Here is a 115,343-nt window from a genome sequence, read left to right as displayed (position 1 = left end):
TGCCGCCAAAGTTTTGAATCATTTGGAGAGTTGTCTAGCACCTGATTTATAAGATGCATTGCCTGCTCGTTTGCCAGTGAATTGATAAACGCAAACAATAATCCTATTCATCTTATACGACATCGAATGGTGGCAAAACGCTGAACTTCTAGATAAGGGCAGTGACATTTTAACAGCAACTCTCTCTCCACAAATACGTCACTCTCAATTAAGGATCGCAACGCCATTAATTTAAATACATCCTATACTTTAGCCTAATAACTTTAGTGATTTTTATCTCTTCATGTGCTAGTTTGACCCTCTAGCACCCGTGGCATGGGCGGTGTAAAATACACGCTTAAAGACGCCATTGTGTTCGACGCAAAAGCATTGCTTAAAGATGTTCGTGTAATGGTTGAAACCGCTAAGCAAAATGATGATTAAAATAATGTAATCGAATTGGCTCGCTGTTTAGCCTAATAAAGTGATCACTTTACGTTACTAAAGTGTTACAACTAGCAATTGTAAGCGTAATAGCACCGGTTTGTATAACGGTTAATAATATGGAAGTAGCATGTCTACAACACGTTTTTTGTCACCTTTATTTGGCACTATTTTAGCCTTAGCGTTTTTTCTTTTGTCACCCCAAGCATCAGCACAATGGGGCGCTGGCGGGGATCGTCCCAAACTTGTGGTGGTAGAGCGCTTAAGCTTTGAATACGAAACAACCAATATTGAGGCAGTTGGAACCGCGCAGGCAAAGCGCTCAGTAATTATTTTCCCCAGCGTGTCTGACGCGGTCACTAGCGTAAACTTTGTGCCTGGCCAATCGGTGAAAAAAGGTGATGTATTAATATCCATAGACAGCCGTCTGCAAGAGATAGACATGAAACGCACGCTGATTCAATTACAAAGCGCCCAGCGTAACTTTAGCCGCGTTCAGCAAAGTGTCGAGAAAGGCGCCGTTACCCAGCTTGAACTAGACGACGCCAAAACAACACTGAAATTAGCAGAGGTAGCCTATGAGGAAGCCAAGGAAAATAAAGAAGACCGTTTAGTGCGCGCTCCTTTTAGCGGTGTTGTTGGCTTTACCGACGTTGAGGTGGGCGATCGTATTTCACAGCAAACGCAAATAACCACCATAGACGATCGTGAATCCTTGTTAGTTAACTTTGCCGCACCTGAACTTGCCGTTGCTTATCTAATGGAAAAACCCGACGTAAGCCTGCAGCCATGGACCGACAGAAATACCAATCTTAATGCGAAAATATCCGAATTAGATTCGCGCGTAAACACCCAAGACAGAACCATAAGAGTACGCGCCTTGCTCGAAAATGAATTTGACCAATACCGACCCGGTATGAGTTTCAGAGTCACTTTAAGCGTGCGCGGCCAGCGCTATGTCGCTATTCCTGAAGCAGCCTTGTCGTGGGGCGCAAACGGCGCATTTGTGTGGCTAGCGCACGAAAATAAATCCAAACGGGTGCAGGTGTCGGTGCAGCAGCGCCTGCGCGGTCGAATACTCGTATCAGGTGACTTAAGTGACGGTGAGATACTCATAGTTGAAGGCATTCAAAGCCTGCGCGATGGCCAAATGTTAAACATACAAAACCCTCGTGACATAGGCCTACCAGACGCGAATGTCAGCAACGCTTCAGCTGAACAAGAGGCTGCAGGCTGATGTTTAAAAACTCGCTGTTTAAGGATGATTTACCCTCGCTTTCGATCCGCCGCCCAGTACTAATACTGGTATTGAATTTACTCATTGTCATTGCTGGCATCGCCGCACTTTATGGCTTAGAAGTGCGCGAACTGCCCGACGTTGACCGACCTATTATTACGGTGTCGGCCAATTACCCGGGCGCAGCGCCAGAAACAGTCGACTCAGAAGTCACTAGTCGCCTAGAAGGCGCGGTAGCAAGAGTCAGCGGCGTAAAATCGATTAATGCAAGCAGTGAAGAAGGCAACAGCCGAATTAGGGTGGAGTTTCGCCCCGGTGTCAATATTGAAGATGCCGCTAATGAAACGCGTGAGTCGGTTGCCAGGATTGAACGCAGACTGCCTGATGAAGTAGAACAAGTGGCTATTATCAAGGCCGACAACGACGCTCAAGGCGTCGTTAACATCGCTATTTCAAGCGAAAAATACGATTTAGAAACCCTCACAGACATTGTTGAGACCGACGTAGCGCCGCTTTTTTTGAACATACCCGGCGTAGCAGATGTGAACTTAGACGGTGACCGCCAGCGAGTGCTGCGAGTAAGCGTAGACAATCTTCGCTTAACCAGCTTTCAACTGTCTATGTCTGATGTAGCAGCCGCGCTTGCCACTGCTCCCTTTGACGTGCCCGCAGGCAGTATTCGCTCTACCGATCAACAGCTTATCGTGCGCGCTGACGCCACCTCAATCAGCGAGCAAGACGTGCGCGAAATTGTCGTTGACGGCGACATCCGCATTGGCGACGTTGCCAACGTATATTTTGGACCTGCTGATTTGCGCAGTATCGTGCGCTTAAATGGCACCCCTGTTATAGGCCTTGGCATTATTCGGCAAGCACGTTCAAATACCATCGAAATTTCTGATGAAGTATTGCGCATGGTAGAAAGTTTGCGCGAACGCTTTCCCGACCTAGAAATGACCGTAACCTCAGACGACGCCGAATTTATTCGCGATTCGGTAGACGAGGTATTACAGTCATTGCTGTTCACAATTGTGTTGGTCATTTTGACACTTTGGGTATTCATAGGGAAGTTTAGGGCGACACTTATTCCCGCTCTAGCTATTCCTGTTTCACTTATAGGGTCATTGGCGCTGCTGTGGGCTTTCGGCTTTTCTATTAATATTTTGACCTTACTAGCGCTAGTGCTTGCAACAGGCCTTATAGTGGATGACGCCATAGTGGTGTCAGAAAACATTCAGCGCCGCCGCGCCGCTGGCATGGGTGCTCGTGCAGCAGCTGTTATTGGCACACGCGAGGTCTTTTTTGCAGTAGTAGCTACCACAGCAGTATTAGTCGCCGTATTTGTGCCTATTGCCTTTTTACCCTCTACAGCGGGGCGCTTGTTCAGGGAGTTTGGCGGTGTACTAGCTGGCAGTGTTATTATATCGTCTTTTGTTGCCTTATCGTTAGTGCCGGCCCTTACGGCAAAAATACCCGCTATTGATATGGAAAAGCAAAAGAAACCAAGCATACTGAGTCGTTTTGGCACTGCCTGCGTCAATGGCTACGAACGTGCCCTGCATTTTGTACTGAAATTTTCAGTGCCCGTTGTGGTAGTGTGCTTAATAATAGGCACAGGTTCGTATTTTGTCTTCAACACATTAGAAAATGAGCTTTTACCTACCGAAGATAGGGGCGTAGTGCGTATATTTGCGCGCGGACCCGACGGCACCGGCGTGAACTTTATGGATCGTCAAGCACTAAAAACAGAAGAACTGCTGCTGCCAAATATTAATCAAGGCGAGATTGCCTCAATTTACACCGTAGTGGGCAGGTGGGACCCAAACATTTTATTTATTACTGTGCCTTTAGTGAATTGGGAAGACCGAGAACGCTCGCAGCAAGAAATTATTGACGAGCTTAGACCCATGCTGTCGCAGGTAGCTGGGGCGCCAGGTCGCGCCTTTGGTGGCAATAGTTTGAACTTGCGTGGCTTTGGCGGAGGCTTTGAAATGGCACTCACCGGCGACAGCTACACAGAAATCTACGAAGCTGCACTCGCTTTTGCTAAAAACATTGAAGATAAAATGCCGCAGTTAGGCCGCGTAGAGATAGAGTATGAGCCCAACCAGCCGCAGCTTCGCGTTAATATAGACAGACGCAGAGCAGAAGAACTAGGTGTTGCCTTTAGTGATATATCGCGCGTGCTTCGCGCCGCTATTAACGGCGACGATATAGTCGACTTAAACGTGGGCGACCAGGCTGTTCCCATCATATTACAGACCAACAATCGCAATATGCTTGACCCCTCCAGCCTACTTAACTTGTATGTAGGCTCCAATACCGGCTCTCTTGTACCGCTGTCTTCTGTTGCTTATGTAACAGAAGAAGGCGTTGCCGCAGAGCTTGAACGCCATGCTCAGCGTCGTGCCATTGAACTTGAAATGGACTTGCCCGCACAAGTGAGTATTGAAGAAGCCGTAAACGGTATAAGGCAAATAGCGAACGACACACTTCCCGCGGGGATTGGCGTGGTGTTTTTAGGTGAGGCACAAACCTTCCAAGAAACCAACCAAGAGGTTATGCTTACCTACGTACTCGCATTTTTAATCGTACTGCTAGTATTAGCGGCGCAGTTTGAAAGCTTCAACAGTGCCTTTGTGGTTATGCTGACCGTACCCTTTGGCATAGCCGCTGCTATATACGCGCTATATTTCACGGGCACTTCGGTTAATATATACTCGCAAATTGGCTTGGTCATGCTAATTGGCCTGTTAGCGAAAAACTCAATACTGCTGGTAGAATTTGCTAACCAGCTGCGCGATAAAGGCATGGACATTAAAGAGGCAATAATAGAAGCTGGTAAAGTCAGGCTTCGGCCAATTATGATGACCTTGGTGTCTACTATATTAGGTGGCCTACCGTTAATATTGTCAACCGGCGCGGGCGCTGAAGCGCGTAATGCTATTGGCTGGGTTGTGTTTGGTGGCTTGGGTTTGGCCGTCGTGTTCACACTGTTCTTAACGCCGGTGCTGTATTATGCCTTTGCCCGCTTTAGTAAGCCAAAGGCCGATGAAGCCAATCGCCTAAACAACGAGCTTGAAGCGGCGCAGCGGCATATTTAGTGAGATATGGGAGTGGCGCTTAAAAAAGAGTCACTTATTCTCACAAAAACCGCTTAAATGCTGTATATTGCGCATTCATTTTTGAGTGTAGTAGCCGTTAACTTAGCTTTTATACCATCAAAAACCTAAATTACTGCCACATTGTTGCAACACTGCTACACAGGACACCCATGAAATTTTCAACTTTAGATTTAGCCGAGCCTCTTCAAAAAGCCATTAACGCCTGCGCATACGTAGACATGACGCCGGTACAAGAACAAACTATACCACCTGCCAGACGCGGCCAAGATTTGCTTGTACACGCGCAAACTGGCACCGGAAAAACAGCCGCGTTCGCCCTGCCTATACTGCAGCAAATACTCGACACCCCTAAAGACACTATTTCATGTAGCCCACGCGCGCTCATTTTAACGCCCACGCGAGAATTAGCTGAGCAACTTGCAGGCGCATTTCTGCGCTATGCACAGTTTACCGATATAAGCGTGACGGCCATGTACGGCGGTGTAAAAATGGGCGGGCAAACCAGCAAACTTAAAGTAGGCACCGACATTCTAATTGCTACGCCAGGTCGCTTGCTAGAACATATGTCGCTAAACAATGTCACTTTAGCCAACGCTGAATTCATTGTGCTAGATGAAGCCGATCGTATGTTAGATATGGGCTTTATTAGCGACGTAAACAATATTATGAGCCACGCTGCCAAAAAGCGGCAAACCTTGCTGTATTCAGCCACAAGCTCTGCGGCAGTGAATGAGCTATGCCATAAAATACTCACCAACCATAAAGAAGTGAGGGTGAGTAAACTCAACTCCACAGCGTACACCGTTAATCACATTATGTATCCGGTTGAAGAGTCGAAAAAAGTCAACTTGTTCAAAACCTTGCTAAGAGAAGAAAACTGGTTTCAGGTGCTAGTGTTTACCAGCACCAAAGAACAGGCGGACCGATTAATGGCCGCCCTTAAGCAAAGTAAAATTGACGCCGCGGTGTGCCACGGTGACAAGAGCCAAGGCTCTCGCCGACGCGCGCTAGCTGATTTCAAGTCAGCTAAACTTCAAGTACTCATTGCCACCGAAGTAGCCGCACGCGGAATCGATATTCAAGGCCTAGACTATGTAGTGAACTACAACCTGCCCTATTTGCCAGAAGACTACGTGCATCGAATTGGCCGCACCGGTCGCGCGGGCAGTTCAGGCAATGCCATCTCTTTTGTGAGCAGAGAAGAAGAGCGCACCGTTAATCGGATTGAATCGCTTATTGGCGCGCCTATTAAACGCGTTATTAAGAAAGGCTTTGAAGTGAGCGACAGAGTAAGCTTACTAAAGAGTATTTCTAAAAACCGCCGCCCCAGTAAAACAAACAAAGCAAGCAACACTGACATAGGCGCTGACAGCCCAAAAACTCGCAAGCCTTCTAAACCGAGTAAAGCAAAAACCAAACCCAGTACAAAAGCTAAGCGCAATAAAACCTGAAAAGTGCCTAGTCTAACTTAGTCGTTACTATGTAAGCTGTCGTTCAAACCGCCCCATTTTGATGCGTCAGTCACAATAGCTTCCACCACACCGGTTTGGCTGTTTCTACGAAATAGCAAACCCGACATACCCGACAGTGCTCTTGCTGCAACTACTTCACCGTCAGGTGTTTTGACTTTAGTACCGGCAGTTACATATAAGCCTGCCTCAACAATGCACTCATCGCCCAGCGATATCCCAATACCCGCGTTAGCGCCCACGAGGCTTCTTTCGCCAATTGAATTGATTTGTTTTCCACCGCCTGAAAGCGTACCCATAATGGATGCTCCGGCGCCAATATCAGAGTTTTTTCCTACCACTACGCCCGGAGTAACTCTGCCTTCCACCATAGACTCGCCTAGAGTACCCGCGTTGAAGTTAACAAAGCCCTCATGCATCACCGTTGTGCCCGAAGACAAGTGCGCGCCTAACCTAACGCGATCGGCATCGCCAATTCTTACGCCCGGCGGAATAACATAGTCGGTCATGCGCGGAAATTTATCGATAGATGTTACGGCAAGCTGGTGGTGTTCGTCGGCAATTAGGCTACGAAGTTCGTCAACTCGGGTAGGCAATACAGGGCCAGCTGAGGTCCATGCGACGTTGTTAAGCAAACCAAAAATACCCTCTAAGTTCTGCTCATTGGGCTTTACTTGGCATTCCGAGAGCAAGTGCAAGCGCAAGTAAGCCTCTTCTGCACTTTTCGCAGGCTGGTCTAAGGACTCGATTTCTACCGTGACAAAGTCACTTTTAACTATACCTACCTTGTGTGCAAGACAGCTTCTTAAGTGGCGTTTGTTGTCACGGGCAAACCAAACGTCTATGGTTTTGCCACTTAGCGAGTCTGAATAACGGTGTCCTATGCGACTAATTTTCATTTTTTACCTTTCTAATACTGAATTTAAATGTCGGGATTCATATGGTGAATAAATAAAGGGTAATACACTTAACGCCCCAAGGGCACAGAAAAATCATCCCATCGCTTGGGCGATGAAAAATGCTTTTACGCCGGGCAGTTTATTAGCGCCTAACAAACCTACGTTTCTAATTAGTTTTTTAAATGCCTGTTCTCCATCAAAGAGGCGTTTAAAACCTTCCATAGTGGCAATGACTTTCATCGCTTCAGCTTTACGACAGCGTTCGTATTTGCGCAGCATGCCTACCTCGCCTAAACTGTCTTTGTGCTTTGCCACAATGTCTAAGAGGGTAAGCACATCGCTTATGCCCAAATTAGCGCCTTGTCCTGCCAATGGATGAATGGTGTGAGCAGCATCGCCTATTATGGCCACGTGCTTGCATGTCCATTTATTGGCGTAGCGCATGCGCAATGGGAAATCAACCCGCGGTGTATTTAAAGTAACGCTGCCGTAGTGATTATTGATCGCAACTTGTAGCGCCTTTTCAAATTCCGCGTCGTTTAAATCCATCAACTTTGCCGCCTGATTGCTTTGCTGCGAAAATACTATAGACGACTGATGCGGATCGCTCAGCGGTAAAAAAGCTAAGGGGCCAAAAGGCGTAAAGGCTTGGCGCGCTGTATTTCCATGAGCGTACTGCGTGCTTACGTTCGCCACAATACCGTGGTGATCATAATCCCAAAAGGTATGCGTAAAACCAAAGCTTGAGCGCACCTTACTGTTGGCCCCATCGGCGCCGACTAACAATTTGGCCGATGCGTGAAAAGCCTCTGCTTTATTTGGCTCTATGAGCAGCGACGCACCCGATTCGTTTGTATGTAAGTCACTTGCTTTAGCATTAAAATAGCAGTCAGCGTTGGCGTAATGGGTAAGCTGCTCAAACAAAGCCGCGTTTATGACCTCATTTTCAATAATATGTCCTAGCGCTAGCTTGGGTGTACCCATGGTGGGCACTGAGTGAGTATCAAATGCAATCTCACCAAAGCCATCTGTGTCCCATACATGCATGTGGGTGTATGGCTGCATTCGCGCAATCTTATCCCATACGTCTAGATCTTTTAATAGTGCTTCGCTGGCACTACTAATCGCGCTTACTCTGGCGTTAAATACAGGTGCTTTATCGCCTTTAATAGGTTTTGGCTGTTTTGGCTGTTTGCCAGCGTCTACCAGCACAACTTTTAGCGACTGCTTGGCCAAGCCAATAGCCAAGGTTAGCCCAACAATGCCTGCCCCAATAATGATAACATCGTATTGTATAGCGCCTTTTAAGGGGGCTAAATAGGCTTGTGAAACCACTTTTTTACTCAAACTCTTGTGTCCTGTCATTAGATTTAGTGCGGATTAATACGGTTTAGCGTGATTTAACACTATTTTGCGCCATATGCGCTTCAATATCTTCAATGCGTTTAGGCACATTGCGTGTTAACACTTCATTCCCACTGCGGGTAATCACAATATTGTCTTCTATTCTTACCCCAATGCCTTTGTACTTTTCTGGCACATTTGCTTTTTTGCTAACATAAATACCCGGCTCTACGGTCATTACCATGCCAGCTTCGAGTAGTCTGTCATGCCCATTTTCTTTGTAATTCCCCACATCATGTACATCTAGGCCTAAGTAGTGCCCTAAACCGTGCATAAAGTAGGCTTTGTAAGCCTCCTCTTCGATACAGGTGTTTAGTTCACCCTTGAGTATACCTAAGTCGAGCAAACCTTGCGTGATCATAATTACTGCGCTTTTCATCACCTCAGCAATAGTGCGACCCGGTACAAGCTGGCTTATGCTGCTTAACTGGGTTGACAGCACAATGTTGTAAAGCTCTTTTTGGGCCTCGCTAAATCGCCCATTCACGGGAAAAGTACGGGTTATATCGGCGGCATATCCTTGAAATTCACTGCCTGCATCAATTAACACAAGATCACCGTCGGCCAAGGCATCTTTGTTTTCAACATAGTGCAAAATACACGCATTTTCACCGCCGCCCACTATGCTGTTATAGGCAGCATGGCGAGCGCCATGCATGGCAAAAGTGTATAATATGGTCGCCTCTAGCTGATACTCAAATACCCCAGGCTTGCATAAGGTCATGGCGGCCTTGTGAGCGGCGCATGATATGTCGGCGCTTTGCTGCATTAGGGCAATTTCTTGCGGAGACTTTATGACGCGCATTGCATGAATAAAACGACTCACATCGACTATTGATGCAGGCGCTTGCTTTGACTGTTTAGGCGCGTGCTTGCATACGCTCATGGCGCATTGCACAATGTCATCTGAGGGTAAGTTGTCACCTAGTGCGTAATATAAATAGTCGTGTCCGTCTAGCATGTCGGGTAATATTTCGTCTATGTCGTCAACGCAGTATGCGGCGTCAAGTAAAAGCGCCCGAGGGGCATCGCTTATGCCGAGTCTGCGCCCGTGCCATATCTCGGCGAAGTCATCTTTTGGACGCAAAAACAAGGCCGTGTGGGGCGTTGAGGCGTGAGTCGAACTATTCGATAGGACTAAAAAACAGTCTGGTTCATTAAACCCCGTTAAGTAATAAAAATCACTATTTTGCCTAAATGAATATTCAGTATCATTGCTGCGAACGGTCTCTTGTGCACTCGGTATTATGACAATAGCGTTTGTCTTTAAGTTACGTAAAAGGCGCAAACGTCTTGCTTCATATTGCGCCGTGTCTATGACTACATTCATGCGTATTCTCTTTTGGGCAACGTTTGTACGATACATACGCTGCTTGTTATATCTTAGCTTATAAAGTCTTTACTATCAGTAATCTTGGGTGAAAAAGACTTACTTAATGCACCGATGGTGACTCGTGTTTAGAATCAATTATCGACTTGCCGAGTTCATTAAAGCACAGCATGGCACCTATTCGCACATATTCAAGGACTTCAAAAAGTGCCCGCTCTGACTCCTCGCTAGCTTCCATCTCTTCATCAAGTTTGACTATGTCGCTGAAATCTTCTAGCGCTTCTTTGGTCTCGGGCGAACAAGCGGTAAGATCGTTTTGATGAAGGGCGAAGCCGAGTAAAAATCCTTGCACCCAATTAACAAAAGCACTGCCGCGCTCATTTATAGGGGTACTATCGTGGGGCAGACATAGGGTTAAGGCAAAGTCTGCTTCAATCAACTCTTGGCATATTCTATCAAACATTTTTTCAATTAAAGACTGCGCTTCAGGCGGTATTACCTCACCTTGATGAATAACATCGGCAAGCGCTTCAATCCATTCTTGGTCGTCAATGTTCATACCGCCTGCCAGCATGCCGCATAAAATGCCGTGGACTTCTGCTGCATCCACAATGATATTGTGCTTTTTAAGCACCTCAGTTACGGTATCGTAGTGTAACGTGGCCGTTAATTCTTGATTGGTCAAAAGTGACTACCTCGCTGTGAAAATGCTTAATTCGTTGATGTGCATCGTAGCAAAGGGCGGGCAATTTTGAAACTAAAGTTAACGCGATAATGCCACAGCACTGGCAAGCTTTTTGCTAAGGACCGCTTTGTGAGTGAATATCACTTCACACCGCTTTTAACTCAGCTTAGTTTGTTGTAATATTCACACCAGTGGAAGCAACAAGCAGCAAGTAACGCTGATTGTACTGCCATTAACATCCTATGCTTCCTGGAATGTTTGCATGTGCGTTTCATGTTCCTGGCCGATGCTATAACCTAAGGAAGTTGACTCTATTGCTATTGCGCAAGCTCGACATGTATCGAGAAGCCTACGGCAGTGATGATACATCCGCCGTGTCCTATTCGGCACACGGACGAAAAACGTAAAGCGGCATTTTGGGAAGCACCACTTTTTGAAACTGATTGAGTGAATTAATCATCACAATACTCATGCTCAACGGTTACCACACAACATTGTTATCCGTATTTAGGAGTTGTCATGGCGGTTATTAACTTTGGCTCAATTAATATTGACCATATTTATACAGTTCCTCATTTTGTAAGCCCTGGCGAAACCTTATCTTCTTCACATTATCACAGCGTGCTTGGCGGCAAAGGCGCTAATCAATCTATTGCCTGTGCTCTTGCCAACTGCGAGGTAAAGCACGTTGGCGCGGTGCATAAGAACGATGCACCTTTTGTTGATATTTTACACACCGCTGGTGTAAACACCGACTTTATCGATCAACAAAGCAATACCGCTACAGGGCACGCTATTATTCAGGTAAACAGCGAAGGCGAAAATGCCATTGTCCTTTTTGCTGGCGCCAATCATCAGCTTAGCTCAGTGCGAATAGACAGCATACTTAACAACGCTGGCAAAAACGACTGGGTCTTATTGCAAAACGAAACCAACGCCATTGGCGACATTATCGACAAAGCCGCTGCGCGTGGTTTACTTATTGCCTTTAACCCTGCACCCATGACACCAAATATTGCTGCCTTAGCGCTTGATAAAATAAGTCTGTTGTTTGTTAATGAAGTGGAAGCAATGCAGCTGACGCAAACCACCACGATTGATGATGCTTGCGTTGCCTTGCACAATAAATACCCCAACACAAAAGTTATTTTAACACTTGGCAAAGCCGGCGTTAAATACATGCACAAGGGCCATGAACGCGTCGTTTCAGGTTTTAACGTTAATGCGCTTGATACCACCGCCGCAGGCGATACTTTTACCGGCTATTTTTTAGCGACCTACATTAAAAATGAAGCCGCTGGCATAAGCGACCCAGAACTTGCACTAAAAACAGCTTGCGCAGCGGCGGCGCTTTGCGTGACCAAGTCTGGCGCGGCTCCGTCCATTCCAAGTGCCAGTGAAGTTGCTCAATTTTTAGCTGAATAAGCCAAAAATTACCCACAAAACCTTTTTGGATATATAAATGACACACAAAATAATACTTGATACCGACCCCGGTATAGACGACGCGATGGCGATATTTTTTGCCTTTCAAGCCAAAGAAATTGAGGTATTAGGGTTAACCACTGTCTATGGCAACGTACCCGCCGATATGGCTGCTCAAAATGGTCTTGCTTTGGTAGAACTGGCCGGTGTAGATATTCCTGTGTGTAAAGGCGTTACTCGGCCATGGGTGGGCGCTGAATCTACCTATGCACACTTTGTGCACGGCGAAGACGGCTTTGGCAATATTGATCATCCGCCTACCACGCGTACGCTTGACCCGCGCCCCTCTGCCCAATTTATTATCGATATGGCGCGCAAATATCCAGGGGAAGTTACCATTGTAGCGGTTGGCCCCTTAGGTAATTTAGCCCTTGCTCTACGCTTAGAGCCAGCCCTACCTTCGTTAATTAAAGCGGTGAATATAATGGGCGGTGCCGCTTTTGTGCCGGGCAACGTAACACCGGTGGCCGAAGCGAATATTTGGAACGACGCCTACGCCGCAGAAATTGTATTTGCAGCAGACTGGGAAGTTAACATGTTTGGCTTAGACGTTACCTACGACGTGCCGTTTCCGCCAGAGTTTATTGCGTCTTTAGAAACCGTTAATCCCGTGTTGGGCGGATTTGTGGCAAAGTCATCTAGATTTTATTCGGATTTTTATTCACAAGGTAAGCCTCAGCGCGTGTGTTTTTTTCACGACGCGTTTCCGCTAGCGTATATGCTACAGCCTGATTTATTTGAAATGACATCAGGGCACATGCGCATTGGCACTGACAAACTACACCAAGGGCAAACTAGCTTTGCACCAAAAAACTCAACGATGAGTCCGCATTGGCTAGACACACACATGGTGAATGTTGCCACTCACGTTGATCACAGCGCCTTATCTTCCCTATTTGTTAGCACCTACGCGCTAAAATAGACCACTGAGGTTTTGCCATGAACCTTAACAGCAGTGCTACGAAAAACGGTTCGCGCGCACAGTTAAGACAGCTTTATAAAAATAAACGAAGCGAACTTAGCGCATTCGAGCAAAAAAAAGCAGCGCGTGATATTGTGACGCGCGCTGTTGAAAATGCGCTATTCGTTAAGGTTAAACGAGTAGCGCTTTATGCCAGCGTTAACGGCGAACTAAATACCCAGTATTTAATTGCATATTTGTGGGCGCAGGCAATAGAGGTATACTTGCCTGTCGTACATCCCTTTAGTGCAGGCCACCTTATATTTTTACGCTACACTGGCGACACTATTATGCGGCCCAATCGCTTTGGTATACTTGAGCCTGAATTGGACGTGAATACCTTGTGCCCGCTTAATGAGCTCGACCTTATCTTTACGCCCTTAGTGGCCTTTGATACTAACGGCAACAGACTGGGTATGGGCGGCGGCTTTTACGATAGAACTTTGCAAAGTATGCGTGCTAACGAGCGCTTGCCAAACGCCAATTTATCAGCAAAACAGGCAAAGATCATAGGCTTAGCGCATGATGTACAGCGCGCCTCATTGTTGCCTGCACAAGATTGGGATATTCCGTTATCGGCCGTGTTAAGTCCTACTACGTTCTACCTATTTAAAGGAAGCAGCATGAACCAAGACCAGAAAAAAAAGGCCGCAGCAATAGCCGCTATAGAGTATGTTACCACCGGCTCTATAGTAGGGGTTGGTACAGGCTCAACCGTTAACTTTTTTATTGATGCGTTGGCCAAACTCAAACACGACATTGTGGGCGTCGTTTCAAGCTCTGACGCTTCTACTGCGCGGCTAAAAAAGCACGGCATTACCGTATTTGATTTAAACGAAGTAAACGCCTTGGATATTTATGTAGACGGAGCGGATGAAATTACCGAATATAAACACATGATAAAAGGCGGCGGCGCAGCCCTTACTCGCGAAAAAATTGTGGCGGCGGTCGCTAACACCTTTATTTGTATAATTGACGACACCAAGCTTGTGTCAATGTTAGGTAAATTCCCACTGCCTGTTGAGGTGATACCGCTTGCACGCTCATATGTGGCGCGTGAAATTGTAAAACTAGGCGGCGATCCTATGTATCGTCAAGGCATCGTAACCGACAATGGCAATCATATTTTAGATGTATATAATCTTGAAATACTTGATCCGCCTGCACTTGAAGCAACATTAAATCAAATTGTAGGCGTCGTCACAAACGGTCTATTTGCACACAGAGGCGCGGACATTGTGCTTACGGGCACACACGATGGCGTAAAAAAAGCTTAAGTAAAATGGCAACAACAGCACTTTTCAAAGGGTAAGGGTAAGCAGTAATGAGTAAGAAATCGCTAGCTAAAAACAAAATAAGAGTGTTGTTACTAGAAGGGCTGCATTCAAGCGCGCTTGAAACCTTTAAAGCAAATGGCTACACCAACGTAGAGTCTATCAAAACATCTTTAGTTGATGACGAACTCATCGCTAAAATTAAGAATGCACATTTTATTGGCATACGTTCACGCACGCAGTTAAACGAAAAAGTGTTAAAAGCTGCCAAGAAGTTGATCGGCATTGGCTGTTTTTGTATTGGCACTAACCAAGTTGATTTAAAAGCGGCAGAAAAGCGCGGTGTAGTGGTGTTTAATGCGCCTTTTTCTAATACTCGCTCAGTGGCTGAACTAGTACTTGGCCAAATTATCGTTTTGCTACGCGGCATTCCTGAAAAAAATGCCTTGGCGCATAAAGGCCTGTGGCAAAAAAGCGCCATTAACAGCTATGAGGCGCGCGGCAAAACCTTGGGCATTATTGGCTACGGTCATATTGGCACCCAGTTAAGCATTCTAGCTGAGCATTTAGGTATGCGCGTGCAGTTTTTTGATATTGAAGATAAGCTTGTATTGGGTAATTCTACTCAAGTTAAGTCGCTTAAACAGCTGCTTAACACCTCAGATGTGGTGAGCCTACACGTACCTGAAACCTTACACACCAAAAACATGATTGGCAAACAAGAGATTGCGCAAATGAAAGACGGCGCCATTTTAATTAACGCGGCGCGTGGTTCGGTCATTGACATTGATGCACTTTGCCAGGCCCTTGAAGACAAGAAATTAATCGGCGCGGCTATTGACGTTTTCCCGGTTGAGCCTAAGTCAAATTCAGAAGCGTTTAGCTCGCCTTTACGTAAATTTGACAACGTAATATTGACCCCGCACGTGGGAGGATCAACCCAAGAAGCGCAGCAAAATATTGGGGTTGAAGTGGCCGGCAAACTGGTAAAGTATAGTGACAATGGCTCAACGCTATCGGCGGTTAATTTTCCTGAAGTGTCCTTGCCAGAGCATACCAAGAGGTCACGTTTGCTGCATATTCATGAAAACCGTCCGGGCGTACTGACTCAAATTAACCAAGCATTTGCAGATAAAGGCATTAATATTGCGGCTCAGTATTTACAAACCAGCGAGAGTATCGGTTATGTCGTGGTCGATATTGAATCTAAAAATGAAGCGGAAGGTCTAGAGCAACTCGCCAATATTCAAGGCACAATTAAAACTCGTTTGCTTCAGTAATCGTTCCTGTGCAGAAAAAAGTCAAAACGTTCGCTCGTTTTGACTTTTTTATTAAGATTACAAGACGACAAGATATTGAGGCTTAGCACCTTTAGAAAAAAGTATACACCAAGGTAACCGCAGTTTCGGTGTCTAGTTTGTCAACGTTTTCTCCAACATCGCTGTTATGGTCAAGTTTTAAGGAAAGCTTCATGGATAAGCCACCCGCAATTTGCGCCGTTACCGCCGTTTCTGAGCGAGACTTGGTATTGTCTGAGCCAATTTTCAGTACTCAGGTTTTGTGTAAAGCGTGCTGTCTCAGACAAACTCAGGCCATAGTTGAGCGCACCACGAACAATAATGCCGTTTTGGCTTTTTCCTGACTGCTCTTCTGCAAAGGCATAACCAGGACCCACACTGTAGCTAAAATTGCTTTTTTCATCATCCCATAACTTTTGGTTCCAACCGGCCGCAAGTGTTGCTTGATATTTAAAGTTGCTAAATCGGTCGTCTTCATATGACGCGAATCCAAACAAACGGTAACTGGGGTTTGCTAGTTTAAAGTTGCCTTGCGCCGATGCAAAAAACTTTTGCGCCGAGGTTTGCTCAATGTCTTCTCCCATTTCACTTTCGATGGTATCTCTTTTATAGAGACCTTTTATTAGGTACTCATTGCTCCAATTTTCTAACTCTTGTTTAACATTTAAACCAACACTGGCTGATGTCGTTTCAGTGTTTCCGGTGGTGAAAATAAAACCAAACTCACCGTCCATTTCTAATTCTTTGGCTTCTTTTTTTTCTTGTGCAAAAGCAGGCGCCGCGCAGCATAGTGATAACATCGCAAACGCGATTAATTGCTTATTCATTACATTTCCTTTTACTGAATGTTTTATCTGAATGTTTATTTACCTGAGTATTGGCGTGCCCATATAAACGCTGCACTATAATTAACCTCTTTAAAGCCTGTATTTTAAATACTTTTATGTCTAATACAAGGCTGTCGTAACGATCTGTGAGTGGGTAATACACTTACATAAACACTGTTTTGAGGGCATATAAACTTGCCCACACTAAAAAAATTGATACACCAGCGATATACTCGTTTGCGTTGATAGGATACTGTCTTGGCTTGCCACATTGTCGTTTACAAAAAGATCGACACTCACTTTTAACGCTAACTTTTTAAACAGCTTAGCGCTTAGCGATGATTGCGCTTGTGCTCTTGAAATTTCTTGACCTAGTTCAGCCGATAGCGTTTGCCTAAACCTAGCATTTTCACCGAAGTTTATATTGTAATAGAGCGTGCCTCTTACAATCATCTCTTCAATCGTTCTGTTGTTACGCGTTTGGCGCAAATGACTGTAGCCGGGACCAATACTATACCTAAACTCTGATTTTTCATGCCTAAATGCCACTTTACTATAGCCCATGACTAAGGTTGCTTGGTCTCGCAGGCGGTTGAATTCGTTGTCATCATATTCCATGTAGGCAAACAAGCGGCTGTTAGGCTGTACCAATTTATAATCAAACTGGGCAGAGATTTCAATTCGACCAGTTTGCACTCTATCGGCGTCGTTAACGCCGCGTATAACGTTAGTTCTTTGCAAAAACTGGCTTTCGTAGCGATTACTCCAGCTGGTCATTTCATGATTAGATTCAACCGCAAATTTAATAATACTGGTGTCGGTGTTACCCGTGGTGTTGAGCAGGCCTATTTCTCCAGCTAAGGTGAAAGGCTTTAGATCATTGTCTTGTTCTGCTTGTTCGCGGCTTTTACTATAGAGGGCTTCTAATAAGTTCTTTTCTTGACTCAGATTCCTGAAAAAATCAGATGCTTTATCTGCTGCCATTGCCGCGTAAGGTAAGAACACCATGATAATACACAATATGTAGGTAACAAGCTTCGGCATAGCGCAATCTTAAAATATAAAGCGCGCATGATTAAAGGTAGACTATCGATAGCATAAAGCGTACTTAGCTAAGTTATTAGCTGGGCTATTTTGCTTGTTTCTGACTGCGCGAACCTATGAATAATATCATATTCATAATCATTTAAGCCAATGGATTTTATGACTTGTTGAGTCGCCCTAGGTTTTCGCAGGATTGATTGGCCTTGATTTAGGCTAGCTATGGTTATTGCCTACATAGAGTTTATCTTTCGTCTTTGTGAGCGTACAGGACGTATTTTTCTTCCGTTTGAGTTGCACATAACAGTCCGCTTAAATTTAGAAGGATACCCATTACAAAAAAAGCGCTGAACCACGCTCTTTCATTTGCTGAGTAATAGCTTAAGCAATAAGGACTGTTCGCACTGATTTCTCCCAAAACAACGAAAAATCTTAACAAGAAGAATTTACAAATTTGAAGGCCCCTTTAGCCGTTTCTACCATAGATATACCGCGCTAATGACATTTAGCGCATTGGGCACGCTGGTTATTTGAGCCGAGAAAGGTAATAGGACTTATACGGATTGTGTCGACTTTATACCTTTAATAGCGCATGTTTTATAATTAACCTTAATCAAAGAAAATAAGAATAAGCACTTATTAAAATAAATCGTCCTGCTGAAAATGGATGTCGCTGTCTTTTGATTTCGCCTTGCGCGCATTGAAAGCTTTTTTGCGCCTATTGCAGGCAGACACTATGATACGCTTGGTGTGATCATCTACGTCCTGCCAGTGGGTGCGCTCTTCTCTGCTTCGAAAACAGCCAATGCAGTAGCCTCTAGGGCCCGATTCACAAATGCCAATGCACGGGCTTGGAATAATAAAAAACTCCATTTGCTGCATGTACAAGTGCCTCTCATTAAATTTTCACAAAAAAACCGACACGCCGTGAAGGGTATCGGTTTTTATACATATTGCCTATCTAACTTTAGATTATCTTTTTTTAGCTTTAGGGTTAGGCATGTCCGTAATACTACCCTCAAAAATCTCTGCCGCTAAGCCAATAGATTCGTTTAAGGTAGGGTGAGCATGAACCGTTAAGGCGATGTCTTCAGCGTCTGCGCCCATTTCAATGGCTAAGCCAATCTCACCTAGCATTTCACCTGCGTTGGTGCCAATAATAGCCCCGCCAATTATACGCCCGGTGTCTTTGTCAAACAATAGCTTTGTTAAACCGTCGGTGGCGTCTGATGCAATAGCGCGACCCGAGGCTGCCCAAGGAAAAGTAGCGGCTTCGTAGTTTAGGCCTTGCTCTTTAGCTTCTTTCTCGGTAAATCCTACCCAGGCAATTTCTGGCTCAGTGTAGGCAACTGAGGGAATGCCGCGTGGGTCAAAGAAATGCTTTTTACCAGAGATGACTTCAGCCGCAACGTGACCTTCATGCGAGGCTTTGTGCGCCAGCATTGGTTGACCAATTAAATCGCCGATTGCAAATATATGCGCCACGTTAGTGCGCAGCTGTTTGTCTACATTAATAAAACCGCGCTCGTCTACTTTAACGCCGGCTTTTTCAGCATCAACTAGTGAGCCGTTTGGACGACGACCCACTGCAACAAGTACACGATCGTAACGCACTGGCTCGGCCGGTGCTTGCTTGCCTTCAAACGTCACATAGACACCGTCATCTTTAGATTCAACGTCCGTTACTTTGGTTTCAAGCATGGTGTTAAATTTATTTTTGATGGTTTTCATATACATTTTCATGATGTCTTTGTCAGCCGCGGGAATGAGCTGATCTAAAAATTCTACTACATCAATTTTTGAGCCTAAGGCTTGATATACAGTGCCCATTTCTAGGCCGATAATACCACCACCTAGAATAAGCATTTTGCCTGGAATATCTTTCATTTCCAATGCGCCAGTGCTGTCCATAATACGGTCATCGTCTTTTGGCACAAACGGCAATTCGATTGGCTCAGAGCCTGCTGCGATGATAGCATGCTCGAAGGTAATCGTAGTTTTGCCATCGGGACCTTCTACTTCTAAGGTGTTAGCACCGGTAAATTTGCCGTAGCCTTGTACATGCTTTACTTTGCGCATTTTAGACATTCCAGACAAACCTTTGGTTAACTGACTTACTACGTCGTCTTTCCAAGAGCGGATTTTGTCAAGATCAAAGCTTGGCTCGCCAAAGTTCACACCGTGCTTAGATAGTTGCTTAGCTTCTTGAATTACCTTAGCAACATGCAAAAGTGCTTTAGAAGGAATACAGCCTACATTTAAACATACCCCTCCTAAGGCTTCTCTTGCATCAACAATGACTGAGTCAACGCCTAAATCGGACGCTCTAAATGCTGCTGAGTACCCGCCAGGACCTGCGCCAAGTACCACTAATTGTGTTTTGATTTCGCTCATAACGTTAATATGACCTTAATAATCTAATTGTGTCTACACCGTATATTCTAATTGAATTAAGACGGTAATTCACCCCCCTTATTCGCTTTATTATTACACTAATAAGGGGGGGTATGTATTTTTCATATCTGCTTATCATATACACTGCATTCATTGTGTATATGAGCACTAGCAGAACCTACAACAATATGCGGCGCATATCGGCTAAGCAATCGGCTAAATGGACCGCAAAACGAGCGGCAAGTGCGCCATCTATTACGCGATGGTCGTACGACAACGACAGCGGTAACATTAATCGAGGTAAAAACTCTTTACCGTCCCACTTAGGTCGCATTTCACTTTTTGAAACCCCTAATATAGCCACGTCGGGGGCATTTACAATTGGCGTGAAGGCAGTGCCACCTATGCCGCCTAAACTTGAGATAGTGAAGCAGCTGCCCTGCATGTCGGCCGTTTTGAGCTTCCCTTCTCTGGCTTTAGCGCTTATTTCGGTAAGCTCTCTTGATATATCCATAATTCCTTTCTTGTCAACATCGCGCACCACCGGCACCACTAGGCCATTTGGCGTATCCACAGCAATACCTATATGCGTGTACTTCTTCAAAATTAAGCTCTCGCCCGACGCAGACAGCGATGAATTAAACGTAGGATAGTGCTTCATCGCGTCAGCAACCGCTTTCATCATAAAGACTAACGGCGTGATTTTAACGCCCAGCTTGCGTTTTTCATTTATTTGGTTCTGCTGCTTACGGAAGTCTTCAATATCGGTGATATCGGCTTCTTCAAACTGCGTAACATGGGGAATAGTCACCCAGTTACGATGCAGATTAGGACCCGACAGCTTTTGAATACGCGTAAGGGCTACTTCTTCAATTTCGCCGAACTTAGCAAAATCGACTTTAGGCGGTGGTAGTACCTGCATGCCTCCTGAGCCGGCATTTGTGCCCGAGGTCAATTTAGGTCTAGACAGCTCATACTTCACGTACGACTGCACGTCTTCTTTAGCAATACGTCCTTTGCGAGCTGAGCCGGTTACTTGCGCTAGGTCAACACCAAATTCGCGTGCCATGCGCCTTACTGAAGGAGTAGCATGTATTCTACCAGTTTTGGCAATTCCACCGGCTGAAGGATGATACGGCACTGGCGGTGTTTTTTGTACAGGGGCGCTGCGAACCGGTGCACTTTGCGCTGACGCTGAACTAGCGGCTGATTCTGCTTGCTTAGGTGCTTCTTCTTTCTCAGGTGCTTCTTCTTGCTTGTGTGATTCTGCCAGCTTAGGTGCTTCTTCTTTCTCAGGTGCTTGCGGCGCGCTTGCAGCTGGTGCTTGTGTATCTGCACCGTTTGACGCACCTACTTCAAGGGTTAGCACTAATGAACCTTCCGATACCTTGTCGCCCATTTTTACTTTCATAGACACAATTTTACCGGCGCGTGGCGCAGGTACGTCCATTGTAGCTTTGTCGGTTTCAAGGGTAATTAGGCCATCTTCTTCGGCCACGGTGTCGCCTTCTTTAACCAGTAGCTCAATAATTTCAACATCGCTAGCATCGCCAATATCTGGCACAGTGACTTCAATCACACTGGTAGCGGAACTAGCAGCTGGCGCTGTTTCTTGTTTAGGTGCTTCCTGCTTGGGCGTTTCCTGTTTAGATGCATCTTGTTTAGGCGCATCTTGTTTAGGCGGCTCTTGTTTAGGCGGCTCTTGCTCAGGTGCTGCACTTTCGGTGCTGCTGGCTTTACCTAAAAGATCGCCTTGCTTGATTTTATCACCTACTTTGACCGAGATTTCTTTAATGACACCGTCAAAGGGCACTGGAATGTCCATGCTGGCTTTATCGCTTTCAACCGTTACAAATGCGGCTTCTGCTTCAACTGAGTCGCCAAGGGCAACACATATTTCAATGATTTCAACTTCTTCGCCGCCCACATCAGGAACAATAATATCTTGTAAATCCGCCATGATTTTCTCTCCTCTCTATGCGTACAGTGGGTTAATTTTATCGCCGTCAATCTCGAGCGCTTTATGGGCTTTAGCTAAGGTAGCAGGGTCTATGTCGCCTGCTTTATGTAGTTCATACAAAGCGGCGTAGGCAATGTTGCTTGCGTCTACTTCAAAATGGCGACGCAGGTTAGCGCGGCTATCAGAGCGACCAAAACCGTCAGTGCCTAACACTCTATAAGTACCCGGCACGAACGCGCGAACTTGATCAGCATACGATTTTATGTAGTCGGTGGCGGCAATTGTTGGGCCATCGTTACCTTCACTTAAGAGCTCGGTAATGTAAGCTAGTTTTTGCTTAGCTTTTGGATTGCGCATATTAAAGCGATCACAGTCGACACCGTCGCGGCCAAGCTCGTTAAACGAAGGCACGCTGTACACTTCACTTTGTACGCCGTAGTCTTCACTTAAAATAGCCGCGGCTTTACGCACTTCCGTTAAAATAGTGCCCGAACCCAACAATTTGACCTTCTTCTTGGCTTTAGCACCGCCTACTTTATCAAGTAAATAAATACCTTTCAAAATACCATCTTCGCAACCTTTCGGCATTTCTGGCTGAACGTAGTTTTCGTTCATTACGGTTAAGTAGAAAAACACGTTTTCTTGTTTTTCAAGCATTCTGCGAATACCGTCTTGTACAATAACTGCGACTTCGTAGCCATAGGTAGGATCGTAGCTTACGCAGTTAGGAATAAGGGCTGCTTGTACGTGGCTGTGGCCATCTTGATGCTGCAAGCCTTCACCGTTTAGGGTTGTTCTACCCGCGGTACCGCCCACTAAGAAACCACGACACTGCGAATCCCCAGCGGCCCATGCCATATCACCGACACGCTGGAAACCAAACATAGAGTAATAAATATAAACTGGTAACATTGGCAAGTTATTCAATGAGTAAGACGTACCCGCCGCTACGAATGAAGACATTGCGCCTAGCTCGTTAATACCTTCTTGTAATACTTGACCTTTTTTATCTTCACGATAGTAGGCAACCTGATCTTTGTCTTGTGGCACATATTTTTGCCCGGTATTGCTATAAATACCTACTTGACGGAACAAACCTTCCATACCAAAGGTACGCGCTTCATCAGGAATAATGGGGACGACTCTATTGCCCATTTGCTTGTCTTTAAGCATAACCGTCAGCACGCGCACAAAGGCCATTGTGGTCGAAATTTCGCGATCCCCCGAGCCTTTTGTAATTGCTTCAAACGCTTTTAATGGCGGTGCGGGCAGCTCTTCGGTGCTGTTTACACGACGAACCGGCATATAGCCTTTTAGAGCTTCACGCTTTTCGCGCAGATATTTCATTTCAACACTGTCTTCTTCAAACTTATAGTACTCTAAGTCTGCACAAGCTTCGTCCGACACTGGAATATTAAAACGATCACGATAATTTTTAACTGCGTTCACGTCTAGTTTTTTCACGTTGTGAGCAATATTTTTACCTTCGCCGGCTTCGCCTAAGCCATAACCTTTGACTGTTTTAGCTAAAATAACCTGTGGACGACCTACCGTTTCAGTAGCACGCTTGTACGCTGCATATACTTTTACTGGGTCATGTCCGCCGCGGTTTAAGCGCCATATGTCATCATCAGACATGTTAGCAACCATGTCTTTTAGTTCAGGGTATTTACCAAAGAAGTTTTCACGCGTGTACTGACCTCCTTTAGCTTTATAGTTTTGGTACTCGCCGTCTACCGTTTCCATCATGACGTCGAGCAATTTACCAGAGGTGTCGCGAGCTAATAGTGAGTCCCAATAGCGACCCCAAATAACTTTAATAACTTCCCAACCCGCACCTCTAAAGGTACTTTCTAATTCTTGGATAATCTTACCGTTACCACGCACAGGCCCGTCTAGACGCTGCAAGTTACAATTAATAACGAAGGTAAGGTTATCAAGGTTTTCTCTTGACGCAAGGCCAATGGCACCTAAGCTTTCGGGCTCATCAACTTCGCCGTCGCCCAAAAAGCACCATACACGCTGATTGGAGCAGTCGCGCAGTCCACGGTTGGTGAGGTATTTTAAGAAGCGCGCTAAATAAATAGCCTGCATAGGACCAAGGCCCATAGATACGGTCGGGAATTGCCAAAATTCAGGCATCAGTTTGGGGTGCGGGTAGGATGATACCCCCTCACCGCCTACTTCTTGACGGAAATTGTCAAGCTGGCCTGCGCTAAGTCTGCCTTCTATAAATGCACGTGAATAAATACCCGGCGATACATGACCTTGTACAAACAGAAAATCGCCGCCATCTTCATCAGTGGGAGCGCGGAAAAAGTGGTTAAAACCAACATCGTAGAGCATAGCAGCAGAAGCAAAACTGGCTATATGGCCGCCTAGATCTAGGTCTTTTTTAGAGCCGCGCAGAACCATCATAAGCGCATTCCAACGAATGGCATTGCGGATGGTGGCTTCGATGGCTTGGTCGCCCGGCATGGTGGGCTCTTTGCCGGCAGGAATGGTGTTGATATAAGCGGTCGTTGCGTCAAACGGCAAATGCGCGCCATTACGACGGGCCTTTTCAATTAACGATTCTAAAAGGTAATGTGCTCTGTCAACGCCTTCAGACTCTAGCACCGCTTCAAGCGACTCTATCCATTCTTGCGTTTCAATTGGGTCAACATCGGTTTTATTCATATCGGCCATTATTTTATCCTATTTTGTATTCAACTATACTTGTTTATTTTAGGCTATGCGCTTAGTGCTGACATTGCCTTAATTCTTGTTTTACGGGTGCTAATTATCGCTGACTATTCTGCGCAAACTGCGCTGAACATTAGCCTTATTCTTATTAATATCTAGCAATGTCTTTTCAATAAAAGACAAGTGCAGATGACTCGCGTCGCGCGCGGCTTCGGGATTACCCGATATAATTGCCAGTACTATATTAGTGCGCTGCTGAGATAGTTCGCTTTCTACGCTTGCGCCACTGCGCAGCATGGCTAAATTTTGTTTAACATTGTCTTCAAGCGGCAGGCGCATCGCCTGCATTACTTGGACAAGGACCATATTTTGTGAAGCTTGCGCCATTGCAAAATAAAACTCGCCTAAAGCGATGGCTTCTTCTTCTGGCTTAGCCTTAGTACTGGCTGACTGCAGTTTTTCTAATGCTTGGGTAAGTGCGTTATGGTCTTGCTTTTGCCCGCGCAGAGCTGCATAAAAGGCGGCCATACCTTCAAGAGCATGCCTAAATTCTAGTAGGTCAAATTGTGTTTCAGGGCGTTTTGAAATGAGCGCTAGCAGCGGATCAGACAGGCGCTTATTAAGATGCTGAGACACAAAGGTGCCGCCGCCTTGTTTACGCTCAATTAGGCCTTTAGCGTGCAGGTTTTGAATGGCTTCACGTAGTGACGGGCGCGACACTTTAAACTTTGCGGCAAGCTCGCGCTCGGGCAATAATTTTTCGCCTGCGCTAAGCGTACCATCAACAATCATGGACTCTAATCGTTCTGTAATGACGTCTGAAAGTTTTGTTTGTTTAATCATGGTGCCCTGTATACTGGCTATGAATGTGCTTTTGTATCTTTTTGCCCCGTACAGTTAGTTATATCACAATTTCGTAAATTTTTTTTGCTTTAGGTGACAATGGTAATACCAATTTACCAAGTGCCATTTTAAAGAATATTTTAAAAAAGTAAAGTGTTTAACTTATTACACCCACTAAGGTCATAGCAGAAACAAGCATTAACAGAAAAATTATGTTTCGTTTTACCAACTTTACCATTTGCAAAGGTTCTTGCAGCTCAGCATTTTCGATGCTTGGCGAGTCTTCACTGGCCTTGGAAACTTTTTCTAACACCTCAAAAGCGCTAAGTTCACTATCGCTAAACGTACTAAGCCAAACGGGCAGCGCGCGGCTAAAATGCCCCACCAATAAAAATCCTACTGTACTGATACGTGAAGGTAACCAATCGAGTATAAACATCAGCTTTTGGGTGTATTGCTTACTCAGGCCCTCGCGCGTTTGTAGTAGATGCCATTGGCGACACAAGACGTAAAATACTAAGCCAGGCAAGCCTAAAATCACAAAAACAATGATAATACTGGCATAGTGGGTATAGTTAATAAACACGAGTTGGCGGCCCACGTGCGACAAATCGCCGTCTTCATTGCCAAATTGCTGGGAGTAAAGCGAGCACGCTTCATAATCTTGCCGGTTAGCCGCTTGTAAATAACCTTTGTAAGACTTTCTGGCCGATGAGCAACCTATGCAGATCCATAGTATTAACAAGTGCAGAAAAAAAACGAAAGGTGAGGGTAAATAAGCTGCCAGTATCCACACAGTTGCAGTGGGTAAACCGGCCACAATAAGCGCGGTGGTCATTTCACTGCGAGCTGTCTTAGGTTCTTGAGCTTCTTTTTTATGTATCAATCGCTCAATGTAGGAAAAATAGCGCTGCGCAATAGTGGCTAACTGCAAAGACTTAGCTTTCACAACTACGCGTTCAAATGCCATTACTATTAACAATGTAAAGAGTGTCAAAGGCTTATGTCCTTATAGGGTGGGCGATCGAGTATAATGACTGGCCAATATTGTGCAACAAAATTTCACACCTAACTCACGCAATATTAAGATAAATTATGGCCACACCACCTAGTATTTAGCAATTGCTGGTTGTGGTGCTTAATATCGCCATGTAAAATAACAGGCATCAGAAATACGTGTATTTATCTCCCTATTTTATAAATTGCGTATTTACAATAGGCCTTAAAAAGGAAAGCCTGTGGTGTCGCAACGTAAAACCGCCAGCAATGAAAAAATAGTGCACGCACAATCTAATCAATCATCTACTATTAACCAAGCAACTGAAAAAAAACCGAATCAGGCAGGAGCGACTCAGCAAAACGATATGAGCAACGTTCTTATTGCACTTGATGTAATGCGCGCATTAATAGAAGACCTAAGCGCTGAATCATCGCACTACCTTAGCCTTAATTTTGACACCACAAGTGCCAGCTATCAGCAAACGCTTGACGCTATACACAACTTAGCTAAACAAGATATTACAGCAAACCTTATTGATGTCAGTGCCCAGGCCCAAGCCCATATTATTACACGAGAAGACATTACCGTGTGCGGCCGTCAGTGGGCCCAAATGGCGTTTGAGCTCATTGATCCTTCGCTTAAGCTCACATGGCACTGCAGCGACGGTGAGCAAATAAAGGCTAACGCTATTTTAGTTAATATTACTGGAAACGCTCGAGCCATACTCACGGCGGAGCGCACCGCGCTTAACTTTTTACAAATGCTCAGCGCTACCGCCACCACCACCGCTTGGTATGCCAAATGCCTTACCGGCACGTCTACCGCCTTGCTTGACACACGCAAAACTATCCCTGGCTTTCGTCAAGCTCAAAAATACGCAGTAAGGTGCGGCGGTGGTAAAAACCATAGAATGGGCTTATACGACGCCTTTCTAATAAAGGAAAATCATATTAAGGCCTGCGGTTCAATAACTAATGCCATTTTGCAAGCAAAAGACTTGCAAAGCGCCAAAATAGTGGAAATTGAGGTGGAAAGCCTTGATGAATTGCGCGAAGCAATCGCTGCAGGCGCCGACATTGTTATGCTTGACAACTTTTCAACACAACAGATCCAAGAGGCAGTATCGATTAATAGTCAACGCTGTAAGCTAGAGGTCTCGGGTAACATTACCCAAGAAAGGCTTGCAGAATTAGCGAAGACAGGGGTCGATTTCATATCATCTGGCGCAATTACTAAACACGTAAACGCGGTCGACCTTTCATTATTAATTCTTTAAAAACATAAACGTAGTAAGAGTAATTTCTAGCTTTAGCAATAATTTATGTCGAAACCAACACTAAAGTATATGTCCGCATACTTCACATAGAAAGATTGGGGCATATACTCATTTTCGAGGTTGAGGAGAGAGTATCTAATGAGCAAACTATCTGCAGCCACGCATAAACCATATTGTTAAATAAATCGCGTTTTACGACGCTTGGAGAATTACTATGAAAATTAAGACTATTCAAGATTTACAAAAGGGTTTCACCCTAATCGAACTGATGATAGTTGTTGCAATTATTGGCATTTTGGCGGCTATCGCGTTGCCGGCTTATCAGGGTTACACGAATAAGGCGAAATTTAGTGAAGTTATCATTGCCACTGCGGCTGCTAAGTCTGCGGTTGAAGTTTGTGTGCATACCAAAGGGGACAAGGTTGATTGTGACGCTGGCAAAAATGGTATTCCAGCCATAATTACAGCGCTAGATTCATTAACAGGATTGACGGTGGTTGATGGCAAAATTACGGCTACCGCGAGCCCGGATTCAAATTTGAAAAAAGCAGACGGCGATGAACCAGCCACCATAGAACTCACTCCTACCCTTAAAGATTCGGGCGCAATTGACTGGACTCGTGTATGTGACGACCCTGCTTTATGCTAAAGCAGCTGTTTACGTAACAAGCGTCGAAAGCCCAGATTATCTGAGCTTTCGACTCTAAAGAATAGGCTTGTTACATGTTCCGCGTTCTAGCGTTTAGTAAATAACGATTTTTCAATTACGCATGATATAACAATAGGTGGTGCACCATGGCAGTTGTTGTTTCACATGAATTTGTTTGGACTGGTTCTGACAAAAAGGGCAAAAAAGGCACTGGCGAAATTTCAGCAAAAAACCTGTTAGAAGCTAAAAACATGCTTAGGCGCCGCGGAATATCAGCCACTCGCGTCAAGAAAAAGGCTAAACCCCTATTTGGCCGAAAAGAGAAAATTACCGCCAATGATATTAGCATTATGTCTCGGCAAATCACCACTATGCTAGGGGCAGGTGTGACCCTTATTCAAAGCTTAGATATGATAGGCCAAGGCCACGCAAACTTGGCTATGCGTAAGTTACTCACAGAAATCACTGATGAAGTTAAAGCAGGTAATCCGCTTTCTTCAGCTATGCGCAAGCACCCGCTGCAGTTTGACGATTTATATTGCGACTTGGTGGAAACAGGCGAGCAATCGGGCGCCCTTGAAACTATTTATGACCGCATAGCCTTATATAAAGAAAAAGCCGAAGCGCTTAAATCTAAAATTAAAAAAGCCATGTTTTACCCCATAGCAGTATTGGTCGTTGCCTTAATTGTGACGCTAATCCTACTGATATTTGTAGTGCCTCAGTTTGAGGAAATTTTTGCCGGTTTTGGCGCCGAACTACCTGCGTTTACATTGATGGTGCTGGGGCTTTCCAATTTTGTGCAGTCACATGGCGTATTTATTGGTGCAGGGATTTTCGCAGCGGGGTTCTTATTTGGGCGGGCGCATCGAAAGTCACAAAAGCTGCGCGACTTCGTAGACGCTAGGGTATTAAAAATCCCCATTATTGGTGCCATACTCAAAAAAGCGGCCATTGCGCGTTTTACCAGAACCTTAGCGACAACCTTTGCGGCAGGCGTGCCTTTAATAGACGCCCTTGAGTTAGCCGCTGGCGCCTCTGGTAACGCAATATTTCGCGAGGCGATACTGCATATTTGCCGAGAAGTCTCAGGCGGTGTTCAAATGAACGTGGCTATGCGAGCCACCAACGTCTTTCCCGACATGGTCATTCAAATGATCGCCATAGGCGAAGAGTCAGGCTCGGTAGAAGATATGCTCAGTAAAATTGCATTTATTTATGAGGCCGAAGTAGATGACATGGTAGATGGTTTAACCAGTTTATTAGAGCCTATGATAATGTCGGTGCTAGGCGTGGTAATTGGCGGCTTGATTATCGCGATGTACTTACCCATATTCGAAATGAGCGCAATCATATAAATTTTGGTACTGTGATCTTGTGCGAAACCACAATCACTCGCTCTTTTTAGGTAAATATTATAGGCTTATCTGGCGGCAGGCCTATTTTATGCTTTTTTTCGTAATTTATGTGCACATCTGCGCAAAAGGCGCAAGCACCCAATCACCTACACAAGGTTTACACCACACTATAATGTTTGAATTTATGGCTAGCTCCACCCTCTTCTATGTGAGTTTTGTTTTTGGCATTTCGCTGCTCATCGGCAGTTTTTTAAACGTAGTTATTTATCGCTACCCCGTTATGATGAAAAATGAATGGCAGGCGCAAATAGACGAGCACATCGCGCATAGCGAAGGCAAAGAATATGTGCATCAGCAGCATGCTTTTAATTTAGTCAAACCAGACTCGACTTGCCCTAAATGCCAACATAAAATAAGAGCCTGGGAAAACATCCCTGCTATTAGCTGGTTATTTTTACGCGGCAAGTGCAGCGCTTGTAAAACCAGCATATCTATTCGCTACCCACTAATTGAACTAACTACCGCAGCATTAAGCGCGTGGGTCGCGTATAACTTAGGCTTCACACCTGTTGCCTTTGGCTTTATTTTTTGCACTTGGCTACTTATAGCCATGACCTTCATTGATATTGATGAAATGCTCCTGCCCGACACCTTAACCCTATCCATGCTGTGGATAGGGTTACTGCTTGCCGCTTATGTAGACAGCATCGGAGACGCTATGTCATTAACCGATTCTGTCATTGGCGGCGCGGTCGGGTATATGAGCTTATTTGCCATTTATTGGGCCTTTAAGCTAATAACCGGTAAAGAAGGCATGGGCCACGGCGACTTTAAACTACTTGGCGCCATTGGAGTGTGGGTTGGCTGGCAACACTTGCCCATTGTCATTTTACTGTCATCGCTGGTAGGTGCGGTGGTAGGTATCACTTTAATGATAGTGAAGCGCAAAGACAGTAACTTAGCCATCCCATTTGGTCCATATTTAGCAGCCGCTGGCTTTTTAACCATGCTTTACGGCGATGAAATTGCCACTTGGTATCTAAGCACTTTATAAACTAGGGTGCTCTTATTAGTGTTGGTAGGTTCAAGGTCAGCACTCATAGCGTTCAAACAAGATCCACAGCGCTGAAAAATGATATTAACATCACTAAAACATATTATCGGTAGTACTTTTGGGGTAGCACTTGTAGTGCTAAAGAGTATGATATGTCCCTTAAACATCATCCGAAATACAGTGGGCAGTCCCTCAATGCGTGAAAAAGAACTCATTAGCAATAAGTACATCGTAGGCGTGACCGGCGGCATTGGCTGCGGTAAAACCACCGTGACCGATTTATTTGCGGCAAAAGGCATAGAAATAGTGGACGCCGACGTGGTCGCACGCGACGTAGTGGTGAAAGGCTCAGCAGGTTTAAACGCACTGGTGGAAGCATTTGGCGACGGTATATTAACCGAGCAGCACACACTTAACCGAGCCGCCCTGCGCGAAATAGTATTTAACGATCCCCAGGCCAAAAAAAAAGTGAACAACATTCTTCACCCGCTCATTCGCGCAAATATGCTGAACCAATTGAAAAACACAAAGTCACATTACAGTATATTGTCTGCTGCGCTGCTGCTTGAGAATAGCCTTGAAAAACTGGTTAATAGAACCTTAGTGATCGATATAACCACCAAGCAGCAACTTGAAAGAACGCTTAACAGAGATGGCGGAAATGCAGACACCATCAAAAATATTATGGCAGCGCAAGTGAGTCGAGAAAAACGTTTAGCCCTGGCTAATGATGTGATTGATAACACCGGCGGTGTTGACTTTTTAGGACCGCAAGTAGACAAACTGCACCAAAGCTATAGGGCCTTCGCCTCAAAAACCGCCGCGAAACTATAATTACGCAGACGCAAAGACCTTAATTGATAGTTAAGCCAATTATACTATGAAAATCATACCCCATAGCGCGTAATTTTTGTGTAGAATACCCGGCCAGATAAGCGTGTTACATTTATTGCTCAGCGCTTGTTTACGTACTACTAATTAAAAACATTACGCACTGCCCTAGTTTGCAGTGTTCAAAAAGGAGAATTTGATGTCGGTCGCACTTTATGAATTTCCACTTTGCGAAAAGGTGAGAAACTACCTGCGACTTGAGCAACTATTCGCGCAGTTAAAAGAGGCTAAAAACGCCTCATCTGAGAATCACTACCTGCATTTTTTTGAAGTCTTCTTTAATACAATAGACATGGTTGACCGCCTTGATTTACGCACCGATTTCTTGCGCGACATTGACGCGCAAGAACGCAAACTCTTGCACTGGTCACGACACCCCGATATAAACAGTAGCGCACTAGAAGCAGCGCTGCATAACTTGCATACGATTGGCAGCAATATTAAACAGAATAAAAAATTGGGCGCAAGTCTGCGAGAAGAAAGATTTCTAGGTACAATCCGGCAACGTTTTTCAACTCCCGGCGGAGTGACTAGCTTTGACTTACCCTCGTTATTTTGCTGGTTAAAACAAGACAATGCCAGCAAAAAACTAGCGATGGATAAATGGCTTAGTCACTTAAACATCGTTGAAGATAGCCTTGAAATGTTGCTTTCATTTTTGCGTCAAAAGTCGAGTTTCCACACCATTACTAGTAAAAGTGGTTATCATCAAGGCACCGCAGAAGACAAAGTAGAAATGGTCAGAATACAGTGCGACAGTGGCATATTCCCCGTGGTGAGCGGCAGCCGCAATCGCTTTGCAATAAAGTTCATGAAACTTAACACCGAAATAGGCACAAGCGAAGCGGTTACTAGCACCATAGAGTTAAAGCTGGCATGCTGTTGAGTCAACAGCACGGTTAAAAAACCTCCACCAACGTCAGGGTGTTGACAATGAACCTTGTTATTTCATGGCCCAAACAATTACCCTTACGCCAAATTTCTAGTACACTGCATAGCGCATTGATTATCACTATTATCAGAGTAAACCCATGAAAGTAAAATGTCCCACTTGTCACACAGAGGTAATCTGGAATGAACAAGCCAAGCATCGACCATTTTGCTCCAAACGTTGCCAACTTATCGACTTAGGCCAGTGGGCAAACGAGGAACACAGCATACCTAGTGACGAACACAAATTAGACACACTCCCCGACAATATCGATATTGAAGATATTGAGGCTATGCTTGCCCAACAGTCCCACAACGACGATTTTTTCAAACCTTAAGGGTTTTACTATGTCTTTTACTACGCGCCAACATTTTGAAATCAAAAACGTTATTATCAGTGCCGGCACCCACGGCAATGAAATGTCGGGGATTGAAGCCGTTGCCCAATGGCAAAACAATCCAAGTCCGCTGCACGAAGCATTACCGAGCGCGCACATTGGGCTTACGCTGGCAAACAAACCCGCGGTTAAAGCCCGGGTTAGATACGTTGATGAAGATTTGAACCGGCAATTTTCTCAAGCAAAACTAAATATGTCAGTAGCAGAAAACGCGCCAAATGAAGTCAAAATTGCGCACGATTTTAATGCAGAATTTGGGCCTAAAGGACAGTCTAAAACCGACTTTTGCATTGATATTCACAACACCACCAGCAACATGGGGCCTACCCTTATTGTGCTTGAAAACGACGAGTTCAATCAGCAATTGGCCCGCTTTGTCAAAAGCGTGATGCCGCATAGCGTTATTTTAGTGGAAGACTACCAAGCGTTTGCAGACTTTGGTTATTTGTGCACGGTGGCTACAAAAGGCGTGATGGTGGAAGTGGGCCCGCAGTTACAAGGCGCACTGCGCGCCAGTGTGTATCAGCAAACCGTCGATATGAGCTTGGCAATACTGCGCTTTATAGAACTTTACAATACGCAAACAATTCCCAACTTAGGCCCTGTACAAGCTTATCGCTTTGGCCTTGAAGTAGCCTATCCGACTAATTCACAAAAGCAAAAAACCGCTATGATACATCCCAACCTTGACGGTAAAGACTTTGCCCCGCTTTTACCGCAGCAGCCATGTTTTATTGATTTTACCGGCAAAGATCTCTTGTGGGAAGGTAACGCAAGCTACCCTCATTTTATTGGCGAGGCGGCCTATGATCATCTAAATATTGCCTTCGCAACGGCAGACAAATGCCTATTTTAGAGGTGTTGCTCATCAATACGTTTTATTTTTACGCCTGCCTATTACACATCTCATCCGCAGCGGACCGCTGCGAGTGCTTTGGTGAAACTACGCTATAAAGTTCCCTTTTTTGCGATAAACCTAAACAGTGAATTCCTATAATATGAATAATAAAATTTTATCCTTATGTGCCTTGTTATTACTTACCGGCCTTGCTGCCGGCTGCAGTGATACCAAAAGCAGCGACAAAGTGAATAGCGATAAACCTCGCATGGTAAAATCGCAAATGCTCCAAGTTTTCAATGGCAGTGTAGAAAGACACATAACCGGGCGCCTTCAAGCAGCACAAAACACCTCGCTGTCATTTGAAGTTAGCGGCGTACTGCAAGCAGTGAACGTTAATTTAGGGCAAACGTTTTCACAAGGCGATTTGCTTGCGCAGCTTGACCCCAAGCTATACAAACTTGCGGTGCAGCAGAGTGGCGGCTTGCTTAGCGAAGCCACAGCGAGCCAGTTTGAAGCAGAACAAACGCTAAATAGAAACATTGAACTTAAAAAAAATAATTTGATTCCTCAAGCCATGCTTGATAGTGCCCAAGCCGTTTACAATATGGCAAATGGACGCGTAAATAGCGCCCAAAGCGCGCTTAATATAGCAAAGAAAAACCTCGTAAACACCAAACTGTTCGCGCCCTATAGCGGCTCTGTTTCTGCACGCTTAGTCGAACCCAATCAACAAATAAATACTCAAACGGCTATTTTTACTATACAGGGCGACGCCAACTTAGAAGTAAGCGCTGCGGTGCCTGAATCAATTATTGGGCGAATTGCATTAGGTCAGCAAATACAGGTTATTATTCCGGCGCTTGACAATATGCGTCATGAAACAACCCGTAATAGTGGCAACGGTATCAATTACAATAGTAGTGATAGTGATAATGAAACTAACAGCAACAATTACAGCGCAAAACGGTATAGCGCCACTTTAACTGAGGTAGGTACTCAAGCCTCAATTGCCAACGCCTTTCCAATCACAATGACCTTTAATACACGTTACCCACGCGTACTGCCGGGCATGTCTGCCGAAATAATCCTTCCCTTAAGCAGGTTCAGTGAAATGTATTCACAAGCTAACACGAACCAAGAGTCAGCCAATAGCGCGAGTCAAACAACCCTTGTTTATCGAATACCCGTTAGCGCGCTTGCAACTGATGCACAAGGTCAGTACGTGCAAATCATAACCATACAAAACCAGCAGTACATAACTCAAAAAGAATACATTTACATTATACAAACCTTGGCGCAAGACCTCATGGCAAGCTTCAAAACGTTCAAGCCGACATCTCAAGAAGAGCTTGAGGTTGTTACTGCGGGTGTCGAATTTATTCAAGATAAGCAGCACGTTATGCCCCTTAATAGAACCCAACAAATATACAATCAATAAAGGACAAAATGATGATTAATTTGTCTGCATTTGGGCTTAAGTATAACCGTAGCGTAACGTCTATTGTGCTTGGACTAATGATATTTGGCGCAATCAGCTATTTTACACTGCCGGCGCAAGAAGACCCGTCCATTAAAGTGCGAGAAGCAGTTATAAGCACTGAGTTTTTGGGTATGTCGGCTGAAAAAATAGAGCTGCTGGTCACCAAAACCATTGAAGAAGGCGTGCGCAACGTCGATGAAGTTAAAGAGATACGCTCAGTCTCGGTGCTTGGCAAGTCAACTGTGTATGTGCAGCTACATGAACGCTACTTCGATTTGGATCAAATATGGGACAAAGTTAGAAACGAATTAGACAAAGTCGTCGGCCAACTTCCACAAGGCACCCTGCCTCCCTTTATTAATGATAATTTTGGCGACGTGGCGATTCTTACCGTTGCTCTTCAGGCCACACAGGGCATAACAATGGGTGAGCTTTTTGATATGGCTCAGCACGCCCGCGACGAGCTTTATTTAGTAAAAGGCACTCAGTCGGTCGATATCTTAGGCGCTCAGCAAGAAAACATTGTGATTGAGGTGTCTGATGCAAAAGCAGCGCAGCTAGGTATTTCACCCGGCCAGCTCATTAGCACTTTGCAAACCGAAAATGTAATACGCTCCGGCGGCACCATTGATATAAACGGAAAAAGTTTTAACGTTGCGCCAAGCGGCAATTTTAACATTATAGAGGATATTAAAAATATCGTCTTCCCTCTAGCAGACCCTAGCCAGACCATACAGCTGCGAGATATTGCCAACGTTTACAGAGACGTGGTGGATCCACCTCGCCAAACCGCTTACTTTAATGGCAAGCCTGCTATTGTACTAGCCATTGCTAAGAACGATCGCTATAGCGTAACTGAAGTATCACCTAGAATAGAAAAGCGGCTACAAGAGCTCAATGACATTATGCCGCTTGGTATGACCTTTAGCATCATAACTCGTCAGGCCGACCAAGTAGAAAACGCGGTTGAAGGCGTTTCGGTAAACGTTATTCAAACCTTGGCCATTGTGCTGGGGGTAGTTATCTTATTCTTAGGACTTAGGATAGGCTTAATCGTAGGCGCAATTGTACCTGCGGTGGTATTAATTGTGCTGGCCATCATGAATTTCAGCAACATGGCGCTTGAGCGAATGAGCTTAGCAACCTTAATTATCTCGCTAGGTTTACTTGTAGACAACGGTATAGTGGTGGCCGAGGACTTTAAAAAACGCCTAGAGGCGGGCGAAAAACGCAAGGACATTGTGCGCAATATTGGCAATACACTGACCATTCCACTCCTTACCTCGTCGGCCACTACCATGCTGGTATTTTTGCCATTGCTGCTGGCGGAAAGCGCCTCAGGTGAGTATACACGCTCAATATCCATCGTGATTATTTATGCACTGATCATTTCATGGTTTTTGTCGCTGGTGGTTACTCCTTACCTTTGCTATCTATTTGTACACAACACCGACCCTGCGAAAATGTCAGCCATACAGCAAAAAATTGCGAGTGTGTTTGATACTCTCAACAACAGTTATTGCATATTCTTGAAGCTAATCTTACAGCAGCGCACTGTGTTTATGAGCATAATGATACTGCTGTTTTTTGCCGCTGGTGGGGCCTTAAATCTAGTACCTGTGAAGTTTTTCCCTGATTCTGACAGAGCCCAAGTACTTGCCTATATTGATTTGCCCGCAGGTACAACAATGCGCCAAACACAGCGCAGCTTACAAGAGGTATTCGACCTACTTGAGGGCAATGAACGCTATCAGCACGTTGAAAACTATGCTGCTTATGGCGGCTTTGGCGGGCCACGTTTCGTGCTATCACTTACGCCTATTACGCCTGAGTCGAGTAAAGCCTTTATTATGTTTAATTTGGCAGATCGTAAGTATCAAGATGAAATAATTGCTTTTTTACGAGAAGACTTTGCGCAGTATTTACCCGCTATGCAGGTGCGTGTCACCAAAATGTTTTTAGGCCCTTCCGACTCAAATAAGCTCGATATTCAGGTAATAGGTCCCGACAAAGACGTGATATATAATGCTGCCCAAGAAGTTAAAAAAATAATGGGATCGCTCAGCGGCACGGTTGAAATTAAGGACAACTGGGAAAACAAAATTTCGCAAGTTGATATCGATATCGATCAAGCGCGCGCTAAACGCGCTGGTATCACGTCGCAAGACGTTGCTAGGTCCTTGCAGACATTTTACGATGGCGTGGTTATTTCACAGTTTAGAGAGGGCGATGATTTAATCCCTATTGTGACGCGCGGAAAAGCACAGGACAGACTCGATTTATCGCGCTTGTACAGTATTAATGTGTACAGTCAAAGCCGAAATGTCAATGTGCCACTTGAACAAATAGCAACGGTGAGGTTTACCCCACAATATGCCCGAATTGCCCGCGAAGACTTGTTTAGAACGGTTACTATTGAGGGTAAAAACTTATTTTTAACGGCTGAGGACATGGTCTCAATACTGCAGCCAAAATTAGATGAATTGGCCGCCACACTGCCCTACTCTCATCGCATTGAATTTGACGGTGTGGTCAAAGAGTCAAAAGAATCGCAGCAGTCCTTAAGCGCTAATATTCCGCTGTGCTTGGCCATTGTAATGATTATACTCATTGCGCAGTTTAATTCTTACCGGCGCGCTGGTATTGTTATTCTTACCGTGCCGCTTATATTAATTGGCGCGGTTGTTGGTTTATTAGCGTCAGGTGCAAACTTTGGCTTTATGGTTATTCTAGGCTTTTATGCTTTGGCCGGTATTATCGTGAATAACGCCATAGTGTTAATAGACAGAATAGACATTGAAAGAAATGACCCTAGCAATGCAGACGATTACGCAGCATTAATTAGTGCCTGCGTACACCGCCTGCGCCCTATTTTGATGTCGACTAGCACCACTATTTTAGGGCTGCTGCCGCTGATTGTTAGCCAAGACGCGCTATTTTACGGCATGGCCTGCGCCATTGCCGCAGGTTTAGGAATAGGCACTATTTTAACCTTAGGTGTGGTACCTGTTATGTACAGCGCCTTTTTTGATATAAAAGCAAAGACGTTGCAAGCCCAGTGATACGGTGAGCGCAGCTTGGCTGAATGGTCACCCTAGTTGCCTAGTGTAGGTGTCCAGTTAACAGTGCTTGATAGTCAAGGCGCGATGGGCTCGTTGTCAGCTCAATCGACTGGCGACTTCTACTTTTAGAGGCGGTGGGCGCGCTGCAACTTCCAGTATTTACATAATTAACTGCTTCGGCATATACAGGATCATCTAAACTGCCCCAGTCAGCCACTATTTGATCTTGTACTAGGCAGGTTGGCGGTAAACCATCAAAGTAATCGCCTTGGTCAAGTGAATTCACCGTTCTGAAATTTATCGCTGAGAGTACCTTGTCGCAGTAAAAATCCGGGTTTTGCCCAACAGGCTTACCGCATGTCGCAGTGCCTATTGTAGCTACCTCCATATGCGGCGCTAAACCATTTATGATAAGCTCACTCGCTGAACATGTGTTGGGCGTTGTAAGTACCACTACGCGTGAAAGATTCAAGGCATTTAGTTTACTGGTAAAGCGAAACGAAGAGTTGCGGTTGCTGTTTTTATCGTTGTAAGTAAGCGTAGTAAATATGTCATTGACCGCCGAGCGGCCAACAATCAACGACGCTAAGTTTGCCGCCACACTTAAGCGGCCGCCTGAATTATAGCGAAGATCTAAAATAAGTTCGTCGATCCCAGCATTGCCAAGCTGTGCAAACGAGGCCTCTAGCTCCGCATCCGATGCTTCAATAAACCCATTTTGAAACGACAAGTAAGCCACTTCTCCCACGTTAGACGAAAACACTTGGCTAGCAAAAACTGTGTTTGTGCTGACTGCAATTTTAGACATTTGGGTATTAATAATTTCACCGCTTGGTTTTTCAAAAGTGATGTTAATCGTAAAACCCACTTGGTCAGGACCAAACACCGTTTCGTTACTTAATAATTCCCTATTTATCTGAGTCACGCTAAAACCGTTTATGTTTGTTAAACGGTCGCCTCGACTCAATCCAGCCTGCCCAGCCGCAGAGTTATCAAAGACATAGCGCACTATGTAAGCATTTAGGTCTGTGCTTTGGTCACTGCTGAATCCATAACCAGTAAACGTCGCGTTTTCAAAGAAATCGTCGTAATCCTGTCTGTCTTGAAAGCCAGAGAAGCGGTCTTGTTCAAAGCGCACATCGTCTAGCATGGCGTCTACGCTTGAGTATGCCTGTGGGTTAATTGCGCCAGGAAGTTGATCGTACCAAAGGTAGGTGTTTTGCAAAAATTTAAAAAACACTTCGTTCTGATCAGGCACACTACAGCTTGGAAAGCCCGTTTCTATTGGTTGTTGTGACTGATTATCGCTGCCGCCGCAGCTTGCCAAAAGCGCAATGGCTATTAGGGGAAGTAAGGATTTGTTCAGCATGTTTTATTCCTGAATCTTTGCTATTCAACTATTTTTAGTCCGCGCCTTACACCGCTTTGCTTGTACTAGGAGCGTTTTTTGATATTACAATATTCGAAAAATGCTTTAGTTACCAGAATTAATCGAAGCTGCGGCGCAATGACGACCGTGCAAAAGCGCTGTTACCCCCTAATGAGCGCTAATTTCTCAATGATAGTGCGATTTGCGTCGGGGAAGTCTAAGCTGAGCAAATCATTAAAGCCAACCCACTTTGATTCTTGGCCTTCTGCGCCATAAGCTTCGCCGCTAAAATCAGAAACAACAAATACGTGCAGGCTCACTTTTTTATCAGGGTAGCTAAAATCAAGGTTAAGTAAGTGGAAATAAGCTCTTGCTATTATACCTATTTCTTCGCTTAATTCACGCCTTAGCGCATGTTCAGGAGATTCATCGAGGTCTATTTTGCCGCCGGGGAATTCCCACTTGTTGCCTTGGTGTTGATGAGCGCGGCGGCGACATACAAAAAACTGATCGTTTCTTGTAATAACACCTACCGCTACCTGCACGTGCTTAGCTAAGTTTGCCATGACACTGCTTGTATTTTTTGCCTGAACCACATGGACAGGGTTCGTTACGGCCTACTTTTGGACCCGTGCGCTGCGCAGGCAGCGGTTTAGGCGCAACAGCTTCAGCAATTGGACTTTTAACGGGTGAGTTAGCCTGTTTGTGCTCAACCATTTGTTCAGCCTCGGCGCGTCTTCGCTGTGCTTCTACCGCTTCTACGTCAGACTCTTGGCGAACTTGCACTTTACTTAATACGCTAATTACTTCTACTTTTAAGTTATCTAGCATTTCTGAAAACAGTTCAAAAGACTCGCGCTTAAATTCTTGCTTTGGATTCTTTTGCGCATAGGAGCGTAAATGAATGCTTTGGCGCAAATAATCCATGGCCGCTAAGTGTTCTTTCCAATGCGTGTCGAGTGTTTGCAGCATAATTTGCTTTTCAAACAAACGCAGCACTTCGTCGCCTACTGAACCTTCTTTATCTTTATACGCTTTTATCACCGCTTCAAGTATAATTTCACGCATTTTTTCTTCGTGAAGTTTGTCATCTTCATCAAGCATTTTTTGCAGCTCAAGGTCTACTAAGAAGTCACTGCGTAAACGTTCTTCAAGTCCGCTCACATCCCACATTTCTTCCAGTGACTGAGGCGGAATATATTGATTCACCACAGTGGTGACAACGTCTTTGCGAATATTAACGATGGTGCTAGCAATATCGCCTTCATTTAAAAGTTCATTGCGTTGTTCGTAAATAACCCCACGTTGGTCATTAGCAACGTCATCGTATTCTAGTAATTGCTTACGTATATCAAAGTTGCGGCCTTCTACTTTGCGCTGTGCATTTTCAATTGCACGAGACACCCACGGGTGCTCGATAGATTCGCCTTTTTCCATACCAAAGCGCTTCATCATGTTGCTCATTTTGTCTGAAGCAAAAATACGCATTAATGGATCTTCTAAAGATAAGTAAAAACGCGATGAACCAGGGTCGCCCTGACGACCGGAACGGCCTCGCAGCTGATTATCGATACGGCGTGACTCATGACGTTCGGTGCCTATTATATGCAGGCCTCCCGACGTAACAACCGCATCGTGTCGTTCTTGCCATTTTTCTTTGTGTTTAGCGATTTCTTCATCGCTTGGCGCGTTTAACTTTTCCAGCACCGCGTCAAAATTACCGCCAAGCACAATGTCAGTGCCGCGCCCAGCCATATTCGTGGCTATAGTAATTGCACCTGGCATGCCGGCTTGTGCGACGATGTCGGCTTCTTGTGCGTGGAATTTAGCATTAAGTACTTTATGCTTGATCTTGGCTTTTTTGAGCAGACTTGACAATAGTTCAGAGTTTTCGATTGATATTGTGCCCACAAGCGCAGGTTGGTTTCGCTCAACACACTCTTTAATATCCTCAATAATAGCCGCTTGCTTTTCTTGCGCCGTCAGATAAATTTTATCCGCGTGGTCTTTTCTGACCATCGGTTTATTGGTGGGTATAACCACGGTCTCTAAGCCGTATATACTGTGAAATTCAAAGGCCTCAGTTTCCGCAGTACCGGTCATGCCGCTTAAGGTTTCATAGATTCTGAAGAAGTTTTGGAAAGTAATTGAAGCTAAGGTCTGGTTCTCATTTTGGATCTTTACGCCTTCTTTAGCTTCCATTGCTTGATGCAGGCCTTCTGACCAGCGCCGCCCTTCCATTGTTCGTCCGGTGTGCTCATCTACAATCACTATTTGGTCATCTTTAACAATGTAGTCAACGTCTTTGGTGAAGAGTTTGTGCGCGCGCAATGCGGCATTTACATGATGTAGCATAGGTATATTTGCAGCAGCAAAAAGGGATTCGCCTTGGGCTATTAGACCTACTTTTCGCAGAAGCTCCTCTACGAATAATTGACCGTTCTCAGTCAAGTACACCTGTTTGGCTTTTTCATCTAATGTGTAATGCCCGTCGCCGTGAGCGTTTTCGGCGTCTTCTACGTCTTGTTTCTGCAGCTCTGGAATAAGCGTGTTAATTTTTTTGTAAAGCTCAGAGCTGTCTTCAGCGGCGCCTGAAATAATAAGGGGCGTTCTTGCTTCGTCAATTAAAATTGAGTCAACTTCATCAATAACGGCAAAGTTCAAGGGCCGTTGTACACGGTCTTTAGGACTAAACGCCATATTGTCACGTAAATAATCGAAACCAAACTCATTGTTAGTGCCGTAAGTAACGTCACTCTTGTAAGCTTCAATTTTGTCATCGTGATTCATGCCAGGAATATTACAGCCTACGGTGAGGCCTAAGAATGAAAATAACTTTCGACTCCAATCGGCATCACGCTTGGCTAAATAATCGTTGACCGTTACTATGTGCACACCTTTACCCGAAAGCGCATTCAAATACGTGGGCAAGGTCGCGGTTAAGGTTTTACCTTCACCCGTGCGCATTTCCGCTATTTTGCCTTGGTGCAGTACTATCCCGCCTTTCATTTGCGCGTCAAAATGGCGCATGCCGTAAACACGTTTACTGGCCTCGCGCACAATCGCAAACGCTTCAACCTTTACTTTTTCAAGGGTTTCGCCGTCGGCTATTCGTGTTTGAAACTCTTTCGTCTTGGCTTTAAGTTCGTCATCACTTAATGCTTCAAACTCAGGTTCAAATGCATTAATTTGATTAACTGTTTTACGTAACTTTTTTAAAAGCCGGGCGTTACGAGTACCAAAAACTTTTCTAAATAAGCTCACAACCATGCGATTAAGGCGTCCAATTTTGATTAGCGTTAAAAAAGGCGCATATTACCACAAAGTGATCAAATATGGCCCATAAAGTCGTGTACGAAGATTATATCTTTTACACTAAACAAAGCGTGTAATTGGCAGACTAGCGGTATATGAAAGGTAGTGGATCTATTTGGCGACCGTTTTCAAGGACTTCATAGTGCACGTGAGCCCCAGTAGAACGACCCGTGTTACCCAAAAGTGCAACTGCTTGCCCTTTGGTTACGATGTCACCTTTTTTAACGGTTAAGACAGAATTATGACCATAGCGGGTACGTAAACCATTGCCATGATCAATTTCGACTAAACCTCCGTAACCAGAGCGATTCCCAGCCCAGGTAACTATACCTGCGCCGGTGGCGACCACTTCGCTGCCTTCTTCTCCGGCAAAATCTATACCTTTATGCATAGTAGGTTTACCGTTAAATGGGTCTTTGCGAATACCATAATACGAAGATAACCAACCTTTACTAACCGGCCTGCCAGCCAGTTTGCTTTCTTGTTCTATATTAAGGCCTTGGAGAATAGATTCAAGGGCGCTGAGTTGCTGTACTTTAAACTCTAACGCGTCGGCCATTTTTTCAATTTGAGAAGTTAGCTCGGCGTCTTTGCTAAGCTGTGTATTAATTTCTTGAGGTAAGACAAAGTCGGCTTCAGTGAGACCATTTTTTTTGGCCAAACTGGCTGAAATGGAATCTAGCTGATTAAGTTGAAATTGCATTGCGGCTAGCTGGCCGATTAGCCTATCTAGCTTTTCACCAGTACTGTTGTGCAGTTTATCGACTAAATCGACCTGCTCTTGCGGACCGGTCTTAACTACATTTAGCCTTATTTGGTTTTCATATACCGACTCTGTCGTTCTACTAGAGACTAAGAATACCAGTGAAACTCCCACCACTAGGCTTACCGTTTTACGAATAGAAAATCTCTTCGCAATTCGTGTGTTCTTGCCTTTGATTAAAATGGTGATACTCATGGCCTTGGATTCTCTTTTACAGTTTATATGGACTGACTAAGCTACACAGCCGTTCATTCTTTTATAGACCATTTAGTATAAAGCAATAAGCCCAGTGTTATGTATTTGTATGTATACCTAAAAAATAAAATGATACGCCCTGCAGCATGTCATAAAATGACTGCTGTGGAATTGCAATGATCGTGCAAAGCTACCGTGCAAAGCTACCGTGCGTAATTGCTTGGCAACAAACGTAAAAAAACTGGCTACAAGTAACCAGTTTTTTGCATTGCTGTAGTCTACACATAAGTTTAGGCAAAGTTAACGCCTAATTTTCTTGGATTTTCAATAAATTTAATGGGCAAGTTCTCTTCATTTTCAAATTCAACGTACTCCCATGCGCTTCTATCATCTAGAATAGCATTGAGTAGCTTGTTATTTAAACCATGCCCCGTTTTGTAGGCAACTAATTCACCAATTAAATTATGCCCACCTAAAAATAAGTCGCCTATTGCGTCTAATATCTTATGCTTTAAAAACTCGTCTGAATAGCGTAAGCCTTCAGGATTAAGCACTCTAAATTCGTCAAGTGCCACTGCGTTATCCATGCTCCCGCCTAATGCAAGGTTCATCGAATTCATCGTTTCTAAATCGCGCATGAAGCCGAAAGTTCGTGCTCGGCTTACTTCATCAAGATAAGAGTCCTTAGAAAAATCTAATATGCAGTGCTGTCTTGTTTGTGAAATTGCAGGGTGTGCAAAGTCAATCCTAAAATCCACTCTAAAGCCGCTATATGGCCTGAACTCTGCCCATTTGTCATCGTCTTCAACACGCACTACTTTATTTACTTTAATGAACTTTTTGGGTTTGTCTAGTTCCACGATACCCGCGCTTTGCAGCAGGAAAATAAAAGGACTGGCGCTGCCGTCCAAAATTGGGAGCTCGTGACTATCAACTTCAACAATAATATTGTCGATTCCCAAGCCGGAAAGCGCTGACGCTAAATGCTCTACGGTATAAATAGAATGGCCATCAGCATTTGTAATGCAGGTACACAGCGTGGTATCACCTACGTCTTTTGCGTTGGCGTGAATATAGGCGGGCGGGTTTATATCCATACGCCTAAAAACAATACCTGTGTCTGCAGGCGCTGGACGTAGTGACATTGTCACTTTGCGGCCTTTGTGTAAGCCGATCCCAGTTTCTGTAATAGATGTTTTGAGGGTTCTTTGTTTTAACATATCCGTATCGTCGTCACTTTGAGCTTGAAAATATTACAGATTAAACAACTAAAAGTCAAAGGATTTTAATTTTGCAAGCTTTATCGACAAGTTTATAACTGTTCAGACCACCTGTGTGATCCAAAAAAATTCGCACCAAACTATTCGTATAATTTGGTGCGTTGTTATCAGTCTGCTTGTCTGCGTAAAAACGCTGGAATGTCTAAATATTCCAATTCACTTGGCTGCTCTTCATCTAATTTCATCGCTTGATTACCCTCTACAGAGCCCTTCGAGCGACTTTCAGATGCTCCACTAGGCTCTCTATAAGGTTTCGTAGACTCTGAAGTAACAAGTGAAATATCAGGCTTGCGGTCGGCACCAATGCCTGTGGCAACGACCGTGACTCTTATTTCGCCTTCTAATTCTGGATCAATCACCGTTCCTACTACTACCGTAGCATTTTCTGAAGCAAAGGCTTTTACGGCATTACCAATGATTTCATACTCGTCAATGGAAAAGTCTAAACCTGCGGTAATGTTCACTAGAATGCCACGGGCTCCCGACAAATCAATATCTTCTAACAGTGGGCACGCTATTGCAGCTTCTGCAGCTTCTTCTGCTCTATCTTCGCCGCGTCCAACGCCGCTGCCCATCATCGCAGTGCCCATTTCAGACATTACCGTTTTAACGTCGGCAAAGTCGACGTTAACTAAGCCGGTGCGGGTAATAAGCTCGGCAATACCCTGCACAGAGCCTTTTAATACGTCGTTAGCGGCATTAAACGCTTGCAATAAAGGCGTGCCTTTGCCCATTACTTTTAGCAATTTTTCATTGGGTATAGTAATTAACGAGTCGACGTATTGAGACAACTCAGCAATACCTTGGTTCGCAAAATCTAGCCGCTTTTTACCTTCAAACGGAAAAGGTTTTGTCACCACAGCAACAGTCAGTATCCCCATTTCTTTGGCTAATTGGGCAACCACAGGGGCTGCTCCCGTGCCAGTACCACCGCCCATGCCAGCGGTGATAAAAATCATATCAGCGCCTTCTAAGGCTTGACGGATTTTTTCACGGTCTTCTCTTGCCGCTTCCATTCCTACGTTAGGATCGGCGCCTGCGCCTAAGCCTTTGGTTAGCTCTGTGCCAATTTGTATTTTGATTGCTGCGGTGGATTTTTTTAATGCTTGCGCATCAGTATTCATCGCTATAAAGTCAACGCCTTCGATGGTTGCATCAACCATATATTGGACTGCGTTTCCGCCGCCGCCACCAACACCCACTACTTTTATTACCGCTTCGTCTGAAGGCGGTTCCATTAGTTCGAACATGGTTATTCTCCGATACCGTTAAGTCTGCGCAACAGACTTGTTATTGTTTTAGCGCTCAAAGGCCCCCTAAAATGCACCTTTAAACCAGCTCTTTATGCGTTTTAACACGCTTTCGTCGTCATGCTTAGCTGACGCTTTCTTATTATTAGAATTTTGTTTGCCGTACTGCAGCAGACCGACTGCGGTTGCAAAACAAGGATCGTCTACATACTCGGCTAAGCCTTTTACACTGTGCGGCTTACCAATTCGTACTGGCATTTGAAATATTTCTTCTGCGAACTCTACAGCACCCTCCATTTTGGAAGTGCCTCCTGTAATAACTAAACCGGCGGCTATCTGCTCTTCTAATCCACTGGCTTTGATATGCTCATAGGCAATTTCTAATAGCTCGTGGTACCTAGGTTCGATTACTTCAGCGAGTGTGTGGCGCGACATAGCGCGCGCTGGTCTACCGCCAACACTTGGCACATCAATGGTTTCTTCCATACTAACCATGCTTTTTAATGCACAGGCATAATTCACTTTAATTTGCTCTGCATTATTCATTGGTGTTCGGAATATTTTTGCTATATCACTTGTTATCTGATTACCCGCTAATGGTATAACAGCAGTATGTCTTATTGCACCGTCTGTGTAAATCACTATGTCGAGAGTCCCGCCCCCAATATCAGCGACACAAACACCTAATTCTTTCTCGTCTTCGGTTAACACGGCATAGCTTGACGCTAGCGCTCCAAATATGGTCTGATCAACAGTTAAATCGCAGCTTTCAACACACTTCACTAAATTCTTTGCCATGTCCTCTGCACACGTAATAATATGCGCCGCGGCCACCATTCTGACGCCCGACATCCCTATGGGGTTTTTAATACCCTCTTGCACATCAATCACATATTCTTGAGGCAACACATGCAGAAGCTTTCGTTCAGCGGCCATTGGTACCGAACGCGCGGCGTGAATGACGTTATCAACATCATCTTGTGTCACTTCTTGATTATTAATGGGCACCATACCAGTTTCATTTTGGCACTGAACGTGGCGGCCACTAATTGACATAAATACACTGGACACTTGGCAATCAGCCATAAGTTCCATTTCGTTGATCGCATGGCGAATTGAATCAATGACTAAATTCAAATCGTTTACGCCGCCTTTATCCATTCCACGAGACTTGTGTTTGCCTACGCCCACAATACTTATATTGCCATCGTCTAATATTTCACCCAGGACCGCTTTAACGGTACTCGTGCCGATATCTAGCCCAACTATTAAGTCTCTTTCTAATGCCTTAGACACAGTATTTTCGTTCCTTAACTATTATTATTGATACTTTGGAGGCCAAGCTTTTTGAGGTTACGTGGCGCCCCCCAACCAACAGCCAAACCAGTGTCATAGCGCAAATCAACATACGCTACTGACTTTTCTTCCTGCAGCAACAATGGATAAACGTCTATATATCGCTGCAGTCTGTTTATATACTCTTGACGTCCTAATTTTAATAAAACTTGATTGTGTAACTTTACTTGCCACGCAAAGCGTTCACTTAGTGACAATAAGGCAATTTTTTGACCACTTATATTCAGTAGTCGCTGCATATGAGTATACCCTGTTAGCGCTGTTTTTTCGCTACCCATTGGACCGTATAAAAGCGGTAATTTTTGTAATTCTGCTCGCCGCATTTGGGTAAATGGGGACTCACCATTTGCTTGCATGTTCTCTTGCTTAGCAGGCAACCCTTCAAACGTGTCCCCGTATCGATTTAGCAGCAAATCATCATTCCATATTGCAACCGCCTGTTGCTCCACAACATGTATATATAATTTGCTGGGCCAACGCTTTCGTACCGACGCGTTGTACACCCATGGCTGCACCGCCATTAGACGGTGCACATGATTTACATCAAGTGTAAAAAAACTACCCTTAGCTTGGCTTCTAATAATATTTTGAAGCCCAAGCTTATCGAGCATTTTTATTTCACCGCTGATAACAATTTCTTGCACCGGCAGCCTTTGCTCGTCTTGTAACCACTCGTATGCGCCAAAGCTTGCATAAGCTAAGGCTGAAATTACCACCAAAAAAATAGGGAAACCGACTAAAAAGGGAGTTTTTTGCAGCGCTTTATCTGCCTTTTGCGACCTTGCTGATGTTGTCAGCGCGGTATCAGGCAGCACGTTCTTTTTCAGCTTGTTCTGCGCTGCTGGCCCTTTGTCACTCACTATTATCTCCCAAACCTTTGTTGATGAGGTTTGCCGAGGTGTTTTGCCCATCATTGTTGAGTGTATCTTGCTGTTTAATTAAGCTTTCCTCTAAACTACTACTAAGCGAATTTCGCTCTAAGTCTGACGTCAATGTTTGCGCCAAAATGTGTACCACCAGTTGCTCAAAACTCAAACCAGTTTGCTTAGCCGCTTTTGGCACCAAACTGGTCTTTGTCATGCCCGGCACGGTGTTACTTTCTAATAGATAAAACTTCCCGCATGGCTTACCTTTATTATCAATCGCCCTGTCGCGCATAATATCTATACGTCCCCAACCCTTTCCCTGTAAGGCTTTAAAGGCCTCAAGCGCTAAGGATTGAACATATAATTCATCGCTATTGCTTAAACCACTTGGGCAATTGTACTGGGTAGTAGTTGCTTGATATTTTGCAAAATAATCATAAAACCCTGACGCCGCTTTCATACTAATAGACGGCAAAGCGCGGGTGCCTAAAATACTGACCGTATATTCTGGCCCGGTTATGAAGGCTTCTACTAGCACCTGTGAGTCATATTCAAAAGCTGTTTTTATGGCGCTTAGCAGTTCTCGTTCGTTTGTGGCTTTCGTCATGCCTAGACTTGACCCTTCTAAACTCGGTTTTACCATCACTTCGCTGCCAATTAGCGCCAATATTTGGGCTGCGTCTGAGGCTTTGAATTCATCTTTTAATATTACCACATACTCGGCTGTTGGTAGTTTACGTGCGTGCCATATGAGTTTACTCAATACCTTGTCGATAGATAAAGCAGAGCCTGTAACGCCGGACCCGGTGTAAGGTAAGCCAAACAGTTCCAGGGCGCCCTGGATAGATCCGTCCTCGCCGCCTCTTCCATGTAGAGCAATGAACACCCTGTCAAATTTTTCGTCTTTAAGTTCGCATATACGGCGATATTTTGGATCAAACCCGTGTGCATCAATGCCGCAGTGGTTGAGCGCATCTAATATTGCCTTGCCAGATGCTAAGCTTACCTTGCGTTCAGCTGAATTACCGCCAAAAACAACGGCGACCTTACCGAAGGTTTCAGGGCTAACTGTAATAGACGCAAGTGAACTTAGTGTCATAACTATGCCTCATCACCCATTAATAGATTTAGCTTGCAGCCGTTCTCGGCTAAAGCAGTGGCAATATTGCCTATGTTACCCGCACCTTGCAAAAACACCACGTCTTGATCGCACAGCACATCGTTAAGTATTTCGTAAACCTGCTGGGGTTTACCTACATATATTGGGTCTATTTTACCTCTTTGCCTTATTGAACCGCACAGTGTTCGGCTATCAACACCTTCAATCGGGGCCTCACTTGCGCCATACACGTCAAGCAATAAAAGCACGTCAACTTTAGATAATACTTCTACAAAATCTTCATATAAATCGCGCGTTCGCGAATAACGGTGAGGCTGATACACCATCACTAAACGTTTATTAGGCCAGTTACTTCTAGCCGCTGCTACTGTCATATCAACCTCAGTGGGATGATGACCATAATCGTCAACTAAGGTAACACTTCGTGCGCTGGCGTTAGCGCTGGGCAAATCAAATTGACCCAACACCTGAAACCGTCTGCCTATACCCTCAAATGAAGCTAGTGCCGCTAAAATATCGCGGTCACTCAAGCCTTCTTCGGTCGCTATGGCAATAGCGGCCGTGGCGTTTAGTACATTGTGAATGCCAGTAATATTTAAGTCGACCTGCAGTGCGGTATGATTTTTTCTTAAGACCTCAAAGCGACTCTTATTTACACTATAGCTTATGTTGCAAGCAACATAATCACTATCCTTCTTAATGCCATAGGTGATGTACTTTCGTTCAATTTTAGGGATAAGCTCTTGAATTACCTTGTCATCGGCGCACAGCACGGCAAGTCCATAAAAAGGTAAGTTGTGCAGAAACTCCACGTAGGCGCTTTTCATTTTACTAAAGTCACCGTCATAAGCGTCAAGATGATCAGCCTCAATGTTAGTCACCACGCTGACCGTGGGCTGCAAATGTAAAAATGATGCGTCGCTTTCATCGGCTTCAGCAATAAGATATTTACTTTCACCTAATCTAGCATTGGTGCCGGCACTGTTAAGTAAGCCGCCAATCACGAAGGTAGGGTCTAAATTAGCCTGTGAAAAAATAGTCGCAATCAAGCTAGTGGTGGTCGTTTTACCATGTGTGCCGGCTATGGCTATGCCGTAGCGAAAACGCATTAGCTCTGCCAACATTTGCGCGCGACGAATAACTGGAATGCGATTTTCGTTTGCTTTAACAATTTCAGGGTTAGTGGCGTCAATTGCAGAAGACACCACTACGACATCTACCGCGAGTAAGTTATCGCTTCTATGCCCAATGAATACCTGTGCGCCCATGCTTTGCAAACGCGACGTCATTTTACTCATACTTATATCTGAACCGCTTACTTTGTAGCCTAAGTTGAGCATGACTTCGGCAATGCCGCCCATGCCTGCGCCGCCTATACCTACAAAATAGATATGCTCGACTGCGCGCATCTTATGAACGGGAGCGTTTGAAGGTAATTTAGTCGTACTTGCTATGGGTGATTTCACTGCTAATCCCTCTTATTATTTTTGTTTTGCATATTAGCATTCACTGCTTTTTCGATAAACGAGGCTACCTCAAACGTCGCATTTTTATGTGCGCTCGCCCTTGCTATAGACGCAATTTCATCGCGTTTTTCAAGCGACAAACAGACCGTCTCTAAAGCGGGTAACAGTGACGTTTCTAAGGCGCTTTGTTGGATCAATAGAGCACCGCCTTTATCGCTTAAATACCTAGCATTTGCGCTTTGATGATCGTCTACCGCATTTGGTAAAGGCACAAAAATCGCGACTCTGCCGGCGCCGGCAACCTCGGCGACGGTTAACGCACCGGCTCTACAAATGATAATATCTGACCAGCTAAAGGCGCTTTGCATATTATCTATAAATTCAATTACCTCAACGTTTGGCATGTTCTGATAAGCCGCTTGTACCTGCGCGTGTTTATTTGCGCCCGACTGATGCATTACCGACACTGAAAAACGTTTACCCAGCGTGATTAACACCTTGGGAACGATTTGATTTAATGCTAATGCGCCCAAACTCCCTCCCACAATAAGAATATTAAGGCTTTGTGTGCTATTTGCTCGGTGTTTAGGGGCAATATCAAAGAAATCTTGGCGTATAGGGTTGCCGACATAATGTGTATTTGAAGGCGAAGACTTGTTGGCAGCATTTGCCGGCACAACGCTGGCTAAGTCGAATCCTGTCAGCGTGAAGGTCGCTATTTTTGCCAAATATCTGTTGGTCATGCCAAACACTGCATTTTGCTCGTGTACCACTAAGGGAACTTTTAACAGCCAAGCGGCAATACCACCAGGCCCGCTAGCGTAGCCGCCCATTCCGAGTACCGCACTAGGCCTTAATTTACGCAATAAGGCAATAGATTGAAAAAGCGCACCTGCCAGCTTAAAAGGCGTTAATAACTGCGTGATTATTGATTTACCGCGTAAACCGCCGATATTAATAAAATGAATATTGAAGCCGTACTTAGGGACTAGTTGAGCCTCCATTTTATCAGCGGTCCCAATCCACTCTACCTGCCAGCCTTTTTCGCGCATAAGGCTTGCTACCGCAAGACCTGGAAAAACATGCCCGCCGGTGCCACCCGCCATAATCACTAATGAGCATTTATTCATCGTCGCCTCTGCCCGCTTTCGTCTTTTTGGCGCTTGATGAACGAGCGCTGCGGGAAATGGCATGTACACCATCCACCCGTAATTCAAAATCGATTCGCACCAGCAGGGCTACCGCAATGCTCATAATAATTAAGGATGAACCTCCGTAGCTCACCAGCGGAAGGGTGAGTCCTTTTGTAGGCAATAAACCAGAGCTAGCCCCAATGTTAATTGCCGTTTGTAGGCAAATCCAAATGCTAATGCCATAGGCGGTAAACGCTTCAAACGGACGTTGGTTAGACAAGGCTAAATTACTTATTTGTAAGCCTTTCACAATAAGCGTGAACAGCAGTACTAGCACTATCAATATACCCACGTATCCAAATTCTTCGGCCAAAATAGCCATAATAAAATCGGTGTGTGCTTCGGGTAAAAACTCTAGTTTTTGCAAGCTATTGCCAAGACCTTCTCCAAACCAAGAGCCTCTCCCATATGCCATAAGTGACTGCGTAAGCTGATAGCCATCACCAAAAGGGTCAGCCCACGGATCTAAAAAACCTGATATGCGCGCGCGTCGGTAATCAGAGGTAGCAATTAACAAGGCAAAAGCCGCGGCGCCTGTAAAAATGACCGCAAGAAAGTGCCCTAGCCGCGCACCAGCTAAAAATAAAAGTGCGAGGGTAGTAGTAAACATCACCACTACGGTGCCTAAATCGGGCTGCATTAATAATAAAGCAGCAAACACAAAAAAAACAATTAAGGGCTTAAAAAAACCTCTTAAGTTGTCTTGTACTTGCTCGTATCTGCGCACTAAATAGCCGGCTAAGTAAAGAAAGAAAAACAGTTTTGCAGGCTCTGCAGGCTGCACAGTGATGGGCCCAAGCACTATCCATCGTGTACTTCCATAAACGGCCTTGCCATTTACGATAACAATAATAAGCAGCGCAATGGCCAAAAATAGTAGGTAGGGATTTACCACCCGCCAAAATTGCATGGGTATATTTAGTACAATTAATGCGGCTGTAATAGCCAGTAATACGTAAATACCGTGACGAATAGCAAAGTGGTAAGGGTTATCGTACATGCGCTCAGCAATGGGCATTGAGGCTGATGTCACAATAATAAAGCCAATGGTATATAAGGCTAAGCAGACCAATACAAGCAATAAGCTGTAAGGGCGCTGACTTGCGTGATCATGCCTATTTGCAAACATTTCGCTCAGGCTGAACTGCTGTATAATTCTATGTGAGGTGCTTTGCATGCTAGGATCCATTACGCGGTTACCTGCGCGGTGACCGCTTGGCAAAAAAGCTGGCCGCGATGTTGATAGTTGTTGAACATATCAATGCTTGCACACGCTGGCGACAGCATTACGCCTATGTAAGGATTGTCATGATTGCGCGCAAGCTCACCGGCATACGCCTTTGCTTTTTCAACCGCGTCTTCAATTGAATTAGCGCGTGTAAACGGCGTGCCAAATTGAGTAAATAAGTCGGCATCTTTACCAATTAGAATTAGCCTGTCTACATGCGTCGACATAGCATGAGCAAGCATTTGAATGTCGGCGCCTTTTGCATCACCACCGGCAATAAGAATAATATGGCTTACCTGCTTTGCTAAACTTTCAAGCGCGGCCAAACAAGCGCCTGGGTTAGTGGCTTTAGAATCGTTTATCCATATGCTTGTTTTGCTGTGATAAACCGTTTCAAAGCGGTGCGGCAACCCTTTATATTCACCTAGTGACTGCGCCGCAAGCACTAGGTTAACCTTCAATATTTGGCAACACGCAAACACTACCTGCATGTTCACAAGCTGAAACTGGCTTATGCCCATAACCTGACTTGCATCAAATAAAAAATGCTGGCCACAGTAAATGCCCTTGCTGGTTTGATAAAAGTGCTTGGTAGAATCACCTAGTTGGCCTCCATCAAATTGATTATAGCCGACACTTATCGCGTTTTCTAAGGAAGAAGGAGATGTCGCGCTATCGTCTCGATTGAATACAACAGTGGCAGCATTTGCATATATTTGCTGCTTGGCGAGCGTGTATGCCGCCATAGAGCCGTGGCGGTCAAGATGATCAGAACTAATGTTTAAAATGCAGCCTATGTCAGGACACAAACTAAAGGTAGATTCTAGTTGGAAACTAGAAAGCTCAAGTACAATGATGTCGATGCGCGGCGCAGATGTGTTTTGTTCGCTGTGGCCATTATTGCCAGCTAAAATAAAATTAGGCGCAATAAGTGCTAGCGCGGCGGTACCAAAATTGCCCCCAAGCGCCACATTCACGCCCTGCTTGAGCAGCACTTTGGTCAGCATGTCAACCACGGTGCTTTTACCGTTTGAGCCGGTAACCGCAACAACTTTAATAGGATTTTCACCCGGCACAAGCCCGCTATTGATTTCGTTGAGCTGGCGTGCAAATAGTTCAATGTCGCCTATTACTGCGCTAGCATGCCCCTTATGTGCGATATAATTTTGTATAAAGGCCTTGCGTAAATTAACACCAGGGCTTACCACTACTTGGTCAAATTCTCTTAAATCAAGGGCTTCATGCACTTCGCAAAAAGTGAGATTTTCAGTATTGGCGAGACTTTGCTTATTGCTAGTGTTGAAGGAATCGTCAAACACGCTTACCTTCGCGCCTTTATTAAGCAAAAACGCCACGCATGCTTTACCCGTTACACCATAGCCAATAATGGCAACTGACTGGTTTTCGTAAGAATAAGCATTTGCGAGAGGCCTCATACTCTACCTCAACTTAAGCGTGGCTAAGCCAACTAACACGAGGATAAGCGAAATGATCCAAAACCTCACAATGACTCTTGGCTCAGGCCAGCCCTTTAGCTCAAAATGATGGTGAATAGGCGCCATTCTGAATATGCGTTTGCCACGTGTTTTAAAACTCCACACTTGCAAAATAACTGACAGCGTCTCTGCTACAAATATACCGCCCATGATAAATAGCACTATTTCTTGTCTGACCAGCACCGCTAGCACGCCTAAGGTGGCGCCTAATGATAGGGATCCCACATCGCCCATGAAAACTTGGGCCGGATAAGTGTTAAACCATAAAAAACCAAGACCTGCGCCGACTATAGCGGTGCACACAATGACTAGCTCACTGGTCATTGGAATAAAAGGAATGTGTAAGTAGCTTGAAAAATTTATATTGCCCGTGGCGTAGGCGAAAATCGCGAAGGCACCTGCCACTAATATAACCGGCACTATGGCAAGGCCGTCTAAACCGTCGGTCAAATTAACCGCGTTGCTGGTGCCCACAATAACAAAGTAGCTCAAAACTAAATAAAAAAGGCCAAGCTGAGGTAAAACGTCTTTGAAGAAAGGCACAATTAGCGAAGTTTCGGCCGCCATGGTGGTGGTTGAGTACAAAAAGAAGGCCACCCCAATGGCAATGATGGACTGCCAAAAGTATTTCCATCTGGCAATAAGCCCGTTGGGATCTTTGCGCACCACTTTGCGATAGTCATCTACAAAACCTAAAATGCCAAAACTCACCACCACAAACAGCGTCACCAGCACATACTTATTAGTTAAGTCGGCCCATAGCAGACAGCTGGTTAATATAGCCGCAAGTATCAGCACGCCGCCCATGGTAGGCGTGCCTGATTTTGCCAAATGAGTTTGCGGCCCGTCATCGCGTACGGTTTGTCCAATTTGCATACGCTTTAACCACGCAATCATTTTAGGCCCAATTAAAATAGCGATAAGTAGCGCGGTTAAGGTACTTAAAATTGCTCGTAAGGTAATATAAGAAATTACATTAAAGCCACTTTCGTATTGAGTAAGCCATTGTGCCAGCCAGAATAACATTAATCAGGCTCCTTTTTGTTCGACAGTAAACCATCATCGCTTTGACTAAAGTCAAATGCCATTAAGGCCTCGACCACTTTTTCCATAGCCGCACCGCGCGACCCCTTCACTAGGATAGTTACGCTGGTGCTTTGTTCCATTTGGCCCAGTGTATTTTTACTCACGCTAGTATTTGAACGAAGCGGCGTAGAACGGGCAATGAGTGGCCGTATAATTTTAATTAATGCTTCAAATGCAGATTGGGTGTCAGCACAGGCGATACCTTTGCTTTGCATTGCGCTGCTGGCATGCCTACTTAAGGGACCGCAACTAATCAAGGCGTCTATATTATGTGTCTGTGCGTATTCGCCTATTTGCGTATGATACATACTCGCTTGGTCACCTAGCTCGCCCATATCACCAAATACAAGTACCCTTGTGCCAGTAAAACTTGCCAGTAAATCAATCGCGGCTTTAACTGAACCCACGTTTGCATTATAAGTATCATCAAGTACTTTAATAAACGGCGTTAGCTGCTTGACGCTGAGTCTGCCGGCAACACTTTGCATATTGAACAGTCCTTGTTGAACATTTGATAAATTAGCCCCTGCACTTATTGCTAAAGCCGCTGAAAGCACAGCATTTCCAACGTTGTGAATACCAGGCACTCGCAATTTTATGGCCACGCTGCCAATGGGCGTAATCATCTCAAACTCAGCGCAGCCGGCAGAGTTGATAGAAACTTTTTTAGCATGAAAGTCACCCTTATCAGATTCATATGAAAAGGTGAGTATTTGCTGCGTGCTTGAGGTACCTTGCCAAAATTCGAAAAACTGACTGTCATGATTCAGTATCGCAACCGCCTCTGGCGCCAGGCCTTTAATAATTTCACTTTTTGCACGGGCAACCCCAAACAAACTGCCGAAGCCTTCAATGTGTGCTGGTGCAGCGTTGATAATGGTGGCAACATCGGGTTTAACTAAACCGCAGGTGTAGTCAATTTCACCTTGGTGGTTAGCGCCTATTTCAATTACCGCATACTCATGGCTTTCGTTCAGGTTTAGTAAAGTAAGCGGCACACCAATATCGTTATTGAAATTGTCTTTGGTTGCGAGTACTTTGCCCCGAGTGCTTAAAATTGCATTAACCATTTCCTTGACCGTAGTTTTTCCACTAGAGCCGGTTATAGCGATTGTTTTGGGAGATAATTTTTGTTTTACTGCTGCCCCAAGTTTGCCTAAGGCAATTCGCGTGTCGCTGACTCTTAAGGTAGGAATAGCACATGTAAAATCAGGCTCACTGACAATTACCGCAGCAGCCCCTTTATCGATAGCGGCGGCAACATAGTCATGCCCATTAAAATTTGGACCCACTAGGGCAATAAATAAATCGCCTTGGCGGATAGAGCGAGTGTCGGTACTCACGCCCTTAATAATTTGGTTAGCAACACTCTCTAGCATAGGCTCTGGCGTGCAAGCAGCTTCAATTTTTTGCGCTATCCACGCGACAGAAACGGCTATCATTGTGGGCCTCTTGAACTTTGCGCGCTTGGCGTGTTTGTGCGCGGTGCAACAGCACTAGTTAGTCGCCTAACAATGTTTCTTTCGTTATAGTCAATACGCTGATTATTGATCTCTAGGTAGTCTTCATGTCCTTTACCCGCCACTAAAATAATGTCGCCGACGCTGCTGGCTTGCCACGTTTGGCAAATCGCCTTTTCGCGATCAAGTTCAATGCTAAGGCTTTGGTGCGGCGCTAAGTCATGCAGGCCTTTTTGTATGTCTGCTATAATAGTAGAAGGCTTTTCGTTTCTTGAATTGTCTTGGGTAAGTACAATGCTGTCAGCATATTGCTTTGCTATACGGCCCATTAGCACTCGCTTACTGCTATCGCGATTGCCACCGCAGCCAAAAATACAAATTAATTTGCCTTGAGTATGCACGCGCGCTGCTAGTAAGGCTTGCTTTAGTGCATCGGGAGTATGTGCATAGTCTACTAAAACGCTGGCTTTTGTACTTGTAAACAGCTCCATCCTGCCAGCAACAGCGCTAATGCTTGAAACGGCATCAACAAGCGCAGCAAACGAGAACCCTTGAGCAAGCAAGGCGGTTACTGCGGCCAATAAATTTGCCACATTAAACGCACCTATTAACGGCCCGGTGACGCGCTGCTGAGCGTTAAAATAGGGAAACCGTGCGTGCAGCATAAAGCTTATTCCTTGTGTGGAATAGTTTATCTCGCTGGCCCAACATCCATGCCTCTTTGCACTTAAATCATGCAGCGAAAACCAGTATACCGCTTGCTCATCAAAGGTCTCAACTTGCCACTTTAACGACTCATCATCATCGGCATTAAGCACAATTTCACTTAGGTCTTGGGCCTTTAACAGCAGACGCTTGGCCTGACCGTAAGATGCCATAGAACCATGGTAATCAAGATGATCTTGGGTCAAATTAGTGAACACACCGCAGCCAACCTTTAGTTTACTCAAGCGGTCTTGCGCAAGTCCATGTGAAGACGCTTCTAGCATTACACTGGTGCAGCCTCTTTTTTGCAGCGTGGCTAAGGTAGTAACAAGCGAAATGATGTCAGGCGTTGTGTTAATCGTTTCACTTAGCTTTTGTTGCGCGCCTTTAGTAAACAAATTCACCCCAAGTGTACCTATACTGGCGCTCGGCTCATGACATAAACTGCTTAACTGCGCCATTAACGATGCCACCGATGTTTTACCATTAGTGCCGGTAACGGCGGTAATACTGGGCAGCGCATTTTGTGATTGATTTGTGGTGTTATTACCAGTATAAAAACAGTAGGCAATATCTGCGAGCTTCTGCTGTAAATCGTGCACAAACAAGCAGCTTATAGCATGCTCACTTTTACCGCGGCGCTCTTCAAGCATGCCGTGCTGCTGTGACTTGGCGGTATCTAAAAAAGCCAGTGAGCAACCGCTTTTGGCGGCCATATCAATATACTGATGACCTGAGGTATGGCTACCTGATATAGCTAAAAATAAAGTGCTAGCGTTAACCGCGCGACTGTCTAAACTTAAACAGTCAAGCGCTGAAAAGTCACGCTGGCACAATGTGGCTGAGTCTATGTGTAAATAGCGCAGCACGTTGTGCAGCCTAAGGTTAGCGCCGGGCATTAAGCTGTCGCTCCACTACTGCGTCTATATTCATAGCGTCGGGAGGAATATTCAATATTTGCATAGTGTCTGACACAATAGATGAAAACACAGTCGCGGCGGTGTCGCCGGCGTGATAGTAGTCACCGCCTGGTTCGTTAATTAACACTACCACCGCAATTTGTGGATTTGAAACAGGCGCAATTCCCGCAAAAATATTAACATACTCTTGACCGTAACTGCCCGCAAAGGCCTTTAAACTTGTGCCCGTTTTACCTGCTACCCTGTATCCTGGGACTCTCGCCTTGTAAGCGGTGCCGTCTTTTTGCGTTACCGCTTCCAACATTAGCAGCACATCACTGGCCACCTGCTTTGAAATGACACGTTCAGGCTCGGTGACCGGATTCATATTCTTTACCACCGACAGCGGGCGCTTCAAACCGCCGTTTGCAATAGTGGCATACATGCGAGCCAATTGTACCGTGGTAACTGCAATGTTATAACCAAAGGAAAGTGACGAAATTTCATGATCGGACCAGCGCGCGCGCTCATGGAAAAGGCCGCTTGATTCGCCAATCATGTTAGTACCCGACTCACTCATTAAACCCATATTGTAATAGAAGTCTATCAGCACTTCTTTGGGCATAGACAAGGCCAGCGCTGAGGTACCTATATTACTAGAATGCTGCATAATTTCGGTAATACTCAGTTTGCCGTAATTTCTAGCATCTTGTATACGACTGCCGCCCAATCGACGCCAGCCTGGAGAGGTATCAATTATACTGTCTTTCTCATAATAGCCGCTTTCGAGCGCGGCGATTATGGATAAAGGTTTAAGCACGGAGCCCGGCTCAAAGGCGTCGGTGATGGCTCTGTTTCTCACGCGATAGCTTTCCATGGTTGCGCGATTGTTAGGGTTATACGAAGGTGTATTAGCCATTGCCAGCACTTCACCTGTGTGCACATCAACAATGACCACTGACGCAGACGCGGCCTGAAAAATGATTGTAGCTTCTTTTAACTGCCTAAATGCGATTGCTTGAATGCGTTGGTCAATGGTTAGCGTGACATCGTTGCCCTGTTTACCGGCCGTCTGTTCGAGTATTTCAACCTGTCTATTTTTCCCATCGCGAATAATTTTACGTTCACCAGGCGTGCCGGTAAGCCATTTATTATAAAGACTCTCGATACCTTCGCGGCCTTTATCGTCGGCGTCGGTCATGCCAATAATATGTGATGACACTTCACCTTTTGGATAATATCTTTTTGACTCGTCAAGTAAAAACACACCAGGCAGAGCTAAGTTTCTCACAAAGGTGGCCATAGCCGGCGTAACTTGGCGCTGTAAATAGACAAAGCGGCCGGGGCCGCTAACGCGTCCTATCAATCTGTCAACATCGGTGTCTAATACCTCTGCTAAGGCCTCCCATTTACGCAAATCTTCCAATGAATTATTATCTGCGATTATCTTAGGATCTGCAGACACCGCTTGCGCCGGCACGCTCACCGCAAGTTGCTGGCCATTTCTATCGCTTATTAGGCCTCGATAGGTAGCGTTTTCGCGAATACGTATAGTACGTTTATCGCCTTTTTGAATCAGTTGGTCACTTTGGATGACTTGAATAAAAGCGGTGCGAGAGGCCAAGGCGACAAACACGGCTAGCACCGCAATTAACACCACCCAAAAACGCCATTGCAACAGCGTAGGGGCGACTTTTTGTTTAGCGTGACGCGAACTTTTCTTTGCTATTCGCTTTCGTGGCTTTGACGGACTTGACACGGCTGTCATTATTTCACCCTCAGTAAGACTTCGTCTTCGCGGGTAGGCCTTTTCATGCCCAATTTTTCTGACATAGCGCGTTCAATACGGTTGTGCTCGGTAAGTGCACTTTGCTCTATTATTAAGTGTCGCCACTCAATGTCTAAAGCATCCTTTTGTTTTACCAGTTGCTCTTGTGTTATCACAAGCTGTCTATTTTCATGGCTACTAATAATAACGGCAAGGGCTGAAGCGATTACACAAAAAAACAAAGCCAAGAGAAACAAATGCCGGCTCAAGTCCGACATAACAATCACTAATAAATTAAAATTCGTGCTTGGCTTACTCATAGTTTCATGGCCGCTCTAAGCACCGAACTTCGCGATCTAGAATTTCGCTGCACCTCTTCATCGCTTGGCTTGATAGCCTTACCAATTGGCTTGAGGATTTTTCCAAGGTCAAGCACGGCTTGGGTAAGCGGCAGTTTTGAGGGGTATTTTGGCCCTTGGCTTTGGCTTTTAATAAAACGCTTAACCATTCTGTCTTCTAAAGAATGAAAGCTAATTACCACCAAACGGCCACCCGTGCAAAGCACGTCTACCGATTCAGCAAGTCCTAATTCAAGCTGTTTAAGCTCGCCATTAATAAATATACGCACGCCTTGGAAGGTCCGTGTTGCGGGGTGCTTAAACTTGTCTTTGACCGGCACGGCTTTATCTATTAATGCCGCAAATTCGGCCGTAGTTTCTAAGGGCTTAATAACGCGCTGTTCTAGTACTGCATGAGCAATGCGCGTGCCAAACTTTTCTTCTCCGTATTGCTTGATGACTGTAGCGATCTCGCTAAGGCTGGCGGTATTTAACCACTGTGCTGCGCTTACACCAGAACCGGTGTCCATACGCATGTCAAGTGGACCATCTTTTTGAAAGCTGAACCCGCGCTTGGCATCGTCTAGCTGAGGAGACGATACGCCAATATCCATTAATACGCCGTCTATTTTGCCATATAAACCAAGATCGTTTACAACGGTCTTGATGTTGGCAAATGCACAATGATGAATACTAAATCGCTGGTCGCTAGCAAGGCTTGCTCCAGCTTCAATAGCCTGTGGGTCACGGTCTAGAGCTATGAGACGGCCGCTGTCACCCAACTGGCTTAAAATAGCGCGGCTGTGACCGCCGCGGCCAAAGGTCGCGTCTATGTATATACCGTTAGCTTTGATGTCAAGGGCTGCAATGGATTCTTGCAGCAACACAGAACGGTGCGAGAGTGTCGCACTTGCGTTGGCTTGTTCGGGTATGGCTTTTTTCATAAAGAGAAGTCCTGAAGTCTTTCGGACTGCTCGTAGTCGCCCGTTTGCTCTATTTTAAGATCTTCTGCTACTTGTGCAAACCATGTGCTTTGTGACCAAATTTCAATACGATTACGCTGACCCACTAACATAATCTCTTTATCAAGATTGGCATATTGCCTTAGCGTAGGTGCGACTAGCACACGGCCACTTTTATCCATTTCTACGTCGGTTGCATAACCAATAAGCAAACGCTGAATGCGCCTTTCATCGGAATTCATGGTCGAAAATTTACTTAGTTTTTCTTCAATAATATCCCACTCTGGGAGTGGGTAAAGTAGTAAACAGGATTGTCGATTATCAACCGTACAGACCAGCTGTCCCTGGCAATCATCCATAAGGGATTGACGGTATCTTGTGGGAACCGTCAAACGACCTTTTGTGTCAAGATTGATTGCGTTAGCGCCGCGGAACATTACCCCTAGCCTTTTTAGTTGTTAGTAGCTCATGTTATTTTTATTATTAAACTGGCTGCCACAGTTGATAAAAGAACAAAGTATAAATAAACCCTTTTTTACCACTTTCTCCCACTATTTGACAGTTTATTGACTTTCAACGCTTAATGTCAAGTTTATTTACACTTTATGGCGTATAAAATACACCTAGAGAAATCTTATGTTCAGATCCAAATTTATATTCGTGTTAAGTAACCATATTTATCATATACTTAGGGGTAATTTATAAAATAAAGGTTATAGATTGAAAAGTAAACGTTGCGGTCATTAGTTCTTGTTTTTTAAAACTTATTTAGCTCGCTTTGTTGCGGGCGTAACATTACTGACGTAAAAAACCGCCTTAGCGGTTTTTTACAATATTTTTAAGATAACAACGTGGTAATCGCTATTGATCACTTAAGCAATTGGCGCTTGCTCAACGTCAGGGGTTGCTGCAGGCGTCGCTGGCGCTATTTGAATTGACTTTATCGGGTTGTCTGTTTTGTTCGACAGCTCAACTAAACGATTTAACTGACCTAAAGACAGCATGGTCGAATATGCTGCGCCTAAAAAACCAGACTTATGCAGTTCTAGCACTTTGTCATCGGCTAAAGCGATAAGTTTTTTCTCGTCTATTGACAAAATACCCGTCACATTGCGCGCTTGGCCGCTGCTGTACGCAATACGAATTTGGATTACTTCCAGTAATTCTAGCGCTTGGAGTTGCTTTATAAAACGCTGATTTTGTACTTCACTATTAGCCAGTTCGGTTAAAAATTGCTGACGATTTTTAAGAAAATCGCTAGCCTCGCCCGCTTCTGTGAACAAGGGCTGACCTTCGTCGCTTAGCAACTCACTGTTCTCATCGATATATAAACCAAGGCGGTCACCGTCTGGACGTATGTCAAAAGGGTAACGCTGAATATTCATTGGTACGTGGGGTCCCTGCCAGCGTCCTTCAGCATAAAACAAGTTTTGGCCTTGCTCTAACCCGAGCATTGCCACAGAATGCACATTTTTAGATTTTGGATCTTCAATAAACACCAGCGGCATAGAGCCTGCTAGCTGCGCATATTCACGAATAGTGGTAGCGGCTAAATGGGTATTAGCCACCATGTCAAAATTAACTTTTGGTACAACTTTTAATGCACTGTGCTTTTCTTTATCAAGGGGAACGTAATTAGTAGCCATGTGTAAATCTCTATTTTAATATTTTATTTTAAGCTCAAAGAAGCCGCGTATTATTGTATAAATGCGCTTAAAAGTCACTATTTAACCAAATTTTAACAAAGACTTCCTATAGGTTCCTGATATTCATATTTCTTTTTTAATAAGCCCTTAAAATTATTTGTCCATAGGCGCTGTTTTTAAGGAAAAAAATGCAGGAGTATGTACTAGACGGTTGTCAAAACAAACGTTGATATTCATGAACACTCATTTTCAAATAGCTTGCGTTGCATTAATTACTTGACTGAAGCTACAGCGGGCATAGCATTCAAAAGAAATATAACAACAGCTTGCCACGAGTATGATCACAGGTCGAAACAGTGGCTTCAAGCGCTAAGATCTAGTGTAAATGCCCAGACTATACATCATTTTGTTTTGCTAATGTCTCGGATAAGAAAATGTCCAACATCATTAGCATTTTCCTATGCACTGGGTTAGTCTGAGGCATCGAGCACTTTTCATTTTCATTTATTTTAGTCTTATCAAAGGTTAGATTAACGATTTGCGCTGAACTCATGGGCAAGTCGGCATGGCATAAATCATACGACTCATCAATTTTGAATATAGTATGCTCGCCTTTCATTTGTTGGGTCAGTGCTTCAACCCCATTAAACAAAGTTACCTTGTCGGCCATTGAATGCGCAGCAAAAATAGGCTTGTTTATTTGCTTAGTTTTCAATATACCTCTAATATCATGCAGAAGATCCATTAGCACCAGCCCAGCATAACTGGCCACTGAAGGGTACTTGAAAGGGTGTGCACCAAGGGTTTCATACTTACCATCTAGCCACGTTGCCAATGTCTTCATGCCCCAAATTTTTGACATTGACTCAGCAGAGCCAGAAAGCTCAAGGGCACCCGAAAATAGCAACAGCGCTGCAGTCTCGTGAGGGTTGTTAAGCGTGTAATAGGTGGCAAATGTACCTCCTGCAGAGAATCCGCCCACCACAATGGGCAAGTCCGCTGACGCTGCCATATCTCGGGCAACCGCCATTACGCTGTTTGTATGCGCCACCCATCTTGTTTTGAGCTGCGGATCTTGCATGTCGGCATCGGCGTTTAGTTTGCCATGGCCAGGAATAAGCGGCGCTATTACCACAAAGCCTTGGTTGCGCAAAAACTCGCCTATTGAACTTATGAAATACGGAGAATCACTTAAACCATGAAACAACACTACCACACCTTTAGGTTCATCCATGCTAGGAGAAAGTCTAGGCAGTAATACAAAAGGGGCATTACCGTCGTTTTTAAGGTTTTCATAGCAAACCTTCACGCCATTGGTAAAGGTCTCATCGCAGGCTTTTACCGGCCCTAATTCATCCGCATAAATATTGAAAAAGCCCTGCGACTGCACAAATAAGGTCTGCATTTTTTGGCTCGAATTAGGTCTATCTTGAACAGCAGATGCCACAGGCGAACACAACAGCAAATGAACCAGTGAATAGCAAAAGAGCGCCTTTTTAGCAGCAAAGCTGTTTCGTAAACAAACTAGTATGGTCATGAAATTCGTACCTTAAATTGGGTCAGTAAAAGATCGAAAAAAAGAGCCAACGTAGGCTCTTTTAGGATAACTAGCAAGCACTACGCTACTTACTTTGCAGCGAAGTACGCTTCTAAATCATCGCTTCCGCCTATGTGTTTACCGCCTATAAATACCTGCGGTACCGTATCCCGGCCGCTCACTGCTTTTAGAGAAGACAAGCTAGCGTCTTTGCCAAGCACAATTTCTTCATAATCGTAGCCGTGTTTAGTTAGCAGTGCTTTTGCATCTACGCAAAAAGGGCAGTTTGGCTTGGTAAACAAAGACACTTCAGCTGGTGCGCCTTCACCGGGCGCTAAATAATTGAGCATCGTGTCGGCGTCTGACACTTCAAAGGGGTCGCCTGGTTTATTTGGCTCAATAAACATTTTCTCCACAATGCCGTTATTCACCAGCATAGAATAACGCCAGCTGCGCTTGCCAAAGCCTAAATCTTCTTTGTCTACTAGCATGCCCATGTCGAATGTGAATTTACCGTTGCCGTCGGGCACGACCGTAATATTATCGGCTTCTTGATCGGCTAACCAAGCATTCATTACAAAGGTATCGTTAACCGAAATACAGCAAATATTGTCCACACCATGCTTTTTGAATAAGCCTGCAAGCTGGTTGTAACGCGGCAAATGGGTTGATGAACAGGTAGGCGTATATGCACCCGGTAACGAAAATACCACTACTTTTTTATTGGCAAACAAGTCGTCGCTAGTCAGTTTTTTCCATTCCTGGCCAACGCGAGTAGGCCAACTTGCTTGTGGTACTGCTTTACCTTCCATATTTTTTACTTCGGCAGGATGTGTCATCATGTGTCCTTAAATATTAATAAACAAAGATAGCCTTAATATACTACCTTAATGTGAGTGTGGCGACTAAGAACCCGCCTTCAAATCGTCTAACTGGTATTTATCTATAAGCGAATATAGAGTGGGACTTGTGATCCCAAACAATTCAGCTGTTTTTGGCATATTCTGCTCTGACTTCTATTTTGAAACTCACGGAAGTTATCCGGCCATTTGTGATTTAACATGGCATTGATAGCGCAATGCGGTCAAGCATTGCAAACTGATCAGTAGTAATGATGAAACCTAAAGCCGAAGCCGATATCGAATAACAAAGGCATTTAGCGTTTTTGGACCAGTAAGCTGCCAATAGAATAGCCTGCGCCAAATGAACATAAAATTCCATAATCACCGCGCTGCAAGTCATGGTTATGCAGGTTAAAAGCAATCACAGAGCCCGCTGAAGCAGTGTTTGCATAAGTATCTAGTACTACTGGGGCTTCATCGGTGGTAGCTTCTCGGCCCAATAATCGCTTACTTATTAAGGTATTCATATTTATATTGGCCTGATGTAGCCACCATCTGCGTAAATCTTGTGGCACAAGCTCATGAGCAGCCAGATGTTCAGTTATATGCTGCGCCGCTAAGGGGCATACTTCTTTAAATACTTTGCGTCCTTCTTGGTGAAAAAGCTTATCTGGTCCATAAGGGTCTTCATCAGTGGCATGCGTTATATAGCCAAAATTAGAACGTATATTATTAGAGTACTGGGTCATCGCTCTTGTGCTTAAGATATTGTAAGCATGCTCACTGCTAACCGTTTCTGCGCTTTCAAGCACAACGGCAGTAGCCACATCGCCAAAAATAAAATGGCTGTCGCGATCGGTGTAATCTATTTGTGGTGATACTAACTCAGGGTTAATCACTAATACTGCTCTGGCAGTGCCAGCAGCCACCATTTCATAAGCTCTATGCATCCCAAATGTGGCTGCAGAGCAGGCTACTAGCATATCAAAACCGAATCCTTTGACGCCTAGCGCTTCTTGTATTTCAATGGCAATAGCAGGATAAGAACGCTGAGTGTAGGCGCATGCAACGATGATAGCGTCGATGTCTGCGGCAGTTTTATTGGCGCTGGCAAGGGCTTTTTGGGCTGCTTCTAGCCCAATTTCAGCCTGCTGAGATAGTTCGTTATCAGCCCGGCATGGCAGTAGTGGGCGCATTCTGTGAATGTCGAGCACGCCTTTTTTTTCAAATATATAGCGGCTTTTAATACCCGAGGCTTTTTCAACAAATTCAGCGCTTGAATGGGGCTTAGCAGACAACTGCCCTGAGTCGATTTGCGTTTTATTTTGCTCGTTATAATAATCAGCATAATCGTTATACGAGTTAATTAGCTCTTCGTTGCTTATACTATGTTTGGGTGTCCATAAACCAGAACCGCTGATCACAACTTGTTGCATATTTACTCCTATTTAATTGCCGATGGTGAGCTAATATTCGGGTTGTTTAAGCGCCTAACCTGAGTAATAGTGTTCAAAGCTGTCTGTATATGCTCAAGCATACTAGGTTTATTCTATATTTGCATACATAACTATATGCAAATGAGCGGGCAATCGACGTATTATACTTTTAAGACTTTTGACTAGCCTCATCGGCGCAAAATTTACCTTAACAATGCAGGCTTTGGCATAAGGGGCGCAAGCAAGGTTGCTATTGCTCTAAACAACTGCACGCGGGTAGTGCCGTTTCGCCATACTAAACCAATTTCCCGAAAAGCATTGTTGGTCACCGCCATGGCCTCTACGTTTGTGCCATTTAAAATGCCGTGCTGCAGTGCCATAGCAGGCATGAAGGTAAATCCCATCTGGCTGTTCACCAGCGTGACTAGGGTGTACAAACTGCTTGCGGTTAAGGAACTCACCTGCGCTTTATGCGCTAAACCGCAGGCGCTTATAGCATGTCCAGTTAAACAATGCTCTTTTTGCAGCAAGAAAATACTGTTTAGCGGGAGCTGTTCAATTTGTACGTTTTTAGGCAGCTGCTTTGCTTTGTCTTTGTGCGCAATTAAATGAAACGGGTCTTGACCCAGCAATAGCTGTTTGCAGCCTGGTGTTTTCATGGGCAAGGCCAACATCAACAAGTCAACATCACCTTTTATTAGAAGATCCGTTAGATTATCAGTGGTATCTTCTAATAACTGTAGCGTTAGTTTGGGTAAATTTTGCTGCAAGGTATTAACGAGCTGTTCAAACAAAAATGGCGCGATCGTGGGGATGACGCCTATTTTTATATTCCCGGCCTGCCAATCGCCAGACGACTGTGCAAAGGCTATCCAGTCTTGTGTTTGGTTTAACAAGTCCCTACTTTTTTCGACAAGAGCTTCACCAAAGTAGGTGAACACAAAGGTTTTATGCTCTCTTTCAAGAAGCTGTTGGCCAATAGAATCTTCGAGGTTTTGAATGGCCGCACTAAGGGTTGATTGACTCACACTGCATTTTTGGGCCGCGCGGGCAAAATGCTGCTCTTTGTGCAATACACTTAAGTAGTAAAGATGTTTTAAATTGGGTAATCGCAAAAGTACACACGCTAAATCAAAGTGTCTTAATAATCTAAGGTTAGCACGTGCACGAGCTTGTTACCAAGCCATTATTGCACGCCAACCTTGGTTTGCGTGGTGGATATAGGCAAGCCTGTGCCAGAGGCAATTAATTAGGGCAAACCGCAAGCCAAAACCTTCGTTTGCTCGAAAAGGCAGCGAAAGTTAGTTTATTTTAAGAGCTTCTTGACCGTTTTTTTCATGCTAGAGCTGTGTAAATCTCGACCATAAGTTAAATAAATGACGTACTCACAGATATTTTTGCATCTGTCGCCTATACGTTCAAAGGACCTTATTGCCCACAGCACGTCCATCCATATTGCTATATCTTGTGGATTAGATTGTATTTCGGCTGCAGTTTGTTCGATGATTTTTTTATATACTTTGTCAATTTGGGTGTCTAGTTTGTGCGCAATAACCGCGGCCTTGTCATCTTGTCTGGCAAAAGCATCGAAAGTAGCTCGCATCATGGCAACATTGCGATTGCCAATATCCATCATGCCCGACAGCACTATATCTGATGCAGGAATGCGATCTTTAGTCACAAGCTTCGCCACTCTGGCTATTTCATCGCCAATGCGCTCTAAGTCGGTGGCGGTTTTTGAAACCGTCATGACCAAGCGTAAATCACCAGCGGTAGGGTTTCGCTTAGCAATAATACGCATGCACTCTTGCTCCACCTGCGACTCCATGGAGTCTATGCGTGAATCATTTAAAGCAACGCGTTCTGCTAAACTTGGCGCATTTTCTTTAAGTGCAACTAGAGTGTTAACAAGCTGCTGCTCTAGCACACCGCCCATGGTCAACACCGAGTGCTTTAAGTTCTCTAACTCTTGATTGTATTTGGCAGAGATGTGCGTATTCAACTGTATTTGACGGCGCATTACTGACTCCCACTATTAGCGCTTGATAGCGGCTGTAAACGCCTTAACGCGCATATAAAGCTATCCATACCGACCTGTAATATAGTCTTCGGTTTGCTGTTTGTTGGGCATAGTAAATAAAGAATCACTGTCTGAATATTCAATTAATTCACCCTTGTGAATAAACGCCGCGTAGTCAGACACCCTCGCCGCTTGCTGCATATTGTGTGTCACTATAATTAAGGTGCACTGCTGTTTAAGCGCTACCATTAGTTCTTCTATATACAAAGTGGTAAGGGGATCTAGCGCCGAGGTAGGCTCGTCTAGCAACAGTACTTTAGGCTCTAGGGCTAAGGCTCTTGCTATCATTAAGCGCTGCTGCTGACCGCCCGAGAGCGTGAGTGCAGATTCAAACAGCCTGTCTCTTACCTCGTCCCATAAAGCCGCGTTTCGAAGGGCCTTTTCAACGCTGTCGTCAAGAAAGCGTCGACGCTTTTCGCCTTGAATGCGCAGGCCAAAACTGACGTTATCGTAAATACTCATCGGAAACGGGTTAGGACGCTGGAACACCATGCCTATTTGGCTACGAAGCCTTGAAACCCGTTCGCGCTTATCGTAAATATTACGATTGTCTATCCATACTTCACCGCTTATCTCATGCGTACTTATAAATTCATTCATACGATTAAAGCTGTTCAACAAAGTGGTTTTACCGCAGCCGCTTTGCCCAATAAGCGCGGTAATCTTATTTTTAGGTATGCGAATACTAATGTCGTTTAGCACCTTTTTGGCATTTAGCGACACGCATAAATGCCGAACATCGACACTCGTTTGTTCTTTTGAGAACTCTTCGACAGACAGTGCCTCACGTTCAAATAGTTTAAACATATTTTTTATGTTCGCTCATGATAGTCATTCATTACAACCATTCATTACAGCCGCTCATATTTATTTCTAAGCTTATTACGCAATAAAATAGCAGACAGGTTAAGTAAAAGTACAACGAGTAGCAGCAGCATACAAGAAGCAAACATTAAAGACGATACCTGCGACTCCGTTTGATTATGAAATGCACCGTCATAAATAAATACGCCTAAATGCATAAACTGTCGTTCTAAATGTACGAATGGAAACTCACCGTCTATGGGTAGTGTGGGTGCAAACTTTACGGCACCTACAAGAATAAGCGGCGCAACTTCACCAGCAGCGCGTGCAATGGCTAAAATAACACCTGTTAAAATACCCGGACTGGCCATTGGCAGCACGACTTTTACGATGGTTTCGTATTTTGTAGCGCCTAGCGCTATAGCACCCGAGCGCAAATTGCTCGGCACGCGGCTTAAGCCTTCTTGAGTGGCCACAATCACCACCGGCAAGGTCAGTATACCCATGGTTAGCGACGCCCATAACAAACCAGGCGCACCAAACGTAGGCGAAGGTAGCTTATCTGAATATAGTAAGCTGTCGATAGAGCCGCCTAGCACGTATACAAAGAAACCTAAGCCAAACACGCCATACACCACTGACGGCACTGCGGCCATGTTGCTTACGCAAATACGAATAGTGGTAGTCAATCTGTTGTCGGGTGCATATTCATGTAAATAAATAGCCGCAATTGCACCAAAGGGGGTCACTATTATGGCCATAATAATCACCATTAGTAAGGTCCCAAATATGGCGGGAAAGACACCGCCACTGGTGGAGGCCTGCTTGGGCGAGTCGCTTATAAATACAACTATTTTATTCAAAATGTAGCCAATAGATTGCCAAGAGCTTAACTGGTTGGGCTGATAAATATCCTGCACTTTATTTATGGCAAGACTCAAGAGCTCGCCGCTGTCTAGGCGAATATTTATTTTATAGCTGCCAATTTGTTCAATAATATTGTTGGCGTGCGCTTGCCAAAGCATGAATTCGGCTAAGGTAGTTTGGTAAAGCGGCGTATCCCTTGCAACCTGCTTATTGTCAAGCTCACTTATCGCCCGGTGCAGACTTTGCAGGCGCTGAATTTGAATGTCGCTTAAATTTTGCTGTAAACGCGCCACTTCTGACTGCAAAACAACTAAATTCGCTAAGCTTTGCGACACCTTGCTGCCTTCTTGCAAGCTTACGAATTTGCCTACTAGGGTTTGCCCTGAGGTAGTATTAATTTGGTATAAACTGTCTGCTGCGCTGACCGTTATTTTTGGCATTTCTTGGGTTTGGGCTATGTACTGAATAAGCAACTTTTGCTGCAAGCTACTGGCAAGCTCTGCGGCTGACAAATGGCTGAGGGTATACTGAATTTGCTCCTTTTGAACTGACCTATCTGGCACTGACGTGCCTTTTCCTTGCACATCTTGTGCGTGCGATAGCGTATGAACAGTCGTGATCTGATAAGCAGACATAGGCATAAAATAACGCCCGCCCTGCACGCCAATAAAAGCAAAAATACCTACTAGTACAATTAAAATAGTGGCGCATGCAAGCATAGCCAGCACTTCTAATAAAGACTGTTTGAACTGCTGCGCATAATCACCGCGCACATATTTGTTAGTAAGTAGGCTTAATTTACTGATCATTGTTGTGCATCCTACGTTTTAGCAAAGCAGCAATGGTATTCACTACAAAAGTGAAGGCAAACAAGATAGCGGCGGTCAAAAATAAAATATGATATACGGTACTGTCGACCGGCGCTTCTTGCAGCTCTATGGCTAGATTTGAGGTTAATGTGCGCAAACCTGAGAGTAAATCCCAGTTGGCAATAGGCGTATTGCCGGTCACCATTAGAACAATCATGGTTTCACCAAAGGCCCGCCCAAAGCCCAACATAATGGCCGATACTATACTGGGAAATGCCACCACCAACACCACTCTTACGAGGGTTTGAACTTTGGTCGCGCCCAAGGCAAATGATGCTTGTTTTACCCCTTCTGGCACTTCAAATAAGGCGTCGTCAATTAAGGTATAAATCGTAGGGGCAATGGCCACACCAAGCGCTAGTGACACTACAATAGCGGTTTTTGACAGGGTTAAATTAGACGCTACTAGCACCAGCGAGTCATAACCCTTACTGTGTGAGTAGTCAGTAATTAATAAGCTTAATGCGAAAATAAAGACGACTCCAAGCAGCAGCAGCGAAGCGTTTAGAGGAAGCTGCCAGTTATCCAGCTTCTTATGCGCAATTCTGCTGTGTAAAAATCCGTGGATCGCGGCAATAATTAAGACCACAAAAGGTAATAATATAAGCACCGAGAAAATGGAAATTAGATAGCGCTCGGCAAAAGGTGCCAGCCACACCGCGGCTATAAAGCCGATAATTACCGAAGGAATAGCCTCTAGCATTTCAATACTTGGCTTGATGGCATTGCGAATATGGGGAGGTGCAAAGTAAGCCGTGTAAATAGCCGCGCCAAGGGCTAGCGGCAACGCTACGATAAGCGCCAGAACAGATGCTTTTACACTCCCCATGATTAACGGAATAACGCTATATTTGGGCGATTGAGACGCATTCGACACCGAAGTTTGCCATAAATACTCTTTACTGGCATAGCCGGCATAGTCGTTTTTACCGAACAGTATTTGCATGCTTGTCATGCCTTGGAGCTGGCTAATTTGATATAGCTCAAACCTGTCGTCTAAGCTTAGCTGCAGCTGGCCTTGCGCATAGTTGATTCTGCTAATTGGGCCCTTTAAGGTTTTTTGTAGCTTTATGTCGCCTGTCACAATATTCATTAAGATTAAGTGACCGTGTTCATCTACGAAAAAACCAGCGTTATGTTGTAAATCAAACGCTGTGTGCAACGTGCCTAGGCCCATTTCTATTGGCATAGGCAATGCTAAAGTCTTTCTTAATAAGAAATCACCGCTGTTGTTAACAAGTGTAAATTTGTTCAGGCTGACGCGGCTATTTGTATTTTTATCGTTGTTGCTAGCTTGTTTGTTATCATTGCTATGGTCTATGTTAGGCTCTACTGAGCGCACAAAGATGTCGAGTGACGATGGCGAAAGACTAAGCGCATTAATGTTCGCTTCATTGTGTGTGGATCTGCCGTTTTCATAAGCTTTAGCCTTGTCTGTCATTGCGCTGTTAACTGTACTGTTGATTGTATTATTGATTGTATTATTGATTACGCTGTTGGATACGTCAGTAAAATTACCGGCTTCATCCAGCACCAACGTTTGAATAATGTTCAATTGACTATCGTACATTCGCAGTTCGTTATGCGTCGCCACTAACACTTGCTCAAACGGTACGATAGGCAACAAACGCATCGCACCTTCATATAATCTGATAGTGGGCGCCTCTAAGCTTGAAAAGCTGTGCCTGAGAGTGAGGATATTATTAACACGACTTTGCGTGCGAACGGGGCGTTGAATAAATAGTTCTTCGCCACTTAAAGAAATGTTCCAAGTACTTGAGTTTGTTTGACTAAATTCATCTGGCAGTGCAATAGACGATGTTAAGAAGAAAGAATCTTTATTTTCTAAATAATATATTTCTAAGACATTGTCACTGGTCAACACTACTACATGTTGATTTTGATCGCCTGCTAAGGCAATGGTATGTTTAGTGCAGTTTGGTGCAAATTTTTTAATCGCGCGATTAGCAGGGTTAACGCTAGCACTGCCGTCGTGGGCTAAAGACACGCTTGCGCTTAGATACAGCGCACAGTCTTTTACGCTTAAATTCACCCATTCCCCCTGCAGTTGAGTAAGGCCAATACTGTTGCTAGCAAAGCTACTTAAGGTATTATGGATTCTTTCGCTTTTAGGCGATTGCAGCAAGGGCAAGGCATTTGTGAGTATATGTAGTAGTAAGGTGGCAAAAATGGCCAACACCAATAGGCCAAACGCAGTAACAACTAGCTTAAAAAAGTAGTCACGGCGAAAACGGCGTTTCTCAAATAGGGTAGTTTTGCTTTTCATTACATAGAATTGGGTTTACATTTCATAAACAAGATGTGATTTTGCGATTATAAAAACACTTTACCACCCACAAATCAACTACAAGGAATCAAGAATATGCAGGCAATGGTACTTTCGATAATAGGGGCAGACAAATTAGGCTTAGTAGACGAGGTTGCCAGTGCAGTTGCCAAGGCCGATGGTAACTGGCTGCGCAGTAGTTTTTGCCATTTAAGCGGCCATTTTGCTGGGTTTGTAGAAATAATGCTGCCCAAAGAAAATCACAGCAGTTTAGTGCGTGACTGCCACGCGCTGTCAAACTTACAAATAACCCTATTGCCCGCAAATGAGGCGACATCAACAAACACTAAGCGCATTCGCATAAAAGTGACCGGCAACGATCGCAAAGGCATAGTGTCGGACGTAACGAGCGCCTTAACACGCTTTGATTTAAACATCGTTGAGCTAGACACAAAATGCGAAAGCGCACCCAACTGGGGGAATTTACTCTTTAGCGCAAATATTGTGGTAGAAACCTCTGAAAATATTGATACCACTAAGCTACGTGCCGCAATAGAAGGTATTGCAGATGATTTAATGGTAGACTTAAAAGAGAAGTAATTCTGTATAAATACTATCAAAAACAAGGAACTATGACTAGCATGAGTATTTTGTATTTCCCTAAAGAAATCAGTTGGCTTGCATTTAACGAACGTGTGTTACAAGAGGCAGAAGATATAAATACCCCTTTAGTTGAACGTCTACGGTTTTTGGGGATTTATAGCAATAATTTAGACGAGTTCTATCGTGTGCGGGTGGCCGATGTAAAACGCCTTATTACCATTAGTCAAAACGAAGAACAGTTTGATACAGCCGCCGAATTAATCTCTTTGCTGACGCGTATTCATGAAAAAGTGCGCGGCCTGTCAGCCAAATTTGACCAAACACACCGCAAAGTCACGAAAGAATTAGAACGCTATAATATTTTCATTTTGCATCATTCCCAGCTTAGCCAGACGCAAAATCAATGGGTACAAGAATACTTTCGTAATCATGTTCTGCGTCATGTAGCACCCATTTTACTAGACAATAAAGTACAGCTAATTCAGCGTCTAAACGACAGCTCGGTTTATTTAGATGTGGCCCTGTATCGTCCCGGCAGAACCACTAGATATGCGGTGGTAGAAATCCCCACTAACGCCACCGACCGCTTTATTGTGTTACCACCTCAACGCACTCGCAAAAAGAAACAAATCATTTTACTTGATGACATTATAAAGCTGTGCGTTCACGAAATTTTTAGGGGTTTTGTCAAGTTTGAAAACGCTGAAGCCTATTCGTTTAAGATTACCCGCGACGCAGAGTATTCCATAAACGACGAGATTGACGAAAGCTACGTAGAAAAAATGTCGGAAAGCATGAAACAGCGCTTAATTGCTGAGCCCGTACGCATTATTCACGACTTTGGCATGCCCAATGAGATGATTGCAGATTTACGCAAACGCCTGCGTATTTCATCTTCTGATACCATTCAATCGGCGGGGCATTACCGCAACTTCAAAGACTTTATTAGCTTTCCAAATGTGGGGCGTGCTTACTTAGAATATGCGCCCCTAGCGCGCATAAGGAACAAAACCTTTGCCCAACACGACACTGTTTTTCAAGCCATAAACAAGCAAGATATTTTGCTTTACTACCCGTATCACGACTTTTTGCATTTTACAGAATTTGTGCGCCAGGCCGCTTTTGATCCCATGGTTAAACATATTAGGCTGAATATGTACCGAGTTGCCAAAGGTTCACGCATAATTAACTCTTTGGTTGACGCCGTTGATAATGGTAAAAAAGTGACAGTGGTGGTGGAGCTTCGCGCCCGCTTTGATGAAGAAAATAACATTGCTTGGTCAAAACGCATGACCGACGCGGGCATTAAAGTGATTTTGGGCAACCCTTCGGTAAAAATTCATAGTAAACTGTGTATTGTTACGCGCGAGGAACGCGGCAAACTGCGCCACTATTCGCACTTTGGCACCGGTAACTTTAATGAAAAAACGGCGAGGATCTACACTGATTTTTCACTGTTTACCTGCAACCAAGAGCTTGGACTAGAGGGTATTGAAGTCTTTGAGATGATCATAAACCCCTATCGTAAGTACCGCTTCAACCTGCTGCAGGTCTCGCCTATTAATGCGCGTAGTAAAATACAATCGCTTATTCGCCAAGAAATTCAGCGCCACACAGAAGGCAACAAGGCCTGCATTACGATTAAACTGAATAACTTGGTTGACCCAGAGCTCATTGACGATTTGTATCGCGCATCGCAGGCCGGTGTAAGAATCAGAATTATATGCAGAGGAATGTGCTCGTTAATACCGGGCGTTAAAGGACGAAGTGAAAACATTAGTATAATCAGTATTGTAGATCGCTTTTTAGAGCATCCGCGCATAATGGTGTTTGAAAACGGCGGCGAGCGTAAGGTGTTTATATCCTCAGCCGACTGGATGACACGCAACATGGATTACCGCATTGAGGTTGGCTGCCCGGTATTTGATGAAGACGCTAAGCAGATGCTGATAGATTTACTTGAACTTCAATTTCAAGACACCCTAAAAGCCCGTGTTATTGATGAAAAGCAAACTAACGAGTATGTGAAACGAGGCAATCGTAAAAACATACGTTCACAAATACAAACTCACGAATATTTAACCAAACGAGAGGAGTTCTAGTTGAGCGACCTGTACCAAGTTTTCAACGACAAGCAACACGCAAAAACTGAACTATATGCCGCCCTAGATTTAGGCTCAAACAGTTTTCATTTGGTCGTTGCAAGAGTTGTTGCCGATGCTGTTCAAGTAGTGAGTAAGGTAAAACAAAAGGTGCGCTTGGCGGAAGGTTTAGACGATCGCAATATTCTATCAAGCGAAGCAATCTCGCGAGGCGTAAGCGTACTGGAAAGTATGAAAGAATCAATGCAAGGCATTGAGCCAAGAGCGATTCGCGTTGTGGCAACACACACGCTGCGCCGAGCAAAGAACTCACGCGCGTTTTTACGCCAAGCGCGTAAAGTGCTGCCCTTTCCTATCGAAATTATTTCAGGCAATGAAGAAGCACGGCTTATTTTTGTAGGCATAGGCAGTAACTCTTCCTATTCGGGTGAGCGCTTAATTTTTGATATAGGCGGAGGTTCTACAGAATTCGCCATTGGCAGCGGCACCGAGCCTAGAATTACTAAAAGTATTCAAATAGGCTGCGTTAGCCATCAGCAGCGCTTTTTCCAGAATGGCGAAATAAGCAAAGACGCCACACGAAGAGCGGTAACCGCGGCCAAAGTTGAACTTGAACTTGCTGCGATAAGTTTAAACCGCTTTAAGTGGGAACAGACCGTGGCCAGTTCGGGCACAGCACGCGCGGTGTGCGCGGTAATTAATAGTAAAAAAGGCGTGTCTGTAGATGCGCCAGTAACATACCAAGCGTTGCTTGATTTACTTTCTCAATGTATTGAATTAGGCCACAGCGAAGCCCTTAAGTTTGAAGGCTTAAGTGTAGATAGGCAGCCTGTATTTGTGGCTGGGCTATGTATTTTAATTGCGATATTTCAATCGTTAAAAGTGACCCAAATGGCGTTTAGTGAAGCAGCCCTGCGCGAAGGTGTTCTGTATGAACTGCAGCCTAATCACAGCAGCCAAAATGTGCGCGTGCGCACGGCCCAAAGCTTAGCTACACGCTATGCGGTTGATATAAACTACGCCCACAAAGTCCTTACCACCTGCATGTACATTTTTGACAGTGTTAAAGACGCGTGGGAGCTCAAAAAACCGTCCCTCAGGCATTTCTTAGGCTGGTCTGCGCTATTGCACGAAGTAGGCCTTCAAATACATTCAAGAGGCATACAAAAGCACTCTAGCTATATACTACAATACTCTGAGATGGCCGGATTTAACCAAGATCAGCAGCAAATAATTGCATCTTTAGTTAGGTTCCATCGTAAAAAGATCCGCAAAGACGACTTGCTAACAGAGGCAAGTATAAGTGAAAGAGAGTTGACTCAACTGCTAGTGATTTTACGTTTAGCGGTGCTGCTAAACATCAATCGTTCAAAGTCGACCTTACCTGAGTTTACTATTACCGTAGAAGATAATGAGCTTAAGCTCGGTTTTGCGCAAGAATGGTTTGAATTATCGCCTTTATTACTGGCTGATATTGGTCAAGAAAATGACTATTTAAAGCATACAGATATGCATTTAACCTTGCTGTAGTCTTACTTTAAAGCAGCTTGTAACAACTAAAAAAGCTTATGTATTAGGTGCTTTTTTAGTTGTTACAAGCAATACAAACAAGCTTATGTAGCAGAGGCATCGTAAATTGTTTGAATGGTATGATCCAACTCATCGTTAAAATCATCTTCACAAAGCTGAGCGCTTAAACCTTGCGTTAGTGCGCGCGAAAAACTGGCTATCATCGATTTATTTTCAGACAAACGCTTGTTAGCTTCGTCACGGCTATACCCGCCCGACAAGGCAAGCACTTTTAACACTTTAGGGTGATTAATTAAATCGGCGTAAAAATTTGCGTGTTCTGGCAACGTAAGCTTTAACATAACCATTTGATCATCATTTAGACTGTCTAAATGCGCCAAAATAGAAGCTTTGAGCAAGCCTTCAGCGGCGGCTTTTTCAGGACTGTTAATATCTATCTCAGGCTCTATAATGGGCATTAAGCCTGCCGCTAAAATTTGTTTTCCTATTTCAAACTGCTGCGCCACGACCGCGTCAACACCTGCTTGCTTAGCCATTTTTATGACGGAGCGCATTTTTGTACCAAACACATCTTGCGCCCTTGCTTTTGCTAATAATGCGTCCAACTCAGGCATAGGTTTCATGATTTGTGCGCCGTTTTCTGCATCCGCTAAACCTTTGTCCACCTTCAAAAATGGCACTACCTGTTTGTTTTCCCACAAAAAACGCGCTGAAGATTTCCCTTTTATGCCTCTGTCTAGGGTATCTTCAAACAATATAGCGCCCAGTACACGACTACCATCAAAAGACGGACTTGTGATTATACGCGTTCGCATAGCATGAACACAGGCGAACATTTCCTCGTCGTTAGCGTAGCCCGACTCGTCAATACCGTATAAACCTAAGGCTTTTGGCGTGCTGCCGCCACTTTGATCAAGTGCCGCAATAAACCCTACCGTAATTTTTACTTTTTCCAACATTGCTTGCTGAGCAGCCGTGGTCATATTCAACTCCTTTTACGCTATAATTTAGTCTACGTTCTTTTGTATTTTACCATTGCTGGTAATGTCATTTAATCTCTGTCTAAAATAGCCACTGCGGGCAAGGTTTTACCCTCAAGGAACGCTAAAAACGCACCGCCTCCTGTGGATATATACGAGACTTTATCAGCAATACCGTATTTGTCCACAGCGGCGAGTGTATCACCGCCACCGGCAATTGAAAATGCGTCACTTTGCGCAATAGCATGCGCAATCGCTTTAGTGCCTTCACCAAACTGGTCAAATTCAAATACGCCTAGCGGGCCGTTCCACACAATAGTGCCGGCATTTTTCAATATATTGGTTAGCACCTTGACGGTATTAGGCCCTATATCGAAAATCATATCATTGTCACTTACCGCATCTACCGATTTGGTAATAGCGGGCTCATCTTTTGAGAACTGCGATCCTACTAACACGTCGCTGGGGATGGGAATATCACCGCCGTTGTCTTTCGCCGCTTTTATGAGCGCTTTTGCCTGATCAATTAAATTCATTTCAACAAGAGACTTGCCCACATTGTGCCCTTGGGCAGCAATAAAAGTGTTTGCAATCCCACCGCCTACAATAAGCTGGTCAACTTTGCTTGATAAGCTATCAAGCACGGTAAGTTTAGTGCTTACTTTAGAGCCGCCTACAATAGCCACCATGGGCCTTGCTGGATTATCTAGCGCTTTGCCTAGTGCTTTTAGCTCACCGTCAAGCAAGGGCCCGGCGCACACTTGCTTAGCATATTTCGCCACACCGTGAGTGCTCGCCTGTGCTCTATGAGCAGTACCAAATGCATCCATAACGAAAATATCGCACAAGGCTGCGTATTTTTTGGCTAAAATATCGTCGTTTTCGACTTCACCCACATTAAAGCGAACGTTTTCTAAAAGCGCAACTTGCCCGGACTTAAGCGCAACTCTTTGATCTAAATAATGACTAATAAGCGCCACTTTTTGACCTAAGGCCTCACTCAAATAATCAGCCACCGGCTGCAGCGAATACTTTGTTTCTGGCGACCCCGGGGTAGGCCTGCCTAAATGAGACATAAGCAAGACTGCTGCCCCTTTTTCTAGCGCTGTTTTTATGGTGGGTAAGGATGCTCTTAGTCGCGCATCGGAGCTAATCTGGCCTTCGTCAATAGGAACATTTAAATCTTGTCGAATTAAAACGGTTTGCTGGTTTATATCTAGCTCAGACATTGTACGTATTGGCATAGCTGTTTCCTCATTGCAGATTAATATGTGAATAAGCGCTGCTGTTGTTTCGTCTTTATGCTTATATTCACCCATTTGCAGAATAGTAATGCTAAGCTGATGACTAAGAACTTCTAATGCTCACTATTGGCTATGCGTGAATTTCACTGGCCATCACAAGCATAACCAATTTTATGCATATACAAAGCAGTGTCTAACATTCTATTGGCAAAACCCCATTCATTGTCACACCACAGCAGTGTTTTCACTAAGGTTTTGTGACTCACGCGTGTTTGCGTACCATCAACAATGCAAGAATGCGGGTTGTGGTTAAAATCTATCGACACCAAAGGTTCTTCGGTGTAATCAATAATATTAGCGGGGTAATCTCGGCCTGCGTACTTAAGCGTATGGTTAACATCGGCGGTAGTCACGTCATCACGTAGCGTTACGCTTAAATCCATTGCGGTGACATTGATAGTAGGGACTCGCACCGCGATGGCCTCAAACTTGCCCGCAAATTCTGGTAGTATGCGCTCTATGCCTGCCGCAAGTTTGGTGTCTACTGGAATAATCGACTGACTCGCTGCGCGCGCGCGCCGAGGGTCTTGGTGATAACCGTCGATGACCTGCTGATCGTTCATCGACGCATGAATAGTAGTAATAGTTCCGCTTACAACGCCAAACGCGCTGTGTAAGGCCTGAATAACCGGCACTATACAGTTTGTGGTGCACGAACCGTTTGACACCACGGTATCGCTTATTTTTAAAGAACTATGATTTACGCCATATATAATTGTGGCGTCTACGTCTTGGCTAGCGGGTGATGAAAACAGTACTTTTTTAGCACCTTGACCTATATGTGCCAGCGCTTCAGATTTCTCGCTGTAAATGCCAGTACACTCAAGCACAATATCAGCATTCACGCTATTCCAGTCAATATCGCTTATGTTGTTATGGCGCATTAATACAATTTTATGCCCGTCAATATACAGATGGCCTTTATCTACGCTTACTTTATGTGCAAAACGTCCGTGGGCAGAATCGTATTTGAGCAGATGGGCCATGGCATCTGGCTCGGCAATTTCATTAATGGCTACCACCTGTACGTACTCTGCGTAACCGTTTTCAAATAGGGCGCGCACAATATTGCGCCCTATTCTACCAAAGCCGTTAATGGCTATTTTGAGCAAGAATGTCTCCTAGCGTTGAAGGGCTAATGCAGCGTCTACAGCCGCTTCTACCGTTATTCCAAAATGCTGGAACAATTCACCCGCAGGCGCTGACTCACCAAAAGTGTCCATGCCAATTACAACGCCGTCTAAGCCAACATATTTATACCACGTGTCTTTTGCAAGCGCTTCAATGGCGATACGTTTGGTAATAGTGGGGGGTAATACTGAGTCGCGATATTCTTTAGATTGACGATCAAACACGCTTGTGCACGGCATTGATACCACTCTTACCGACATACCCTTTGTGGCTAATTGCTCGGCCGCTTGCGCTGCTAAATGCACTTCAGAACCTGTTGCAATAAATACCACATCAGGATGTTCGCCAGTATCAAGCAACACATAAGCGCCGCGTTCAACGTCTTTCACTTGCGCTGCGTTTCTTGCCTGCTGTGGCAGTCCTTGGCGAGTAAATATAAGCGCGCTAGGCCCATCGGTTTTTTCTATCGCGGATTTCCAAGAAATAGCCGATTCAACTTGGTCACAAGGACGCCACGTATCTAAGTTAGGCGTAGCACGAAGCGCAACAAGTTGCTCAACCGGCTGGTGTGTGGGCCCATCTTCGCCCAAACCAATTGAGTCATGCGTATATACGAATATAACTGGCAGCTTCATGAGCGCGGCCATGCGCACCGCATTTCGTGCGTATTCCACAAACATAAGGAAGGTCGCACCATATGGCTTAAAACCGCCATATAAACTAAGGCCGTTCATCATTGCCGACATGCCAAATTCACGCACGCCATAATTAACGTAGTTACCACTGGCGTCACTTGCAACAATGGTTTTGCTGGTGTTGTGGATGGTTAGGTTAGACCCGGCTAAGTCTGCAGATCCGCCTAATAATTCGGGTAATACTGGTGCATATGCGTTTAAGGTGTTTTGCGAGGCTTTGCGCGTGGCTAAGGAGGCTGGGTTTTGCTGTAGTTCGCTTATATAATCGCTGCATGTTTTTTCCCAGACATCTGGCAGTGTCGCGTTCTTACGACGAGTGAACTCAGCGGCTAACTCAGGGTGGGCCTGCGCGTAGCGGGCGAATTTATCATTCCATGTTTGTTCTGCAACAGCGCCTTTTTTGCTAGCATCCCAAGCTGCGTAAACGTCTTTAGGCACTTCAAATGGAGGGGATGTCCAGCCAAGGGCCTCACGCACAAGTACTATTTCGTCATCGCCCAAAGGCGCACCATGACAACTTTCACTGCCCTGCTTGTTAGGCGAGCCAAAGCCAATGGTGGTTTTACAACAAATTAAGCTTGGTTTATCTGTTTGCGCCTGCGCTTTTGCAATGGCCGCTGAAATCTCGTTAGGTTCATGTCCGTTTACATCAGCAATTACGTGCCAGCCATAGGCCTCAAAACGCTTCACCGTATCGTCAGTAAACCAGCCTTGTACGTCGCCGTCTATTGATATACCGTTGTCATCCCAGACTGCAATAAGCTTGCCTAGGCCAAGCGTACCGGCTAGCGAACATGCTTCATGAGAAATACCTTCCATGAGGCAGCCGTCGCCTAAAAATGAATAGGTGTAGTGATTAACAATGTCTAAGTCGTCTTTGTTAAATTGCGCAGCCAATACTTTTTCAGCCAGCGCCATGCCAACGGCGTTGGTAATGCCTTGGCCTAAAGGACCGGTGGTGGTCTCAACACCGGGTGCATAGCCGTATTCTGGGTGACCGGGTGTTTTAGAATGCAGCTGGCGAAAGTTTTTTAGCTCTTCAATAGGTAAATCATAGCCCGTAAGGTGCAATAGCGAATACAGCAGCATGGATCCATGACCGTTAGAAAGAATGAAGCGATCGCGGTTAGCCCAGTTAGGGTTTTTTGGATTGTGCGATAAGTAATCACACCACAACACCTGGCTAATATCGGCCATCCCCATTGGGGCGCCAGGATGTCCTGATTTAGCTTTTTGTACTGCATCCATACTTAATGCACGAACTGCATTAGCAAGGTGACGACGAGAAGGCATGATTGCTCCTTGGTAAAAATTACGACGGCCGCTATTGTTACTCACCCGCCCCGCTTGTTCAATAATTAAATCTCGTTTTGGGTTTCTTTTATTCACTTGTTATGGAGTATTAAGGACTTGTAAAAACCAAATAGACTTTTTTAACGTAAAGCACCATATCGATTTCGCTGTGAATTTTAGACGTCTAGAAGTAAAGACTGGTAAATGAGCTGATGTGAGCTATAATATTGGCCTGCATATTTACTTTGCCTGTTTTTATAATGGAACGCTCATCAAAAGCAGTGAACGTAAGCATTTTATAGTTTAACTAAGCCCGTTGCTGAGTAAAGCACAGTGGGGGGGCTGTTTATTTTTTAGGATTTTGGCATGACAACACACGTATTTACTTCGGAATCGGTATCTGAGGGGCACCCTGATAAAATCGCAGATCAAATTTCTGATGCGGTACTCGACGCCATTCTTACAAAAGATCCCAAAGCAAGAGTGGCGTGCGAAACGTTTGTGAAAACAGGCATGGTCTTGGTCGGCGGCGAGATAAACACAACGGCGTGGGTTGATATTGAAGAATTAACCCGTAAAACCGTCAAAGATATTGGTTATGTTCACTCTGACATGGGCTTTGATGGCGGCTCGTGCGCCGTACTAAATGCAATCGGTAAGCAGTCATCAGACATTAACCAAGGCGTCGACAGAGAAAGCCCCCAAGCTCAAGGTGCGGGCGATCAAGGACTCATGTTCGGCTATGCCAGTGATGAAACCGACGTGCTCATGCCTGCACCCATAACGTATGCACACAGACTGGTGCAGCAGCAAGCCAAGCTGCGTAAAAACGGCACTTTAAACTGGCTGCGTCCCGATGCAAAAAGCCAAATTACCTTCATATATGAAGACAATGTGCCAGTAGGGATAGATGCTGTCGTATTGTCTACTCAGCACTGCGATAGTGTTTCGATTAAAACCTTACGTGAAGCGGTAATGGAAGAGATTATTAAGCCCATACTGCCCGCGCAGTGGCTAAGTAACAAAACTAAATTCCACATTAATCCAACCGGTCGCTTTGTGATTGGCGGCCCAATGGGCGACTGCGGCCTAACAGGTCGTAAAATTATTGTGGATACCTATGGCGGTATGGCGCGTCACGGCGGCGGTGCCTTCTCAGGTAAAGACCCATCAAAAGTAGATCGTAGCGCGGCCTATGCAGGTCGCTATGTGGCAAAGAACATTGTTGCCGCTGGTCTGGCTAAACGCTGTGAAATCCAAATATCTTATGCTATCGGCGTTGCCGAGCCAACCTCCATCAGCATAGAAACATTCGGTACCGGCAAAATTAGCGAGACACTGCTAGTAGAATTGGTCAAAACTCATTTCGACTTAACGCCTTACGGACTTGTAAAAATGCTCAACCTAGAGCAACCTATTTACAAAGAAACAGCCGCTTACGGTCACTTTGGTCGCGAGCAGTTCCCATGGGAAGCAACCGACAAAGCCGTTTCCCTAAGAAGCGACGCTGGTTTATAATATTGACTTGTGTAAAACGTCACTGCGTTTTGTGGCGAATGCTTAGGAGCTTGTATGAAATTAATGGCGATAAAAGCCCTAGCAGTCATTGCTACTGCGCTACTGCTAAATGCCTGCGCCACATCACCTACCGGCCGCAGCCAAGTGCTGCTGTTTCCCGACGGTGAATTAGCCACTATGGGTCAACAAGCCTTTGCAGGTATGAAGTCTGATATTAAAATATCAAACAAGCCTGTAGCAAACGACATGGTGCAGTGTATTGCTCGTGAGCTCCTTAAATACGTCGATGACTCAGTCTATAAGGGCGAATGGGAAGTGGTGGTATTTGACGATGACCAAGTGAATGCTTTTGCCCTTCCTGGTGGTAAAATTGGAGTATATACCGGCTTATTAAATGTGGCGGTCAATCAGCATCAGGTAGCCGCAGTAATAGGCCATGAAATTGGCCACGTCATTGCTAAGCATGGGAATGAGCGTATGTCGAACAACGCCGTCATAGGATTTGGACAGCAGGCAGTGGGTCAAGTGTTAGCGGCTAACCAAGTGTCACAAACGCCTGAAATTATGATGGCACTTGGCGTTGGCCTGCAGTTTGGCACCTTAAAATATAGCCGCGTGCATGAAAGTGAAGCCGACGAAATAGGCCTTACCTTAATGGCTAAAGCGGGCTTCAAACCCACTGAATCTGTTTCGCTTTGGCAAAACATGGCGGCGCAAAGTGGGGGCAAACGTCAGCCTGAATTTATGTCGACCCATCCAGCGCCAGAATCGCGCATAGAAAATCTGATAAACCAAATGCCACAGGCTGAAAAGTTATTTAAGGCAGCTCGCAACCGACCTAACTGCGGCGATTAGCTTGCTTCTTATACGATGTAGACGATTACAATAAAATCCGTTGATATTACTATTAACGGATTCATTATTACGTAAGTGAATACGCCATGTTTATAAGTGCTCCTTTGCTATGGGCTCTTCATTTTTATGCATGTGAACATCCATTTGAGGATAAGGGATAGAAATACCTTCCTCGTCAAAGCGCAGCTTCACGGCTTCAATGAAGTCAAACTTAAAACCCCAGTAATCACTGGACGCTGTCCATGGGCGCACCACAAAATTAACGCTGCTGTCGCCAAGTTCAGACACCGCTACCTGTGGGGTAGGATCAGCCAATACGCGAGGATCGGCAGCCAGCATTTCCAGTAACACCGATTTGGCTTTTCGAAGGTCGTCGTCATAACCAATACCAAACACCATATCTACACGGCGTGTTTCTTTGGCACTGTAGTTGGTTACGTTACCACTGTAAATTGACCCGTTTGGTATAATAATTTCTTTGTTGTCGGGGGTGACCATCATTGAGGTGAAAATACCGACACTTTTTATGGTACCCGAGGTATTAGCAGCATCTACATAGTCACCTGCTTTGAAGGGGCGAAATACCAGTAACATTACGCCTGCCGCAAAATTTGCAAGAGAGCCTTGCAAAGATAAGCCTATTGCCAAACCTGCGGCGGCTAAAATGGCGGCGAACGAGGTAGTGTTCACGCCCAACTGATCTATAGCCGCAATGACGACAAATAGCATCAAAATTGCGCCTATAATCGATTTCAGAAAATCAACTAGCATTTCATCGTATTTTGATTTAGCCATTACTTTGCCAAAAATACTGAGTAAGATTTTGACGACTATTTTACCCACTATGAGTATTACTATCGCCATTGCGATATTAATACCAAATGGAATAAGGTACTGATCTACGTATTTTGATGCTTCTTCAATGGTAATTCCATATTTTGCTGCTTCTTCAGTGGTGTTTTCCAACATGAATTCGCTTCCTTACTGACTATATTTAACAAGAGGCGCTATTGTTTCGTCATTTCAAGTGCCGTATTTTTGAACATATTCTTATTGCTTCAATGAGGTAATAAGAATACATACAGGACTTAAAATACCAAGTTAGCAGCGCAAAACAAAGTTATTATTTATGCCGTTTTGATTTATACTAATGGTCATTTATCCTCTACTATCTGCAAAAATGCGAATTCCAAGATTTTTTATAGAAGACCCTTTAATTATCGACAGCACTATTAACGCCCCTACCGAATTAGCGCACTACATGCATAATGTACTGCGCCTTCGCATAGGCACGCCCATTGTTTTATTTAATGGCAATGGCAGTGATTTTCCTAGCGAGATAGTCGACATACAAAAACGCAGCGCAAGCATCCTCATTAATGCGCAAATTTCACTGTCGCTCGAGTCACCTCTGCATTTACATTTAGGCCAAGGTGTCTCTAAAGGTGAACGAATGGATTTTGCTTTGCAAAAGTCGGTTGAATTAGGCGTGACGGAAATTACGCCTATTATTACTGAAAATTGCAACGTAAAGCTTGACCAAGAACGTTGGGATAAGAAACTTGCTGCATGGCAAAAACTGATTATTGGCGCCTGCGAACAAAGCCAGCGGAACATCTTACCCATACTGCATCAGCCAGTGACTATGCATCAGTGGCTAGGACAGTCTAGCGATTTAACAAAAATCATTTTAGCGCCGGGTGCGAAAACCTACTTGTCGGGCCTGCAACAGCCGCAAAAAGGCTTTAGAGTTGTTATTGGACCTGAAGGAGGCTTAAGCGAAAAAGAAATTTATACGGCCACTGAGACAGGATATACACCGGTCAATATTGGCAGTCGTATCTTACGCACTGAAACCGCCGCTATTGCTTGTTTGGCTATATTACAAGCTAAGCACGGTGATATATAAGCCGCGAATTTTGTGTCTATTAAATTAGATTATTGGCAGCTGCGCTTGCTTTTATCTATAAAACCCACACAATTGAGTGACAAAATATGCAACTAATACACGAGCCCCTATGACTATTAAGCTTGGCATTGTAATGGATCCGATTGAGTCCATTAACATTAAAAAAGATACGACCTTCGCAATGATGCTAGAGGCGCAAAAACGCGGCTACGAAATTTACTATATGCAAATTGGCGATTTATACATTACTAACGGCCAACCTAGGGCGACTGTTACCCGCATTAGCGTGCAAGAAAAAGCATCTGATTATTATTCAATACTGGCACAAGACGACATCTGCCTAGGTGATTTGACGGTGCTGTTAATGCGTAAAGATCCGCCTGTTGATAGTCAGTTCATTTATGCGACACATATATTTTCTTTAGCAAAAGACTTAGGTACGCTTGTCGTAAACGACCCACAGGCATTGCGCGACTTTAATGAGAAATTATTTACCTCTTTATATAGTGACTTCATTCCTCCCACATTGGTTACGAGTAATAAAGAACGCATAAAAGCGTTTCATGCAGCGCATAAAGATATCATTGTGAAGCCGCTTGACGGTATGGGCGGCACCAGCATATTTCGTGTAAAAGAAGATGGCGTTAATTTGGGCGTTATTTGTGAAATTATTACCTCTAATGAAAGTGTGCATGCAATGGTGCAAGCGTACATGCCAGAAATTAAACTAGGCGATAAACGTATTTTGCTAGTAGACGGTGAAGTGATCCCCTATTGCTTAGCACGCTTGCCCAGCGGTAACGAAACGCGCGGAAACTTAGCCGCTGGGGGCATCGGGCAGTCCCAGCAGGTAAATCAGCAAGACATGCAAGTAGCCCAAGCGATTGCCAAGGATATGCCCGATAGAGGCATCCTATTTGTTGGTTTAGATATGATTGGCAATAAGGTCACTGAAATTAACATCACCAGCCCAACCTGTGTAAGAGAAATTGAAGCAGCTTATGACATTAACATATGCGCTAAGCTGTTCGATGCCATTGAAAAACGCTTACACTAAACTATGCTAGACCATTTATGTCGCTAAAACGCAATAAGGGATACTATTTTATGTCTAAAATCAAAACCACGCAAAGTCTCAAAAATCACTTTTTAATTGCAATGCCAGTATTAAGCGACCAGTATTTTTCACGTTCGCTCACCTTTATTGTTGAACACACGAGCGAAGGCGCAATGGGCATTGTGATTAATCAGCCTTCTACTATGACGTTTAGAGAACTCATAAAAATGGCTGATGCAAGTGCAATTGTTGACGACGACATAAGTAATAAAGTTGTTGTATGCGGCGGCCCGGTGCATACCGACCGTGGGTTTATACTGCATATGGCCAAAGGTGGCTACAGCTCTTCTATTAACGTTAGCTCTGATATTATGTTAACTACTTCAAAAGATATTTTGTCTATGCTAGGCAAGCAAGACGGGCCGGCAAAATCAGTCGTCGCCCTTGGCTACGCCGGTTGGGATGCTGGACAGCTTGAACAAGAAATTCAAGACAGCGCATGGCTGACCATTGAGGCCGACAAGGAAATACTTTTCGACACCCCTAATAGTAAAAAATGGGAAGCAGCGGTTAATAAATTGGGCATCAATGTATGGCAGCTAACGCAGCAGGCAGGACAAGCATGATGATGCGGCCCTTTTTAGCCCAAGGCTTGTTAACACGGCTGCTGTTAAGAATGCGATCGTAAATATGCATACATTGCCCAGCGACTCCATACGCACCGTTATTGCTTTTGATTTTGGCATGAAAAGTATAGGCTTAGCAGTAGGACAAGCGATTACTAACACCGCCTCCCCTTTGCAAGCAATTAAAGCCCAAGACGGCATTCCTAACTGGGAGAATTTAGCTAAGATCATCTCGCAGTGGGAGCCAGACGGACTGCTTGTGGGTTTACCGCTCAACATGGACGGCACTGAGCAGCCTATTACTGCCAGCGTAAAGCGCTTTGTTGGTAGGCTCAAACACAAATATAATCTTCCAGTATTTTTGCACGACGAGCGCTTATCAACAGTAGACGCAAAAGCAAAATTATTTGAACTGGGCGGCTACAAGAAGCTCAGTAAAGAAAAGGTCGACAGCGTGTCTGCCTGTTTGATTTATGAAAGCTGGGTTTTTACTGTCTAAGCATCTGCAGGCTTTTCTTGCTGGCACTGCCAACACATCATAAATTGACCTTCGTTTACCTCATTACACGTGCTGCATTGCCATTCGATTTGGCTAGCTTTTGCTAACTCCCGCTCTAAGGTATCAACCAAGCCTTGCGCCCTTTGTCGCCATTGTTCATCTACCAGCCATATTTCAGGTAAGGTTTCATGCGGCGGAATTTCGCCGCTGGCGCCTTGGATAAATTCGTTTTTTAAAAAACACGGAATGTCGGCATCATCAAGCATCGCTTTAATTTCACGTACTTTTATTTGGTTGTAGTCGGTATAAAATTTTTCCAAAATAATCAATCCTGACGATTTGTACATTGTCTAAACGCACTCTAGCAATTCCTTCCGGCTTACGCCACTCACCCCTTCCACAATTTTTGTGACCTCGTTGCTGCTCACGGATATATTAGTCTTGCGCAAAGCTCGATATCTTCTATTAAACTGATTATTTCAAAATTAAACTACGAATAATTCCGGCTAGTTGTCCATATCAATAGACACACTTTTGCATGCCCTGATCTTGGCCCTTCACCATAGCTTCTTTTAAAAGGCCAATTTCGTTTCGTTGAATAAGAGCTTTAATAAGCGGCGTGTTGAGTAATATTTCTATCGCAGCTACTCGGCCGTTGCCGTCAATATTTGGCACAAGTTGCTGGGCAAAAATGGCGCGAATGTTTTGGCTTAAATCAAACCTTCGCTTTGCGTGACTGCTCGCTGGAGGTAAATGCATTATGCGCTCAATGGCCTGGTTGGCGTTGTTTGCGTGCAAAGTCGCCACACATAAATGTCCTGTCTCGGCAAACGACATTGCATATTCTATGGTTTCCATAGAGCGAATTTCACCAATCAAAATAACGTCGAGGATTTATCGATTGACTCGGCTGCTGCATCTTGACGACTAATAATGCCTTGGGCGACTAATTTTTGGAGGCACTGCTCCATGGTTTGCATGCCACGAGCTTGGCCCGTTTGCATAACCGAGTACATTTGCGGCACTTTGTCCTGTCTTATTAGATTTCGAATGGCCGGAATACCAATCATTATTTCGTGTGCCGCGACGCGCCCGCCGCCGGTTTTTTTCAGCAGGGTTTGTGATATAACCGCGCGCAGTGACCCAGACAGCATCGAGCGCACCAGCGACTTTTCTGCAGCAGGAAATACATCTATAATTCTGTCTATTGTTTTGGGTGCCGAGTTAGTGTGCAAGGTGCCAAACACCAAGTGACCGGTTTCAGCCGCCGATATTGCTAGGCGTATGGTTTCTAAGTCACGCAGCTCGCCCACCATTATTACGTCGGGATCTTCTCGTAAAGCCGAGCGCAGTGCATTATTAAAGCTGTGAGTATCGCGGTGTACTTCACGCTGGTTTAGTACGCACAGCTTGTTTTGATGTACAAATTCAATGGGGTCTTCTATGGTAAGAATATGCTCGCGCTTATAAGTATTAATATGGTCAACCATCGCCGCCAGCGTGGTTGATTTACCCGAGCCAGTAGCCCCCGTCACCAGCACTATGCCGGTTGGCTGATTAATTATTTTCTTGAATATTTCAGGTGCGCCAAGCTGTTCTAAGCTTAAGACTTCGTTGGGAATAGTCCGCATTACCGCAGCAGCGCCGCGGTTTTGTGTGAAAGCGTTTACTCTGAAGCGCGATAAGTTCTGTATTTCAAAAGAAAAATCTACTTCTAGGTTTTCTTCGTATTCTTTACGATGTTTGTCATTCATTATATCGAAAATGAGTGCATTTACGGTTTTGTGGTCAAGCTCTGGTAGATTTAGCTTTCGCATTTCACCGTCCACACGGATGATGGGAGGCAATCCTGCACTTAAATGTAAATCCGAGGCTTTATTTTGCACACTAAAGGCCAATAATTCGTTAATATCCACAGGCTAATTCCAACTATAAGTAAAAAATGTTATGGCAACCGAGACTACACAAGCAACAGCGACACTAACGGCAAATTTTGCGCGCATTAACGACCAAATAAAACAGGCAGCAAACGCTAATAAACGCGACCCCAGCCATATTAAATTGCTGGCCGTAAGTAAAACCAAACCCGTATCGGATATAGTAGTTGCGTATGCATTCGGGCACCGCGATTTCGGTGAAAACTACGTACAGGAGGCGGTCGAAAAAATTCAGCAAATGTCTTCATACTCAGACATTTTGTGGCACTTTGTCGGCCCCTTGCAGTCAAATAAAAGCAAACTCATTGCAGAATATTTTGATTGGATGCATTCGCTAGACCGAATCAAAATTGCCAAGCGCCTAAATGAGCAGCGTAGTGCGCATCAAAGCCCGTTAAATGTGTGCGTGCAGGTCAATATTGACGACGAGCAGAGCAAGGCAGGCATTGCGCCTTCAGAAGTGATAAACTTTATAGAACAACTGCAGCCCTTAAGCCGCATAAAATGCCGAGGCTTAATGACTATACCCAAAGCAGACGTGAGTGATACTGAGCGCAGGGCTAGTTTTGCAAAAATGCAGGATTTATTTTCGCAATGCGCACAACGCTTTGACAACATAGACACCTTATCGATGGGCATGAGCGATGATCTTGCTATTGCGATAGAATATGGCAGCACAATGGTGCGGGTAGGCACCGCTCTTTTTGGCAAGCGCGACTAAGCATTAACGCTATCTTGACCTAAACTGACCTAAACTGACCTAACAGGGGACATTTTGAATAACACACAAAAAATTAGCTTTATTGGCGCAGGCAACATGAGCAAAGCCATTATTTCAGGCCTCGTAGACAAGGGTTATTTACCCACTAATATTATGGCAAGTAACCCCAGTGCGGGGAAACTTGATGCCTTAAAAGACACATTAGGCATTCATACCACGCACAATAATCAAGAAGCCATCGATTTTGCCGACGTGGTGATGCTGTCGGTAAAACCGCACTTAATGCACAGCGTATGCGCTGGCTTCACATTACACAACCTTGACACTTTGTTTGTGTCTATTGCGGCCGGGCTCACAGTAAAAAGGCTGCGTGAGTTTTTACCTGAAAATGCCCATATTGTCAGAGTAATGCCTAACACGCCCTCGGCCATTGGCTTAGGCATGTCGGGGATTTATGCCACTAGCGACATTACCGATTCACAAGTTCATTTAGTGGAACAAATAATGCAAAGCGTGGGCAAAACAGTCGTGGTAAAGACTGAAGATGACATTAACACGGTGATTGCCGCCGCGGGTTCAAGCCCTGCATATTTCTTCTTAATTGCCGAAGTAATGCAGCGCACTGCGATTGACATGGGCATGGATAAAACCAGTGCACGCACTTTAGTTGAGCAGGCGATGCTAGGCAGTGCCAGCCTTATGCAAAAAACGCCAGAGCTAGAATTATCACAGCTTAGGGCCCAAGTTACATCTAAAGGTGGCACGACTGCTAAAGCGGTTGAAAGCCTACAGCAAGACAACATCGACAAAATATTTGCACGCGCCATGCAGGCCGCAGTTGCTCGTGCAAAAGAAATGTCAGAACAGTTTTAATAGGAAAAATAAGTATGGCTTCTCCCGTGTTAACGTTATTAATGTCAGTGTTCAATCTGTATTTAATGATAATAGTGATTAGAATTTGGCTGCAGTTGGTAAAAGCAGATTTTTACAATCCTTTCAGTCAATTTACGGTGAAGGCAACCCAGCCTGTGGTGGGCCCGCTGCGGCGTATTGTTCCGTCAATTGGACCATTAGATACCGCCACGCTGGTATTTGCCATACTGGTTGTATATGTAAAAATATTGACTTATGCGCTAATCGCTCAAGGCGCCCTTCCCCCTTTATTTACAGCCTTTATATTTGCATTATTCAACCTTGTTAATCAGGTGCTATGGCTTATATTTATCATTGTGATTATTCGCGCAATTTTAAGCTGGGTAAGCCAAGGCGGTCATCCGGTTGAAATGGTGATGAGCCAATTAACCGAGCCATTGCTGCGCCCTATTCGTAAAATAATGCCTGAGATGGGCGGTTTAGATTTGTCTGTATTGGTATTTTTACTGGGTTTACAGTTTATCATTAATCTATTTGGCAGCGCTTTTGGTCCCTTTGTGTAAGCAAATTTGTATACACGTCATAAGATCGCTCAAAGACACAGAATATGAACAAAGAGGCAAACACGAAAATGAAAATTAAATTTATATGCTTATCAGCGTGGGTGATTTTTGCCGCTATTTCGGCGCAAGCCAGCGCTGAAATTAAAAAGGACCTAGGAGATTGGGAAGTGCATTACATTGCCCTTACGACCACTTTTTTATCACCAGAAATAGCGCGAGCGAATAATATAGTACGTAGTGGTAGAAACGCCTTAGTGAATATTTCGGTGCTCAACAAACGCACCAAAGAAGCACAAGAAGTAAATATTACAGGCACTGCGCGTAATCTGCTGGGCACAAGCAAAACCCTTGCGTTTACGCAGGTGAAAGAAGGCAAAGCAATTTATTATCTAGCCAGCGTAGGGTTTTCAGATAAAGAAATACTGCGTTTTGATATTGATATTAATCAGGGCCGCAGTAATCAAAACCTCCAATTCCAACAAACCATGTATGTTGAAGACTAGACTCAGCGGTTTTATATCGCGCTAGCTTGTCCTTTGCACTTGGCATACTCTAGCGCTGAGCGCACTTGAGCTAGCGCTGGGCGCGCTTGAACACTAGCTTGATATCACTAGATTCACTTTCATCAAAATAGTAGCCGTCAACGTCAAACTGTTTCAGAATGCTTACATCCATAACTTTATGCTCAATAATAAAGCGCGCCATTAAGCCCCGCGCTCTTTTCGCATAAAAACTTATAATTTTGAATTTACCATTCTTCTCATCCTTAAACTGCGGTGTAATAACCGTCGCATTAAGAAGTTTAGTATTGATTGAAGAAAAATATTCATTAGACGCCAAGTTTATAAGCACCTCGTCACCTTGGTCTTTCAATGCCTTGTTTAACTCGGCGCTTATGGTGTTATCCCAATATTGATACAGATTATTGGCATCGTCTACTTTTAGCTTAATGCCCATTTCTAACCTGTAAGGTTGCATTAAATCTAAGGGTTTTAAAGTGCCATATAAACCCGACAAAATACGTAAATGCGCATTCGCAAATTCAACGGATTTTTGGTCTAAAGACCCCGCATCTAGCCCCGTATAAACGTCGCCGTTAAAGGCATACATGGCCGGGCGTGCGTTATTGTCGGTAAACGGAAACTCAAAACTCGAAAAGCGTTGAGCATTCAAAATGGCCAATTTATCGCTAATTTTCATTAGGCTGCTTAAATCTGCCGGAGACAGTGTTTTACATCTTTTAACCAACTCCTTCACATTGTCAATTAACAACGGCTGAGAAGTGACTAACGATGCTTGCGTTTCACTGTTCAAAAATGCAGGAAGCGGTGATGTAAAATCGAGATTTTTAGCCGGTGACACAACAACAAGCATAAACATACCTTTTAGTTAATGAGTTAAGCCATGCACTTGGCCTTTAATACGTATTATAATACGCTAATGTTAAGCAACTTGGCCAGCAAACACCTCAAGTTTTAGTTATACGAAAACCACTTTAACGATATATTTTATACCCATAGATTGGTTTTCACTGGTTTTTCAACCGCTATACTTGATATGATGATGCTTTAACGAAATTCAATACAAGCGAGCCTTTATACATGTCTAACCAATTAGAATCTTTACGTGCCATAACCACCGTTGTTGCTGACACAGGCGACATTGAGGCAATAAAAAAACATACCCCGGTAGATGCAACCACCAATCCCTCGCTGCTGTTAAAAGCGGCGTCTATGCCTTATTATGCCACTTTAATAGACCAGTCTATAGAATATGCAAAAAGCCAAAGTAATGTACAAAGTGAGCAGCTTGCTGCGGCAGGCGACAGACTCTCGGTACTGATCGGAAAAGAAATTTTAAATGTCATTCCAGGCCGTATATCCACAGAAGTAGACGCTCGCCTGTCGTTCAATACCCAAGCCACTCTTGCTAAAGCCAGACAGTTAATTGGTATGTATAAAGAAGCGGGGGTTGATAAATCGCGAATATTAATAAAAATGGCCTCAACCTGGGAAGGCATAAAAGCAGCAGAGGTTCTTGAAAAAGAAGGGATTAACTGCAACTTAACCTTATTATTCAGCTTTGCCCAAGCACGTGCTTGCGCAGAAGCAGGTGCTTTTTTAATATCGCCATTTGTAGGTCGTATACTCGACTGGTATAAAGCAAATATGCAAAATGAAGACTTTGATGGCGCTAAAGACCCAGGCGTTATATCGGTCACCAGCATTTATAATTACTATAAAGAACATGGTTATAAAACCGTGGTAATGGGCGCAAGTTTCAGAAACACCAGTGAAATAATAGAGCTTGCTGGCTGCGACAGACTCACCATTAGCCCGCCGTTGCTAGAAGAATTAGCCAACACTGCAGGTACTCTTAGTCCTAAATTAGTCGACAACGGCGCCACAAGCCCCGCGCCTACTCCTTTAAGTGAAGCAGCCTTTAGGTGGGAAATGAATGAGGACGCCATGTCAACGCAAAAACTAAGTGAGGGTATTCGTAACTTTGCTGGCGACCAAGTGAAGCTTGAAGCGCTGTTAGCACTAAAATTAAATCGCTAAGTGATCATATTTTTGTATAAGTAGTTGTGTGCTCACGCAAAGGAAAATAAATGAATAAGTTAACACAAACAGATGCTTGGATTTCACTTGAGCACCATGCGCCGCTTGTAAAGCGTCAGCATATGCGCGACATGTTTAAAACAGATCCCCTACGGGCTGAAAAGTATTCACTACATGCCGCTGGCTTGTTTTTAGATTATTCAAAAAATAGAGTAAGCGCAGACGTGCTTGATGATCTTTATGCATTGGCAAACGAGCGCTTATTGCCAGCTAAAATCAAGGCTATGTTCAGCGGTGAGAAAATTAACACAAGCGAAGGGCGCGCTGTTTTACATACCGCACTGCGAAACTTTTCTGGCAAGCCTGTTATGTTTGATGGCAAAGACGTCATGCCCGAGGTGATGGAAACCTTACAAAAGGTAAAAGCCTTTACGCAAGCTATTCACAACAAAACACACAGAGGCTACACCGGCAAAGCGATTAAAAAAGTCGTCGCAATTGGCATAGGTGGGTCATTCTTAGGCCCTAAAATAGTGACGCAAGCGCTTAAGCCCTACAAAGTTGCCGCGCTAGAAGTGGTGTTTGTAGCTAACGTTGATGGCTGCCATATAGCAGATGTATTAGCGCAATGTAGTGCTCACGACACCCTGTTTGTGATGTCCTCAAAATCGTTTAGCACCCAAGAAACACTGCAAAACGCTTTATCTGCCAAAGCATGGTTTTTAGCCCAAGGTGCTGGCCAAAAGGATATTGCGAAACATTTCGTAGCAGTGTCTTCAAATGTGGCCAAGGCGGTTGAATTTGGCATGGCCGAAAGCAATATATTTCCCATGGCCGATTGGGTAGGTGGACGCTATTCGTTGTGGTCAGCAATAGGCTTACCGATTAGTTTAGCACTTGGTTATGATCATTTTGAAGCCCTGCTAAAAGGTGCTCACGAAATGGACTGCCATTTTCAAGAAGCACCTCTTGCGCAAAATATGCCTGTTATAATGGCGATGTTAGGAATTTGGTATCGCAACTTCATGGGTGCTCAGTCACATGCACTGCTGCCTTATTACCATTACCTAAGAGGCTTCCCCGCCTACGTGCAGCAGCTTGACATGGAAAGTAATGGCAAAGCTACTACTCTTAAAGGAAAGGCGGTAGATCATGGAACAGGCCCTATTATATGGGGCGGGGAAGGCACAAACGCCCAGCACTCATTTTTTCAACTGATCCACCAAAGTAACATGCCCATACCTTGCGACTTTTTGTTTCCTGTAAAAGTGCCTTATTTAGACCAAGCACAGCAACAAACTCACCACGATATGCTGGCGTCAAACTGCTTTGGGCAAACCCAAGCGCTTATGCAAGGTAAAACATTCGAACAGTGCTACAAAGAGCTTGCCAACACTGGTTTATCCGAAAAGGAAATGCAAACACTTGCGGCACATAAAACAATGCCCGGTAACAACCCAAGCAATACCTTAATATTTGATGAACTTAACCCTGCCAGCTTAGGCGCGTTGATCGCTTTGTACGAGCATAAGGTGTTTGTTCAGGGCTGTATTTGGGACTTGAATTCGTTTGACCAGTGGGGGGTTGAACTAGGCAAAGACCTGGGTAATAAGGTACTTGATATGATCCAAGGTAGGATGAATATTGACGGCGCAGACGCCTCTACTCAAGCACTCATTAAACGCTTCAAGCAGGCAAAATAATATTTTTATTCTTATTTTTATTACTAAATTGTAATCCCAACTTAACATTAACTTTACATTGTTATATTATTTTACCGATGTATGTGATACTACTATGTTTGGTCACAGTAAACATTCGAGAGCACGAACAGCAAAATCTCAATATATGCAGTAGGTTTACCACTCGTTGTAGCTAATGGAGAAATATCATGGAATCAATAGATTTTTTGAATGCGGTAGAACGTGAGAGTCGCGGTGAGAAAACTAAAAGTAAAAAAAGAAAGTGGCGCGAAATTGAGGCAATTAAAGATCGTTTCAGATTAAAAAAAGAACTATGCGATATGGACATGAGCTGGGAGGCGGAACTCAGTCGAGGACGCTGACATATCCTTAACAGCATATACCTTATGGCACTTGCCAATCTATAGGTTTTTTGCCAAGCTTAATGAGTAAATCATTGGCTTGGCTAAAATGCTTGCACCCCAAGAAGCCACGATGCGCTGACAGCGGCGATGGATGAACGCTAGTCAACACATGGTGCTTTGACGTGTTGATTAATTTGATTTTTTGCTGCGCAGGCTTACCCCACAGTAAAAATATAAGATCTTGAAGATGCTCACTTACCTGCATTATAACGGTGTCAGTAAACTGCTCCCAGCCCATGCCTTTATGCGAGTTCGCGTTTGCTTCGTCCACTGTCATCACCGTATTTATCATTAATACGCCTTGCTGTGCCCACTTTGTGAGGTTGCCGTGCTTTGGCATACTAAAATCTGCAACATCTGTCTGTAGTTCTTTATAAATATTACGTAAAGAGGGCGGGATTTTCACATTATCTTGCACAGAAAAACAAAGACCGTGAGCCTGACCTTCGCCGTGGTAGGGATCTTGCCCTAGGATCACAACGTTAACATGATCACAAGGCGTAAGTGAAAAAGCATTGAACACATCGGCTTTGGGCGGAAATACTTTCATGCCACTTAAGCGCCTTGACTGCACAAACGCCAAGAGTGCTTTAAAGTACTCTTTCTCTTTCTCGGCGCCAAGCAGTGTTTGCCAATCTATCTTATTGTGCTCTTGCATACCTACCCTTTGATTGCGGCGCAGCGCTTATTTTAAGATGCTGAACATATGCGCTTTAAGCGCTTCATAATTATTGTCTATATCGGTAAAATGCGCTTCTTTAGCCGACGCTTCTGCTAAGGCCGTTGGCAATGCTATTGATTGGCCTAGTACATTTTCAACTGTTTCTCTAAATTTAGCTGGGTGCGCGGTGCCTAAAAAGATCCCTACTTCATCACCTGTCAGCGACTTACTTAAAGATCTATAGCCAATAGCCGCGTGCGGTTCACAGATATAGCCTAAAGCCGCCAACTGGCGCATTGCCACCTGCGTGTATTCTTCATCAACCGCTTCGCCTGTGATAATATCGACATCTATCCAGCCTTTATCAACCATCGCTTGAATGCGCGGCCAGTTGTTTGGCTGGCTTACGTCCATTGCATTTGAAATGGTGGGAATAGTCGCGTTAGGCTCCCATTTTCCAGTGTGCAAGAATCGCGGAACAGTGTCGTTGCTATTGGTAGCGGCTATAAAACGCTTAATAGGCAAGCCTAGTAACTTAGCAATAATACCCGCCGTCAAATTACCAAAATTACCACTGGGCACCGCAAATACAGCTCTATCTCTCTTCTCTACAGGCAGTTGCGCAATGGCTTCAAAGTAATAGCATATTTGCGCCATTAACCGGCTAATATTAATTGAATTGGCAGAATTTAAGTGCAAACCATCGCGTACATCTGGATCGTCAAACGCAGTTTTCACAAGTTGCTGGCAGGCGTCAAAGTCACCTTGAATAGCCACGGTGTGAATATTACCGCCTAAGGTTGTAAAGAGCTTTTCCTGCAGTTTGCTTATTTTGTCTTTGGGGAACAATATTACCACTTGGATATTGTCAATACCGTGAAAGGCATGTGCAACTGCCGCGCCAGTATCTCCAGAGGTCGCAGTAAGAATAGTGACAGGTTTGCCCTTACTAATATGGGTTAAACACTGCGCCATAAAACGACCGCCAAAATCTTTAAAGGCCAGCGTTGGGCCATGAAAAAGCTCTAGACTAAACACGTTATCACTAACAGCCACTAAGGGCGCAGCAAAAGTAAAGGCATTGTTCACAAAGTCAGCCACGGTTGCATGGGGTAACTCATCCCCAATTAAATGGCTTAGTATTTGCACGCTACGCTCGGCTAAAGGCATAGCAAGTAGCGCGTTGATATTTTCTAATGGGGTGATTTTTTCGGGAAAGTAAAGGCCCTGCTGTTTACCTAAGCCTTTTTGAACGGCGTAGCAAAAGCTTGCAGTATCACTACTGTCTTTTAAATTAACTAATTCCACAGTTTATTCATTTCCTATTGGTAGGATAATGCGGGTTCCCACAGTATCTATTTTACAAATATGGCTAAAGCCATCGTTGTTTTGAATGTAGTGCTGGTTTAACCATTGCTCAATCACTTGTGCGCTTTGAAGACTGTCAGTTACCACAAATATGGTTGGCCCCGACCCTGATATACCAAAACTTAAGGCATTATTTTGCTCACTAAACGCGCGCGCTTTATCAAATTCAGGCAGCATTACTTTACGGTGTTGTTCTGCAATGACATCTTTCATCATTTTAGCCGCTAAGCTTTGATTGTTGCTATGCAAACTATCAACAAATACTGCTAACTGGCGCCCAAAGTTAAGCGCATCAGCCAAACTATAGTGTGTCGGTAGCAATGCTCTGGCCTTCGCGGTTGACACCGACAGGCCCGAATAAGAACTTACCCAATACCAATTATCAAACACCGGTAGTTGAATTGCAATTGGCGAATGCTCACCGGTCATTAATGTCATGCCGCCATAATAACCAGGGGCCACGTTGTCGTAGTGAACTGAGCCGCTGATTTGCCCTTCTAACTCACCCATCATATACAGCAGTTCGTTTTTATCAAATGGCGCTCGCCCAAGCGTTTTTTCAGCGTGTGCGTTAAGGGCATAAAATGCGGCAACAATAGAGCTTGCGCTAGATCCTAAACCGCTGCCTATGGGGAGATTTTTGTGTAAATGCAGACGCACTTTCAACGGTGTAAGCCCCGCTTTTTGCATAGCGTTTTGAAAATGCGCATAGCAGGCTGTAACAATATTGCCTTGCGGATCAGCTGGCAGTTTATGTGCGAAACGGCCGTCTTGCGTCAGCGAAAATTGCGCCGCGTCAAACACTTCGACCCAGTCACCTAGTTGCGTTTGGTCAATAGGCGCAAGCGCTGCCCCTAACACGTCAAAGCCCAAACTTACATTTCCAATAGAAGCGGGTGTGAAGGCACGCGTACTTGTCATATTAGTTAAATTCCAACTGTAAGGGCATGGTGCGTAGTATATCAGCAAATACGCCCGCAGCGGTCACCGTCGCGCCAGCGCCATAGCCACGAATAACAAACGGAATAGGCTGATAATAGTGACTGTGAATAGCCAAAGCGTTTTCGCCGTCTTTTACGGTGGCCAGCGGATGGCTCAGGGTCACCGCCTGAATACTTACCTTGCACTGACCTTCGCTAATGGAGCCTACATATCGCAGTACTTTGCCATCTTCTTTAGCTGCGTAGGCCATTTCGCCTATGTGTTGATTTAGTTTTGGCAGGTTTGCCATAAACGACGCTACATCACCGCTTGCATCAAACCATGGCGGCAGCACCGACTCTATTTCAATATCGCTAAGCTCCAGACTTAAGCCTGATTCACGCGCCATGATCAACAGTTTTCGTGCGACATCCATACCGCTTAAGTCATCGCGTGGGTCGGGTTCAGTAAAACCATTCTTTTTCGCCGTTTCGGTGGCCTTGGAAATACTCATGCCTTCATCCAATTTGCCAAATACATAGGAAAGCGAACCTGACAGTATGCCCTCGAACTTTTCAAGTTTATCGCCTGCAATAACCAGCTTTTGAAGATTGTCAATTACCGGTAAACCTGCGCCAACGGTGGTTTCATACAAATACTGGCGGTTGCACTGCTGGGCGGTCTTTTTGAGCATTAAGTAGTCTGCGTAATCGCCGGTATTGGCTTTCTTATTTGGCGTGACCACGTGAAAACCAGCTTTCATCATATGCACGTACAAGCTGGCAATCTTTTTATTGCTAGTACAGTCTACCACCACAGGGTTTGTTAGGCTGTTATAACTAACAAAATTAGCCAGACGGTCAACACTGAAGCTCCCGGTACTTTGCTTTAACAGCTCGTTTATGTCTTGCGACAAATCTATGCCGGTATTTTGCAATAGACAGTGCTTTGAATTGGCGATGCCAAACACTGTTAAACGAATGTTGCGGCCTAACAAAGCCTGCTGCTGCTTACCAATTTGATTAAGCAACTCCAGACCAACGGTACCTATGCCAATTAAAATTACATCAATACTGAGCATATTGGTAAAGAAATTTTGGTGAATAATCTTAACTGCTTTCTTGGCTTTGCTGTTTTCAATAACCGTAGAAATGGAACGCTCTGAAGAACCCTGCGCAATAGCCACATTATTCACACGCGCTTGGGCTAGGGATTTGAAAAACTTCGCCGCCAAACCTCTAGACTGGCGCATACCGTCGCCTACCAAGGTCACTATGGCTAAATCTTCACGCACTTCTATGGGCTCAAGTAAATGATTCGCTAGCTCAAGAGCAAAATTCTCTTCAAGTAACTCTTTTGCTCTTACCGCGTCTTTGTGGGCAATACAAAAGCTAATGCTGTATTCCGATGAGCTTTGCGTAATTAAGCTAATCGATATATTGCCTTTAGAAATGACGTCGAATATACGACTCGCCATGCCCACCATACCTTTCATACCCGGGCCTGACAGGTTAAACATCGCTATATCTTCTAGATGCGAAATACCTTTGACGCTAGTCCACTTTTCGCTAGCTTCATGGCTAATTAAGGTGCCCGGTGCAGCAGTATTAAGCGTGTTTCTAATAAGACAAGGAATGCCAAATTGCGCAATGGGGCCTATGGTCTTAGGGTGTAACACTTTGGCGCCAAAATAAGACAGCTCCATGGCTTCTTGATACGTCAGCTTGTCGATTAATACCGCGCCTTCAACTTGATTAGGATCGGCATTGTAAACACCGTCTACGTCGGTCCAAATTTCACAGCAGCTAGCATTGATACAGGCAGCCAAAATAGCGGCAGAATAATCTGAACCGTTGCGTCCTAAGGTTACCTTCTCACCTAGCTCGTTAGCGGCAACAAAGCCTGGCATGATAATCAAGGTGCTGCCGTCGCTGGGCACGTCGCTAAATCTTACTCTGCAGTCAGACAGCACCGCTAGGCTGTCGAGGTAATCGCCTTCAGCAACAATGTATTCAACGGGATCAATAATGAGATTTTTAATATTGTGAGCGGTCATAATGGCGCTGAATATACGTACACTGACATATTCACCCATGCTTAAAATACTGGCGGTCACCTGATCAGGGCAAATTCGAAGAAGGCTAATGCCGTCTAGCTGCTGCTTCAATAGCGCTAGACGTTCGCTAATGTAGGCGTCTACACCCTCAAAATCGAAGTTAGGTAGCTTAAGGTGCAGCTCATTCGCAATCCCATGCAGGGTCATATCTAATTTGGCATATAATTCACCAAAGTCTTTACCCATACTGGCTTGCTCGCACAATAACGATAGCGCATTGGTAACCCCTTTAGGCGCCGACAATACCACCGCTGCCCCCTTGCAGTCTTTGCTTTTATGCGTGTTAGCACTTATTTCAAAGACATTCAAATAACGAGTAGCATCGGCCAATGAGGACCCACCAAACTTTAACACCTTCATTTACAATTCCGCCCTTATCAATTAAGTTTACTGACTAGATAATTTTTTATTTCTCAAACGCTTTTCAAAAATTCTTGCACAAAAAAAACCCGCTTAATGCGGGCTTTTGTTAACTAGACTGACACCCGCTAACATCTGCCCTTGTTTAAGGTCATCATAATAGTACGCATAATAGCAGGCGCATTTATAATTATGTTTATGTCGTTAGTGTTCTTATTTGTTTTCATAGGTTCAATTTGCCGTATAGACGTCTATATGTCAACTAGAAATTCGGTGAATTATGTTTTATTGTAATCTACGTAGTTTTTAAATAGTCGAACCAACTAATGTGAACAACTGAAATACCCTTAAAGCTCCATTCACTTCGAAGGGTTGTCATTTACAATAGGCTCCACTAACAAGGGTGTAAATATAAAACTTTCCGGTTCTGTGTCCAACATTTTTTGCATAAGTGTTTTTGCGGCTTCTTGGGCAACATGACGGATCAATTGGCGATCGGTATTATCACCCATTTCATAAGTGATAGAGTGGATTTTGTATTCATCTGCAAGAAACTGTTTAAACACACCGCGACCAGGGCTCGTGCCTGGACTCGGGCGTACAACAAAAGACGACAGTGTGGCGTTTTTAAGGCGCTTTAACCAGTCTTTTGAAAAGTCTTGTGGCGCTACTGCGTAGTCAGACCCCATGGTATAAAAAACATCTTGTTGGGTGGAGTGAAAGTCGAGTGCAAAAACAAGCCTTTGCTGCTCAATCAAGGTTAAATCAAGCCAATATTTGACCTGCTGTGTTTCGATTTGCGTAAACTTGCCCCAGTCTCGATTTAAATCAGAACCTAGAGTGTTATGTCGCCAGTTGCCGTGGGCAACCCCATCGGGATTCAAGTTAGGCACGATCATGACATTAAAGCGGGCTAAAAATTCGCGGTTGAGGTCATGCTCTATAGATAGTTGTTCAACAAAAGAAATAAGTGCCAAAGCGCCTGTTATTTCGGGTGGATGTTGGCGCCCAATAATTAAAAACCATTCATTATTTTCAGGTTTTGAATGCACCAGCGCGTCTATATTTCTGCCTTGGGTAGATGAACCCAATTTGCTTAGTGAAAACGGCGAGTTTTCTGCAATACTGTTCATCCACTGCGCATAAAAAGCGTTGTCAACTATCTCTTGAGCGGCAATATAAATAGCCTCTTGTCCAAGCGTCAACTTAATGTGAATGTTGCTATCGATTATTTCAAAAGGCATAGGCTGCCAATGTTTGCCATCAATACTCATTTTAGGTGAATAGCGTGCTTTGGCGCCTTCACTTTTTAACACTAAGCGCAGTTCCTGAGTATTTGCTGGTGTTTGGTTAATGACTTTAAATGCATACCAAGGGCTAGGGTTAATAGGGCTATTTTCAGGTTTGCTCAGCAGTTCGTATTGTTTGTTAGAAAATTCATCATCTGCTAGCTGCACGCAAGCGTCTAACTTTCCAGCATCAAAGTTAGCCGCAAAATGGACATCTTTAAATTCGCATGCATAACTAGAGGCGCTAAACGCTAATAAAAAAGCGCTTAGTAATGCTAAGTGACTTATTCTTTTTTGCACGTTTATTTGTTCAAAACTCGTCTTTACATTATGCATACTGCACCTATTTTTTAGCGTTTTTATAAAATCCTTGCGTCACCAACCAGCTTAGTTTTTGCAATTCAAGTGCAAGGCTTGGGTCAAGCCCCGCCGTAAAAATATTTCCTTGGGGCGACTCCTGATAAAAACTTGCGTACAGCACGCAAGCCATTAAATAGGTGCCAGCGACACTAGGATGCTTTAACTCTTTTTTGTAGCTTAAGCTCGCATGACCCTCTTGATCTTTTGAAATTCCTAACACATCGGGCACGAATAATTCGATATGGGGAAGTTCTTGTTCGGCAAGCCAAAAGGCGAGGCCCACGGGCACAACCAAAACATCGAGTTCATTAGCTATAGATGTATACGCGTTGGCAAGCTGCATACCCATGTCTAATTGTCCTTTATAGCCCCACGTCATTAACAAAATTGGCTGTAAGTCTTTTTCTTTGATTCGTTTAACGGCCTGTTTCAAAGCCTTGGTAAACCGCGCCTGTTTTTTAGCGTCAATAGGCTCATTGCTGTGTCCTTGCAGAACTACCGCCTCCCAAGTGCCTTTAGGTTTTGCTAATAAAAAATCTAAATCGTCCAAATGTTCATAAATATGGCCACCAGACAAGGTCGATAAACGCAGTCGATTCTCACCCGCTCGCCATTTATCACTAGCCCTGACTAAACTGCCCAGATGATTATGCACACCGTTATTATAAAAGCTAAAACTATTGCCCATAAACAATGCTTTTTTTACGTCCTTAGCGGGCGCGATTTTCGCTTGAATTAATGTCGGTTTGACAGTTGATGCAAATCCATGTAATGACCAAATACCAAGCAAAGTTAATATACATAATTTGCCGATTACATTTTTCATATTTGACGCCTTTTTCATGAGAACACCCAAGGCGCTAACCACACAGAAACGATACTGAGTAAAATCATACCCATAACATTTAAGATAAAGCCCGCTCTAATCATCTGTGGAATATTGAGCACACCTGAGGCAAATACAATGGCGTTGGGCGGGGTTGCAACCGGCAGCATAAATGCGCAGCTTGCAGCTAAGGTAATAGGCACGCATAACAGCAGTGGCGAGACACCCAGTTCCAGCGCTACCGCAGCGACAACCGGCAAAAAAGTAGCTGCGGTGGCAACATTGCTCGTCAATTCAGTTAAAAATATGACCAAGCCTGTAGCAGCAATAACTAAGGCGAAAATACCAAAAGCGTCAAGATAGGTTAAATGTCCGCCTAGCCAAGTTGCTAGTCCTGATGACGACACCGCTGCCGCCAAGGCTAAACCGCCGCCAAATAAGATGAGAACGCCCCAAGGCAAACGATTCACATCATGCCAAATCATGACTTGAGGTTGCGATTTATCACCACTTGGCAACAAAAAGAGTATCAAGGCTGCTGTCATCACTATGCCCGTATCGCTTAGAAAATCGATACCTAAAAGGGTAGATATGGGGCGTCGTGCCATCCAAAATAAAATCACTAAAGAAAACACAATGGCAACGCGCTTTTCAGCCTTGCTCATTGGCCCAAGCTCGCTACGCAGTTTTGCTAAATGTTGGTTAACTGCAAGGTTAGCCGGAATGTCGATATTAAAGCTCCAGCGCGTTAGCGAAAACCAAGCAAGGGGCAGCATGCACACAGTAACCGGAACGCCTACCAACATCCAGCTAGCGAAAGTAATGTGAATGTTATAGTTTTCAGTTAAAAAAGCAGCCAGCAAGGCATTAGGAGGCGTACCAACAAGTGTTGCTAAACCACCAATAGTGGCGGCATAAGCAAGTCCCAATAGCATGGCAGCCTGAAAAGACTTCGTTTGCTTTGCATCTAGATGCGTGTTGTTGTCGGCAATGACTTTGGCAACTGATAATGCAATAGGCATAAGCATCATAGTGGTAGAGGTATTTGTCATCCACATTGACAGCAGCGCCGCCACAATCATAAAGCCGCCTATTAAGCGTCGTCCGTCGGTACCGGTGTAGCTTAAAATAGCCAGCGCAATACGCTTGTGCAAATCCCAGCGCTCAACCGCTAAAGCCAGAATAAATGCACCTAGGAATAAATAAATGATGGGATTTGCGTAAGAAGATGTCGCGTCTGCCATACTACTGATACCTAAAAAAGGGAAGGTAACAATAGGTAAAAAGGCGGTTACAGGAACGGGCACAGCCTCGGTCGCCCACCAAATGGCCATCCACATTCCCACAGCAGCAACGCGCCAAGCCGTTGGCTCCAAGGTTGTATGGCTGGAGCCTAACAACATCATAATAACAAACACTAAAGGCCCTAAAATAAGCCCTATATCCTGATAACGTGCACGGGTTTGATCCGTAATATCGGGTAAACTATTACTCATAAAAAACAGCCTAATACTTTTAAACAGAAAACTAACTTACAGGCGTTTATGCGCAATAAAACCTGCAAGTTATTGACAACCCATCAGACCTAAAACAAGCCCTAAAAACTAGCCCTAAGGTCTAGGTAATAGCTACGGCCAAAGTCTCTGTGAGCATCAGCAAAAAAACCAAATGAATTATCAGACAGTGGGGCACGCTCGTCGGTCAAATTACGAATACCAAAACGTAAACGCGTGTTTACCTCATTCATATTAAAGCGATAGTCAACGGTCGCATTATAAGTCGTCATGGCTGGAATAACATAGCGGGTACCATCGCTAAGCGTTAATGAGCTTTGGTAAAATTCACCTATTCTATTGCCGCTCAGGCTCGCCCCAAAGTCGTCTTTACGCCATGAAGCTCGCATAGAGTGACGTTGCTCTTGATTACCGTCTCGCCCAATAAGATCATCAAAGCCGGTGATTGGAAAGTTAATTGGAATTACACCATTGTTTTGCGCTTGCACTAATAATGCGGCTTGCCCACCGGCTTGTTGTTCAAATTTATCGATAAATGATCCATTATAGCTAAATTTAAAATCACCAAACTCAGTGTCGACATCGTAGTACAAGGCGACATCAAAGCCCGCAAGATTGCGATCATCAAGGTTAGCGTACTGATCGTTAATAGAGCTCACCTCTCCTGCTGGACATATACCCGCCGCAGCATAAATTGTGGCCGCTTCTGCACTGGCTTCTTGTCTTGGAACTGCCGGGCTAAAGGTGCTACTAGCACAGTTAGTATCGCCATTTTCTAAGCGAAATAATAGGTCAAGCAAGGTGTGATTTTCTTCACCAAATAAACCAATGGTACTTTCCTTTTCAATTGACCAATAATCAACGGTAATGGTTAATTCGTCAGTAGGCGTAAATACCAAGCCTAAAGATGTATTATCCGACTCTTCTGGCACTAAACTTTCACTACCTTGCGCGACACGTTGAGTTGAATATCTGCAGTTAAGTATATCTTGGTTTGGATCTCCCCCATTTTCAGCGGCGAACAAGCACGCATAGTCGGTAATGGTGGCGCTTCTAGTCACGATACTTTCGTTAATTGTAATAAGATTAGGCACGCGATACGCTTGTGACCACGAACCTCTTAGTAATACTGATTCGAGTGGGCGCCAACCAAAGGCAAGTTTACCCACTGCCGTATCGCCAACGTCTGAGAAGTTTTCATACCGAATAGCCGCTTGTACATTTAAATTTTCAAGCACTGGAATTTGAAATTCAGCAAATAAAGAGCTTACGTCTCTATTGCCGCTGCTATCAGGCGTTGGACTTGAGTTCACCACATCCGAGACAAATGGAAAGGTGTCTCCTTCATAGTCGGTAAAGGCAATAGTGCCGTCAAGACGATCATCTCTATCATCCGTAAATGACTCTTCTCGATATTCAAATCCCAGCACAAAACCCACAGGACCAGCCGGTAGTTCAAAAATGTCAGTATGTGCAAATTTAAGGTCAAACGACATGAGATCTGTTTCGTTTTTGCGCACTACGTCAATAAGAGTTCGCTCTATATTTGAATCCACACCACCACTAAAAGGATTATAAGCCGCTGGTGTACTATCAAAAAGCGCTTCTACCATCAGATTGTTAGACACTCGATTACGCGTTAAATCTTCTTTTTTCGCTTTTGAGTAGCTAACTGCAGTTTCCCAATCCCACTCACCAAAAGTGCCTCTAAAACCTTGCAAAAAGCGGAAGGTGTCGCCGTCGTTATCGACAATTCGAGGTAACTCAGCGAAGCGGTAATTATCCATGGTAATAGCTAAGCCACTGCATGGCACGTTTCCGCCTATCACGCTGTCGGGTAAACGATTAGGTGAGCCACAGGGCCCAAATGGGTTGTAATAGTTTTCTGCGCCCACGCGTAATTTAGAGCTGGAGAAGGATGCCGTAGGATGACGGCGTAAATTGGTTTTTGACTGGTACAAACTGAATTCTGTAAAACTTTCAACACCATTATCAAATTCATGATTAATGAACATAAACAAGTTGGCCCGCGTTAATTCTGAACTCAAATCACGATCTGCATTTAAGTTGTAGCGTATAACGCCCTGCCCGTCTGGCGCACCACAGGTTTGGGCATTAATGGCAAACGCACAGCGCTCATCGCCAGCAGGATACACTTCAAATTCGCCCGCGCCGTCAACTATGTCGCTCCCTAATCCAGAGCTAGCGCGACTAGTAAGCAAGTCAAATTGACCAAACAAGCTATTAGCACTGGTGCCCCTAAAAGCAATATCGCCAAACCACGGTGAGTCCTCAGGAATTCTGCTTCTAAAATCGGAGTTAGCCCAGCGTGGATCATCTTGTGAGTTAACACGATCGCGTGCATAGTAATTAGCAAATACGCTTAAATTAGTGCGACCAGCGTTAAAGTCTTTACCCCATTCAACAGTAAGGCTTTGTTCGTCGCGCGGGATATTCTCGTATTCAGACCATCGACCAGAAACAGTAAACCCAACAAAATCAGTTTTCATAACGTGATTAACGACACCAGCAACAGCATCTGCACCATATATAGCAGATGCGCCATCGCGCAGCACTTCAACTCGGCTTAAGCCTTGTACCGGAATTGTGTTCACGTTTGCCGAGTTAACGGGCACAAAGCTACCGCCAACTTGTTCGGTTTGATACGCGGCAGAATTAACCATGCGGCGTCCATTAAGCAGCACAAGGGTGTTACCTGTGCCTAAATTACGTAAGTTATAGGTACCGATATCACCGCGCGCCGCATTAACGCCGCCTGAGATGTTTTCAGCTTCACTAAAGAAATTTTGCCCATTCTCTGGTATGAGCTGTAGTAGATCATCCATTGAATCGATGCCCATCTGGCCAATGATCTCTGCATCAATGACGGTGACAGCTAAGGCTTCGGCCACTTGACCGCCGCGTATATTTGAACCTATAACTTGTATTTTTTCGACATCTTTATCGTTGCTGGCTACTTCTGCTTCTTGCGCAAAAGCAGAAACACAAAGTGCGGACGCAATGGCTACTGACAGTAGCTTAGGTACAAAAAAAGATAGTTTGTTACGTCGTGTGTATGTTTCCATGATTGTTCCAGTTATTTTTTACTAACACTTCATTAACGCGCACCTAACATAAATCCCCTACACAAAGCATAAAATATATTAAAGACCCCCAATAGAGTGGGTTTGGTGTCAGATTGAAAAATTGATAACCCTTTGAAAAAGTAAGCAAGTCCTAAAAAAGCGACTGAATAACGGGAACGAGCAGACCGCAAAGTATGAGTCCAATGGTGAGTGGATATGCCCATGATGGGCTTGCTGTTTGCTCACCAAAACTAGCTTCGGTAAATAATGTTTTAGGGGGTATATCCGATTGTGAAGGAAAGGGTAATACCACCGACTTATCAATGATATTCGACATAGATTTAGCGCAGGCACTACGAGCCCATATTTCAGACAATTCAAAATAGGCTTGCTGGTGAGAAGGATCGGCCTGCAGCCAGTCGAAAAAGTGAGTATGTATATCTTCGCCGGCACTAAACAATTGATTAGCGTCCAAGGCCTGATGATTGCGTAAAGTCTGAGCAGCGTCTTCAAATTGCTGGAAATCTTTATCTTGCGTAGTGTCAAGCATAGCGATCCAAGAAGCGGCTTGCTCTAGCACTTCACTAGATACTTCATACCCCGACCACTGCTCTATATTCAAGATGCCACCTTGGTAATTAAATTGCTGGTTGCCAAATGGTTCTGTTGAGGCTCGGGCATATGCTTGGGCTTGGGCTTGGGCTCAAGCATATGTTTGCGGCACAACAACAGTCCTTTAGTAAGATGGTTTTCAACTGTCTTTGTGGAAATACCTAGCATATTAGCAATCTCCTGATGTGACTTTCCAAGCAGTTTGCGTTGAATAAATACTTGTCTGCAAATGGGAGGAAGGCGATTTATTGCAGCAATTAATTGTATATTTTCGTACTCGAGTATCGCTTGTTCTTCTGCATTATGGTTGTTGGGATTTTGAGAAACAGTGGCTTGAACGTGAAGCATTAGCTGCGAATCTGCGTATCTACCTTCTACTTTTTTATGGCGTAATATACTTAATGCCAAATTCTTAGCAATAATTGTTAACATCGACCTTAAGCCCCGCAGTAAATCTATATAGTTATGATGGCTTGGCTTTTCTTTTATCAAAAGGTAGAGTTTCAGATATGCTTCTTGCGCTACTTCTTCAGCTTCCTCCTTAGGAATCAGTTTGCTTAAAAACCCAAGTAGACTTGCTTTGGATTCATGCATAAATATCGACAAGGCGGTATCAAGCAATTCATCATTATTTTTACTGTGATGGTTATACAATGTCACTCGCCTTTTGAAATAAGTGTAGTTAGTTCACTTTGCTTTGCTTTGCTTTGCTTTGCTTTGCTTTGCTTATTAATTATTTTTTATATAAGTAACATTGATCAATTTATTTTACAAATATTTTACATCGCCAGCTTGATTTAGGCGAGTGTTCAAGAAGTAATTAAGCATGCAGGTTTTATCAGCAGCATGTGTTAACGCATTAAAAAGACAGATCTGAAAGGTGATATACGTGCTTCTTACTCAATTTTTTTAGGGGATAACGCACTTACGTGCTGAATTCGTAACCACTTTTTCCCCGCTGAGCTCTCAAGCAACACCCTCGTCATATCGTTACAACCATAAAAATGTTTCATGCTTAGGCGTTAATTAGACATATTGTCTACTTCTGTTTGCTGTTTTGTGTAGCGTTAAGCGTCGAATTTTTGTACATATAATATAAAATATTTGTTTATTTAGTAGGGGGTTTTTCGTGCCTACGCGTTAGTTAATATGAGAATTGATTTTAAACAACACACTGCTAGTAACTTAACGCTGATAAAACTATAACAAAAAAGGTAAAGTCAAAATGAAAAGATACGACTACTTTAAAAATCACAAAAAGCTAATTATTGCCACATCTATTGCAACGGCTTTGGGCACTCTCTCCGCCCACACACAAGCACAAGACGAGACAGAACTGGACGATCTTCAAAAAATTGAAAGAATAATTGTTTTAGGCTCTAACATTCGTAAAATTGACACCGAAAGCGCCGCACCAGTTCAATATATTGATAGAGACAGCATTGAGCTGAGCAGTATCGGTTCAATCTCAGACCTCGTTCTCAACATACCAGCAAATGCTGGATCTGTAATAAATCCTGTTAGTGGTGAAAATATTGGTTCCTCAAATTTTAACATCCGCAACCTAGGCGCAGGCTCAACACTTGTTTTAATCAATGGCCGCCGAGCAGGCAAGAGCCCATTGAGTGATAATTTAGGTAATCAATTTTACGATTTGAATCAGTTACCCTTGTCTATGGTAAAAAGCGTTGATATACAAACAGACGGCGCTTCGGCCATCTATGGCTCTGAGGCTGTTGCGGGTGTAGTCAATATAGTGACACGCAAAGGATTTGAGGGTCTAGAAATCAGTGCCCGCTATGAGGATGCAAGTAATCAAACAGAAACTATTAATTTTGCGCTTGGCAGTAATGGTGAACGTGGTTCTTTTGGTTTATACGCCACGGCTTACAATGGCAGTATTAACTACCGCGATGATTTCGATTTCATTGTGGAGCGTTCTGGGGGGGTATTACTATCAAGCAGCGGCTCACCTGATGAATATCGCACCTTAGACCCACTTACGGGTGAGTTTGGAAGTACTAAAGTCATTGACCCTTACTGTGAAGAAGCCGGGCAGGTTGTTCAAGGAAATAATTGTAGCTATAACTTTTTTGACCATACCAGCCCCGTCCCAAAGAATAATCGTTTATCGATTTTTGCAGAATTTGACTATGATTTAGGTCAGGTATTAGGTTTTGAAGAGGTAAAGGCATTTGGCGAAGTAAGTTACGCACAAAATACTGCTACCCGCGCCTTCGGCCCTCAAATAAACGGCAACGGCGAATACGGCGGTCGCTTTTTAATTCCGAGTAGCCATCCTTTCAATTTTTTTGTAGAAAATGCAGATGGTCTACAATATATTGACCCAACCACAGCAAGCGGTTCTCAATTCTGGGAACAAAATCCCAATGCGGCGGCTAATTTAACAACCAGTGGTAACTTCAGACCAATAGGTGCAGCAATTGCAGGCAAAAACGGAAATGGAAATGATTATATTAACAACTCTGACCGCCATTTGATTGGTATTGATGCATTCACCGGAAACTGGAGTGTTTCAGCTTGGTATCAAAAATATGAGCACGAGAATAGGTTTATAGCAGAGGGTGATAGCATCGCTAGCGG

At 44.4% G+C, this 115,343-nt stretch carries 93 protein-coding genes, 1 other RNA gene and 3 pseudogenes (2 of these 97 running past the window's edge); 36 read left to right on the top strand and 61 right to left on the bottom strand.

Translation table 11 applies throughout. The features are described from left to right. Positions 1-59, bottom strand: the 5' end (the start) of a protein-coding gene (locus tag BAE46_RS14755) for a hypothetical protein (protein ID WP_158309274.1). Its footprint begins 94 nt before the window's first position; only the first 59 of its 153 coding nucleotides appear in the window; the start codon lies at positions 57-59; its stop codon lies off the left edge, out of view. Between the two features lie 494 nt (positions 60-553). Between BAE46_RS14755 and BAE46_RS05430 the strand changes: the two genes are divergently transcribed. The 3 genes from BAE46_RS05430 to BAE46_RS05420 all read left to right on the top strand — a co-directional run bounded on the left by BAE46_RS05430 (position 554) and on the right by BAE46_RS05420 (position 6,236). Then, a complete protein-coding gene (locus BAE46_RS05430) occupies positions 554-1,660 on the top strand; it encodes an efflux RND transporter periplasmic adaptor subunit (RefSeq protein ID WP_070111917.1) in 1,107 nt (368 codons plus the stop codon). Then, the gene (locus BAE46_RS05425) at positions 1,660-4,764 is read left to right on the top strand and encodes an efflux RND transporter permease subunit (protein ID WP_070111916.1); all 3,105 of its coding nucleotides are present in this window, start codon (positions 1,660-1,662) and stop codon (positions 4,762-4,764) included. Before BAE46_RS05430 ends, BAE46_RS05425 begins: the two co-directional genes overlap by 1 nt. Positions 4,765-4,934: 170 nt before the next feature. Then, entirely contained in the window at positions 4,935-6,236 is a 1,302-nt protein-coding gene (locus BAE46_RS05420) for a DEAD/DEAH box helicase (RefSeq protein WP_006006555.1), read from the top strand. A 17-nt stretch (positions 6,237-6,253) separates the two neighbouring features. On the opposite strand, the gene BAE46_RS05415 is transcribed toward BAE46_RS05420, so the two are convergent. The 4 genes from BAE46_RS05415 to BAE46_RS05400 all read right to left on the bottom strand — a co-directional run bounded on the left by BAE46_RS05415 (position 6,254) and on the right by BAE46_RS05400 (position 10,572). Next, positions 6,254-7,153, bottom strand: a complete 900-nt coding sequence (locus tag BAE46_RS05415) for a DapH/DapD/GlmU-related protein (RefSeq protein WP_006006554.1) — start codon at positions 7,151-7,153, stop codon at positions 6,254-6,256. A gap of 93 nt (positions 7,154-7,246) precedes the next feature. Next, a complete protein-coding gene (locus BAE46_RS05410; protein WP_006006553.1) occupies positions 7,247-8,500 on the bottom strand; it encodes a UbiH/UbiF/VisC/COQ6 family ubiquinone biosynthesis hydroxylase in 1,254 nt (417 codons plus the stop codon). 43 nt (positions 8,501-8,543) lie between these two features. Continuing rightward, positions 8,544-9,887 carry a Xaa-Pro aminopeptidase gene (gene pepP, locus BAE46_RS05405; protein WP_006006552.1) on the bottom strand — a complete coding sequence of 448 codons (1,344 nt, stop codon included), beginning with the start codon at positions 9,885-9,887 and terminating at the stop codon, positions 8,544-8,546. A 103-nt stretch (positions 9,888-9,990) separates the two neighbouring features. After that, entirely contained in the window at positions 9,991-10,572 is a 582-nt protein-coding gene (locus BAE46_RS05400) for a UPF0149 family protein (protein ID WP_006006551.1), read from the bottom strand. A 243-nt stretch (positions 10,573-10,815) separates the two neighbouring features. Between BAE46_RS05400 and ssrS the strand changes: the two genes are divergently transcribed. The 6 genes and pseudogenes from ssrS (at position 10,816) to serA (ending at position 15,572) form a co-directional block, all read left to right on the top strand. Next, positions 10,816-10,999: non-coding RNA, 6S RNA (ssrS, locus tag BAE46_RS05395), on the top strand. Positions 11,000-11,091: 92 nt separating this feature from the next. After that, complete coding sequence (locus BAE46_RS05390; protein WP_006006550.1) at positions 11,092-11,997, top strand: ribokinase; 906 nt, start codon at positions 11,092-11,094, stop codon at positions 11,995-11,997. A 37-nt stretch (positions 11,998-12,034) separates the two neighbouring features. Beyond that, positions 12,035-12,979, top strand: a complete 945-nt coding sequence (locus BAE46_RS05385) for a nucleoside hydrolase (RefSeq protein WP_070111915.1) — start codon at positions 12,035-12,037, stop codon at positions 12,977-12,979. A gap of 17 nt (positions 12,980-12,996) precedes the next feature. After that, positions 12,997-13,599, top strand: a pseudogene (locus BAE46_RS14985) (5-formyltetrahydrofolate cyclo-ligase); the annotation flags it as partial. A 42-nt stretch (positions 13,600-13,641) separates the two neighbouring features. Further along, positions 13,642-14,295 carry a ribose-5-phosphate isomerase RpiA gene (gene rpiA, locus BAE46_RS14980; RefSeq protein ID WP_070111975.1) on the top strand — a complete coding sequence of 218 codons (654 nt, stop codon included), beginning with the start codon at positions 13,642-13,644 and terminating at the stop codon, positions 14,293-14,295. Positions 14,296-14,342: 47 nt separating this feature from the next. Beyond that, positions 14,343-15,572, top strand: coding sequence for a phosphoglycerate dehydrogenase (gene serA / locus BAE46_RS05375; RefSeq protein WP_006006547.1), 1,230 nt, complete (start codon positions 14,343-14,345; stop codon positions 15,570-15,572). Positions 15,573-15,663: 91 nt separating this feature from the next. On the opposite strand, the pseudogene BAE46_RS05370 reads toward serA, so the two are convergent. The 8 genes and pseudogenes from BAE46_RS05370 to ampE all read right to left on the bottom strand — a co-directional run bounded on the left by BAE46_RS05370 (position 15,664) and on the right by ampE (position 26,337). Beyond that, positions 15,664-16,417 (bottom strand): annotated as a pseudogene (locus BAE46_RS05370) (DUF481 domain-containing protein). Between the two features lie 204 nt (positions 16,418-16,621). Then, the gene (locus BAE46_RS05365; RefSeq protein WP_051987338.1) at positions 16,622-17,461 is read right to left on the bottom strand and encodes a DUF481 domain-containing protein; all 840 of its coding nucleotides are present in this window, start codon (positions 17,459-17,461) and stop codon (positions 16,622-16,624) included. Positions 17,462-18,097: 636 nt separating this feature from the next. Further along, positions 18,098-18,340, bottom strand: a complete 243-nt coding sequence (locus tag BAE46_RS05360; protein ID WP_006006543.1) for a DUF1289 domain-containing protein — start codon at positions 18,338-18,340, stop codon at positions 18,098-18,100. A gap of 90 nt (positions 18,341-18,430) precedes the next feature. Beyond that, entirely contained in the window at positions 18,431-19,852 is a 1,422-nt protein-coding gene (lpdA, locus tag BAE46_RS05355) for a dihydrolipoyl dehydrogenase (RefSeq protein WP_070111914.1), read from the bottom strand. A gap of 178 nt (positions 19,853-20,030) precedes the next feature. Then, positions 20,031-21,812 (bottom strand): dihydrolipoyllysine-residue acetyltransferase, encoded by a 1,782-nt coding sequence (gene aceF, locus BAE46_RS05350; protein ID WP_070111913.1) that lies wholly within the window; start codon positions 21,810-21,812, stop codon positions 20,031-20,033. Positions 21,813-21,827: 15 nt separating this feature from the next. Next, positions 21,828-24,500 (bottom strand): pyruvate dehydrogenase (acetyl-transferring), homodimeric type, encoded by a 2,673-nt coding sequence (gene aceE / locus BAE46_RS05345; RefSeq protein ID WP_006006538.1) that lies wholly within the window; start codon positions 24,498-24,500, stop codon positions 21,828-21,830. 90 nt (positions 24,501-24,590) lie between these two features. After that, positions 24,591-25,340: a GntR family transcriptional regulator gene (locus BAE46_RS05340; RefSeq protein ID WP_006006536.1), complete on the bottom strand. Its 750-nt coding sequence runs from the start codon at positions 25,338-25,340 to the stop codon at positions 24,591-24,593. A gap of 157 nt (positions 25,341-25,497) precedes the next feature. Then, positions 25,498-26,337 (bottom strand): regulatory signaling modulator protein AmpE, encoded by an 840-nt coding sequence (gene ampE / locus BAE46_RS05335; RefSeq protein WP_070111912.1) that lies wholly within the window; start codon positions 26,335-26,337, stop codon positions 25,498-25,500. 367 nt (positions 26,338-26,704) lie between these two features. Here ampE and nadC point away from each other — a divergent pair, with 367 nt between their 5' ends. From nadC to BAE46_RS05285, 10 genes are all read left to right on the top strand, one after another. Then, positions 26,705-27,616, top strand: coding sequence for a carboxylating nicotinate-nucleotide diphosphorylase (gene nadC, locus BAE46_RS05330; RefSeq protein ID WP_425307099.1), 912 nt, complete (start codon positions 26,705-26,707; stop codon positions 27,614-27,616). 214 nt (positions 27,617-27,830) lie between these two features. Further along, positions 27,831-28,265: a pilin gene (locus BAE46_RS05325; RefSeq protein WP_006006530.1), complete on the top strand. Its 435-nt coding sequence runs from the start codon at positions 27,831-27,833 to the stop codon at positions 28,263-28,265. 146 nt (positions 28,266-28,411) lie between these two features. Next, complete coding sequence (locus tag BAE46_RS05320; RefSeq protein WP_070111910.1) at positions 28,412-29,623, top strand: type II secretion system F family protein; 1,212 nt, start codon at positions 28,412-28,414, stop codon at positions 29,621-29,623. A 172-nt stretch (positions 29,624-29,795) separates the two neighbouring features. Further along, positions 29,796-30,677, top strand: a complete 882-nt coding sequence (locus BAE46_RS05315) for a prepilin peptidase (RefSeq protein WP_040520984.1) — start codon at positions 29,796-29,798, stop codon at positions 30,675-30,677. Positions 30,678-30,755: 78 nt separating this feature from the next. Continuing rightward, a complete protein-coding gene (gene coaE, locus BAE46_RS05310) occupies positions 30,756-31,511 on the top strand; it encodes a dephospho-CoA kinase (RefSeq protein WP_238528976.1) in 756 nt (251 codons plus the stop codon). Between the two features lie 196 nt (positions 31,512-31,707). Then, positions 31,708-32,454 carry a cell division protein ZapD gene (locus BAE46_RS05305; protein WP_006006522.1) on the top strand — a complete coding sequence of 249 codons (747 nt, stop codon included), beginning with the start codon at positions 31,708-31,710 and terminating at the stop codon, positions 32,452-32,454. A gap of 145 nt (positions 32,455-32,599) precedes the next feature. Next, positions 32,600-32,836 (top strand): DNA gyrase inhibitor YacG, encoded by a 237-nt coding sequence (gene yacG, locus BAE46_RS05300; RefSeq protein WP_006006521.1) that lies wholly within the window; start codon positions 32,600-32,602, stop codon positions 32,834-32,836. Positions 32,837-32,846: 10 nt separating this feature from the next. Continuing rightward, positions 32,847-33,752, top strand: a complete 906-nt coding sequence (locus BAE46_RS05295; protein WP_006006519.1) for an aspartoacylase — start codon at positions 32,847-32,849, stop codon at positions 33,750-33,752. Positions 33,753-33,894: 142 nt separating this feature from the next. Further along, positions 33,895-35,175 carry an efflux RND transporter periplasmic adaptor subunit gene (locus BAE46_RS05290; RefSeq protein ID WP_006006518.1) on the top strand — a complete coding sequence of 427 codons (1,281 nt, stop codon included), beginning with the start codon at positions 33,895-33,897 and terminating at the stop codon, positions 35,173-35,175. An 11-nt stretch (positions 35,176-35,186) separates the two neighbouring features. Continuing rightward, positions 35,187-38,279 carry an efflux RND transporter permease subunit gene (locus tag BAE46_RS05285; protein ID WP_083256801.1) on the top strand — a complete coding sequence of 1,031 codons (3,093 nt, stop codon included), beginning with the start codon at positions 35,187-35,189 and terminating at the stop codon, positions 38,277-38,279. Positions 38,280-38,319: 40 nt separating this feature from the next. Here the strand turns inward: BAE46_RS05285 and BAE46_RS05280 are convergent, their stop codons facing one another. The 29 genes from BAE46_RS05280 to BAE46_RS05140 form a co-directional block, all read right to left on the bottom strand. Next, complete coding sequence (locus BAE46_RS05280; protein WP_083256800.1) at positions 38,320-39,648, bottom strand: S41 family peptidase; 1,329 nt, start codon at positions 39,646-39,648, stop codon at positions 38,320-38,322. A gap of 161 nt (positions 39,649-39,809) precedes the next feature. Next, complete coding sequence (mutT, locus tag BAE46_RS05275; protein ID WP_006006513.1) at positions 39,810-40,214, bottom strand: 8-oxo-dGTP diphosphatase MutT; 405 nt, start codon at positions 40,212-40,214, stop codon at positions 39,810-39,812. Next, entirely contained in the window at positions 40,198-42,918 is a 2,721-nt protein-coding gene (gene secA, locus BAE46_RS05270) for a preprotein translocase subunit SecA (RefSeq protein WP_006006511.1), read from the bottom strand. The genes mutT and secA overlap by 17 nt, the downstream gene beginning before the upstream one ends. A gap of 130 nt (positions 42,919-43,048) precedes the next feature. Next, positions 43,049-43,921 (bottom strand): M23 family metallopeptidase, encoded by an 873-nt coding sequence (locus BAE46_RS05265; protein WP_070111908.1) that lies wholly within the window; start codon positions 43,919-43,921, stop codon positions 43,049-43,051. A 290-nt stretch (positions 43,922-44,211) separates the two neighbouring features. After that, positions 44,212-45,141, bottom strand: coding sequence for a UDP-3-O-acyl-N-acetylglucosamine deacetylase (lpxC, locus tag BAE46_RS05260; RefSeq protein ID WP_006006505.1), 930 nt, complete (start codon positions 45,139-45,141; stop codon positions 44,212-44,214). A 167-nt stretch (positions 45,142-45,308) separates the two neighbouring features. Next, the gene (gene ftsZ / locus BAE46_RS05255; RefSeq protein WP_006006503.1) at positions 45,309-46,451 is read right to left on the bottom strand and encodes a cell division protein FtsZ; all 1,143 of its coding nucleotides are present in this window, start codon (positions 46,449-46,451) and stop codon (positions 45,309-45,311) included. A 66-nt stretch (positions 46,452-46,517) separates the two neighbouring features. Then, positions 46,518-47,747 (bottom strand): cell division protein FtsA, encoded by a 1,230-nt coding sequence (gene ftsA / locus BAE46_RS05250; RefSeq protein WP_006006502.1) that lies wholly within the window; start codon positions 47,745-47,747, stop codon positions 46,518-46,520. 14 nt (positions 47,748-47,761) lie between these two features. Then, positions 47,762-48,667 (bottom strand): cell division protein FtsQ/DivIB, encoded by a 906-nt coding sequence (locus tag BAE46_RS05245; RefSeq protein ID WP_006006500.1) that lies wholly within the window; start codon positions 48,665-48,667, stop codon positions 47,762-47,764. Further along, positions 48,660-49,772 carry a D-alanine--D-alanine ligase gene (locus tag BAE46_RS05240; protein WP_006006498.1) on the bottom strand — a complete coding sequence of 371 codons (1,113 nt, stop codon included), beginning with the start codon at positions 49,770-49,772 and terminating at the stop codon, positions 48,660-48,662. The genes BAE46_RS05245 and BAE46_RS05240 overlap by 8 nt, the downstream gene beginning before the upstream one ends. Positions 49,773-49,774: 2 nt before the next feature. Continuing rightward, positions 49,775-51,202: a UDP-N-acetylmuramate--L-alanine ligase gene (murC, locus tag BAE46_RS05235; RefSeq protein ID WP_141729320.1), complete on the bottom strand. Its 1,428-nt coding sequence runs from the start codon at positions 51,200-51,202 to the stop codon at positions 49,775-49,777. A 59-nt stretch (positions 51,203-51,261) separates the two neighbouring features. Then, positions 51,262-52,389 (bottom strand): undecaprenyldiphospho-muramoylpentapeptide beta-N-acetylglucosaminyltransferase, encoded by a 1,128-nt coding sequence (gene murG / locus BAE46_RS05230; protein ID WP_006006495.1) that lies wholly within the window; start codon positions 52,387-52,389, stop codon positions 51,262-51,264. Then, entirely contained in the window at positions 52,382-53,629 is a 1,248-nt protein-coding gene (ftsW, locus tag BAE46_RS05225) for a putative lipid II flippase FtsW (RefSeq protein ID WP_244884985.1), read from the bottom strand. The genes murG and ftsW overlap by 8 nt, the downstream gene beginning before the upstream one ends. A gap of 11 nt (positions 53,630-53,640) precedes the next feature. Continuing rightward, positions 53,641-55,116 carry a UDP-N-acetylmuramoyl-L-alanine--D-glutamate ligase gene (murD, locus tag BAE46_RS05220; RefSeq protein WP_006006491.1) on the bottom strand — a complete coding sequence of 492 codons (1,476 nt, stop codon included), beginning with the start codon at positions 55,114-55,116 and terminating at the stop codon, positions 53,641-53,643. A 3-nt stretch (positions 55,117-55,119) separates the two neighbouring features. Then, on the bottom strand, positions 55,120-56,202 hold the full coding sequence (gene mraY, locus BAE46_RS05215) for a phospho-N-acetylmuramoyl-pentapeptide-transferase (protein WP_006006489.1): 1,083 nt from the start codon (positions 56,200-56,202) through the stop codon (positions 55,120-55,122). Further along, positions 56,202-57,704 carry a UDP-N-acetylmuramoyl-tripeptide--D-alanyl-D-alanine ligase gene (locus BAE46_RS05210; protein ID WP_006006487.1) on the bottom strand — a complete coding sequence of 501 codons (1,503 nt, stop codon included), beginning with the start codon at positions 57,702-57,704 and terminating at the stop codon, positions 56,202-56,204. Before BAE46_RS05210 ends, mraY begins: the two co-directional genes overlap by 1 nt. Next, the gene (locus tag BAE46_RS05205) at positions 57,701-59,326 is read right to left on the bottom strand and encodes a UDP-N-acetylmuramoyl-L-alanyl-D-glutamate--2,6-diaminopimelate ligase (protein WP_006006485.1); all 1,626 of its coding nucleotides are present in this window, start codon (positions 59,324-59,326) and stop codon (positions 57,701-57,703) included. The genes BAE46_RS05210 and BAE46_RS05205 overlap by 4 nt, the downstream gene beginning before the upstream one ends. After that, complete coding sequence (locus BAE46_RS05200) at positions 59,313-61,094, bottom strand: peptidoglycan glycosyltransferase FtsI (RefSeq protein ID WP_006006483.1); 1,782 nt, start codon at positions 61,092-61,094, stop codon at positions 59,313-59,315. Before BAE46_RS05200 ends, BAE46_RS05205 begins: the two co-directional genes overlap by 14 nt. Further along, on the bottom strand, positions 61,094-61,414 hold the full coding sequence (ftsL, locus tag BAE46_RS05195) for a cell division protein FtsL (protein WP_040520946.1): 321 nt from the start codon (positions 61,412-61,414) through the stop codon (positions 61,094-61,096). The genes BAE46_RS05200 and ftsL overlap by 1 nt, the downstream gene beginning before the upstream one ends. Next, entirely contained in the window at positions 61,411-62,376 is a 966-nt protein-coding gene (rsmH, locus tag BAE46_RS05190; protein WP_006006478.1) for a 16S rRNA (cytosine(1402)-N(4))-methyltransferase RsmH, read from the bottom strand. Before rsmH ends, ftsL begins: the two co-directional genes overlap by 4 nt. Beyond that, entirely contained in the window at positions 62,373-62,831 is a 459-nt protein-coding gene (gene mraZ, locus BAE46_RS05185) for a division/cell wall cluster transcriptional repressor MraZ (RefSeq protein ID WP_006006476.1), read from the bottom strand. Before mraZ ends, rsmH begins: the two co-directional genes overlap by 4 nt. A gap of 435 nt (positions 62,832-63,266) precedes the next feature. After that, complete coding sequence (locus BAE46_RS05180) at positions 63,267-64,040, bottom strand: SapC family protein (RefSeq protein WP_006006474.1); 774 nt, start codon at positions 64,038-64,040, stop codon at positions 63,267-63,269. A 394-nt stretch (positions 64,041-64,434) separates the two neighbouring features. Next, the gene (locus BAE46_RS05175; protein WP_006006471.1) at positions 64,435-65,577 is read right to left on the bottom strand and encodes an alpha/beta hydrolase; all 1,143 of its coding nucleotides are present in this window, start codon (positions 65,575-65,577) and stop codon (positions 64,435-64,437) included. An 89-nt stretch (positions 65,578-65,666) separates the two neighbouring features. Further along, positions 65,667-66,416 (bottom strand): glutathione peroxidase, encoded by a 750-nt coding sequence (locus BAE46_RS05170; RefSeq protein WP_006006469.1) that lies wholly within the window; start codon positions 66,414-66,416, stop codon positions 65,667-65,669. 317 nt (positions 66,417-66,733) lie between these two features. Continuing rightward, a complete protein-coding gene (locus BAE46_RS05165; protein ID WP_070111906.1) occupies positions 66,734-67,855 on the bottom strand; it encodes a beta-ketoacyl-ACP synthase III in 1,122 nt (373 codons plus the stop codon). Positions 67,856-68,058: 203 nt separating this feature from the next. After that, positions 68,059-68,970 (bottom strand): hydrogen peroxide-inducible genes activator, encoded by a 912-nt coding sequence (locus BAE46_RS05160; protein WP_006006464.1) that lies wholly within the window; start codon positions 68,968-68,970, stop codon positions 68,059-68,061. Between the two features lie 191 nt (positions 68,971-69,161). Then, positions 69,162-69,875, bottom strand: coding sequence for a phosphate signaling complex protein PhoU (gene phoU / locus BAE46_RS05155; protein ID WP_006006462.1), 714 nt, complete (start codon positions 69,873-69,875; stop codon positions 69,162-69,164). A gap of 60 nt (positions 69,876-69,935) precedes the next feature. Next, positions 69,936-70,742, bottom strand: coding sequence for a phosphate ABC transporter ATP-binding protein PstB (gene pstB, locus BAE46_RS05150; RefSeq protein WP_006006460.1), 807 nt, complete (start codon positions 70,740-70,742; stop codon positions 69,936-69,938). A 44-nt stretch (positions 70,743-70,786) separates the two neighbouring features. Further along, the gene (pstA, locus tag BAE46_RS05145) at positions 70,787-72,415 is read right to left on the bottom strand and encodes a phosphate ABC transporter permease PstA (RefSeq protein WP_070111905.1); all 1,629 of its coding nucleotides are present in this window, start codon (positions 72,413-72,415) and stop codon (positions 70,787-70,789) included. After that, the gene (locus tag BAE46_RS05140) at positions 72,405-74,762 is read right to left on the bottom strand and encodes an ABC transporter permease subunit (RefSeq protein ID WP_070111904.1); all 2,358 of its coding nucleotides are present in this window, start codon (positions 74,760-74,762) and stop codon (positions 72,405-72,407) included. Before BAE46_RS05140 ends, pstA begins: the two co-directional genes overlap by 11 nt. A gap of 96 nt (positions 74,763-74,858) precedes the next feature. Between BAE46_RS05140 and BAE46_RS05135 the strand changes: the two genes are divergently transcribed. From BAE46_RS05135 to BAE46_RS05125, 3 genes are read left to right on the top strand one after another with little or no spacing between them, the layout of a single operon-like run. Next, positions 74,859-75,362, top strand: a complete 504-nt coding sequence (locus BAE46_RS05135; RefSeq protein ID WP_006006455.1) for a glycine cleavage system transcriptional repressor — start codon at positions 74,859-74,861, stop codon at positions 75,360-75,362. Positions 75,363-75,394: 32 nt separating this feature from the next. Next, positions 75,395-77,467, top strand: a complete 2,073-nt coding sequence (gene ppk1 / locus BAE46_RS05130) for a polyphosphate kinase 1 (protein ID WP_040520944.1) — start codon at positions 75,395-75,397, stop codon at positions 77,465-77,467. After that, complete coding sequence (locus tag BAE46_RS05125) at positions 77,468-78,997, top strand: Ppx/GppA phosphatase family protein (RefSeq protein ID WP_006006451.1); 1,530 nt, start codon at positions 77,468-77,470, stop codon at positions 78,995-78,997. Positions 78,998-79,080: 83 nt separating this feature from the next. Here BAE46_RS05125 and BAE46_RS05120 read toward each other — a convergent pair whose 3' ends face one another. The 4 genes from BAE46_RS05120 to tkt form a co-directional block, all read right to left on the bottom strand. Beyond that, complete coding sequence (locus tag BAE46_RS05120; RefSeq protein ID WP_006006449.1) at positions 79,081-79,980, bottom strand: fructose bisphosphate aldolase; 900 nt, start codon at positions 79,978-79,980, stop codon at positions 79,081-79,083. Between the two features lie 68 nt (positions 79,981-80,048). Next, positions 80,049-81,221 carry a phosphoglycerate kinase gene (locus tag BAE46_RS05115; RefSeq protein WP_070111970.1) on the bottom strand — a complete coding sequence of 391 codons (1,173 nt, stop codon included), beginning with the start codon at positions 81,219-81,221 and terminating at the stop codon, positions 80,049-80,051. Positions 81,222-81,364: 143 nt separating this feature from the next. Beyond that, complete coding sequence (gene epd, locus BAE46_RS05110) at positions 81,365-82,393, bottom strand: erythrose-4-phosphate dehydrogenase (RefSeq protein WP_006006445.1); 1,029 nt, start codon at positions 82,391-82,393, stop codon at positions 81,365-81,367. A 9-nt stretch (positions 82,394-82,402) separates the two neighbouring features. Continuing rightward, the gene (gene tkt, locus BAE46_RS05105; protein ID WP_070111903.1) at positions 82,403-84,400 is read right to left on the bottom strand and encodes a transketolase; all 1,998 of its coding nucleotides are present in this window, start codon (positions 84,398-84,400) and stop codon (positions 82,403-82,405) included. 366 nt (positions 84,401-84,766) lie between these two features. On the opposite strand from tkt, the gene metK reads away from it, so the two are divergent. After that, positions 84,767-85,918 (top strand): methionine adenosyltransferase, encoded by a 1,152-nt coding sequence (metK, locus tag BAE46_RS05100; RefSeq protein ID WP_006006441.1) that lies wholly within the window; start codon positions 84,767-84,769, stop codon positions 85,916-85,918. 54 nt (positions 85,919-85,972) lie between these two features. Further along, positions 85,973-86,773, top strand: a complete 801-nt coding sequence (locus tag BAE46_RS05095) for a M48 family metallopeptidase (protein ID WP_006006438.1) — start codon at positions 85,973-85,975, stop codon at positions 86,771-86,773. 90 nt (positions 86,774-86,863) lie between these two features. Here BAE46_RS05095 and BAE46_RS05090 read toward each other — a convergent pair whose 3' ends face one another. Next, positions 86,864-87,742, bottom strand: coding sequence for a mechanosensitive ion channel family protein (locus BAE46_RS05090; RefSeq protein WP_070111902.1), 879 nt, complete (start codon positions 87,740-87,742; stop codon positions 86,864-86,866). A gap of 211 nt (positions 87,743-87,953) precedes the next feature. Here BAE46_RS05090 and BAE46_RS05085 point away from each other — a divergent pair, with 211 nt between their 5' ends. The 4 genes from BAE46_RS05085 to ruvX all read left to right on the top strand — a co-directional run bounded on the left by BAE46_RS05085 (position 87,954) and on the right by ruvX (position 90,864). After that, positions 87,954-88,682 (top strand): 16S rRNA (uracil(1498)-N(3))-methyltransferase, encoded by a 729-nt coding sequence (locus tag BAE46_RS05085; protein ID WP_040520959.1) that lies wholly within the window; start codon positions 87,954-87,956, stop codon positions 88,680-88,682. Between the two features lie 109 nt (positions 88,683-88,791). Then, positions 88,792-89,739 carry a glutathione synthase gene (gshB, locus tag BAE46_RS05080; RefSeq protein ID WP_006006433.1) on the top strand — a complete coding sequence of 316 codons (948 nt, stop codon included), beginning with the start codon at positions 88,792-88,794 and terminating at the stop codon, positions 89,737-89,739. Between the two features lie 50 nt (positions 89,740-89,789). After that, the gene (locus BAE46_RS05075) at positions 89,790-90,365 is read left to right on the top strand and encodes a YqgE/AlgH family protein (protein WP_006006431.1); all 576 of its coding nucleotides are present in this window, start codon (positions 89,790-89,792) and stop codon (positions 90,363-90,365) included. A 64-nt stretch (positions 90,366-90,429) separates the two neighbouring features. Continuing rightward, on the top strand, positions 90,430-90,864 hold the full coding sequence (gene ruvX / locus BAE46_RS05070) for a Holliday junction resolvase RuvX (RefSeq protein ID WP_006006429.1): 435 nt from the start codon (positions 90,430-90,432) through the stop codon (positions 90,862-90,864). On the opposite strand, the gene BAE46_RS05065 is transcribed toward ruvX, so the two are convergent. The 3 genes and pseudogenes from BAE46_RS05065 to BAE46_RS05055 all read right to left on the bottom strand — a co-directional run bounded on the left by BAE46_RS05065 (position 90,861) and on the right by BAE46_RS05055 (position 92,780). After that, a complete protein-coding gene (locus BAE46_RS05065; RefSeq protein ID WP_070111969.1) occupies positions 90,861-91,184 on the bottom strand; it encodes a putative signal transducing protein in 324 nt (107 codons plus the stop codon). The two genes, ruvX and BAE46_RS05065, sit on opposite strands and share 4 nt — an antisense overlap. Positions 91,185-91,398: 214 nt before the next feature. After that, positions 91,399-91,752, bottom strand: a pseudogene (locus BAE46_RS05060) (ATPase, T2SS/T4P/T4SS family); the annotation flags it as partial. After that, positions 91,740-92,780 (bottom strand): type IV pilus twitching motility protein PilT, encoded by a 1,041-nt coding sequence (locus BAE46_RS05055; RefSeq protein WP_006006424.1) that lies wholly within the window; start codon positions 92,778-92,780, stop codon positions 91,740-91,742. The pseudogene BAE46_RS05060 and the gene BAE46_RS05055, both read right to left, overlap by 13 nt. 31 nt (positions 92,781-92,811) lie before the next feature. Between BAE46_RS05055 and BAE46_RS05050 the strand changes: the two genes are divergently transcribed. From BAE46_RS05050 to BAE46_RS05035, 4 genes are all read left to right on the top strand, one after another. Then, positions 92,812-93,522, top strand: coding sequence for a YggS family pyridoxal phosphate-dependent enzyme (locus tag BAE46_RS05050; RefSeq protein WP_006006421.1), 711 nt, complete (start codon positions 92,812-92,814; stop codon positions 93,520-93,522). A 54-nt stretch (positions 93,523-93,576) separates the two neighbouring features. Continuing rightward, positions 93,577-94,395, top strand: coding sequence for a pyrroline-5-carboxylate reductase (gene proC / locus BAE46_RS05045; RefSeq protein WP_083256799.1), 819 nt, complete (start codon positions 93,577-93,579; stop codon positions 94,393-94,395). A 14-nt stretch (positions 94,396-94,409) separates the two neighbouring features. After that, positions 94,410-94,958, top strand: a complete 549-nt coding sequence (locus BAE46_RS05040; RefSeq protein WP_006006415.1) for a YggT family protein — start codon at positions 94,410-94,412, stop codon at positions 94,956-94,958. Positions 94,959-95,026: 68 nt separating this feature from the next. Continuing rightward, positions 95,027-95,461 (top strand): DUF4426 domain-containing protein, encoded by a 435-nt coding sequence (locus tag BAE46_RS05035; RefSeq protein WP_238528975.1) that lies wholly within the window; start codon positions 95,027-95,029, stop codon positions 95,459-95,461. 70 nt (positions 95,462-95,531) lie between these two features. On the opposite strand, the gene yaaA is transcribed toward BAE46_RS05035, so the two are convergent. After that, positions 95,532-96,332, bottom strand: a complete 801-nt coding sequence (gene yaaA, locus BAE46_RS05030) for a peroxide stress protein YaaA (RefSeq protein WP_006006411.1) — start codon at positions 96,330-96,332, stop codon at positions 95,532-95,534. 227 nt (positions 96,333-96,559) lie between these two features. Between yaaA and tal the strand changes: the two genes are divergently transcribed. The 3 genes from tal to BAE46_RS14290 all read left to right on the top strand — a co-directional run bounded on the left by tal (position 96,560) and on the right by BAE46_RS14290 (position 99,584). Beyond that, on the top strand, positions 96,560-97,519 hold the full coding sequence (gene tal / locus BAE46_RS05025) for a transaldolase (protein WP_006006410.1): 960 nt from the start codon (positions 96,560-96,562) through the stop codon (positions 97,517-97,519). A 50-nt stretch (positions 97,520-97,569) separates the two neighbouring features. After that, complete coding sequence (gene pgi, locus BAE46_RS05020) at positions 97,570-99,222, top strand: glucose-6-phosphate isomerase (RefSeq protein WP_070111900.1); 1,653 nt, start codon at positions 97,570-97,572, stop codon at positions 99,220-99,222. A 188-nt stretch (positions 99,223-99,410) separates the two neighbouring features. Next, the gene (locus tag BAE46_RS14290; protein WP_006006406.1) at positions 99,411-99,584 is read left to right on the top strand and encodes a DUF3545 family protein; all 174 of its coding nucleotides are present in this window, start codon (positions 99,411-99,413) and stop codon (positions 99,582-99,584) included. Positions 99,585-99,606: 22 nt separating this feature from the next. Here BAE46_RS14290 and ung read toward each other — a convergent pair whose 3' ends face one another. The 10 genes from ung to BAE46_RS04970 all read right to left on the bottom strand — a co-directional run bounded on the left by ung (position 99,607) and on the right by BAE46_RS04970 (position 113,399). Continuing rightward, complete coding sequence (gene ung / locus BAE46_RS05015) at positions 99,607-100,284, bottom strand: uracil-DNA glycosylase (RefSeq protein ID WP_006006403.1); 678 nt, start codon at positions 100,282-100,284, stop codon at positions 99,607-99,609. Between the two features lie 27 nt (positions 100,285-100,311). Beyond that, positions 100,312-101,595 carry a threonine synthase gene (gene thrC, locus BAE46_RS05010; RefSeq protein WP_006006401.1) on the bottom strand — a complete coding sequence of 428 codons (1,284 nt, stop codon included), beginning with the start codon at positions 101,593-101,595 and terminating at the stop codon, positions 100,312-100,314. Positions 101,596-101,598: 3 nt separating this feature from the next. After that, positions 101,599-102,576 carry a homoserine kinase gene (gene thrB / locus BAE46_RS05005; RefSeq protein WP_006006398.1) on the bottom strand — a complete coding sequence of 326 codons (978 nt, stop codon included), beginning with the start codon at positions 102,574-102,576 and terminating at the stop codon, positions 101,599-101,601. A 1-nt stretch (position 102,577) separates the two neighbouring features. Further along, positions 102,578-105,052: a bifunctional aspartate kinase/homoserine dehydrogenase I gene (gene thrA / locus BAE46_RS05000; protein ID WP_070111899.1), complete on the bottom strand. Its 2,475-nt coding sequence runs from the start codon at positions 105,050-105,052 to the stop codon at positions 102,578-102,580. A 359-nt stretch (positions 105,053-105,411) separates the two neighbouring features. Next, positions 105,412-106,677 carry a M14 family metallopeptidase gene (locus BAE46_RS04995; protein WP_006006395.1) on the bottom strand — a complete coding sequence of 422 codons (1,266 nt, stop codon included), beginning with the start codon at positions 106,675-106,677 and terminating at the stop codon, positions 105,412-105,414. 7 nt (positions 106,678-106,684) lie between these two features. After that, entirely contained in the window at positions 106,685-107,527 is an 843-nt protein-coding gene (locus BAE46_RS04990; RefSeq protein ID WP_006006393.1) for an SGNH/GDSL hydrolase family protein, read from the bottom strand. Between the two features lie 14 nt (positions 107,528-107,541). After that, entirely contained in the window at positions 107,542-109,023 is a 1,482-nt protein-coding gene (locus BAE46_RS04985) for an SLC13 family permease (RefSeq protein WP_006006391.1), read from the bottom strand. 101 nt (positions 109,024-109,124) lie between these two features. After that, positions 109,125-112,127: a TonB-dependent receptor domain-containing protein gene (locus BAE46_RS04980; protein WP_006006389.1), complete on the bottom strand. Its 3,003-nt coding sequence runs from the start codon at positions 112,125-112,127 to the stop codon at positions 109,125-109,127. A 151-nt stretch (positions 112,128-112,278) separates the two neighbouring features. Beyond that, entirely contained in the window at positions 112,279-112,749 is a 471-nt protein-coding gene (locus tag BAE46_RS04975; RefSeq protein WP_070111898.1) for a DUF4880 domain-containing protein, read from the bottom strand. Then, the gene (locus BAE46_RS04970; RefSeq protein ID WP_244884984.1) at positions 112,746-113,399 is read right to left on the bottom strand and encodes a sigma-70 family RNA polymerase sigma factor; all 654 of its coding nucleotides are present in this window, start codon (positions 113,397-113,399) and stop codon (positions 112,746-112,748) included. The genes BAE46_RS04975 and BAE46_RS04970 overlap by 4 nt, the downstream gene beginning before the upstream one ends. Positions 113,400-113,964: 565 nt before the next feature. Between BAE46_RS04970 and BAE46_RS04965 the strand changes: the two genes are divergently transcribed. Continuing rightward, positions 113,965-115,343: the 5' portion of a TonB-dependent receptor plug domain-containing protein gene (locus BAE46_RS04965; protein WP_070111896.1), read on the top strand. The gene runs 1,417 nt beyond the window's last position; 1,379 of the gene's 2,796 nt are visible here — the first part of the coding sequence; the start codon lies at positions 113,965-113,967; its stop codon lies off the right edge, out of view.

It is taken from the genome of Glaciecola punicea (assembly GCF_001756615.1).
Lineage (GTDB): Bacteria > Pseudomonadota > Gammaproteobacteria > Enterobacterales > Alteromonadaceae > Glaciecola > Glaciecola punicea.
This window is presented reverse-complemented; position numbering and strand designations above follow the sequence as displayed.

Coding starts and splice junctions, on each gene's coding strand:
- pepP (WP_006006552.1), bottom strand. CDS start 9,887: ATGAATGTAGTCATAGACACGGCGCAATATGAAGCAAGACGTTTGCGC.
- BAE46_RS05325 (WP_006006530.1), top strand. CDS start 27,831: ATGAAAATTAAGACTATTCAAGATTTACAAAAGGGTTTCACCCTAATC.
- BAE46_RS04985 (WP_006006391.1), bottom strand. CDS start 109,023: ATGAGTAATAGTTTACCCGATATTACGGATCAAACCCGTGCACGTTAT.
- BAE46_RS05360 (WP_006006543.1), bottom strand. CDS start 18,340: ATGCAGCAAATGGAGTTTTTTATTATTCCAAGCCCGTGCATTGGCATT.
- BAE46_RS05140 (WP_070111904.1), bottom strand. CDS start 74,762: ATGAAAAGCAAAACTACCCTATTTGAGAAACGCCGTTTTCGCCGTGAC.
- BAE46_RS05415 (WP_006006554.1), bottom strand. CDS start 7,153: ATGAAAATTAGTCGCATAGGACACCGTTATTCAGACTCGCTAAGTGGC.
- rpiA (WP_070111975.1), top strand. CDS start 13,642: ATGAACCAAGACCAGAAAAAAAAGGCCGCAGCAATAGCCGCTATAGAG.
- BAE46_RS05385 (WP_070111915.1), top strand. CDS start 12,035: ATGACACACAAAATAATACTTGATACCGACCCCGGTATAGACGACGCG.
- BAE46_RS05035 (WP_238528975.1), top strand. CDS start 95,027: ATGAAAATTAAATTTATATGCTTATCAGCGTGGGTGATTTTTGCCGCT.
- mutT (WP_006006513.1), bottom strand. CDS start 40,214: ATGGCAAACTTAGCTAAGCACGTGCAGGTAGCGGTAGGTGTTATTACA.
- BAE46_RS05200 (WP_006006483.1), bottom strand. CDS start 61,094: ATGACAGCCGTGTCAAGTCCGTCAAAGCCACGAAAGCGAATAGCAAAG.
- thrB (WP_006006398.1), bottom strand. CDS start 102,576: ATGACAAGTACGCGTGCCTTCACACCCGCTTCTATTGGAAATGTAAGT.
- serA (WP_006006547.1), top strand. CDS start 14,343: ATGAGTAAGAAATCGCTAGCTAAAAACAAAATAAGAGTGTTGTTACTA.
- secA (WP_006006511.1), bottom strand. CDS start 42,918: ATGGTTGTGAGCTTATTTAGAAAAGTTTTTGGTACTCGTAACGCCCGG.
- BAE46_RS05175 (WP_006006471.1), bottom strand. CDS start 65,577: ATGACCATACTAGTTTGTTTACGAAACAGCTTTGCTGCTAAAAAGGCG.
- ppk1 (WP_040520944.1), top strand. CDS start 75,395: ATGACTAGCATGAGTATTTTGTATTTCCCTAAAGAAATCAGTTGGCTT.
- BAE46_RS05340 (WP_006006536.1), bottom strand. CDS start 25,340: ATGATTAAACAAACAAAACTTTCAGACGTCATTACAGAACGATTAGAG.
- BAE46_RS05365 (WP_051987338.1), bottom strand. CDS start 17,461: ATGCCGAAGCTTGTTACCTACATATTGTGTATTATCATGGTGTTCTTA.
- BAE46_RS04990 (WP_006006393.1), bottom strand. CDS start 107,527: ATGAAAAATGTAATCGGCAAATTATGTATATTAACTTTGCTTGGTATT.
- murG (WP_006006495.1), bottom strand. CDS start 52,389: ATGAATAAATGCTCATTAGTGATTATGGCGGGTGGCACCGGCGGGCAT.
- BAE46_RS05165 (WP_070111906.1), bottom strand. CDS start 67,855: ATGCAACAAGTTGTGATCAGCGGTTCTGGTTTATGGACACCCAAACAT.
- BAE46_RS05265 (WP_070111908.1), bottom strand. CDS start 43,921: ATGAGTATCACCATTTTAATCAAAGGCAAGAACACACGAATTGCGAAG.
- coaE (WP_238528976.1), top strand. CDS start 30,756: ATGATATTAACATCACTAAAACATATTATCGGTAGTACTTTTGGGGTA.
- BAE46_RS05180 (WP_006006474.1), bottom strand. CDS start 64,040: ATGGCTACTAATTACGTTCCCCTTGATAAAGAAAAGCACAGTGCATTA.
- mraY (WP_006006489.1), bottom strand. CDS start 56,202: ATGTTATTCTGGCTGGCACAATGGCTTACTCAATACGAAAGTGGCTTT.
- BAE46_RS05170 (WP_006006469.1), bottom strand. CDS start 66,416: ATGACACATCCTGCCGAAGTAAAAAATATGGAAGGTAAAGCAGTACCA.
- mraZ (WP_006006476.1), bottom strand. CDS start 62,831: ATGTTCCGCGGCGCTAACGCAATCAATCTTGACACAAAAGGTCGTTTG.
- gshB (WP_006006433.1), top strand. CDS start 88,792: ATGACTATTAAGCTTGGCATTGTAATGGATCCGATTGAGTCCATTAAC.
- BAE46_RS05315 (WP_040520984.1), top strand. CDS start 29,796: ATGTTTGAATTTATGGCTAGCTCCACCCTCTTCTATGTGAGTTTTGTT.
- yacG (WP_006006521.1), top strand. CDS start 32,600: ATGAAAGTAAAATGTCCCACTTGTCACACAGAGGTAATCTGGAATGAA.
- tal (WP_006006410.1), top strand. CDS start 96,560: ATGTCTAACCAATTAGAATCTTTACGTGCCATAACCACCGTTGTTGCT.
- pstB (WP_006006460.1), bottom strand. CDS start 70,742: ATGTTTAAACTATTTGAACGTGAGGCACTGTCTGTCGAAGAGTTCTCA.
- BAE46_RS04995 (WP_006006395.1), bottom strand. CDS start 106,677: ATGCATAATGTAAAGACGAGTTTTGAACAAATAAACGTGCAAAAAAGA.
- ruvX (WP_006006429.1), top strand. CDS start 90,430: ATGCATACATTGCCCAGCGACTCCATACGCACCGTTATTGCTTTTGAT.
- aceF (WP_070111913.1), bottom strand. CDS start 21,812: ATGGCGGATTTACAAGATATTATTGTTCCTGATGTGGGCGGCGAAGAA.
- ftsL (WP_040520946.1), bottom strand. CDS start 61,414: ATGAGTAAGCCAAGCACGAATTTTAATTTATTAGTGATTGTTATGTCG.
- BAE46_RS05050 (WP_006006421.1), top strand. CDS start 92,812: ATGGCAACCGAGACTACACAAGCAACAGCGACACTAACGGCAAATTTT.
- BAE46_RS04980 (WP_006006389.1), bottom strand. CDS start 112,127: ATGGAAACATACACACGACGTAACAAACTATCTTTTTTTGTACCTAAG.
- phoU (WP_006006462.1), bottom strand. CDS start 69,875: ATGCGCCGTCAAATACAGTTGAATACGCACATCTCTGCCAAATACAAT.
- rsmH (WP_006006478.1), bottom strand. CDS start 62,376: ATGAAAAAAGCCATACCCGAACAAGCCAACGCAAGTGCGACACTCTCG.
- ftsW (WP_244884985.1), bottom strand. CDS start 53,629: ATGCAAAGCACCTCACATAGAATTATACAGCAGTTCAGCCTGAGCGAA.
- ftsZ (WP_006006503.1), bottom strand. CDS start 46,451: ATGTTCGAACTAATGGAACCGCCTTCAGACGAAGCGGTAATAAAAGTA.
- aceE (WP_006006538.1), bottom strand. CDS start 24,500: ATGGCCGATATGAATAAAACCGATGTTGACCCAATTGAAACGCAAGAA.
- BAE46_RS05240 (WP_006006498.1), bottom strand. CDS start 49,772: ATGACACTAAGTTCACTTGCGTCTATTACAGTTAGCCCTGAAACCTTC.
- BAE46_RS05295 (WP_006006519.1), top strand. CDS start 32,847: ATGTCTTTTACTACGCGCCAACATTTTGAAATCAAAAACGTTATTATC.
- metK (WP_006006441.1), top strand. CDS start 84,767: ATGACAACACACGTATTTACTTCGGAATCGGTATCTGAGGGGCACCCT.
- BAE46_RS05430 (WP_070111917.1), top strand. CDS start 554: ATGTCTACAACACGTTTTTTGTCACCTTTATTTGGCACTATTTTAGCC.
- BAE46_RS05290 (WP_006006518.1), top strand. CDS start 33,895: ATGAATAATAAAATTTTATCCTTATGTGCCTTGTTATTACTTACCGGC.
- BAE46_RS05120 (WP_006006449.1), bottom strand. CDS start 79,980: ATGACCACGGCTGCTCAGCAAGCAATGTTGGAAAAAGTAAAAATTACG.
- BAE46_RS05085 (WP_040520959.1), top strand. CDS start 87,954: ATGCGAATTCCAAGATTTTTTATAGAAGACCCTTTAATTATCGACAGC.
- murD (WP_006006491.1), bottom strand. CDS start 55,116: ATGAGGCCTCTCGCAAATGCTTATTCTTACGAAAACCAGTCAGTTGCC.
- ung (WP_006006403.1), bottom strand. CDS start 100,284: ATGCAAGAGCACAATAAGATAGATTGGCAAACACTGCTTGGCGCCGAG.
- BAE46_RS05390 (WP_006006550.1), top strand. CDS start 11,092: ATGGCGGTTATTAACTTTGGCTCAATTAATATTGACCATATTTATACA.
- BAE46_RS05090 (WP_070111902.1), bottom strand. CDS start 87,742: ATGTTGGAAAACACCACTGAAGAAGCAGCAAAATATGGAATTACCATT.
- yaaA (WP_006006411.1), bottom strand. CDS start 96,332: ATGCTTGTTGTTGTGTCACCGGCTAAAAATCTCGATTTTACATCACCG.
- BAE46_RS05210 (WP_006006487.1), bottom strand. CDS start 57,704: ATGATAGCCGTTTCTGTCGCGTGGATAGCGCAAAAAATTGAAGCTGCT.
- BAE46_RS05095 (WP_006006438.1), top strand. CDS start 85,973: ATGAAATTAATGGCGATAAAAGCCCTAGCAGTCATTGCTACTGCGCTA.
- BAE46_RS05075 (WP_006006431.1), top strand. CDS start 89,790: ATGTCTAAAATCAAAACCACGCAAAGTCTCAAAAATCACTTTTTAATT.
- murC (WP_141729320.1), bottom strand. CDS start 51,202: ATGCGCGCAGTCGAGCATATCTATTTTGTAGGTATAGGCGGCGCAGGC.
- lpdA (WP_070111914.1), bottom strand. CDS start 19,852: ATGAGCGAAATCAAAACACAATTAGTGGTACTTGGCGCAGGTCCTGGC.
- BAE46_RS05420 (WP_006006555.1), top strand. CDS start 4,935: ATGAAATTTTCAACTTTAGATTTAGCCGAGCCTCTTCAAAAAGCCATT.
- lpxC (WP_006006505.1), bottom strand. CDS start 45,141: ATGTTAAAACAAAGAACCCTCAAAACATCTATTACAGAAACTGGGATC.
- tkt (WP_070111903.1), bottom strand. CDS start 84,400: ATGCCTTCTCGTCGTCACCTTGCTAATGCAGTTCGTGCATTAAGTATG.
- thrA (WP_070111899.1), bottom strand. CDS start 105,052: ATGAAGGTGTTAAAGTTTGGTGGGTCCTCATTGGCCGATGCTACTCGT.
- pgi (WP_070111900.1), top strand. CDS start 97,570: ATGAATAAGTTAACACAAACAGATGCTTGGATTTCACTTGAGCACCAT.
- BAE46_RS05205 (WP_006006485.1), bottom strand. CDS start 59,326: ATGCCCGGCGCTAACCTTAGGCTGCACAACGTGCTGCGCTATTTACAC.
- BAE46_RS14290 (WP_006006406.1), top strand. CDS start 99,411: ATGGAATCAATAGATTTTTTGAATGCGGTAGAACGTGAGAGTCGCGGT.
- BAE46_RS05115 (WP_070111970.1), bottom strand. CDS start 81,221: ATGCCAATACGTACAATGTCTGAGCTAGATATAAACCAGCAAACCGTT.
- BAE46_RS05425 (WP_070111916.1), top strand. CDS start 1,660: ATGTTTAAAAACTCGCTGTTTAAGGATGATTTACCCTCGCTTTCGATC.
- BAE46_RS05280 (WP_083256800.1), bottom strand. CDS start 39,648: ATGCTGAACAAATCCTTACTTCCCCTAATAGCCATTGCGCTTTTGGCA.
- BAE46_RS05135 (WP_006006455.1), top strand. CDS start 74,859: ATGCAGGCAATGGTACTTTCGATAATAGGGGCAGACAAATTAGGCTTA.
- nadC (WP_425307099.1), top strand. CDS start 26,705: ATGAGCAACGTTCTTATTGCACTTGATGTAATGCGCGCATTAATAGAA.
- pstA (WP_070111905.1), bottom strand. CDS start 72,415: ATGATCAGTAAATTAAGCCTACTTACTAACAAATATGTGCGCGGTGAT.
- BAE46_RS05305 (WP_006006522.1), top strand. CDS start 31,708: ATGTCGGTCGCACTTTATGAATTTCCACTTTGCGAAAAGGTGAGAAAC.
- BAE46_RS05320 (WP_070111910.1), top strand. CDS start 28,412: ATGGCAGTTGTTGTTTCACATGAATTTGTTTGGACTGGTTCTGACAAA.
- BAE46_RS05285 (WP_083256801.1), top strand. CDS start 35,187: ATGATTAATTTGTCTGCATTTGGGCTTAAGTATAACCGTAGCGTAACG.
- BAE46_RS05040 (WP_006006415.1), top strand. CDS start 94,410: ATGGCTTCTCCCGTGTTAACGTTATTAATGTCAGTGTTCAATCTGTAT.